The sequence below is a fragment of the Polyangium jinanense genome (genome assembly GCF_028435365.1).
On record NZ_JAGTJJ010000011.1, the window covers coordinates 115343 to 223923 of the forward strand.

Consider the following 108581-nt stretch of genomic DNA (forward strand, 5'->3'; position numbering starts at 1 on the left):
CGAGATCGGACACAAGGGCGGGCAGAAGGGCGGCGAGACCGTTCGCGACAAGTACGGCCCCGAGTTCTACTCCGAGATCGGACACAAGGGCGGTCAGCGCGTGAAGGAGCTGATCGAGGAAGGCAAGCAGTCCGAGGGCGAGGGCGGAGGCGAGAAGAAGTAAATCTTCGTGCGTCGCGGTGCGGCGCATCGAAACATGAATGCCCGAGGGCCGGGGCGGATAAAGGAACTTCCCCCCGGTCCTCTTTTCATTTTGTGTAGCGTTTGTCTCGACGAGCGGCATCGCTCGGGCTGCCGAACTCGACGAGGTAACGCTCGAGGTCGATCTTCTTCAGCGTGTTCGCCGAGCTCATGTAGCGGACCGTGCCGTAAACAGGCCTTTCGGGGGCCCAGGGGCGGTCGTAGCGGCCGAACGTCCAGAGGATGCCCGAGTACGAGTTCGGGTCGCGGCCGTCGAGCGCGTATTTGTCGTTGAGATGGATCAGGACGGAAAGGGCCTCGCGCGGGGAGCGAGACCATTCGAGGACACGTTTGCCCCAGAGCATGCGGAGGTAGTTGTGGATGCGGCCGTCGCGGAGGAGCTCGCGTTGCGCCGCGTTCCAGAGGGGATCGGCCGTGCGTGCGCCCTCGAGCTCGGCGAGGGTGTAGAGGGCCGGGCGAGGATCGGATTCGTGATCGGCGAGGGTTTTCAGGGCCCAGTCCGGGAGGGAATCGAAGCTTTGCGCGTCGTCGGGCCGAAGGGCGCAGAGGTTCAGGCCGATCTCGCGCCAGGTGACGAGCTCGTCGAGGAAGGACTCGACGGGCGCGCTCATGCCCCAGAAGCCCTCGCGCTTGCCGCCCGCGGGTTTGGTTTTCTTTTCGGACCAGTGTTCGAGGCGCTCGAGCTCGGCGAAGATTTCGTGCGTGGAGATGTGACCGAAATGCAGATAAGGCGAGAGGCCGCTCGTGGCGCGGGCGTCGGGGTCGTTTCGCTCGGTCTCGTAGCGGATGAGGTTCGATTGCAGGAAACGCGCGAGCGCGGCGCGGGCGGCCTCGGGGCCACCCGGAATGCGGGTGACGATGGGGACCGTGTGGTCGATCGGGAGCGCGGCGAGCGCCGCGGGTGAGGCGGCGAGGAGATCGGGCGAGGCGGCGGGCCAGCGCGAGAGGAGATCCGGCGCGAGGAGGTTTTTCGGAGGAACCGGCAAACCCGCGGCGAGGGGATCGGCGAGTGGCCTTCGGCGGAGGTGCGGGAGGAGGTTTTTCTGGAGATACCCGCGGAACGAGAACGCCGTGGTGAAGACGCGTTCGGGCGCGTGGATCGGGAGGAGGCCATTGGAGTCGACCTGCTCGAAGCGGACGGGAACTTGTTTCGCGGCCGCGGCGATCATGCGCGGGAGGAAAAATGTGGGGTCATCGTCGGTGACGACGACACACGCGCGGCCGGCGAGCGCAGCGACGAGGCCCTTGCCCGCCCCGGGGCGCGGTTCGACGTAGGCGTGATGCGTGACGCGGGCCTCCGCGAGGCGGCGGGCATTGTCGGCCATGCCGCGGAGGACGAAGGCGTGAAGGCGATCACTCGCGTAGAGATAACCGGCGCGGAGAGCTTCGAGGACGACGAGGGGCCGGCCGAGGGCGCGCGCCCATTCGGCGGCACGTTCGAGGCCGAAGTTGAAATGGGTGCGCCGCGACGCCGTCATCCAGTAGAGGACGAAGGCCCCGTCCGGCCGGAGTTCCCGGTCGTTCGCCAGGCGCACGCGGTCCGAGGGGACGCGGCTGTCGGGGAGGAGCGTGTCAGGGTTCGTCATGGCCATGTCCGGACGCGGTTCCCCTAAGCCAGGGACACCCACCCGCAAGGGGCGAGGTTCGGAAGAGGGTCGCAAAAGCGCCGGACGGTGAAATATACAACATGTGCGGACTACACTTTTTTCGCACGACGCTCGGGACGCCCGGCCGACTCTTGGAGTATGAAGGCGTCCGTCACACGCACCGGTGGGGAGCGTCCACCTCCGGGTACGCATGAGGGAGGTTTGCCCGATGGCACTCGCGAAGAAGATCGGCCTGTCATTCGTCCTGTCGCTGCTCGTCGGCGTCGCAGCTTGCGCCGAGACGACGGAATTTCCGCCGCCCGTGACGCCGCCGCCCCCGCCGCCCGCGCGCACGGCCGACGCGACGCCGCCGCCCGCCGCCGCCGCCGTGAAGGGCCCGGCCGCGCCGCGGGTCGATTCGTCGCTCATCGCGCGCGACGTGCTCTTCGGCAACCCCGACCGCTCGAGCCCGATGCTCAGCCACGACGGCAAGCAGATCTCGTTCCTCGCGCCCATGGACGGGGTGATGAACGTGTGGGTCGGCCCCGCGGAGGATCCGTCGAAGGCCAAGCCCGTGACGTCCGAGAAGGTGCGCGCGATCCGCCAATACTTCTGGGCCTACACGAACGACCACGCGCTCTACGTGCAGGACAAGGGCGGCGACGAGAACTGGCACCTCTACGCGGTCGATCTGAAGAAGGGCGAGACGAAGGATCTCACGCCGATCGACGGGATCGCGGCGCGGCTCGAGGGTACGTCGCAGAAGATCCCCGGCGAGGTGCTGGTCGGGATCAACGACCGCGACAAGAAGGTGCACGACCTCTACCGGATCGACATCAAGACCGGCGAGAGGAAGCTCGTCTTCAAGAACGAGGGCAACTACGCGGGCTTCGTGACGGACGACGATTTCAAGGTCCGTCTCGCGATGCGAAAGGGTCCCGACGGCGGCGACGTGTTCATCGACCCGACGGCGAAGCCGAAGGAGAAGGGCAAGGAGCCCGAGCCGTACATGACGGTGCCCTTCGAGGACGCCGAGACGACGAACCCCGTGGGCTTCGACGCGGCCGGCAAGACGCTCTACATGCTCGACAGCCGCGGCCGGAACACGGCGGCGCTCTTCGAGCTCGATTTCGCGACGAAGAAGGCGAAGCTGCTCGTCGAGGACGCGAAGGCCGACGTGCAGCGCTTCATCGGTCACCCGAAGACCGGCAAGGTGCAGGCGGCGGCGGCGGTGTTCGACAAGCCGACGTGGCAGACGATCGACAAGTCGATCCAGCCGGACCTGGAGCTGCTCTCGAAGCTGGGCGAGGGTGACGTGATTATCCGGAGCCGGTCTCTCGACGACAAGCGCTGGCTCGTGGCGCTCGTGCCCTCGGACGGGCCGGTGAAGTATTACCGGTACGATCGCGACAAGAAGAAGACGGAATTCCTGTTCACGAATCTGAAGGCGCTCGAAGGCAAGCCGCTCGCGAAGATGCACCCGGTGGTGATCAAGTCGCGCGATGGGCTCGATCTGGTCAGCTATTTGACGCTGCCGAAGGCGTCGGATCCGGAGGTCGATGGTCGTCCGGACAAGCCGCTTCCGATGGTGCTCCTGGTGCACGGCGGGCCGTGGGCGCGCGATAGCTGGGGGCTGAACTCGACGCACCAGTGGCTGGCGAACCGCGGGTATGCGGTGCTTTCGGTGAACTACCGCGGCTCGACCGGGTTCGGGAAGAAGTTCCTGAACGCGGGGAACAACGAGTGGGCCGGCAAGATGCACGACGACCTGATCGACGCGGTGAAATGGGCCGTGGACACGAAGGTCGCGGACGGCGCGAAGGTGGCGATCATGGGCGGGAGCTACGGCGGGTACGCGACGCTCGTGGGGCTGACGTTCACGCCGGATCAGTTCGCGTGCGGCGTCGATATCGTGGGGCCGTCGAACCTGAAGACGCTGCTCGCGACGATTCCGCCGTACTGGGCGCCGATGGTGGCGACGTTCCACAAGCGAATGGGTGATCCCGGGACGCCCGAGGGGTCGAAGCTTTTGGAGGATCGGAGCCCGCTGTCGCACGTGGACAAGATCAAGAAGCCGCTGCTCATCGGGCAGGGCGCGAACGATCCGCGCGTGAAGCAGGCCGAGAGTGATCAGATCGTGAAGGCGATGCAGGCGAAGAACATCCCGGTGACGTACGTGCTGTACCCGGACGAGGGGCACGGGTTCGCGCGGCCGGAGAACCGGATGAGCTTCAATGCCGTGGCGGAGACGTTCCTGGCGCAATGCCTGGGCGGGCCGGTCGAGCCGGTGGGCGATGACTTCAAGGGGTCGAGCCTGCAGGTGCCGGCAGGTGTGGAGCAGGTGTATGGGATCAGTGAGGCGTTGCCGAAGAAGTAGAACGGCCTCAGTCTCTCCCACCTGAAAGACCCTCACCCCCAAGCCCCCTCTCCCGCCCGCGGGAGAGGGGGTTTTGTTTTCAGCGAGGGACGACCGAGATTTCGACGCGCTCCTGGCCCGCGGTGGGGCGGACGAGCAAGAGGCCCGGGTGCGTGGCGTCGACGCAGCCGTTCGAGAGCTCGACGCGATATCCAGTCGGGTAATTTCGCTCCGGGACGACGATCTCGGTGACGCCGTTTTCGGCGGGCGCATCGTAGGTGAGGGCGAATCTGCGGGCGGCGGCGTCGTAACGGAATGCGGGAGCTTCGCCGGCGACGGCGCGTGCGTAGGGGCGGGCGACGGCGGAGGTGATCGCCGTCGCTTCCTGGCCCTCGTAATCGATGAGGGAGAGGTCCTCGAAGTTCCAGGTCTCCTTCGAATCGCTGTACTCCCAGTAGGTGAAATGGAGAGCATTGTCGTCCATGGCGTCGTAGACGGCCGTGACGTACTCGCCGGCGGTCTCGAGGTCCCGCGGGACGCCCGATTCGCCGATGAGGACGGGTATGTTCCATTCGCGGCCCTTGTCCGCCCACCTCGAGAGGTACGTGGACGCATTCGAAGGAGCCGGGGTGCCGCCGAAAAGAGCGAGGGAGTCGTACCAGTGGGGCGCGAAGACGAGGCCCTCGCCCTCGGGTTTGTCGAGGTACGTGAACGCGCCGATCCCGTCGGTGCCGGTGGCGTCGAAGAAGACGAGCGCCGTGGGATCCTTCGCGTGGATGAGGGCCGCCATTTCGGTGTAGAAGGGCGTGAGGACGGTTTGCTCCCACGTCTTCAGGTCGGCCGTTCCCTGGTGCGGTTCGTTGATGGGCTCGTAGCCGAGGACGCCGGGGCGATTGGCGTGGCGGGCCGCGATGCGCTCCCAGAGGGCGCGGAACGCGGTGCGAGCGCCGTGTTCGTCGGACCAGAATTTGTCGAAGGCGGCGCGGACGTCCTCGTCCTGGGAGTAGCGGACGAACCAGTTGTGGCAATCGTGGTGCGGCTCGGGCGTCGGGAATGGGAGGGTCCAGGCAGGAAAACCGTCGCCGCAATAGACGTCGGAATAGATGTCCTGGTGGAAGTCGACGATCGTCCAGATGCGGCGCTTCCAGGCTCCGTCGAGGAGGGCGTCGTATCGAGCGAGGAAGGTTTCGTCGTCCATGCCCTGCGAAGGCTCGACGGCGGCCCAGACGAACGGGACGCGGAGCGCGGAGACACCCCAGGAAGCGGCACGATCGAGGTATCGATCGAGCGCGTCCTGGAAGTCAGCCTCGGACGCGAAATCGAAGGGGACGAAGGGCGCGAACTTGCTGCGGCCACCGGCGTTGACGCCGCGGAGGAAGACGATGCGGCCGAGGGCGTCGCGAAGCGTGGTGCCAGAGGCCACGAGGCGGTGATCCGGAGGCGCAGGGAGCGCGATTTCGCAGCGCGGTGCGTCCGGGAGGGCGGCCGGTTCATCGGTGGGGCCACACGCGAGGAGAGGGAGGGAAGTGGTGAGGGCGAGGAGAAGGCGAAGACGTTGCACGCGGCGGATGGTAACGGCACCGCGTGGGCGCTGTCACGGCGCGTGATGGGCAGAGATAGGGTGGCTCTGCTAAGCTCGCGGGGTATGCGTCTCCTCGGTTCGATCGCGGCGGTCCTGCTTCTCTCGGCCTGCAATGGCGGCGCGCAGCCACCCGGTTCTCCAGAGGCGACGGGCAGCGCGCCGACGGAGACGGCGCCAGGCGGTTCGACGACGGCCGTCCCGCCGATCGCTCCGACCCCGACGACGACCGTGGTGGTGCCGGTCCCGGACAACACCACGGGAAGCACCCCGATGCCGACGGTCAGCGCGACGAGCACGCCGGACGCGGCCGCGCCGACGAACGGGTCGTGCGGGGGAAGGACGTGCGGAGCCGGCGAGACGTGCGCGTCGTATTACGGGATCGCCGGGCCGCGCGGGCCGATGTTCCACGAGTGCGTCATCCGCTGCCGGCGCGGCGCGCCGAACGACGGGTGCCCGTCGGGCAGGAGGTGTTACACGGTCGCGGATGGTCCAGGCGACGTTTGTCGCTGAATACCATTACGTCGAGGTGAATGCGGTCAATCCTCGATCGCGCCGAGGAGCGTGCGGAGTACCTCGGCCTGCGTGCTGAGCGCGGGGTCGTGGTTCGTGCGGGAGAGCGCGGCGAGCGAGTCGGCCTGGAGCGTGACGACGGGGCGGAGGCCGCCGAGGTCGTCGAAGCGGCTGCCCTGGAAGATGCGGCCGAGGCGCCGGACCATGGCAAGCGCGGAGGCATACGCGATGACGTCGCCGTGCCGAGCGCTGGCGATGCGCTCGACGTTGTCGTCGTACCGGGCGTCGATGGTGCGCGTGGCCGTGTGCCAGGTGCCGGTGGCGGCGTCGCGATACCGCGCCGAGACGGTGATCTCGCAGGGTTCGCCCGGTACCCACACGGGCATGGCGATGCGGGCAATCTCGGTGCGCGCTTCGCCCGCGTAGAGGTCGCCGAGGAGGAGGCGGTCGTGGTCCAGCGAAAGCGCGGCGAGGCCGCCCGAGACCTCGAGCACGCGGACGGGCGCAGGGACGGAGTGCACCGTGAGCTCGACGTCTTCGAGGACGACGTCCCCAGGCGGAGGGACGATCCGAGCGACGGCGTCCTCGCGATCGGCGAAGGATCCGCCAGCGAAGACATCGTCGCCGAGGGGCGCGAGGTGCGCGACGTCGAGGCGATCGGGCGTGCCGACAGCGGAGATCTGCACGCTGTCGCGGCGCAGGGAGGCGACCTCGTTCGCGAGCCGGAGGCCGGCCTGCGCGATGCCGATGCCGTCACTGAGGACGAGGACCTGTCCCGCGGAAGGGAGCGCCCCGCCGTCGGCGACCTTCACCCCGACGAACCCTCGCGCGAGGGCGAGGGCGCCCGCGAGGTCGCGCGTGCTCGCGACGGCAGCGCCGCCGCGCGGTCGTTCGAGGACACGCGTGATCGCGCCGTCGAGCAAGGTGCGATGCGAGCCCGGCAAGGCAGGGACGACGACACGCGGGCCCGAGGCGTCGATGATGGCGACGCGGTCGCGATCGCCGAGGTCGTCGAGGGCGATGCGAGCGAGGGGCGCGGTGTTCGGGTTGCGACCGTCGAGCACGATGGCAAGGCGGCGCGGCTCGCGGACGGAGGGTTTGGCGGCGGGGAACGCGTCGGCCGGGGCGATGGCGTCGATGCGGAGGAGGACCTCGCCGCCCCAGCTCGGGATGAGGGCGTCGCTCGATCGAACGACGACGGCGAGGCCACGGCCCGAGAGCGCGACGGGGCTCGAGGTCTTGCGCCAGATGCCGTCCTTGGGGACGAGGAAGCCGGTGGGCGGGGTCCAAGGGTCGTTCGGGCTGCGGCGAACGACGGGCTTGGGGATGTCCGTGACGTCCATGAACTCGACGCCGTTCGCGGTGATGACAGAGGCGCCGCTGCGGCCGCCGGAAGGCGCGAAGACGACCTTGCCGTCGCGGGTGAGCGCCGGCGGCGCGCAAGCCGACAAACCCACCGTGGAGGCCACCACGAAGGCACCCAGGAACCGGCCCGCTCGCCCGCCCGTGCTCATCAGGGTTCCCGTAGGATACGCCAATCGCGTCGGAAAGGGGCGATCGAGCGCGTCGTGACCGCGATGACGCGGGCGTCCGTTCATGGCACAAGCTCGACGCGATGGAGAAGGCGACGGCGGGCTTCCGCATCGGCGCGGATGAAAACGGCCTGGGACCTCGGCTCGGGCCGATGCTGGTGACGGCGGTGATGGCGCGCGTGACCGAGGAGGGCGCGGCGCTCGTGGGGCGAAAGCCACGCGGAGGCCTGGCCGAGCGGCTCGGGGACTCGAAGGCGATGGTGGCCTACGGGGACGTGGGTCTCGCGGAGGCGTGGGCACGCGCGCTGGTGGAGCGAGGCGGAGGGCGCGCAGCGGCGGCACGGACGCCAGACGAGCTCGCGCACGCGATCGCGAGCGAGGATCGAGCGGAGCTGCGCGCGGCGTGTCCGCCCCACGTGGAGGCGCAGTGCTGGGGCGCGGAGGGGGAGGCGTTCACGGCGCCCGCGGAGCTGGTTCGGACGATCCACGGGGATCTCGATCGGCTGGAGAAGAAGGGCGTGACGATCGTGGCGGTGCGGAGCGAGGTGCTCTGCGCGAAGCGGCTGAACGAGGGGCTCGCGGCGGGGAAGAATCGGTTTCAGATGGATCTGCACGCGATGGAGCGGCTGATCCTGTCGATGCGGAAGGACGCAGGGCAGGACGTGCAAGCGGTCTGCGGGAAGGTGGGCGGGTTCGGGAAGTACGGCAGCGCGTTCGGGCCGCTCGGCGGGCGGATGCACATGGTGCTGGAGGAGACGCGGGCGCGGAGCGCGTACATGTTCCCGGGGGTCGGCGAGATCGCGTTCGTGCGGGATGGGGACGCGACGGATCTTTTGGTCGCGCTTTCGTCGATGGTGGGCAAGTGGATGCGCGAGATCCTGATGGGGAGGATCGTGCGGCACTACCAGGCGATCGTGCCGGATCTGCGCGGGGCGAGTGGGTACCACGATCCGGTGACGGCGGCGTTCGTGGAGGCGACGCGCGTCACGCGGAAGAAGCAGCGCGTGCCGGAGGAGTGCTTCGAGCGGAAGGGGGCGGAGTGAGGATCAGGAAAGGGCCGCGCTCGCGTCGGGCGCGGTGACGGCGGCGCGGTGCCAGCGGCGGAGGACGGCGGGGTCGCTGCACTGATCGATCTGCGCTTCGTGGTCGGGGCTGAGCCGGAGGCCACGCGCGGAGAAGACTTCCCGCACGGAGGCGCGGAGCGTGTGGAGCTCGCCTTCTTCGCGCGCCTTTCGCTGGAGGAGGTTCTTGAGCGTCACGCGGTGGGCGACATTGCGGTCGTAGAGCGCCTCGACCGGGATCGGATTCGCCAGGATGTTTGACGCGGAGAGCATCTCGCCCGGCAGCAAGGTGCGTGCGCGCGCGCCGGGTTCGTAGACCTCCACCCTGCGTGGACTGAATAGCCGTACGACCCAGATGATCTTCGTGCCGGCTTCGAGCAGCTCGGCGACCTTCATCTGAAGCTCGTCTTCGTCGTGACCCGTGTCCACGTACTCGACAGCGAGCAGAGGCGCGCTCTTCAACCAGCCGGGCGCGTCCGGAATGTCGCCGACTGCGATGTCGAGGGCGCGCATCGTACCCGGGTCGGGCGAGAAGCCGGTGTCCACGCTCGCAGATCGGACAGCAGGGTCGCTGTTGAGCACGGCCGCACCAACGAGTTTGGCCCGTCCACCCCGACCGCCGGCAGGGAGGCGCTCGATGATGTGTCCGCGCGAGAGCTCGTAGGGATCTCCCGCGCGGACCTGCTCGGCCTTGAACGGCCCGCTCTCCGTAACCTGAGGGGCCATGCGCTTCATGGCTATGATCGTACCACGAGCGCGACGTGCGTTCGGTCAGGAAAAACCCCGACCAAGGCTCGCTCAGCGATTCACGATGTGAACCGCCGCGCCCATCGCGTGCGCCGCGGCTTCCATGAACGCCTCGCCGAGCGTCGGGTGCGGGTGGATCGTCAGCGCGATGTCCTCGGCGAACGCGGCCATCTCGAGCGCGAGCGCGCCTTCGCTGATCATCGTGCTCGCCTCGGGGCCGACGATGTGCACGCCGAGCACCTGCTTCGTCTTCTTGTCGGTCACGATCTTCACGAAGCCGTCGGTCTCCATCATCGCCATCGCCTTGCCGAGCGCCGCGAACGGGAACTTGCCGACCGCGACCTCGATGCCCTTCGCCTGCGCCTCCTCGGCCGTCAGGCCCGCCGTCGCGATCTCCGGATCCGTGAAGATCGCGCCCGGGATGCACGCCCAGTCCTTCGCCGCCTTGTGGCCCGCGATGACCTCCGCGATGATCTCGCCTTCCTTCGAGGCCTTGTGCGCGAGCATGGGCGGGCCCGAGACGTCACCGATCGAGTAGATCGTCGGGACGTTCGTCCGGCCGAACTCGTCCGCAGGCACGAACCCGCGCTTGTCGATGTTCACGCCCACGTTCTCGAGGCCGATGCCGCGCGAGTTCGGGCGCATGCCGACCGCGACGAGGACCACGTCCGTGACGACCGTCTCGGGCTTGCCCTCGACGTCGAGCTTCACGGCGACCGAGCCGTCGGCCTGCTTCTCGTAGCCCATGGCCTTGGCGTTCTTGAAGATCTTGCCGCCGCGCTTCTGGATGCGGCGCTCGACGACCTTCACGCAGTCCTGGTCGACGCCCGTGAGCAGCGTGGGCAGCGCCTCGACGACCACGAGCTCGGCACCGAAGGCCTGGTAGACCATGCCGAGCTCGAGCCCGATCACGCCGCCGCCGATGACGAGCAGACGCTTCGGGACCTCGCGCAGGCTGACCGCTTCCTTCGCGCCGATGATCTGCTTGCCGTCGAACTTGAAGCTCGGGATCTCGATGGTCGACGAGCCCGTCGCCAGGACGATGCCCTTCGTCGCCTCGATCGTCTCGACCGAGCCGTCCGCCTTCTTCACCTCGACGCGGTTCGGCGAGACGATCGTCGCCGTGCCCGCCATGAGGTCGGCGCCGTTCGACTTGAGGAGACCTCGCACGCCGCCCGTGAGGCGCTTGACGATGCCTTCCTTCCAGTCCTGCATCGCGTTCGGGTCGTGCTCGATGGAGCCGAGCTTGATGCCCATCGTCGCCATCGACGAGTGCGCCTTCTCGTAGGTGTGCGCCGCGTTGATGAGCGCCTTCGACGGGATGCAGCCCCAGTTGAGGCACACGCCGCCCACCTCTTCCTTCTCGATGCACAGCGTCTTCTGCTTCAGCTGGCCGAGCCGAATCGCGCAGACGTAGCCGCCGGGGCCGCTGCCGATGACGATCGCGTCGTAGGTCTTCATCCGATTCTCCAAGGTGGAACGCGGGCCGACAGCCCCTTTTGGGCGCGGATTACCATGTCGAGGGAAAGGTGGGGGCGGAAAAAGCGGTCGACCAGGGGCGAATCAGTGCCCGCCGCCGCCCTGCGAGCCCCCATAAGGCCGGTTCCCGAGGACCTCGGCGCGTTGCTCCGCGAGGTGCCACGGTAGCTCCGCGTAGACGTCGTCGAAAAGCGTCTCGCGCGCCGGCGGGCCGAGCGCCTCGACCTCCTGGATCGCCGCGCCGATCTCGGCCATGAGCCCGTCCTCGAGCGCGCCCTCCTCCGCCTCGTCGAGCAGGCCGCGATGGACGAGGTGCCGGCGCAGACGCACGATCGGGTCGCGCTGCGCCCACGTGTCGACCTCCTCCTGCGAGCGATACCGCGTGGGATCGTCGCTCGAAGAGTGCGCGCCCATGCGGTAGGTCACGGCCTCGATGAACGTGGGCCCGCCGCCGCTCCGCGCCCGCGCCACGGCGTCGCCGACGACACGGTGGACCGCGAGGACGTCGTTGCCGTCGACGCGCACCGAGGGGACGCCGTACGCGCGGCCCTTCACCGCGAACGTGGGCGACGCCGTCTGCTTGGCCGCGGGGACGCTGATCGCCCAGTGGTTGTTTTGACAAACCAGGACGCAGGGGACCTTGAAGACGCCCGCGAAGTTCAGGGCGTTGTGGAAGTCGGGCTCGCTCGTGCCGCCGTCGCCGACGAAGCCGACGACGACACTGCGATCTTTGCGCATCTTCGCAGCCCAGGCGGCGCCGACGGCGTGCGGGAGCTGCGTGGCCATACAGCTCGACCACGCGACCTGGTTCACGGCGCGGCCGCTCATGTGCGAGGGCATCTGCCGGCCCTTGAGGACGTCGCCCGCGTTGCCGAAGTACTGCGCGATGTAGCTCTTCAGCGGGAAGCCTCGCACGAGCATGATCGCGCTCTCGCGCAGGGCCGGGAACACCCAGTCGTCGCGCTCGAGCACGAGGCCCGTCGCGATCGGCGTCGCCTCCTGGCCGCGGCACTCGCCAGCGAAGTGGATGCGGCCCTGGCGCTGCAGGAGCATCATGCGCGTGTCGATGAGGCGCACGCGCTTCATCTCGCGGTAGGCGCGGAGGAGCACGTGCGGGGACAGGCCGGGATCGGTCGCGGGATCGGCGCTGCCGTCGTCGCGGAGCACGCGGAGGAGCCCCAGATCCGGGGCGTCGGCGGCGCGAGGAGCCGGCGTCGCGGGCGCCTCGTGCGCTTGCCCGTGCGCCTCAACGTCGTGTTCGTGCATGCGGGCGAACCTAGCGCGAATCCGCCCGGCTGTAGAGGGTGAAGCGCTCGCTCAGGGGACGCAGACGCCGTAGGTCGCCGTCTCGGGAGTGCACGTCTGGCCCGCGGGGCAACCGCCCGCCTCCGGCTCCAGGTTCTGCCACCCCGTGTTCAGGCAGCTGTACCGGCAGATGCTGTTGAAGCAGCGCTGGTTTGCGGCGCAGTCGTTGAGGTCTTTGCACGCCCCGCCCTCGGGGGCGGGCGTGGCCGACATGGGGACGCAGAGCGAGAGCTCGTCCTCGAGCACGGTCAGACGGCAGGGGTAGCCGTCCGTGCACTCCTTGCCGTCGAAGAGCGTGCAGGATTTGGCGAAGTTGCAGAGCCAGACCCGCTTCTCGCCGTAGCGGTTGTAGACGTTGCACTGGGCGCTGCCGCAGAAGGACGCGGGCTGGCTTCTGCAGCAGATGGGCGAGCAATAACCAAAGACGCACGTGAGGCCGACCGCGCACTCGCCGTTGGCCAAGGTGCAGGGCGCGCCCACCCCCTTGATGCCCGCGCCCCCCTCGCAGACCGTGCCCGTGCCGAGGCCATTCGACCGGCAGGACTCGTTGGGGCCTTTGCAGTCCTGCGCGAGCAGGTTGCAGTCTGTCTGCTCGACGTCGGTGTAATCGGTGCACATGGGCGTGCCGCCCGTGCCCGACGAGGACGTCGTCATGCCGCCCGCGCCGCCCTCGCCGCCCGTACCACCGATGCCGCCCGTGCCTCCCGTGCCCGCGGAGCCGCTCGGAGTGTTTTCGCCATCGGTGCCCGGACAACCGACGAGGAGCCCAGCCGAAAGCGAGACGAGGACCACAGAAGCCAAGCGGATCGGCGACATGCGGCGACGATACCATGAGCCGCCTCGAGGCTCCGAAAAGGAAGAGGCCGCAGCGAGCCCGCCGCGGCCTCTTCGAGATGCGTCAGCGTTCGCGAAGGCTCAGGGCATGCCGCCCGCGCCGCCCGCGCCGCCCGCAGCGCCGGCACCGCCAGCACCACCGGCGCCGCCAGCACCACCGGCGCCACCGGCACCGCCAGCGCCACCGGCACCGCCAGCGCCACCGGCACCACCCATGCCGCCATCGGGCGAAAGCGCGCCGAGCGGGTACGTTTGGTCGACGCAGTACTTGCCGTGCACGGTGTCGGTGCAGGTCAGGCCGTTCGCCGCATTGCCGCAGGCCGCCTGGCCCTGGTCGCACTTCGGCATCGGCAAGCAGTAGCCGACGTTGGCCGGGTTGCCCTGGATGATGCCCCAGCACCAGTTATCCGGGGCGATGCAGTCTTCGTGCTTCGTGCAGCTATTCGTGCAGAAGCCGATGTCGCCGGGGCCCGTGCAGTCCTGGTCCGCCGACGGGGTGCAGCCCATGATGACCGGCGAGAAGACGCAAAGGCCCTTCGCGAGACCGCCGCAATCGCCGTAGCCGATGTCCCCGTCCTGCGTGCAGAGGCCGGAGCAGAAGCCCTTGCCGTCCGAAAGGCCGCCGATGCACAAGCCGTTGCCGCACTCGTCCGCGGCCGCCTTGGGATCACAAAGCGCCCCGAGATCCTTGCCCTGCGGGGCGGCGCTCACGCAGATCCCACTGCCGAGGTCGCAGACGCGACCCGAACCGCACGCCTCGTCGTTCGCGCAAGTCGGGAGGCAGACGTCGCCGGCCGTGAGCCGGATGCACGCGACGTCCTCGCGCCCGTGGCACTTGAACTCATCGAGCGGGTCGTTGATGTACATGCCCGTGGGATTGTTGATCTCGCACGACGCGAGGCACCGTCCCTCGGATGCGCTGTTGTCCGCGCCCTTGTAGCAAATGCTGCCGACGCCCGGACAATCGCCGCTCGTCTTGCAGGTCTTGCTGCAGTAGCCGCCCTGCGGGCCGCCCTGGAAGACCGTGTCGTCCTTGTCCGCCACGATGCAGGTCCCGGGAGCACACTCGGCGTCGGTCGTGCAAGGCAGGGCGAGCCAATCGCCCGGATCCACCGTGCCACCCGTGCCGCCGCCGCCCACAGCGCCGGTGCCACCGGTGCCGCCGCCGGCGCCGCCCTCGCCACCGGTGCCGCCGTTACCGCCGTTGCCGGTGTTGTCTCCACAGCCCGTGCTGTTCATCGCGAGCCCGAGGCTCAACCCAAGGGTCGCGAGGACCCACCATGCGCTCTTCAATTTCATCGGCCGCCTCCACGCGAACGAAAAGAAAGACCAGGCCACCCGCGTGACGGGCAGCAAACCTCGCCTTCCGGAAGCCCGAAGCATACCTGCTGAGACGCACGAGGGCCAGCCGCTCGGCCCGTCCGGAGCGGTGCGTCAGTCGTCGCGCGGGCCTGGCGGCAAGGGCGCGACCGCCTCTTCGTCGTCTTCCTCGTCGTCCGGCCTTCGCGGCTGGATGGTGAAGATGGTGAGCGCGACGAGACCAAGCGCCATGCCCATGCCGATCTTGCCGAAGAGCTCCGCGCGCTTGTGCACGGCTTCGAGAAGCTGGCCCTGCGGCGTGTCGTCGCGCTGCACACCCTGCCGGTGCAGCTCGCTGATGCGAGGCGAGAGCGAGAGGGCGACGTAGGCCGCGGAGACGGCCATGAAGAGCGTGCACGAGCGGCGCAGGCGCGAGAGGATCGTGCGGCCGCGGCGGCGCGTGGCGAGGGTGCGCGTGACCTCGGCGGCGAGCGCCGCGAGGGCCGCGCCGAGGGCGATCGTGTCGAAGCGCGCGAAGATCGTGCCCATCACGTCACCCGCGATCGGCCGCGGGAGCATGCTGAAGACGATGGGCGCGGCGTTGGCGCCGAGCGCGACCATGCCGCCGATGTACACGCCGCCCGCGAGGACGGCGACGAGGGCCGCGACGCGATCGACGACGGCGAGGATACGGTCCCGCTTTTCCTGCGGATCGGGGGCCAGATCGGCCTCGGTGAAGGTGTCGTTCATACGTGCATCCTCACGCCGTGGTCGGCGTCGCGCGTGCCGATCTCGAGCGCAGCGGCGCGGCTCTTCACGACGACGGGCGGCCTGCCCGACGCCTCGAAGCGCACGTGCGCGCGCGAGAGCTTGCTGTTCAAACAGTACGTCATGGGGCCGTCTGGGTTCGGGTAGTAGAGGCCGACCATGTCGTCCGTGTCCGCCTCGAACGAGCCCTCGATGCGCGCGGCGCGGCCCTCGGCGGAGAAGCTGTAGCGGCGCAAGCCGACGTCGCCATGCGCGCGCGCGATTTCGAGCACCGCGTTCCAGGTGTAGGTCACGCCGCGGAAACGCGCGCAAACGAGCGTGACGAGCGGCGTGAGCACGGGGCCCACGCGGACGCGGCCGGAGAGAGCTTCCACGACGAGATCGGCTTCGCTCTCCCAAGTGTTGACGTGGCACCAGGCATAAAGATCCGCGTGCCCGCGGCCCCAGTTGTGCCCCTGCATGCCGCGCCAGTTGGAGAGATCCCAGCGCTCGCCGTCGACCTCGACCTCACCGGAGAACACGAGGTCGGGGTACGGGGTGAGGGTCTTCGATTTGGGAAATTTGCCGCGGTACATCGAGGCGTGCGGGAACGGGACGAACGGGCTTGCCTCGCCCTCGAAACGAAGGTCCCAGCGAATCGAATGCTCACGCCGCGCGATGCGGCCATGGGTCTCGCCGGGCCGGATGCGCATGCGCTCCTCGGAGGAGCCGCCGGTCGCGGGAAGGCTCCAGGCGACGTCGAGGCCTTCCTTGCCAAAGATCGCGTCGGCATAGGGGAGCACGTGCTTGACCGCGACGTGCTTGCTCTGCCCGCCGCGGCGATCGAAGGCGATCGCCCAGCCCTCGGCGAGGGTACGGCCGGGCTCGCGCGCGGAGGCGAAGATCGTGGCCTTGATCCAGAGCGCGCGGTCGCCCGCGGGGTCGTTCGCTTTGAGGAAGTAGCTCTCGACGTGATCGCGGACGGTCGCGGGATCGAAGCGGACGGCGTTCGGATCTTTCGGTTCGTTCATGCCGGTTCGTCCTCCGCGAGCGCGACGAGCGCCTCGTTCACGGCGTGCGGGTCGGCCCGCGAGGGATCCCCTTCCATCGCCGCGATGATCGTGCGGGCCGATCGAATGCGCGCGCGACCGACGGCGGCGACCGCGAGCGTGCGCTTGTTACGATCCCACGAGCCGAGCTCGCTGACGATCTCGCGCGTGGCGCGCGCGTGGCCCATGGTCGCCAGCGCGACGCGCGCGTGCCAGGAAAAACGGTCGCGACCGAAGCCGAGCGCGCCGCCGAACGCCCGCCTCTCGAGCCCCACGCGCGCCTCCGAAAGCCCGAGTGATCCCGCGATCTCGATCGCGGCAGCCTCGTCCTCGGCGTCCTCCGTCTTGATCGCTCCATTCACGACCGACACGAGCACCTTCGCTCCCGCCGGATCCCCGGCGCGGCCGAGCACCACGGCCGCGGCGACGCGCACCGTGGGAGAATCGTGATCCACGAGCGCGCGCGCCCTCGCCGCGAGGATGGGATCGACCACGTGCTCGCCCTCCTCGCCGCCGATCTCCTCGGCCATGCGGAGCGCGATGTGGCAGACGAGCGGGTCGGCGTCGCGCGTGCGGGCGGCGAGCGCCTCCACGACGGACGCGCGATCCTTGCAGACGCGGGCGTACGCGATGACCGCCTGGAAGCGCACTTCCGCGCGAGAATCTTCGAGCGCGCGGGCGAGCCTCTGGGCTGCGCGGCTGTCGCCGATCTCGCCGAGCGCGGTGAGGGCCATCTGCCGCACGTGGACGTCGTCGTCCTCGATGGCGACGAGCAGGGCGGGCAGCGCTTCGTTTGCGCCCACGTCGGCGAGCCCGAGCGCGGCGGCCGAGCGGACGGGCGCGGCTTCGTCGGAGAGTGCGCGTTCGAGAGCGCGCACGACCTGGCTGCGAGCTTCCTCGGCGTGGCGGACGAGGTCACGCACGGCGTCCTCGCGCACGGAGGCTTTGGACGAGCCCACGTCGCGGAGGGCGGCGTCGAGGGTGCGGGGAAGCGCAGGCGCCCGGAACATGCGCGGCGAGGCTAGCACGGCGGGTGCCGGATCACTTCCCGCGGATGGCCCGGAAAGACCTCAGGGACCGCCGCCCGCGCCTCCAGCGCCGCCGGCTCCTCCTGCGCCTCCAGCGCCACCCGCACCGCCTGCACCGCCGGCTCCTCCTGCGCCTCCCGCACCACCTGCGCCGCCGGCTCCTCCTGCTCCGCCTGCACCTCCGGCTCCGCCTGCACCTCCGGCGCCCGTCGGAACCCAGGGCGCAGGCGGCGCGGGCGTCTCCGAGGGCAGACAGATCTGCGGCACCTCGGTCGAGACCGCCGGCGGCGCGATCTTCACCACGCAGATGCGCTCCGCGATCGGCTCGAAGTCGATGATCCGCGCGGCGTGCTCCGATGGACGGGCGCACTCGTAGCCGTTGCGGCAATCGTCGTTGTCTTCGCAGCCGGCCATGCAGAACGTTCGACCGAAGCGACCCCAGCTCGCGTCGTCGGCGGGGCCACAGGCCGGATCGAGCTCGGCCGAGAAGGCGACGCAGACCCCGTCGTCCTCCGGGCATTTGTCGGGATCGCACCCGAAAATCGTGCAGTAGCCGCCCGGCTGCGTGGTGTCGCAGAGGCGGTCGCCCAGTTGCGAGCAGTCGGTCGAGGTCGTGCAGTCCTCCCCGATCTTCGGCGTACAGCCGACGAGCGCAACGACGAGGGCGGCGAGGAAGAGCGTGATCACGCGGGGTCGGGGCATCGCAGGGCAAGCGTACTAACGGGCCTCGGGCCGGCGTGCAACCGGGCGCCGCGGACGGCGCGGAGAGGCCGGGATCCGACGGCCGATCGGAGTCGACCGTGGCGCGTGGGATCACGTTTGCGGCGTTGCTCTGGACGGATGGCCCGGGGCACTGCAGGATGGGGACGCCGCTCCCTGCCCGCCCATGTCCTGGAGGGCGCGCGGCGCAAAGCCCGGGCCTCATCAAACGTGCGGAACGCTCGAATTGACAGCCGGGGCGCCGCCCTTTAGATACCGGGAAATTCCGGACCGCACCCCCGGAGGACGAAGCAACCCCATGGCCACCTACATCACCGAAGATTGCATCAACTGCGGAGCTTGCGAGCCGGAGTGCCCCAACGAGGCGATCAGCGAGGGCGACGAGATCTACGTGATCGACCCCGAGCTCTGCACCGAGTGCGTGGGCTTCTACGACCACGAGGCTTGCCAGGCGGTTTGTCCGGTGGAGTGCTGCTTGCCCGACCCGCAGCGCGTGGAGACCGAGAACGATCTCATCGCCCGGGCCTCCCGCCTGCACCCGGACGACGGCGAGCTCAAGAAGAAGGTCGCCGCCAACGACTACCCCTCCCGCTTCCGCAAGTAGCCACGAGGAGCGCCGCCCCCGAGGTGCATCCGCCCACGGCCCGCCCAACGTTCCGGCCGCTCGCCCTCGCGCTTTGCGCGCTGGGTTTGGCTGGTTGCGGCGGTGGCGTTCCCCTCCTGCATCCCGCACACGTCCTCTCGCCTGGCAAGGTCACGCTGGGCGCGGGTTTGTCCGGCCGGCCCGTCCTCGGCGCGCTCCCGAGCGCGCGCGGAACGGACGCGGAGCCGATCGAGCGTGCCCTCCAGGATCTGGCGATCGCTCCGGCCGTCGCGCCGTGGGTGGGCGGCCGCATCGGCATCACCGGCTCGAACGAGGCGGGCCTGACGTACTCCGGACGGTCGGTTCGTCTGGACGGACGACACGCGTTCACCTTGAGCAAGAGCGTCTCGCTCTCGATGGGGCTCGGCGGCGAGGTGATCCTGGCGAGGTCGGGCGTCGACGGCGGGGCCGGCGGGGGGACGGGCGGGGGGCTCGACGTCCCGCTGCTGCTCGGCTGGAAGAGCACGGGGGAGCTTTATTCGGGCTGGATCGGCCCGCGGGCGGGGATCTCCTGGGTGCGCGGGAGCGTCGTTCCGGCCGTCGCGACGAAGCCCTTGACGCTCGCGGGCGAGCACGTCCGGGTCGGGATGGTGGCGGGGCTCCGGCTCGGGTTCCGTCACGTGCACGTGGCCCTGGAGATCGGGGGCGACTGGCACACGGTCTCGGGCAGCCTGGGCGCCACGGACGTCTCGTTCGATCAGTTCTCGCTGACCCCGGCGGGCGCCCTGGTCGTCAGCTTCTGAGCCATTCGCGCGATTTTCGGCCGAGATTCCGGGACAGCAGGGCGACCTCGGGCGAGGTGCTTGCCCGCCCCGAGGACCCGCCATAGACTGGCGATCATGCGCTCCTCGAACGTCCCGCTGCCTGCGCTCCTCGCCTCTCTCGGCGTTGTCGTGGGCGGTTGCTCGGCGCCCGTCGCCGAGGCCGACGACATCACGAGCGCGACCGGGTCCACGACCGAGGCGATCGTCCTCGTCGAACGCAGCGCCGCCGAGGGAGAGTTCGTCCAGACGAACGTCTCGGCGAAGTTCATGCGCCTCGCGTCGGGCGCGGATCCCGAGGTGGCCGAGCGCGTGGTCGGTGGATCGTGGCTCGAGCTGCCGGCCGCGGGCGAGTGCGTGGCGCTCGCGCCGTTTGCCGCGGCGGAAGAGGCGGACGCGCTCTCCGCGCTCGGCTCGATCGAGCTGCTCGACGTGGGCGACCTGTCGATCCAGGCCGGGACGACACGCATGCCGCTCGCGACGCGTGCGTTCCCGGACGTGGGCGCGTTTGTCTCGGGCGTGTTCTACACGTCGCGCGACGCGCAGAGTGATCTGCCGGCGCCCGCGCGGTACGTGCTCGAAAGCACGGGCTCGGGGACGCTGAATCCGTTCTCGATCGAGGCTGAGGCGCCGAGCGCGCCGGAGCGGGTTCGTCTCGGTGAAACCGCGCTCGCCGAGGGCGCGGTCTTCGAGGAAGGGACGGCGGCGACGCTGCGGTGGAACGCGAGCGAAGCGCCCACGGTGGGTGATCTCGTCTACGTGGATCTGACGGCGCCGAGCGGCACGGGCATTCGTTGCACCTTCAACGATTCGGGCGAAGGCGTGATCCCGGCGTCGGCGCTCGACAAGAAGACCTGGGGCGCGCTGCCCGCGACGGTCGCGCTCTCGGTGCATCGGCTCCGCCAGGGTGGCTTTGCGGCCGCGGGGATCGACGCGGGTGAGCTTCGGTTCGACCTGTCCGTCGTCGGTCGCGCGACGATCGTGTCGACATCGCCCTGACGAACGTTCGTCCGGTAAAACCAGCGGGGACCTTTTGATGAACCCCGACGAGCGCGAGACGGCAGAGCGTTCCCGGACGCACGCGGAGGCCTCGCGCAGGCTGGAGGAGGCGTGTGATTTCACGGGGGCGGCGCGGGAGGCGCTGCTCGCGGGGGACGCGCGGCGTGCGGCGAGGCTCGGCGCGCTCGGGGGCGACGACGCGACGGCGCGGGAGGCGATCGCGCGGATCGCGGAGCGGCTGCCGAGGGAGGTCGCGCTCGCGGCGGCGTCGGATCTCGGATCGCGAGGGTTTGGCAAGTACGCAGCGGCGCTCTACGCGCTTCTCGGCGAGCACGCGGAGGCGGCGAGCGCGTTCGTCGCGGCCGGCGAGGTACTGCTCGCGGCCGAGAGCTTCGAGCGCGCGGGGCAACCGGCCGAGGCGGCGCGCGCGCTCGAGAGTGCGCTGCGGCAACGGCCGGATCAGGCGGCGCCGCGGCTCGCGCTGGGCGCGCTTTTGGCGCGGCACGGGCGAACCGAGGGGGCGATCAAGGCGCTGCAGCAGATCGACGTGGCCGCGCCGGAGCGGGCCGCGGCGCTGCCGCTGCTCGCGCGGTGCTTCGAGGAGGTCGGGCTCGCCGAGGCAGCACGAGAGACGCGCGCGGAGATGGCGCGGCTCGGGGTTCGGGAGGAGCCACCCGCGAAGGATGCGCCAAGGGAGGCGGCCCGGAAAAACGAGCGGCGCGGCGGGGGTGTTGTTCTTTTCGGGCGGTACGAGACGACGCGGGAGATCGCGTCGTCGGCGCATGCGCGTCTCGTCGAGGCGATCGATCGAATCAGCGGTGAGCGCGTGGCGGTGAAGATCTTCAGCGGGCTCGTCGAGGGCGCGGGGCGCGACGCGCTGCAACGCTTCGAGCGAGAAGCGCGCGCGCTCGAACGGCTACGCCATCCAAACGTGGTGCCGCTCCACCAGTACGTGCCGGAGGGGCCGGCGATGGTGCTCGCGTTCATGCGAGGCGGGTCGCTCGCGGACAAGATGCGCGAAGGGCCGATGGCGCCGGCGCGTGCTGTGGAGATCGCCTGTCTTCTGCTTTCGGCGCTCGGCGAGGCGCACCGGCTCGGGATTCTGCACCGCGACGTGAAGCCCGCGAACGTGCTGTTCGACGACGCGGGGACAGCGATGCTGTCGGACTTCGGCGCGGCGCACCTCGGGGACCTGTCGAGCACGGCGACGGCCGGCGCGATCGGCACATACGCGTACATGTCGCCCGAGCAGAGGCTCGGTCGTCCGGCGGGGATCGCGAGTGATCTCTACGCGGTGGGCGCCGTGCTTTACGAGCTGCTCACGGGGGAGGCGGCCGAGCCGATGCGCGGGCGTTTCCACGGGGGAGCGCCGAGCGAGAAGAACCCGGAGCTCGGGCCGGAGCACGACGCGGCCGTGGCCGCATTGCTCGCGGAAGAGCCGGATCGCCGGCCGGAAGATGCATTCCAAGCGCGGCGCGCGCTGTCGGCGCTGCGCTGGCCGGAGGCGCTGCCGAAACAATGGACCGCGACGAACGGGAGCGAGCGGCCGGCCGCGCCGAGAGAAGGTGAACGCCTGGGGCCGCCGCTCGCGCTGGGCGATGGTCGCGACATGGCGAGCCTGCGCCACGACGCGTGGCTCGATCGCGAGGTGCTCGTGCTCCCGATGGACGAGGCGTCCCTCGCGCGGGCCCGCGCGTTCGCGCGGACCGGGCATCCAGCGCTGCCGACGGTGCTCCGCGTGGATCGTGCAGCCGGCGAGATCTGGGTGGCGCCGCCGCTCGGCAAGGCGCTTGCCGATGCGCCGCGCACGCTCGACGCGGCAGCGATCGAGCGGCTCCGGCAGGCGCTCGCGGCGCTCGCGGCCGTGGGCGGCGCGCACGGCTACGTCGACGCGCAGCACCTCTACTGGTTCGACGGCGAGCTCGAGCTCGCCTGGCCGCGCAAGCCCGCGACGCCCGATGCGGTCGAGAAAGACCTCGCCGCGATCGACGCGCTCGCGCGTGGCATGCCGCCGGCGCGCTGATCCGCGCGCGTTTCCTGCATCCACGTCCCGCACGGGCGCTCTGCGCCCACGCGGACCATGGAGCAGATCCCGATCCTGCGAGACCTCGCGATCATCTCGATCGTCGGCGTCCTCGTCGTGCTCGTGCTCGGCCGCGTGCGCTTGCCCGTCGTTGCCGGTCTCCTCCTCGCGGGCGCGTTCATCGGCCCCACGGGCTTCGGGCTGCTCAGCGACGCGCACCGCATCCAGTCGCTCGCCGAGATCGGCGTCGTGCTCCTGCTCTTCGGCATCGGCCTCGAGTTCTCCCTCGAACGGCTGCGCCAGATCGCCAAGACCGTCACGATCGGCGGCTCGCTCCAGGTCGGTCTCACGATCCTCGCGTCGGCCCTCTGCGCGCGCCTCGCGGGGCAGCCGCTCTCCCGTGGGATCCTCTTCGGCTTCTTGTTCGCGCTCTCCAGCACCGCCCTCGTGCTGCGCACGCTCGCCGAGCGTGGCGAGGTCGACGCGCCACACGGACGCTTCATCGTCGGCGCACTGATCTTCCAGGACCTCTGCGTCGTGCCGATGGTGCTCGTGATCCCGATCCTCGCCGGCAAATCCGGCGGGGATCCGGCGCGCGATCTCCTGCTCGCGCTGGGCAAGGCGGCGCTGCTCGTGCTCGTCACGGTGGTCGTGGCTCGCTCGCTCGTGCCGCGCTTCTTCGCGCTCGTGGACCGCGCGCGGAGCCGCGAGCTCTTCCTCATGGCCGTGCTCGGCATCTGCCTCGCGACCGCGTTCTTCACGTCGCTCGCCGGCCTCTCGCTCGCGCTCGGCGCGTTCCTCGCGGGCATCCTGCTCGCGGGCAGCGAGTACGCGCACCGCGCGATCGGCGACGTCCTGCCGCTGCGCCACGCGTTCACGAGCCTGTTCTTCGTGTCGCTCGGCATGCTGCTCGACGCGCGCGTGCTGATCGAAAAACCGCTCTCGGTCGGGCTGTATCTCGCCGCGTTCGTCCTTGGAAAGGGGTTCATCGCGACGCTCTCGGCCCTGTCGATGCGTTTCCCCGCGCGCGTCGCGTGGCTCGCCGGCGTGGGGCTCGCGCAGTTCGGCGAGTTCGGCTTCGTGCTCGCGACGCTCGCCGAGCGGAACGGGCTCATCACGCCGAGCGAAGATCGGGCGCTCCTCGCGGCCGGCGTGCTCAGCATGATGATCACGCCGCTCGCGATGCACCTCGCGCCGCGCGTGCGCGCCGGCGAGAAGATCCTGAAGCCGCTCGAACGCTTGCTCGGGGCGCGTGGCATCGACGAGCCCATGCCCGAGCACTCCGCGCTCTCGGAGCACGTGATCATCGTGGGATACGGCGTCGCCGGAAAGATGCTGGGGCGCGCGCTGGCCGAGACGTCGGTGCCGTACCTCGTGCTCGAGCTGAACGCGGAAACCGTTCGCGCCGCGCGTGAAGCCGGCGAGCCGGTGTATTACGCGGACGTCACGAGCCCCGAGGCGCTCGCGAGCGCGCGCGTCGAGCACGCCGCCGCGCTCGTCCTGCTCATCAACGACCCCGAGGCCACGCGCCGCGCCGTAGCCGCCGCGAAGCAGAGCGCGCCGAAGATCCCCGTGCTCGTACGCGCGCACTACATCGCCGCGGACCGCGCGCTCACCGAGCTCGGCGCCGAGGAGGTGGTGTTCGAGGAGCTCGAAGCGGGGCTCGAGATGATCGCGCGCGTGCTGCGCCGGCGCGGCATCCCGCGGAACGTGATCATCGAGCGCGTGAACGTCGCGCGCCGCGAGAGCAAAGGTCTCTTCGTCCGAAAGCAGACGCTGCAGCGGCCCACGCTCGCGGACCTGCCCGAGCTCGGCGAGCTCAAGGTGGAGACGTTCCTCGTGCGGCGCGGATCCTTCGCGTACGGCAGGAGCCCGCTCGAGCTCGATCTGCGCCGCAAGACCGGCGCGAGCCTCGTGGCGATACGCAGAGGCGGTTCCCTCTGCGAGGATGTCACCGCGAGCGCGCCGTTCCGCGAGGACGACGTGCTCTACCTCGTCGGAAAGCTCGTCGCGATCGAGAGCGCGGTGCGGCTGCTCGACGAGGGCGACTGATCGGAACGCTCAGGCAGCCTTGCGCCGGCGACGCGCACGCACGAGGCGCACGAGCGCGCGCACGCCGAGGCCCGCGCCGAACAACAAGCCGAGCGACGAGGGGACACCGGCCGCCCACACGACGATCGGGATCGACGGCCGCGTCGGGCACGTCGAGCGCATCGCGAAGCGGCACGCGTTCATCTGGTCGATCTCGTCCCGCGCCGCCGTGGTCTCGGGCGTCTCCGGCAGCGCGCGCATCGCCGCCGACGAGAGCATCCACGCCGCGAGCGCTTCCCGATCGGCCGAAGCATCCTGCGGCAGGTTCTTCATCACCGCCGCGAGCGCGCGCGCCCGGGCCGTGGGCTCGATCTCCGCGAACGCCCCCGCGTACGCCGACGCAACCTTGCTCGAGACGCGCCCGAGGCAACTCAGGGCCCGATCCTCGGACGGCCGCAGGTACACCGTGCTCCCCTCGGGCGTCACGTGGGGGATCGATCCCGTGACGGGCTCCTCGTGCATGAGCATGCGCCGCGCGCCCGGCACGCACGGCGGCAAACGCGGCGGCGGGCGTAGCCACACCGCGGCGTACTGCCGGTACGATACGAGCGCGGCCGCGAGGCCGAGCGCGGAAATCACGAGGAGCGCGGCGACCACGATGCGCGTGCGACGCCCCCGCGCAGGCTCGGCCGAAGAGGAATCGGTCGCGCTCATGGGAAACGCTTTTGATCGGCCGTCCCCGGCCTGTCAACCGCGGAGCGCCTCGCCGGGGGTCTGCGCGACCCTGGCCCAGACCGAAGCTGCTTGCGGCTGGCCCATCGCCGCCGACAGGTACGCGAGAAAGCGCGCGGAGGCTTGCTCGGCCTGCCGATCGGACGCCTCGCGCGCCCGCGCGAGCGCCGTCAGCGTCTCGAGGAGCGCCCGATCCACATCGCCCGCCGACGCGAGCGCGATGCCGTACGACAGCAGCGCCCGCGCATGCGCCCGCGGCGAGCTCGCCCCCGCCACCGCTTCCTTCAGCTTGCGCAGGCCCTCGCCGGGCTCGCCGCGAACGAGCTGCACGAACGCGCTCATCCGCTCGACGAGCGCGTCGTGCTCTCCCGTCACCCGGAGCCGCACGAGGATGTCCTCCAGCGTCTCGACGTCGCCCTCGACGAGCGCCTGGCGCAGGAGCTTCGACAGTCGCTCCGCCATCACCACGGGATCCTCGACCGCGTCGGGATCCGCGCCGAGCGCCGCGACCGCGTCCGCCACCGAGGCCTTGCCCGGCGACCCGAACGCCGCGACGCCCGCGCTTTCCGCGCCGAGGCTGTCGGGCGAGAGCGAGCCGATCGACGACGGCGGGTGAGGCTCGGAGCGGATCTGTCCCCCCTCCCCCATCGCCGCCTCGATGAGCGACGCGATCGAGATCTCCTCGGCGCGCGGGTCGACGAGCAGCTCGCCCTCGTCCGAGAGCTCGGGCACTTGCACGTCCGGATCGAGGCTGCGCGCCTCGTCGATCAGCGCCGCCGCCGCCTTCCGCAGGCCCGCGCCTGCCGCCGCGAGCGCCGCCTCCGCCGCGAGCACCGCCGCCGACGCCCGCTCTCCCGCGACGGCCGCGTGATAGGCCGGCTCCGCGAGCCCGAGCGGTCCCACGTTCTGCTCGAGCACGCGACCGGCCATGCGATGCCAGAGCTCGCGTGTCCCCGCGTCGAGCAGCCCGATGAGCGCGCGCGTCGTCGTCCTCGACGCGATCGCGAGCCATCCTTCTTCCGGCCGGTACGCCCATCCCGCGCCGCAGAGCGCGTCCTCCACGACGGCCACGCGCGCGCCCGCGCCCGCCATCAGCGTCGACACCGCGTCCACGATCTCGTTCGGCGCATCGGCGCCGAGCAGCGCGACGCCCACGAGCGCCGCGCGTTCCCCGGGTTCGAGCCACGTTGCGCGCCGCGTGATCCACTCGTGCGCCGGCGCCGATGCGCCTCGACCGCTCGTCCGATCCCGCGGCTCGGCCACATCGCCGACCCACCTGAGCTCACCCGTCGAGAGCCCCTCCGCGAGCGCCTCGCGAATCCCGAGCGGCATCCCTTGCCCACGACGCGCCCATCGCTCCGCCGCTTCCTGCGTGATCGCGCCGCCGCAGAACGCACGCGCGAGCTCCACCGCCGCCTTTTTCGGCAGCGGACCGAGCGTCACCTCCGCGGCGACCGGGATCGACGAGAGCACCTCGGGCAGCGTCTCCTCGACGTCGATCCGCACGACCGACCGGAAAAACCCCGGCGGCGGGATCGCCTGCGACACCACCTCCAGCGTCGCGAGGTCGATCAACGTCACGTCGTCGACCGTGAGCAGCCCCGATCGACCATCCACCGGCGCGAGCCACGCATCCACGAGCTCCGCGGCGTTCCGCGTGCTGATGCCTTCGCCCGCCAGGAGCTTGTCGAGCGCCGCGGCGAGCGCCTCCGGCAGCTCGGGCGGCGCTTCCCGCGCGAGCGACCGCGCGAACGCGTTGCGCAGCGCCCCGAGCGGCTCGCGTGGCAAGAACGTCGGCGCGATCCGGAGCGACCGCGGCGGCGCGAGTCTGTGCACGAGCTCCTGGAGCAAACGCGTCCCGCCCGCGCCCGGCGCGGCTCGCAAGAGACCTGCACATCCGAGCGGCACCGACAGCTTGCCGAGCTCCTCCTCACGCCCGACGAGCTCCGGCGCGGCCACGAGCTTGTGCACGTTCGCCAGCGTGTCGCCCCGCAGCGGCGCGTAGATGTCGAGCCGCAGGCCCCGCACGATCGATCCATCCGCGGCGCGCCCTCGGCGCAGCCCCGCGGTTACGAGATCGCCGGACTGCACCGCTGCGAGATCCGGATCGAGCAGCACGTCACCGGGACGCGCGATCGCCGCGAGCCGCTCCGCACGCAGAAGCGCCTTGCCCCACGCGAGCCCCTCCGGCGTGCCGAGCGCTTGCATCTCGCCCTGCGCAATGCCGATCCGCAAGGGCTCGGTGTCCTGCGCTTCGGCCACCTGTTCGAGCGTGAACCCGAGCGCCTCGTCGAGCGCTTCGGCGGCGAAGTCGACGCTGAACGCCTCGCCGCTCCACGCGCAAAGCGCGCCGCCATGAGCCTCCGCGCGCTTCCGGATCGACAGCGATCTCTCGAGATACCCCGATCCGGAGCCTGCTTCCGGGCCACTCGGCCCGTGGAAGCTCACCACGATACGTTCCGCCACGCGCGCATCGTCTCTCATCGCGCGCAGCAGTCAAAGGGGTTCTCAGCCGAAAATGATGAACCCGAGCTTCGTCAGCACGAAGTCCGCAACGAGGATCGAGATCGAAACGCCCACTACGGCCCGCGTCGTCGACTGCCCCACGCCCTCGGTGCCGCCGCGCGTGATCATCCCGAAGTGACAGCCCACGAGCGCGATGATCGCTCCGAAGAACGGGCACTTCATGAGGCCCATCCAGAAGTCGCGAAAGTTCATCGAGCCGAGCGCGGAGCGAAGGAAAAACCCCCACGGGATGCCGAACTGCCAGTCGCAGATGATCATCGCGCCCGAGAAGCCGATCACGAGCGCCAGCGCCCCGAGCACCGGCATCACGATGACGCAGGAGATCAGCCGCGGCACCACGAGCTTCTTCATCGGGTCGGCGCCGAGCGCGCGGATCGCGTCGATCTGTTCCGTCACGGCCATCGAACCCACCTCGGCCGCGATGCCCGATCCGATCCGCCCTCCCACGATCACCGCCGTCAGCGTCGGCGCGAGCTCGCGCGAGAACGACAGGCCGATCACGCGGCCCGTGTACTCCATGCCGCCGAACTTCTGCAGGCCGAAGGCGAACTGCACCGCCATGACCATGCCCGTGAAGAGCGCCGTCGCGCACGCGATCCCGAGCGATCGGATGCCGAGCTGCTCCATCTGGTGCATCGTCGATTGGAACTCGAACGGACGCTGAAACATCGCCACGAACGTCTCGCGCGTCATCCGCCCGAGCTGCCCGAGGTGCACGAGGAAGTTCATCCCCCGCTGCGCGAGCCGCTCGTAGAACGGCGGCTCCGGCGGCAGCCCCGGCAGCGACTTCGGCTTCTGCGACTCCACGCCCGCGGTCTGGCTACTCATCGGCCGGCACCGTGGCGAACCCCTTGACGAACTCCCGGAACGGCCCGACCGCGGCCGAAAACCCCGCGGGGTCCGCGATGCAGTAGAGGTCGTAGACGCAGCCGTCCTTCTTCAGGACCCACACGTCGAACTGCCGCGGCACGCCGTCGAGCTTCGCCGTCACCACCGTGTGCAGCGCCTCGCGCCCGTCGAACGGCACGACCTCCTCCGTCACCACCTCGCGCTCCGTGAACTGCAAGAAGAGGTGCTGCACGAGCGAGCGCAGCGGCACGTCCTCGCCGTCCACCTTGCAACGGCCCGAAGCCGCGATCATCGCTTCGTTCGCCGTGTCCTCGAACGCCAGCGCCTCGCCGTCGAGCTCGATCCGTTTCCACGTCGAGGGCGGCGTCGGCACACGGAACGCGTAGCCGCGCCCTCGGTACACCGAGCCCGTGAAATTCGGCCCTCCGCACGCGCCAATTCCGAAGAGTGCGAGGCAGAGGCCGAGCACGAGCGCTCGGGGGCGACGAAAGGGTATTCCCATCGCGCGGGCGAACCTAACACGCCGAAGGGAGCGTCTCCGGCGGAAACCGACGACCTGACCATGCTGTGACAGACTGCGTAGTCCGTTTCTCACCAGCCCCACGGGTCGCGGCCCTGGGGCCGTCGCGGCGGCGGCGGGGCGCCGTAGGGCGAGCCGTAGGGGGATTTTGGCTTCGGGGCGGGCGGGCGGAACCGGTCCCAGCGGTCGTGTTCGCGGGCGGGCTTGCCGCGCATGAACAGGCGGACGAGCAGCGCGCCCGCGACGAACCCGCCGAGGTGGGCGAAAAACGCGACCCCGCCGCCCGTGCCGCCGATCGAGCCGATCCCGCTGAAGAGGTTCAGCACGAAGTACTCGAGGATGATCACCCAGGCCGGCAGCTCGAAGAAGATCCCGAAGAAGAGCCAAAGCGGGAGGATCGGGTTCAACACCGTGATCGGCGAGCGCGGGTAGAGCGACCCGTACGCCGCGAGCACACCCGAGATCGCGCCCGAAGCGCCCACCATGGGCACGACCGACGAGGGGTTCACGACCACCTGCGCGAAGGCCGCGGCCATGCCGCAGAGGACGTAGAAGAACGCGTACCTGCGGCTCCCCATGGCGTCCTCGACGTTGTCGCCGAAGATCCAGAGGTAGAGCATGTTGCCGCCGAGGTGCGCCCACCCGGACGGGTCGTGCATGAACATGCTCGAGAACAACGTCGGCAGGGCGGCGATCGGCTCGTGCACGAGGCGCGCGGGCACGAGGCCGTGCTCCATGAGGAGCTCATAGGCCCTCGCCTCGGTTCCGCGGGGACCGGCCACCGAGATCAGCGCCTGCGTCCACACGAAGACGCAGATGTTCACGATGATGATCAGCCAGTTGACGTACGGCGGGCGCCGAGCCGGCAGGCGGTCTCGAAGGGGCAACATGACGGGACCGCCTTACCATGCGCATCCCATGCCGGCCCTTCAAGGACACGAGGCTCCGCCTTCCCCCTCGTGACAGGCGTGGACCGTGCTGGTAGACGGTGAACGCGATGCCTCCGATCGGCCTACGCCTCCAAGACACGATGACCGGCAAGCTGACCCAGCTGGTCCCGAAAAGGGCCGGCGAGGTACGCGTCTACTGCTGCGGACCCACCGTCTACGACGTCGCCCACGTCGGCCACGCACGCGCCGCGCTCGCTCCGGACGTGCTCGTCAGGCACCTGCGCAGCCAGGGCGTGCGCGTCATCTACACGCGCAACGTCACGGACGTCGACGACAAGATCCTCGCGCGTTCCCGGGAAAACGGCGAGACGCCGCTCGATCTCTCGGCCCGCATGACGGCGCTCTACCAGGAGGACATCCGCGCGCTCGGCTGCCAGGACCCGGACCACGAGCCGCGCGTCTCCGACTCGATCGCGGACATCATCCGCATCATCGAGACGCTGATCCAGAACGGAAACGCGTACGTCGTCGACATGCCGAACGGCTCGAAGGACGTCTACTACGCGGTCCGCTCCTTCGCGGAGTACGGCAAGCTCTCGCACCGGCACATCGAGGATCTCTGCTCGGGCGCGCGCGTCGAGGTCTCCGAGCAGAAGCACGATCCGCTCGATTTCGCGCTCTGGAAGGGCGCGGGCGACTGCACGTGGGGCTGGGAGAGCCCGTGGGGGAAGGGCCGACCCGGCTGGCACATCGAGTGCTCGGCGATGAGCGAGCGCTACCTCGGCTACGGCTTCGACGTGCACTGCGGCGGGATGGACCTCATCTTCCCGCACCACGAGAACGAGATCGCGCAGAGCGAAGCCGCGCATCCGGGCGAAGGGCCGTTCTGCTCGCTCTGGATCCACAACGGCTTCGTCAACGTCGACAAGGAGAAGATGGCGAAGTCGCTCGGCAACTTCGTCACGATCCGCGACGTCTACCAGCGCAACGACCCCGAGGCGCTCCGGTACTTCCTGCTCACGGTGCACTACCGCGGCCCGATCGCGTTCGAGACGGAGAAGCGCGCCGACGGTCGGGTGGTCTTCCCGGGCATCCTGGAGGCGGAGCGGCGGGTCGACTACCTCTACCACACGCTCGGCCGGCTCGGCTCGCTCGCCGAGCTCGCGAAGGGCGCCACGGGCGGTGACGACGCGCCGGCGCCGACGATGCGTTTGCCGAAGGAGATGGCGCCGATGATGGACCTCGCCTCGGCGGCGCGTGGCAAGGTCGACACGGCGCTCGACGACGACCTCAACACACCCGTCGCGCTGGCGGTCGTGGGCGAGCTCGCGCGCGCGGGCAACGAGCTCGTCGACCTCGCGCAGAAGCGCCGCAAGGACCCGGAGATCGCGAAGGCGGCGCCGCTCGTGGCGAAGATGCTGGCGCGCGCGCTCTGGTCCACGGTCGAGCCGCTCGGCATCTTGCAGACGCCGATGGACGTCTACCGCGCGCGCACGCAAGCGCGGCGGCTGTCGATCCTGGGCAAGACGGCGGAGGAGATCACGGCGCGCGTCGAGGAGCGGCGGCAGGCGCGGCAGGCGAAGGACTTCGCGCTGGGGGATGCGATCCGCAAGGAGCTCGAGGAGCTCGGGATCGAGGTAGCGGACAACCCGACGGGCACGACCTGGCGCCTCGGCGTGTAGGTAGGAACGACTCCCTCACCCCCGACCCCTCTCCCTCGCGGGCTGAGCGCTTCGCCGGGGCGCTGCCCCGGACCCCGCGGGGGCTATCCGCCCCTCGACCCGGACCAGGCACGGCCTGGACCGAGGGTGGAAGAACTGCGCTCCGCGCAGTTCTTCCAACGGGCCCGTTGGCAATCGAAAGGGCAGCGCGTCTGTCTTGAGGGGCAGGGTCGCCGCCGGTCTTGACTCGGCCTGTTCGATGAACTGCGCGGAGCGCAGTTCATCGACCTTGGGTCCAGCGCTTGCGCTGGTCCGGGTCCAGGGGCGGATAGCCCCGGTGGGGCCTGGGGCAACGCCCCAGCGAAGCGGCTCCCAGATGAGACCGATGCTCAGCCCTCGCGGGAGAGGGGAGAAGAGGCTGTTCGATCGCCTCCCCCCGTGACGTAGCCAGATCCGGGAATTACCCTTCCCCCGGCCCATGGCTCGCGACCTTTATTCTGTGCTCGGCGTCGCCCGGGACGCTGACGAAGACACCATCAAGAAAGCTTTCCGCAAGCTCGCCGTCCAGTACCACCCGGACAAGGCGCCGGGGAAGGCGAACGAGGCGAAGTTCAAGGAGATCAACCGCGCTCACGAGGTCCTGTCGGACAAGCAGAAGCGAGCGCTCTACGACGAGTTTGGCGAGGAAGCCTTGCAGCAGGGCTTCGACGCGGACCGAGCGCGCTTCGTGCGCCAGTACGGCGGAGGCCGCGGCCGAGGCGGCGCGCCCGGCGGGGCCGGCGGCGTTCCGTTCAACGTCGAGGAGATCTTCGGCGGGGGCGGAGGAGGCGGCGATTTCGGCGACCTCTTCGGCAACATCGGCGACATGTTCGGGCGGGGCCGCGGCGGGGTGCGCGGCGGCGGCGCGCGTGCGGCGCGAAAGGGGCAGGACGTCGAGAGCGAGGTGACGATCGAGTTCGTGTCGGCGGTGAAGGGCACCACGGTGCAGCTCCAGCGCGAGGGCGAGGAGCCGATGACGGTGCGCATCCCGCCGGGCGCGAACGAAGGCAGTCGCATTCGTGTCCCTGGGCAGGGCGGGCCTGGAATGGGCGGCGGACCTCCGGGGGATTTGATTTTGACGATCCACGTCACGCCGCACCCCTTGTTCAAGCGCGAGGGCGACGATTTGCGCGTCGACGTGCCGGTGAGCCTCGGGGAGGCGTATTTCGGCACGAAGATCAAGGTGCCGACGCCGGACGGCGAGGTGACGCTGAAGGTCCCGGCGCATACGCAGAGCGGGCAGGTGCTCCGGCTCAAAGGGAAAGGCGTGGCGCGAAAAGGGAAGGAGCCGGGGGATCTTTACGTGCGGTTCCTGATCCATGTCCGTACGGAGGAGGATCCGCGCGTGGCCGAGGCGGTGAAGGAGCTGGATTTGCCGGGGGAGGAACTGCGGAAGGAATTGCGGTTCTAGCCCGACGCTGCGGTTTACCGATACATAAGGGGCGCGTTCGCCCCCGGGTTCTGCGACGGGACGCATGGGACGTTCACCGGGTTGCCGTCGTAATCGACGCCCACCATCCGGAACGCGCCCCACGTGTGATCGACGGTGTAGCTGTCGCGTTCCCCGGTGCCGGCGTACGAGAGCGTGAACCCCTCGGAGTTGGTCTCCAGGTACAACGGCTTGCGACCGCCGCCGGTCGAGCAATAGGCGAGCTCGAATCGAGAGGTCGTGGTTGGAACCCCGAGAATGGTGAGCTTCTCGTCGCCGACATAGGTGATCATTTGATCGCCACACACGGCGACGACTCTTCCGAAGATGGGACGGGGATGCGCGCACGCGTCTGCGGCGGGCGCGCGCGCACTCTCGCTCGCGTCGGGGTTCTCCTCGATGGGTTCACCCGTCACGACGCGCCCCCCGAGCGCCACGACGATCCCCACGCTCGCGGCGAGAAGGATGGCGGGCTTCTGTGAACATTTCATGCGGCTCTCCTTGCCGGATGCGTTGCTGCCCATTCTACGCCAGCAACACGCGTGCCCGGAGCGTCGGCGAATCGCCAGAAGACATGACGAAAAGTCGCCTTCTCGCATTGCCGCGCAGAGGAAGGTGCCAGGAATGCAGGAAGCCGCGGCGTGCAATGACGGTCCGCGACGAGAGAAGCCCGGAACATCGAGCCTTTGTCCAGCGCTCGATGTTCCGGGAGGCTCGGAGGAGCGGCGGCGCGGCCTTCTCCCTCGATCAGACGTATTGCGACCAGAATTGGAAGTTGCGCTTCGGCCCCCCGCACTTCGGACAGACCCAGGTGTCGGGGAGCTTCTCGAACAACGTACCGGGTGGGATGTTCGTCTCGGGATGGCCGAAGCGCTCTTCGTACATGAAGGAGCAGCGCTGGCCCTGGCACTCGAAGCGGTTGTACCTGTACTCCATGGGCACGAAGGCTAGCATGGCTTCGGCCCCTTCCGCTTCCTGCGGATCGTCGTGTAACGTACGTGTCCGTGCGAGTTGCGCGGAACCTGACCTGGATCCACCTCTCCGATCTGCATTTCGGTCATGGCAAGGAGGCGACGACGCGCTTCGATCAGAAGCTCGTGGCCGACGCGATCATCCACGACGCCGTGACGGTGGCAGGCGAGCTTGGCCCGCCCGACGTCGTGTTCGTGACGGGGGACATCGCTTTTTCCGCCTCGGCCGACAAGGAGTATCCGACCGCGAAGGAGTGGCTCGACAAGCTGCTGGCGGCGCTGAAGCTCGGCCCGGAGCGCGTGTTGCTCGTGCCGGGCAACCATGACGTCGATCGCAAAAAGGCCCAGGAAGGACCGAGTCGGCTCGTCCACAAAGGGCTTCGGTCGAACCCGGACGAAGTGAACGGGCTCCTCGAGAAGGCCGACGAGATGGAGGTGGTCTGGCCCAAGCTCGCCGCTTACCAGAACTTCGCGAAGGCCTTTGGCGCCCCTGAAATAACCCCCGCGATCCCCTTCTGGACCAAGCAGCTATCCAGTGATCTCGGTCCGGTGGAGGCCATCGGTCTGAACACGGCGCTCCTGAGCTTCGACAACGGGGACAGCCGAGAAAACCTTGCCCTCGGCCTCGGCCAGCTTTTGCGTGCCCTCGAAGGGGTGAAGTCCGACGCTCTCCTGTTCGTTCTCCAGCACCATCCGCCGGGGTGGCTGCGGGATGGCAAGGACCTCCTCGCGCTGCTCAAAGGCAGGCCGCATCTCTTGCTCTATGGTCACGTCCACGATCAGCATGGCTTCGTCACCCTTCCGTTGGACAGCCGCGCCAATCTAGAGCTGGTGGCGGGAGCGGGGCACCAGGACGCGAAAGAGGAAGGGAATCACGCCTACGCGTGGGGGCGGCTGAATCGCGACGGCCTCGAGTATTACCCTCGTGCTTGGCTGAAGCGGGAGCTGAAGCTCTGGGCCCAGCAGATCCTTCCGCCCGAGGATCAGAAAGGCTACAGCCTGAAGCTCGGCGAGTTTGTTCGTTTCCCGCGGGCGAAGCTCCCCGACGCGCTCGACCGATGGCTGGCGAACAGCACGGCGCACGCTCCTTCTGCTTCGACCGCCGATTCGATTACCGGACCGGCAGCTTTCAGCGGGGCCATCGCAGAGCCTGCACCTGCCCCTGCTGCTCCGGTGGTCGCCACGTTTGATCCCGCGAACGCATACGTCTCCATTCCCTTCCGAGCCAAGGGCGATCAGGTCGTCGGGCGCGCGGACGCCTTGAAGAAAGTGCGCGAGCAACTGGTGAAGGGGCGGCGGACGGCGATCGGCCAGACGGCGGCGTTCGTCGGGCTGGGCGGTCTGGGGAAGACCCAGCTCGCAGTCGAGTATGCCCATACGTACAAGGATCAGTATCCGGGCGGTGTGTACTGGTTCAATGCGGATGCGGATCTGCATGCGCAGCTCACGCGTCTGGCGTGGGCTGCTCGCTGGGTAAGCCCGGCAGCGGAACCGCGGGTGGTATTGGAAATCGCGACTCACCAGATCCGGAACCGCTCGAACTGCCTCATCGTGTTCGACAATGTGGAGAATCTCGCAGCGATCGAGTTTTTGCTGCCCGAGGGCTCTGCGACCCCCCACCTGCTCATCACGAGTCGCGTCTCCCAGGTCGGCTTCGATCCAGTGCCAATTGATCCCTTGACCGAGGTGGAGTCACTGGAAATGCTTCGACGTGAGTCCGGGCGCAGCCTGGACAAGCCGAGCGACCACGAAGCAGCGCTCCGCATCGTGAAGCAGCTCGAAGGGTTACCCCTCGCGCTGGAGCTTGCAGGTGCATACCTGCGGCGAGCCCATGGTGTTTCTTGGATGTCCTACGCGGATCTCCTGGAGAGCGAGGGCGTCAAGGCGCGTGGGCTTCGGGATGGCCCGTTGTCGAGCTTCACCAAGCACAATGCGGATCTGTACGCGACGCTGCGTATTCACAAATCCATCCTCGATGATTCGCCTCTACTTGGTGAGGCCCTCGATCTGCTGGCATGGAGCGGGGCAACGTCGATGGGCAGGGAGCTCCTCGGATACCTCCTCGGCCGTGAATCAGCGGCGCTCGATGTAGCGCTCGGTGAGGCGGAGACGCTGCGGATCCTGAAGCAGGAGCAGGGAAGCGTTGACCCATCAAACGCTCGCTTCCAGATGCATAGGCTGGTGCGAGAGGTGCGACAGGCAGAAGTTCCCCTGGCGCGGGAACCTGCACGATGGCTCGGTGTGCTGGAAAGGCTTGGGAATTGGTTTCAAGATCGCCGGGACAATTTTGCTCACCTCTCCTTCTACGAGGCAGAGCTCGATCACCTCGAAGTATGGCAGAAGCACGCAGCTCGCATGGGCTATATGCGCGATGCGGTGCGACTCTTGTGGTTGCGCGCATATCCGCCTTATTATCGAGGACAATATCGACAGGCTCACGACACGGTGAAGAGTGCACTCGCCTTGTTTGAGGGTTCCGCTGTCATTGACCCTAAATTGGAAGCGTATCTGCGCAATGATTGGGGCCGCACGCTTAACGAACTCGGCGATCATCGAAAGGCGCTAGAGTACCACCAGCAAGCCCTCGACATCCGCCGTGACGTTCTTGGCGAAACCCATCCCGATACCGCAGAATCGCTTAACAATGTAGGACATTCCCTTGGCGAAACCGGAAATCATCGAACGGCGCTTGAATATCAGAAGAAGGCTCTCGAAATCTACCGTAAAGTCCTTGGGGAAACACATCCCAACACGGCAACCTCGCTGAGCAATATAGGTGGTTGGCTCGGCAAGTGTGGGGAGCACGAAGAAGCACTCGAATACCAACTGCGAGCTCTCGATATTCACCGTGAAGTTCACGGCGAGGCACATCCAGACACCGCCCTGTCGCTCAATAATGTGGGCGGTTCCTTCGGAGAGCTCAGGGAATATCAAAACGCGATCGACTACCATCAGAAAGGTCTGAGCATCCAACTTCAAGTTCTCGGGGAGAACCACCCCGACACCGCCACCTCGCTCCTCAACGTAGGAATGACTCTCCAGAAGCTGGGAAATCCCGTCCAGGCGCTAAAGCACTTGAAGATGGGGCTTTCGATACGCCAGGAGACCCTCGGCGACAGGCACCCCGATACGCAGCATTCATGGGAGAATGTCGTTCGGCTTCTGCTGCGTCAGCGTAAGAAGGCAGACGCATTGGCGTTGGTCGAAAACGACCTGAAGAAGTTTCCGCACAACCCAACACTCAAACGCCTCAAGCAAGAGATTCTCGGCAGGCGCTCTGCAAAGGTCCACGGCAAAACTCCGGGCCCGACCAAGAAGGCCAAATCTCCGAAACGATAGGACTCTGCTTGGCCTGCATCGGCCGCAAAGGGTGTAGGCCGTGGCAGCCTATGAGAGCACTGCACCCAACCACACGCGGCGCTCGTCGATACCTGCGTTGAGTTCCTCAACGATTTGGTGGTACCGTCACGTGATGATGTGTTCGCCGGACATTCGGGGACAGACGGGCGATCCAGAAGGAAGGCCATGAAGAACATCATTGGGTACCACAACACCGAGAAGATGGGCTACTCCCTCATCGACGGGAAGGGGCCGTTCACGTTCTACACGAGGAAACCCGTCCAGCACCTCCTCGGCGCGAGGGTATGGGCGATTGCTGGGGAAGGCCAACCGAGGAGGTACTTCCTCGGGGGCTGGTTCATCGTCAACGAGGCTCGCCCAACAGATCGTGATGAATTCACCAACCTCGTTCGAGGGACGGAGGGCAAGACGTTCAAGCCCATGATTCGCCTGGACCAGCACGCGTGGTTCGCGGACTTCCGAAAAAGTCAGAGCAATTTCAGCCTGGGACTTCTGGCGGCAAAGGACGAGTTCGTGAGGCACCTCGAGGCCCTCGCCGCGCAGGCGACGGCCACGAAAGGACGAGGCTGAAGGCCTCCGAGGCGAGTCTGCCGAGGCTTGGTCGACAACGACCGAGGACCTTGTCGACAACGACCACGACCTCGTCGACAACGACCGGGCACCTCGTCCACGACCATCACGGCTTCGTCGACAACGACCGGGCACCTCGTCGACAACGACCGGGCACCTTGTCCACGACCACCACGGCTTCGTCGACAACGACCGGGCACCTTGTCGACAACGACCGGGCACCTCGTCGACAGGTACTGGTCAAAGTTGACCAGCCGGTCCCGAAAGCTGACCTGTCGACGCAGACCTCCTCACGGCATGTGTGTCATGTAAGCAATGTTGCGCACTGGTCGTTCCCTACCACTTGAACGTACTTTGTTACCCTGGCCGTCCGGCGCCTGGGCGCCGCATCAGGGTTGTCGGACCATCCCTCGTCGGGCTAGGCTGCCTCGCGCCGGGTACACGGTTGGCACTTCGCCCGCTCCACACTGGACTGAGTTGCAGTCCGCCTCAATACCGACCCAGGTTCGGAAATAATCATGACGCCGTACAAGGAATTCACAACTCGTCTTACGCTGCTAATCAGCAAGAATCCGCATCTGATCACGACGACGTTGAGTAATATCTTTACAATGCGGCTCATCGGCAACAAAACCCATGGCGACTTGGCCGAGATTGCCATAGCCGAATTCATCAACCAGTACATGTACGACTTCAAATCCGTACACGTCGGGAAGGACTTGTATAGAGCAAAAGAACACGAAGAGGACATCAAAATCATAAACGAAATCACCAAGGCTGAGTTCCCGGTGAGCCTCAAGGCATATGGCGACGGTCCTCTCCAGCTATCAACCGACAAGAACTTTCTGATGTATCCAAAATTGCAACAAATGAAATCGCCAATTCAGGGGGCGCAACTCTCAGCATTGTGGAGGGATCCGGTATTTGCTGACTTTAGTGCACTCAATGTGCTACCTCTAATCTACGACGAAAGGAGGCAACGGTGTAACATTCTGGTATTTGATCAGGAGAAAGCGAAGGAGCAGATAGCGAAGATCGTTCACGAAGAAGAAGGCAAGGGTCGAAAACATCCGGTGTATCGTTTTTATGATCGAACCGGGGATTATGTATGCGAAGTCCGTTACGGGAGCGGGACAGCCAATGCCCTGCAGAGAGGTCTGTGGACCAATACAAAAAAAGGATTAAAGTATTTTGATAGTGTCACGGGTGGCTGGATTACGTATTCACGCAACCAAATCCTGGTAAAGTTGTTCTCGCATGCGCTTCTTGCTACATCGAGCGGCCATGAAGCGGCATTGGAAGAGTTAAAAAAGGACATCGAAACGCAAAAGAAGATGTCCGCATTGGGATGATATGAATACGCTGGCTCTATTCGACGACATAATAGTCGAGGCTCCGAAAACCGAGGGCATCAAATATGCTGGTTCCAAGCAAAAGCTGTTGCCACACATCATTGCTTTGGCGAAGAAGGTTCGTCCCAGAACCGTTCTCGACGGCTTTGCTGGGACAACTCGCGTTTCTCAGGCTTTCGCGCAAAACGGCTACTTGGTAATTGCAAACGACGTGTCGGTGTGGTCCGAGGTGTTCGGACAATGCTACTTGCTCAATGAGCGTCCCCAATCGCACTATGTGCCACTGATAGAACACCTTAACAACCTACCTCCCGAAGATGGGTGGTTTACTGAAAATTACGGCGGTGACCCAGGGGACGGGACGTCGGTGGGGGTAGATGGTCTGAAGAAGCCATGGCAGCGACACAACACCCGTCGACTCGATGCAATTCGAAATGAAATTGACCGCTTGAGCTTGACGCCAGTTGAAAGGGCCGTCCTCCTAACGAGCCTGATATACGCGCTGGATGAAGTCGACAGTACACTCGGGCATTTTGCCTCCTATCTCCATGATTGGTCGCCACGGTCATACAAGACAATGCAGCTAAGGACTCCAGCCTTATTGCAGAGACGCGCCTCCCATCAGGTGTATAGAAAGGATATCTTCGAACTCCTTCCAGACGTTAAGGTCGATCTGGCATACCTCGATCCGCCCTACGGATCCAATAATGAGAAAATGCCGGCCTCAAGAATCCGTTATGCTGCTTACTACCACCTGTGGACAAGTGTATGCCTGAACGATCGCCCCAGCGTCTTTGGAAAGGCCAGGCGACGATCGGACACATCGGACGTTGTTGCAACCTCGGTCTTCGAGGAATTTAGAAGCGACAGTCAAGGCCGTCTGATAGCAGTTGACGCAATCAGGAGAGTTCTGCACGCCACCAAAGCTAGGCATATCATTCTCTCCTACAGTTCGGGCGGTCGTGCGACTGCAGAGCAGCTCAACGATGCGATTGCACAGATTGGGCGACTACTCGAAGTCGTAGAGCTCGACCACCGAAAGAACGTGATGGCTGGCATGCGGTGGACGAATGAGTGGGTACGCGATGCAGAACGGCCCAACAGGGAGTTTCTGTTTCTTGTGGAAAAGACAACGACCTGAGCTCTCGCTTCAGAAACCGCCGAGATTTCGCAAACTTGACCACTTGAAGGGAAAGTTGACCAGTACCCGTCGACAACGACCGGGCACCTCGTCCACGACCATCACGGCTTCGTCGACAACGACCGGTGACCTTGTCGACGAAGACCGGGTAGAATGCCCACCATGCTTCGCCCCCTCCTCGCTTCGGCCTCGCTCCTCTCCTTGCTCACCCTCGCCGGCTGCGACGAATGCGACGAGATCGATTGCGCTTGCCTGCATGGCTCCATCGTCGTGACCGCCGTCGACGCGACCACGAAAGAGGCGCTCTTCGACGCCAAGGTCGCCATCGGCAACGACCCCTGCCCGGAGCATGCATCGGAGCACTACTGCTTTGTCGCCGCCGGGACCTATTCGGTTCAGGTCTCCGCGACGGGGTATGCTCCGAAGACGGTCTCGATCGTATTGCCCGAACCGCAGGGGGAGGGCTGCTGCATCTGCGGGGAACGCGTCGAGCAGACCGTCGAGCTCACGCCGATGCCTTGAGATTCATTCGTTCGACGCCTGCATTCTCCGTTTACCACCTGCTTTTGACACGCCGCACAATGATGAGCCCAGTTCGGTCGAGCCGCGAGCTCGTGGACGCCGACGTGGAACGCGGAAAGATATTCAAGGCACGGCTCGAAAAAAAACGCGCTTTCGCAAGACGATCCAGCCGTTGCCATCGGCATCCCGGGGATGGTATTCGTCCCAGATTGGGAACGCGTCGGGCTTCCCATTCCCCCACCCCATCGAGGCCCATGCTTAAAAGAACCCTGATCCTCACGGCGTTCGTCTCCCTCACCGCCTCCACCGCGTTCGCGCAAGGCCAAACCGGCGACACCTCCGCGCCGCCGCCTCCGCCGCCGCCGGCCGACACCACCGCGCCGCCCCCCGACGCCACTGCGCCGCCGCCTCCCGCCGCGACCACGGCGCCCCCCACGGAGACGCCCAAAGAGGAAAAGAAGGACGAAAAAGATCTGGATCCGGGCGGACGTGTTCGCTGGGGTGTCTCCGGCAATCTCGGATGGCACCTGCCGCAATCGATGTTCACCATCGGCGGCGAGGGCCGCATCGGCTACCAGGTCTCGAACATCTTCAGCGCTTACGCCGCCATCGGTGGCACCGCCGGCTTCGGGTTCAGCGCCGATATCGGATTCGAAGGCGTCAGCGTGGGCGTCTCGGCCATCTCGTACTGGTACGTCGGCGCCATTGCCGAGGCCATTTTCAAGAACCGATTCTACGTCGGCGGCGGCCCCGTCCTCGCGCGCGGCGCCCTCGGCGGCATCACCACCGGCGTGAGCATCGACGGCGTCGCCGAGGTCACCGAAATCGCCTCCGCGGGCTTCAAGCCGGGCCTCAATCTCCGGTTTGGCCTCTCGACCGCGAACCCGAGCGGCCCCTCGCGCCGCCGCGGCGGCTTCAACATCGGCATCGACGCGCTCTTCCTCTTCCACCCGAGCGCGGTTTTCGTGACCACCCGCGCGGACGGGCCGAACGGCTCCGCGGGTGTCTCCGTCACGGAGAGCGCGCTCGGCGTGAGTTTCGTCCCGATGCTGACGCTCGGTTACGATTCGCGCTGACCCGGCGCACCCCCCTTCCGTTTTCGTCCGCATCCCGGCTAACATCCCCTCGCCCGCTCCCCAGCCACGAGAGGAGGCGACGATGCTTGCCGGACGCATGATGGACTTTCCGCTCACCCTCACGCATTTTCTCGAACGCGCGCGCACCTTCTTCGGCCGCAACGAGATCGTCTCGCGCCTCCCGGACAAGACCCTCGTCCGCACCACCTACGCCGACTTCTACCGCCGCACCTCGAAGCTTGCCGGCGCCCTCGCGCGCCTCGGGGTTCGACCGGGGGATCGGGTCGCCACGCTCTCGTGGAATCATCAGCGCCACCTCGAGGTCTACCTCGGCGCGCCGGCCATGGGCGCCGTCGTCCACACCTTGAACCTCCGGCTCCACCCGAATGAGCTCGGCTACATTGCCAATCACGCCGAGGACAAGGTCGTCGTCGTCGACCGCTCGCTCCTGCCGCTCTGGCACAAGTTCGCCGATCAGGTCCGCTCGGTCCGGCACGTCGTCGTCGTCCCCGACTGCCCCGCGCAGGGCGAGGCGACGAGCGCCGAGATCGATTACGAAGAGCTCATCGCCCCCGAAAAAGACGAATACCCCTGGCCCACGCTCGACGAGCGCAGCGCCGCGATGATCTGTTACACCTCGGGCACCACGGGCAACCCCAAGGGCGTCGTCTACAGCCATCGCTCGACCGTCCTTCACACGCTCGTCGTGTGCAATGCCGATACCATCGGCGTCCGCGAAGCCGACACCGTCCTGCCCGTCGTGCCCATGTTCCACGCCGCCGCCTGGGGCCTGCCGTATGCGGCCGTCATGGCCGGTTCCAAGCTCGTTTTTCCGGGCCCGCACCTCGACCCGCCGAGCCTGCTCGATCTCATCGCCGCCGAGAAGGTCACGATTGCCGCGGGCGTGCCCACGATATGGCTCGGCATCCTCCAGCTCCTCGATCAGCACCCCGGCAAGTGGGACCTCTCCGCGATCCGCTCCACGGTCATCGGCGGCTCGGCCGCGCCGCCGGCGCTGATCGACGGATTCAAATCACGACACGGCATCGACGTCACCCACGCCTGGGGAATGACCGAGACGAACCCCGTCGGCACGCTCGCGCGGGTCAAGCACGGATTGTCCCAAACAGACGATGCCACGAAGCTCGGGTGTAAAGCCTCGCAGGGGTATGCCGTGCCGTTCGTCGAGCAGCGGCACGTCGGCGAGGATGGCCAGATCCTCCCGTGGGACGGCGAGACCATGGGTGAGCTCGAGGTGCGCGGCCCCTGGGTCGCCTCCTCGTATTTCGGCGGCGAGGGCCCCGATCGGTTCACCGAGGATGGGTGGTTCAAGACGGGCGACGTCGTCACGATCGATCGCGAGGGGTATCTCCGCATCACGGATCGTTCGAAGGACGTCATCAAATCGGGCGGTGAATGGATCAGCTCGGTCGCGCTGGAGAACGCGCTCATGAGCCACCCGGCCGTGCTCGAAGCGGCCGTCTTCGCGGCGCGGCACCCGAAATGGACCGAGCGGCCGCTCGCGGCGATCGTGCTCAAGGAGGGCAAGACCGCCACGAAAGAGGAGCTCAATGCTCACATCGAGGCGAAATTCGCCAAGTTCTGGCTGCCGGACGATTACGTCTTCATGGCGCAGATCCCGCGCACCTCGACCGGTAAGTTCCTGAAGACGAAGCTCCGCGAGCTCTACGGCGATCACCTGGAGAAGCAGGGATCGTCGGCGTAGGCGCCCGGCCCCCGGGGCGCGGGCGAGCTGCCGGACGAGGTCGCGGGCTCGTGGCGCTGGACCTCGCCCCCGGGGTCCAGTAGAAACCACGCCCCGGAACGCCCCCGCCCGCGAGGTCATCCCATCATGGACCGCTCCGCCTACGACGCCCTGTTCGCCCTCGAAAAAGACCATTTCTGGCGGGTCGCGCGCCGTACCCTGCTCCTCGAGATCCTGGAGAAAGAATTGCCGGCGCGGCGGCCCTTGCGGCTCCTCGACGTGGGCGGCGCGAGCTCCCTCATCACGCGCGAAATGCGTCGGTACGGCGAGGTGATCATGGTGGAGCCGGACGCGCAGACGGCGGCGTTCGCGCGTGACGAGCTCGGCTACGACGCGCGGGTGGGCAGCCTGCCCGACGCGCTGCCGGTGGAAGGGACCTTCGATGGGATCACGCTCCTCGACGTCCTCGAACACCTCGACGAGGAGGTTCCGGCGCTCCTCGCCCTGAAGCGCCTCCTCCGCCCCGATGGGCTCTTGCTCGTGACCGTACCCGCCCTGCCCTTTCTCTGGAGCTCCCACGACGTGTCGGTGCATCACCGGCGGAGATACGTCCGCCACACCTTGCTCGAAGCGCTGCGCGCCGGAGGGTTCGAGGCGGAGAGAATCTCTTATTTCACGTCGCTGCTGTTGCCCGTCCTTGCGGCCCAGCGGATCGGCGATCGGCTGCGGCGAGGCGTGCCGGAAAAGGCGCATTATCGGGTCGCGCCGCCTCCGGCTCCGATCAACGCCGCCTTCGGCGCGGTGATGGACCTCGAACGAGCCCTCCTCCGGCGATTCGATATGCCCATCGGATCGTCGCTCGTGGCGATCTGCCGCCACGCGGAGGCGCGCCCCTCCCGCTAACGCACTTCCGCCACCTCGTACACCTTCGTCCCCTGCGGCGTCGGAACCTCCGCTTCGTCGCCTTCCGACAAACCCATCAACGCCGCGCCGAGCGGGCTCGTCGGCGTCACCACCTGCACCTCGGTACCGCCCACCTTTACGCGTTGCCCGCCCGCCGCGGGCAACACGAAGCAGACGAGCTTCGCTCCCCGGTGCAAAAGCGTCACGAGCGCCGTCGCTGCGATCCCGTCGCCCGGCGCAAACGCGCGCACATGGATCACGCCCAGCAGCGCGAGCGACCGTTCGAGCTCCCGCGCTCGCTCGGCTTGGCCCCGCGCGATGTAGGACGCCTCGGTCGAGCGCATGTCCTTGTCGTTTTCGGGCTTGTTTTCCTCGTGTGACGCGGCCGCGGCCGCCTCGTGGGCGATCCGCGCCATCGTGGCGAGCTCGTCCGCTAGCCGCGTACGAAGCTCCTTCAAGAGTTCCTGTTTGTCGAGCTGCACCATCCGCTCCCCGTGGACGCCCCATCAAGCCACGGACGCCCCACCCCCCGCAAGCGCCACGCGGTACACGACGCCCCATTTGTCCGTCGTCCCCTCCACATCGTCGATCACCGGCACCCGGTACCTCGTGATCTCCTCGATCCCCTCGGATGGCAGATACGCGCGCCCCGGGTCCCCGAGCAGCACCGTCCTCCCCTCGGCCGCGCGCGCCTCGAGCCACGGCCAAACCACGCGCGTCATCGCCGCGTCGTAACAAACGTCCCCCGCCAGCACCACCTCCGCCCCCTCGGCCCACGGCGGCAAACCCGCGCGAACGAGCGCGTCCTCGACGTGCGCTTCCACGGTCACGCCCGCGTCCTCCGCGTTCATCGAGATCGCCACGCCGGCCAGCGGATCCGTATCCACGGCGACGACACGCCTCGCCCCTGCGCGCGCCGCGGCGATCGCGCAGAGGCCCGAGCCCGCGGCCAGATCGAGCACGGCCTTGCCACGCACGAGCTCCGGCTGATCGAGCACGAGCCGCGCGAGCGCTTGCCCGCCGGCCCAGGCAAACGCCCAGAATGGCGGCTCGATCCCGTGCGTCCGGAGAAACGCCTCCGTGGCGCGCCAGAGCGGCGTCACCTCCGTCGCCAGCCGGAGCCGGATCTCGGGCAGGAGCGGCGGCGCGCACGGCGTCGTGTTTTCCTCGATGAATCGCCTCGCATCGGCCTCGTGCATGGACGCGCGCGAGCGTACTCGATGCTTGACGCCCGCGCGGAAAAAAGGTCAGTAGGGGACCCGATGTGGGCAAACGCGCGTCCTGCCATTTACGCCGTCCTCGGTCTTTTTGCCGCGGCTTGCGGGCCCGCGAAGCCTGCGGAGAGCCCGGGCAGCGCGGCGCCCACGGTCGCGGTCGCGGAGGCCGAGCCGAGTGGTGAGCCGGTCGGGCCCGACGTCACGAGCCCCGGGGATCAGTTCGAGCTTTCGATCGGAGGCAAAGTCTACTCCGTGGCCGACGGCAAACCGTTCGAGGTGCAGATCGGCGGCGAGCGCTTCGAGGCCACGATCCGGTCGAAGCAGGTCCTGCAATACCAGGCGAACGGGATCTCCTTCCGGTATCCGAAAGAAATGACCCTGGAGGAGGAGAGGTCCACGGGCGTCACGAGCATCACGGTCGAGGCGGCCGATTCGACGTTCCTGATGATCCAGATCTATTCGGTGGACGTCGACCCCGCGACGCTGAGCCAGTCGCTCGTCGAGGGCATCGAGAAGGAGATGCGCTCGCGCGGCGGCCAGTTTCACCCGGGCAGCGGCACCACCGCGACCCGGCGCCTGCGCGGCGAGAACGTCGAGGGCACGCGGCTCGAGTTCACGCTCGCGAAGGAGTCGATGCGGACCGAGATCTACGTCCTGCGCAAGGGCAAGCTCACCATTTCGGTGCTGATCCAGCGCTCGGACGACGACGCGATCATGGCGGAGCGTCGCTTCAAGGTGATCACGGACTCGCTCCGCTGATCTTGACAGGCGGCGCTTCGTGCGAGAAACCGAGGCGCCCGTGAGCGACCCTTCCCCGAACGAGGCCTCGAAAAAGGGCGCACCGCGCTCGCTCGCGCGGCTCGCCGTGCGCCTCGTGGGCCCGGTCTTGCTCGTGGTCGTGCTCCTGCGCGTGCGTGACACGCAAAAGGCGTGGGACGCGCTCCTCTCGGCCTCGCTCCTGCCGCTCGGCCTCGCGTTCTTGCTGAACGCCGGCGTCTGCTGGCTGAAAATGCTGCGCACCGGCGTGCTCCTCGCCGCCCGCGGCTATGAATACCCGCGGAAGCGCGCCTGGCTCAGCTTCCTCGCGACGATCTACGTCGGCCTCTTCACCCCGGGCCGCGTGGGCGACGTGCTCCGCGCGCAATACTTCCGCCACGACCTCGGGATGCCGTATTCCGAGGGCGTCGCCGTCGTCGTGGTCGACAGGCTCTGCGATCTTTACGTGCTCGTCGCGTTCGTGGCGATCGGCGTGGCGCGGTGGAGCTCGGTCGTCGTCGGGGATCTCGCGCTCTTCACCTGGGGCGGCGTCCTCCTCACGGCGCTCGGCCCGCTCGTGCTGTTCGTCCCGTCCTTCGCGCAGACGGCGATGCGGGCCGTTTACAAGAAAATGCCGGGGGATCCCACCGGCGAGGGCTTCGACCGTTTTCTCGTCGCCCTCCGGGCCCAGCGCCCGAGGCACCTCGCGTCCTCGGTGCTCCTCACGATCCTCGCGTTCGGCGTGAATTACCTCCAGGGGTATCTCATCGCGCAATCGCTCCACCTCGACCTCGCGGTCTATGATGTCGTCTGCCTCCTCGCGGTCGCGAGCCTGCTCGGCCTCTTGCCCATCTCGGTCTCGGGCCTCGGCGTGCGCGAGCTCTTTTTTTCGGTCGTCTTCCCGGCGCTCGGCCACCCCGCGGATACGGGCGTGATCTACGGGCTCGTGGTGTTCCTCGTGATCTACGTGGGCGTGGCGGCCATGGGGTTTGTCGGGTGGCACCTGGCGCCGCCACCGTTCGGGGACAAACCGAGTGTTCCTGGACGAACCTCTTGAGGCGACGATGGGCGCATGCCCGGCGCGGCTCCTCCAGCAACGCGCCCCCTTCCGGGCCAGGTGACGCCCTGCACCTCTCCCCTTGTCCGTCCCCACCCAACGTGCTTTCGTGGCATCTGTGTCCCGTGCCGATGACACGACGTTGAACAAAGCCGAGCCCCAGCGGACTTCCGTCACCGGCCCCGACGCGGTCCTCCTCGCCTGGATCACCGCGGCCGTCACGAATGCGATCACCATCACGCGGTCCTTGGCCATGCCGCCGCGCCTCGTCACGCGCGTCCTGCATCACAGCTTCGACGCCGGGCATTTCCTCGCCCTCGGCCTCGCGTGGGCCGGCCTCGTGGGCCTCCACGTTCGATTCGGCCGAGCGCGACCGCGCGCCTCCGCCGCCCTTCTCGTCGCCCTCTCGCTCGCCTTCGGCGCCCTTCTCTTGCCCGGCGACCTCAGGAACGCGGCCGAGCGGCTCGCCTCGGGCAAGGCCTGGGTGAAGCCTGCCCTGCTCGTGACCTTCGTCGCCCTCTTTTCGCTCGCCGTCCCCGTCGCCGTCCTGCTCGGCCGCCTCGCCGCGCGCCCCTTCCTACGCTGGATCGCCATTGCCAGTGGCATGGCCGTCCTCTCGGTGAACCCCGTCCTCCTCGAAGGCGATTATGCGAGCGCGCGCCTCTTCGTCGCCTCCGCCGGCGTGGCGCTCGTCGCCGCGGCCCTCGCTGGCGCGGTCTTGCCGGCGCGCCTCGCCTCCCTCGCCTCCCGGCTGCGCCCGCTCCGCGTCCCCCTCCTCGCGGTGGCCTCGCTCGCCGCGGCCACCTCGCTCGTCGTCCCCCCGCGGCCCTCCGTGGTCGTGGCCCTGCTCAGCCCGTCCGGCTCGCTCCTGCCGCCATTCCTCAGCGCACTCCAGGAGAACATGCTCCCCGAAGACGTCCCCGTGCCTCCCGAAATGGCCCCGTGGTTCGTCGACCGGAAAAACGCGCCCCCCGTCCCGCCCGGATCGCCCCCGGTATTGCCACCCCATCCGGCGGTCATTCTCCTCAGCATCGATTGCCTCCGGAACGATTTCCTCGCGTCCGGCAAGTACGACGACCAACTCCCCACGCTCGCCGCCCTCCGCGCGCAGGGCGTGTATTTCCAAAATGCTCGCTCCGCCGGCTCGCAGACGGTCTACAGCCTCGCGTCGCTCTTCGCGGGCACGTACTTCTCGCAGCAATACTGGACCGAGGTAACCGCCCCCCACGCCCACGGGCTCTGGCCCGAGAAGGACGAATCCACCCGGTTCCCCGAGCTCCTCCGCGCCGGCGGCGTCTCCACGATCACGTTCGCGGCCACGCCCTGGCTCGTCAATCGATTCGGGATCGTGCGGGGCTTCTCGGAGGAGACCTATCTCCGCCCCGGCAAGCACCACTGGCACATGGGGAAGCCCCTCGTCGACGCGGCGCTCGCGCGGCTCGCGCAGGTGCGCGACGAGCCGTTTTTCCTGTACATCCATCTCCTCGATGCGCACGCCCCCTACGACCTCGCCGGCACCTCGGGCACCGCGTTCGAGCGCCACCTCCGCGAGCTCATCCTCGTCGACGGTCACGTCCGCCGCCTGCTCGACGCGATCGAGCGCTCGCCGTTCGCCGCGCGCGCCGCCGTCGTCCTGACGAGTGATCACGGCGAGGCGTTCGGCGAGCACGGGCACTGGACGCACGCGAACTCGCTCTACGACGAGCTCTTGCGCGTTCCGCTCATCGTGCGGGCCAGGAACGTCGCGCCGCGCGTGGTCGACGAGCCCGTCACGCTCGTGGACCTCGGCCCGACGATCCTCGACCTCTTCGGCGCCGAGACCCCCGGCAGCTTCATGGGCCAGAGCCTCGTACCCTTCCTGCGCGGCGAAAGCCCCAAGCTCACGCGCCCGATCGTCGCCGAGACGCGCCTCAAGCGCGCTCTCGTCCTGCGCGACGCGACGAAGCTCATCGTCGACGATCGCAACCGCACCGTGGAGCTCTACGACCTCGCCGCGGACCCAAGCGAGACGAACAGCCTCGCGGACGACCCGGTCCGCCTCATGCCGCCGCTCGCGCTCATGCGCCGCTTGCTCGCCACACACACGCTGCGCCGCGAGGGGTACGTCACCCCGTATCGACGCTGACCCGCGCTTGACGCCGCCCCCTTCGGCGGCTACGCCCTCGCGCTCCATGGTCGAGGGAGATGCTCGGATCCAGGGCCGCGTGGGCCCGCGCCTGGCCGGGGCCGCCACGACCCTCGTGCTCCTCGCCGGCACCGTCCTGTTTGGCAGGGTCGTCCACGGCCACTACCCCATTCAGAAGTGGCTCGTTTGGCATTACGCCGGCGCCTGGCTCGGCGTGCTCGTCGTCCTCGCCGCCTCCTACGGCCTCGGCCACGTCCTCGTCCGCCGCGCCTTCTCCTTGCGCCTCCCGCTGTGCGAGCACGCGATCACCGCCCTCGCCGTCGGCGTCTTCGGGTACGAAATCCTCGTCTTCCTCGCCGGTATTTTCCAGCTTTATCGCGCGCCGACCTTTTTCCTTTTGCCGCTCCTCCTCCTCGCGGCCGTCTCCGTGCCCCTCGCGCGCCACCTCGCCCACGTGCGCCGCGTCCTTGCGCGGGCCTCGCGCCGCGCGCCGCGCCTCTCGACCGGGGCGATCCTCGCGCTCGCGTTTGGCCTCCTCGGGCTCGGGCTCGTGTACGTCAACGTCCTCACCCCGCACAATGTCCAGTTCGACGCGCGGTGGAAACACATGGCGCTCGCCGAGGATTACGTCCTTCACGGCGGCGTGCACCCCTCGATCGAGGGCTTCGTCTTCTCGGCGCGCCCCCATTTCAGCTCGTATCTCTACACCTGGGCCTTCCTCCTGCCCGGTGGCCGCCTCTTCGACCGCATGGTCCTCGCGGCCCACCTCGAATTCGCGATTTTCCTCGTCACCACCGTCTTCTTCCTCCCCGTGCTCGTCCGGCGCCTCGTCCCGCGCGTCGATCCTCGCTGGATCTGGGCTGTCCGTTTCCTCTTCCCGGGCGTGTTGCTCTACGACAGCTCCGTGAGTGGCGGCGCCGATCACGTCGGGGCCATGTTCGCCGTGCCGATCGCGCTTTGCCTCTTCCGCGTCCTTCGCGACCTCGATCCGCGCCGCGCCGCCCTCCTCGGCCTGCTCGCGGCGGGCGCGGCGCTCACGAAGGAGACCGTGGCGATCATGCTGGTCCCCTTCCCGGCGCTCGCGCTCCTCGTGCAATCGATCCACGCCGCCGGAAAGGCCCGCCGGGAGGGAAAACCCGCGCGCCCCGCCCTCGCCGCCCCGCTCGTCTTCGGCCTCGCCGCCCTCGTCGCCACGTCGCCGCTTTGGCTGAAGAACTTCGTCTTTTATGGCGACCCGGTTTATCCCCTCTCGCACCGCTTCCTCGACCTGCACCCATTCTCGGAGGACGCGGCCTATCGATTCCAGTACGGATACCTGGAAGGGAAGATGTGGGCGCCTTCGCGGGACCTCCAGGGATTCGCCGAGACGGTGAGCGCGCTCGGCCTCTTCTCCTTTCTGCCGAATGATTGGAGCAAATTCCACGGCGACGTCCCCGTCTTTGGCTCGCTCTTCACGCTCCTGCTCCCGTCCCTGCTCCTCGTGCGCGTAAACAAGCACGTCTGGCTCCTCGTCGCGTGGATCCACGTGGCGATCTTCACGTGGTATGCCGTCAACCACCAGGACCGTTACCTCCAGGCGCAGCTCCCGCTGATGGCGGCCGTCACCGCGGCGCTCGCGCTCTCCCTGTACCGCGCATCGGGCCGCCCGGCGCGGGCCGCGCTCTTCGGGCTCGTGGGATTGCAAGTGGTGTGGGGCGGCGACGTCTACTTCTTCCAGACCCACGTTTTCGCGAAATCGCCGCCCAAGCAGGTGATCGACCTGCTCAGCAGCGGATTCGATCAGAAATTCGAGGAGCGTTTCGCCGTCCAGAACCGCTTTCAGACCGTCGGCGCCCAGATCCCGCCCGGATCACGCCTGCTCCTGCACCTCATGCACACCCATCACGGCCACCTCGGCACCGGCGTCCCGACGGTGCTCGACAATTACCTCTGGCAGTTCGGTATCGAATACGGCCGCGCCGGCTCACCCGAGGGTGTACGCAAGCGCCTCCGCGAGCTCGGCGTCACCCACGCGTTCGTCGCGCCCGAAAAAGAAAGCGACGGCTCGAACTCGATCGCCGCCGACATCCTGTTCTGGGAATACGCGCGGAGCGGGCTCGAAGAGCGCCGCATCGTGGAGGGCGGCATCCTCGGTCGCGTGACGGACGCGCCGATCACGGCCCCCTTCCGCGACGTGGCCCTCGTCCTCGGCTGCTCGAAGGACGCGCCTCCACGCGGGCTCTATCGCGTGACGGACCTGCACATCCTGCCTTATGGCCCGAACGCGCGCGAATTCCCGGCGCCGCAGGCGGAGGCCGCCACGAAAGAGGCGGCGGAGAAGCTCCTCCCGGTCACGGAATACGCGGTCCTCGAGAAGCAATGTTACGAGCAACAAAAGCCCCCCGAGCTTCTGGAGCGCTTCGAACAACTCGTCGAGCGCAGGAGCCACGGCGCGTGGAAGAAGCTGGAGATCTGGGCACGCAAGCGCGAGGGCAGCGACTGAGCCGGGATCCAGCTTGACGCAGGCAGGGCCGGCGAGTACCTCCGTCGCCAATGGAATCGGTCGAAACGGCGGAGTCGGTCGGACCTCCCGCGCAGAGCGGACGTCTCGCGCGCTTGCGTCAGGCCCTGGTCACGCTGGCGCTCGTGGCGGGGATCGGCGTCTTCGGTTGGGTGGTCCACCAACACTACCCGATCCCGAAGTGGCTCTTCTGGCGGTACGCCGGCTACTGGCTCGGCACCCTCGTCGTGGGAATGGCCAGCTACGGCCTCGGCCACGTCGCGCTCCATCGGGTCTTCCGGGTGCGGATGCCGCTTCTCGAGCATGCAATGGTCTCGATGGCGCTCGGGGTCTACGGCTTCGAGATCCTGATGTTCATCATCGGCCTGCTCGGACTCTACCGCACGGCCACGTTTTTCGTCCTGCCCGTCGCGCTCCTCGCCGCCGTCGCCCTGCCGCTCTACCAGCACGCGCTTCACATCCGCCGCGTCTTCGCCCGCTCCGCCCCGACCCGGCCCAAGCTCGGGCCGGCCGCGCTCGCCCTCGCGTTCGGCCTGCTCGGCCTGGGGATGATTTATTTTTACGTGATCACCCCATCGAACATCCAGTTCGATTCGCGGTGGAAACACCTGGCCCTCGCCGAGCAGTACGTGGTGCAGGGCGCCATACGGCCTGCGGTCGAGGGGTGGGTCTTCACGGCCCGCCCGCATTTCACTTCGTACCTTTACACGTGGGCCTTCCTCGTCCCCGGGCGCCTCTTCGACAAGATGACGCTCGCAGCGCATCTCGAGTTTGGCCTGTTCGTGATGACGACCGTCGTCGGCATCCCAGCCCTCGTGCGGCGGCTCGTGCCGCGCGCCGATCCTCGCTGGATCTGGGCCGCGCGGTTCCTCTTCCCCGGCGTCCTGCTCTACGACAGCTCCGTCTGCGGCGGCGCCGACCACGTCGGTGCGATGTTCGGGACGGCGGTCGTGCTCGTCCTCTTCCGCGCGCTGCGCGACCTCGACCTCCGGTACGTCTCGCTTCTCGGCGTCCTCTGCGCCGCCGCGGCGCTCACGAAGGAGACGGTGGCCATCATGCTCGTGCCGGCGCCGCTCGCGCTCGTCGTGATTCGAGGGGCCATGCTCGGGGTGCAATCGTTCCGGGGGCGCGCCGAGCCCAATCTCGGGCGCCGCTGGCTCGTCGCGCCGCTCTTGCTCGGCGGCGTCGGGCTCGCAGCGAGCTCGCCGCTATGGCTCAAAAACCTGCTCTTCTACGGCGACCCCTTCTATCCGCTGCTCGGCGCCAAGCTGCACGCGCACCCCTTCACGGATCAGGCCGCGTATCGATTCAAATACGGTTATGCCGAGGGCCTGCTCTGGAAGCCGACCCGCGATCTCAAGGGGCTCCTCCAGACCCTCGTCGCGCTCGTCGATTTCTCGTTCGTCCCGAATGACTGGCCCAAGTTCCACGGGAAGGTGCCGGTCTTCGGCTCGATGTTCACGCTGCTGCTCGGCTGTCTCCCCTTCCTGAAGAAGGCGAAACGAATCTGGCTCGTCGTCCTGCTCGTACACGTCGGCATCTTCATCTGGTACTCCGTCCATCACCAGGACCGCTACCTCCAGGCGCTCATGCCGTACATGGCGGCAGTCACGGCGGCGATCGCGCTCTCCGTGTGGCGCGCGTTCGGCACGGGCGCGCGTGTCGCCCTCGCGACTTTGTTCGGGCTGCAAATCGTGTGGGGCGGCGACGTATACTTCATCCAGACGCACGCCCACGCGCGCTCGCCGCTCAAGAACAGCATCGACCTCCTGAGCGCCGGTTTCGAGAAGAAACACGACGCGCGCTTCGGCATCCAGCAACATTGGCAGGAGGTCGGCCAGGCGACGCCGCCCCAATCCCGGCTGCTGCTGCATATCTGGCCCGACCACCACGCCCACCTCGGGACGATGCGGCACACGGTGCTCGACGCCTACCTCTGGCAATTCGGCGTGGAATACGGTGCCGCAGGCTCGACCGAGGGGGTCCGCACGATGCTGCGCGATCTCGGCGTGACGCACGTCTTCGCCGAGCCCGATAAGGAGAGCGACGGCGCAAACTCGATCGCAGCCGATCTTCTCTTCTGGGACTTCGTCACCCATCTCCGCGAGCGCAAGACCATCGGTCAGGGGCTGCTCGGCAAGGTCCCGGAGGAGCCCATCCAGGCGCCCTTCGACGACCTGACCGCAGTCCTGAGCTGCACGGCAAAGGCGCCGGCCAAGGGCCTCTTCCGCGTGCGGGACCTGCGCGTCCTGCCCTTCGGCCCGATCGGCTTCCCCGCACCGTTCAAGCCCGCAAAGACCAAGGACGAGGCCGAGGCCCTCCTCGCGCATGCCCACTTCGTGGTCCTGGAAGAGGGCTGCAAAGAAATCGGCAAACCCGCAGGCGTCACGCGCGCCTTCGACCTCGTCACGCACCGCCGGCGTTACGGGCCCTTCAACGCGATGGAGCTCTATCGCCGCCGCCCCGGCCTCTCCGCAATCCCCCTCCCGCCCTGAGCTTCTGGGGGGCGCTTCGCTGGGGCTCTGCCCCAGGCCCCACCAGGGGCTATCCGCCCCTGGACCCGGACCAGCGCAAGCGCTGGACCCGGGGTCGATGAACTGCGCAACGCGCAGTTCATCGAACAGGCCGAGTCAAGACCAGCTACAACCCTGCCCATCGAAACAGCCGCGCAGCCATTTCGACCGGCAATGCCGTCCTTGGTCTTGCCACCGGCCCGTGGAAGAACTGCGCGGAGCGCAGTTCTTCCACAATGGTCCAGGGCTTGCCCTGGTTCGGGTCGAGGGGCGAACAGCCCCCGCGGGGCCCGGGGCAGAGCCCCGGCGCGGCGGCCGCCAGAAGAAACCTCAGTTCACGCGCGCGGCCTGCGGGGGTGCGGGCATGAGCACGTCATCTGCGAGGATGTGCCCCCAGTTCCCGTTTGACTCGTCTACGATCACGACGCGCCCCTGCTTGCCTGCGTATGCGCTCGTCGAGAGCTCGGTGGGCCGGAGGATCTCGTCGTTCTTGCCGCAGGACCGCGCCACGATGCGCCCGTCGACCTCCAGGCCTACGAACGTCTTCTGGCAATCCTTGCCGCCGCCTACGAGCACGTGAATGGGCTGGCCGTCGAGTGTCAGCATCGGGAGCGCGACCTTGCCCTTTGCTGCGTCGCCGCCGTGGTATCCGTTCGCGAGCGCGCGGCCGAGGAAGCCCGTGATCTCCTGCTGATTGCCTGTCGGGCCTGTCGCGGGCGCCTTGCCGAACGCCGTGCCTGTGATTTCGGTTCCCTCGGGGAAGACCTCGTCGAAGCTGTAATGGATGGCGAATCGCGCTGCGAATGCGATCACGTCGGGATCGTTCTCCGGTAGCTCGGTGAGAGCTGCGCGGAACAGCTCGACCCCATTGCCCGGCACGCCTGACCGGAGCCGCGCGCGGATGTCTTCCTTTGTCCCGCTGGACCAGTGAATCCCGTCGATGTAGAGACCGCTCCCGGGCGCCTTGTCCTCGTCGACGATCCGGAGCGACGCGCGGCGGCCCTGCAGATCCTCGATTTGCCAGGCCTCGGGCACGAGCTGCCGGTCGGCGCGCGGGCGTGCCGTGCGCTGGGTCGCGCCATCGACCACGAGCTCCACGCGCACGCCGGGGCTCGATTTGCCGCCGAGCGCGAAACGAAGCTCCGGCTTTGCGAGGACGCCGAGATCGATCTCCAGGGTCCCCGTGCCGCCTCCCGCGTCTGGCAGCGAGACGAGCAGACTCTTGCCCGTCGCGCCCATGCGCCGCATCTTCTCGATGCGCAGCCCCGCGCCTTTCATTGCTGCGCCTGCGGGCAGATGGCCCTCGAAATCGGCGACCTCGCCGATTTGCCCCCGGAGCTCGCCGAGCAGCTTCTCCCGGTCCGGATGACGCTCCAGGAAAACCTCGTAAAACGCGAGCGACTCGAGGAGATCGCTCCGCGTGCCCGTGCGCGCGAGCACCGCGATGTCGCGCGCCGGATCCGGGATCTGGGTGTTCTTGACGGTGCGCAGCGCCTTCACGAGGTCGGGGTCCCAGCGCAGGAAATGGAACGTGCTCCCGTCGACGTTCGCGCGGGTCTCCTCCTTGAACTTCTCGCCCCAGGGATTGCCGAGATCCACCACCGCGCCCTCGGCGAGCAAATCCTCCAGCGAGCCGCGCTTCTCGTGCCCCGGCCGCCCGCGCTTCTCGATCGACTTGTGCGCGATGCGCCGGTTCGCGAGACCGTATGCGTCGACGATCGGCAGATCCGCGTACCAGCCCACGAGGCCGATGCAATCGATCGAGAGCTTGGGCCGGAGCCCGCGGGCGATGAACGTCTTGTGGACCCGCTCGCCCATGCCCGCGTAGATCGAACCGGATTCGAACGGAAAGACGTTCTTCACCGGGTAGAACGTATTCTCCTCGGCGAGGTTCCAGCGCTTCTCGTAGGGCTTGAGCACGCGGACGGGCAGGACGGCGACCGCGACGGCGAGCGCCGCGACCGAGCCGACGAGCGCCCGCGCTGGCCCGGCGAGCTCGCGCAGCCGATACCGGAGCGAGACCTCGGTCCCGACCGCGAGGATCGGCAGCAGCGAGACGAAGAACCGGTGCTCCATGAAATCGCCGCCGACCTTCACGACGTAGCGGCCATAGACGAGGAGCGAGAGCAGCGCGAAGATCCGGAGGCGCGTCTCGGCCCGATTGCGAGACCGCCCGGCGAGCGCGAGGAGGAAGAGCGGGATCCAGATCACCGCGCCGCTCGTGAAGAGGAAATGCGTCGCGTAGACGAGACCCTGCGACCAGTACGTCAGGTTCCCCGACTTGGCGTAATAGGTATTCGGAAAGAAATCGCCGTACGCGCGCCAGCGCCAGAGGAAATACGGAACGTAGAACAGGACGAGCGGCGCGCCGTACGCGAAATACCGGCGGAGATCGAGCCGCTTCCAGAACGGCCGCTCCTCGTGGTGAATCAGGTCCTCGGCGACGATCGCGAGGCCCATGCATCCGTAGAGGAGCAGGTGATCCGGCCGCGTGAGCGCGGCGGCGATGAATGCGAGCCCCGCTCCGAATGCGCCATTCTTGCGGAGCGAGGCCCACATGCCCACGGCCACGAGCATCGCGGCGGGCATCGTTTCGAGGCCCGACGAGGCGAACGTATAAAACGGCCGACTCCCGGCGAGGCAAAGCGCGGCGAACGGAATGATCGCGGGCTTCGGGCTCGCCTTGCGCACGACGAGCGCCACGAACACGATCGCAAACACGTACGCCGCGAGGTTGCCGAAGAGCCCGGCGTGCGGGATCGAGACCCGGACCTTGGCGAGCAGCCCGAGCACCAGCGTCCACAGAAAATTCGTGTATCCCTCGACCCACTCGCCCGGGTTGAAGACGAGGCCCTCGCCGCGCGAGAAGTTGCGCGCGTATCGGAACGAGATGAACGCGTCGTCACACAGCCATCGGATCTTCCACGCGAGGGCGAGCCCCGCGCCGATCCCACCGAGGAGGACGATCGCGTAAAGGACGCGCTTGACGACCGGGGAGACGCGGCCGGCGAGGAAACGCTCGAGGAAGAGCAAGAGGACCGCGCCGAGGATCAGACCGGCGAGCAGGGGCAGGCTGGCCTTGATGGCTTCGGCCGCGGCGACGACGATTTCGAGGAGCATCGAGGAAAGATCCAGGCAAACGGGCGGGATCCGTCGCCCGCGGGCGGGAGACTAGTACATCCAGGGGCAAGTTGCAGGGGGGTCGTGCGCGCCGCGGCCCGCGCGTATCCCTGACCGCCTCTATTTCCGCAGCCGCTCCGCGACCGAGGTGTGCACCGCGATGTACGCCGGCAGATCCTCGTGGTCGTCGTAGATCACCTGATAGCCGTACTTCGACAGCCACACGGGCGGCCTCCCCGCGTCGAAGATGATCACCGGCGGGGTGAGGTTGCACCTCTGTTCGAGCTCCTTTGCGTGCTCGATGATGTACTTGAGCTCGATATGCACCCCGTGCACGAGGCGCTGCTGCGCGCGCGCGGGCACGCAGTTCGCGAGCTCCTTCGACGATAGGTTGTACTGGTCGAGGAAGTGCAGCGCGCCGTAATACTTCTGCACCACGTGAAACGGCACCATCCCCGCCTGGCCCGAGATGAACGAGAGGGGCTGCTCGCGCGTCGGGCCGAGCTTTTCGAGCGTCTCCAGGAACGCGGGCAAGAGCTTCGCGTCGCGGCGGTGCGGGCGGTTCGCGATCTCCGGGAACGAGAAGGCCGCCATGCCGGGTTTCTCGCGGGCCGCGCGTGCCTGTTTCCTGGCCTCGGCCCACCTGTGGCTCATGTTCAACGGCGACCGACCAAAATCGATCACGGCGTTCACGTTGAGCCAAAGCAGCGTCGCGCCGAACAGAAAGCCCACCGCCGCCGCCCGCTCTTGCGACGCGCGGTCGATCGCGAAGAGCATGAGCACGACGTACGCCGGCATGGCGGGCACGAGGAACCGCGCACCCGTCATCCAATCGCCCCCGCTCATCAGGACGAACGCCGTCGAAGCGAACGCGAGCGCCGCCGTGAGCACCACGGACATCGGCAGCCGGCGCTTCACCACGCCCCAGGCGACCATACCGAGCGCCACGCAAAGGAGGGGCACGTATGCCGAATTCGTCTCTTGGAAGCCCGCTTGCGCGTAACGAAGCCCGTTGTCGAAGTCGAAGCCCCCCGATTTCATGCTCGCGGGGTTCGGCACGGCGCTGCCGAAGGCCACCTTCCGCGACACGGCCAGCACGACCACGGGCGTGATCGCCGCGCCGAGGACGTGCAGGCTCCGAAGAAAACGACGCCGCGCCTCTGCCGTCTTGTCGAGCGTGCGAAGCAAAAACGAATACGTCGCCGCCGTCGCCGCGAGCGCCAGCAAAACGACGGGCGACTCGGGCCGCGCGCCGGCGAAACCCGCGGAGACGAGGACGACGGGCGCGAGGGCGCGAACGGTCTGACCACGCCCGGCCGTTTCGCTCGGCTCGCTCTCGACGTACCGGGCGAGCACGAGCACGGCGAGCACGCCGAAGAGCGCCGTCATCGACGTCTCCATGCCGCTCGTGCTCCAGTACAGAAAACACAGGCTCGTCGCGAGCAGCGGCGCCGCGAGCGGCGAGAGCCGCGGGGACACGCCGCGCGCGAGGACCGTCACGACCCCGAGGGCGAGCGCCGCGCAGCCGATGCTGGTGATCCAGCCGAGGATCGGCGCCCCCGCGCCCGTGAGCTTCTCGGCGAGCGCCAGCCACACCACGAGCGAGAAGCTCGAGCTTTGCTCGATGGGGGCCCCATTGTAGTTGACGATCGCCCCGAACCGGGCGAGCGCATGGGAGACCCAGAACGTGATGTGGCTATCGTCATGCCCGGCCGACGGAAAGTAAGTGGCACCGAACACGACGCCGAGCAGGAGCCCCAGAACGAGCCCGACCCAGGGGGCATGCTCGCGCAGCCGTTGCAAAAGACGCGTGATCATAAGGACCTTCGTTCGTGCGGGACAAGCGGAAGTGCGCGGTCTCTTACCACAAGTTCCTCTCCCCGAGGCCCTCCAGCGTCACCTACCCCCGTGCATCGTCGGGAAGAGGCCGAAACCTCCCTCACCTACCCCCGCTCACGGCGTGAGCTCCTCGAAATTCGGATCGATCCTGCCCCCCGACACCCCGTGACCTCGGCAAGATCACGTCTGCTCTGACCCCGCTCGGCATCCGCGCGGGCAAAGATCGCACATGCCTACCCTCACGTGTTCCCGGGAGCCCACGAGGATCACGCCTCATCTGGCCCCGCGCAGCCGCAGAGCGGACCAGGATCACGATTTTTCGACGATCCGGCCCCGATTCTCCTCGTACCAGCCGATCGTCTTCGCGAGCCCCTCTTCCAGCGCCGTCCGCGCCTCGAACCCGAACCATTCGCGCGCCCGCGACACGTCGAGCATCCGGCGCGGCTGACCGTTCGGGCGCGAGGTATCCCACACGATGTCCCCGTCGTACCCGCACGCCTTCGCGATCGTCGCCGCAAGATCCCGCATCGACACCTCGCGCCCCGCGCCGAGGTTCACCGGCTCCTCGCCGTCGTACCGCTCCGCCGCCCGCACGAGCCCCTCCGCCGCGTCCTCCACATAAAGGAACTCCCGCGTCGGCGACCCGTCGCCCCAGAGCACGACCGACCGCTCCCCACGCAGCCGAGCCTCCACGAACTTCCGGATCATCGCGGGGATCACGTGGGAATCCTCGAGGTCGAAGTTGTCCCGCGGCCCATAGAGGTTCACCGGGAAGACGACGACAAACTTCGACCCGAACTCTTTCCGGTACGCCTGCGCCATCACGAGCAGCGCCTTCTTGGCGATCCCGTACGGCGCATTCGTCTCCTCCGGATACCCGTTCCAGAGGTCCTCCTCCCGGAACGGTACCGGAGCAAATTTCGGATAGGCACAAATGGTACCGGCGACAACAACCTTGGGCGTCCCTGCGCGCCGCGCTTCTTCGAGGACGTGCAGGCCCATGGCCATGTTGTCGCGGAAGAAGGTGCCGGGATGGCGGCGATTCGCGCCGATGCCGCCAACACGCGCGGCCAGATGCAAGACGAGGTCGGGGCGGTGCGTTTCGAAGAGAGATCGCGTCGCGTGGGCGTCCGTCAGATCGAACTCGGCCGAACGGGGGACCACGATCTGCCGCGCGCCACGCGCTTTCAGCACTTCCACGACGTGCGAGCCGAGGAACCCGGCGCCGCCCGTGACGAGGATCTTGGAGTCAGAGAGAGGGAACATCGGCATGGGAAGCACGACCTTAAAGAAGGCGATACCACCCTCACGCGCTCGGCGCAGCACGTCGATCGAGAAGTAGCGAGGAGCACATGCCGCGCAGAGTCCGCCCCAAGAAGCTCTTCCTCACGATCGGCGAGCGCTTGAAGGCATTCCGGCTCGCCGCCGGGCTGACCCAGGAGGAAGTGGCCGAAGGTCACGCGCCCGGCGAGTCGTTCGCCAACAAGGGTCACATTTCGAGCATCGAGCACGGGCTCGCGAACCCCACCGTCGAGACGCTGCAACGTATCGCCGAGGCGCTCGAAGGAGACGTGGAGCTCGTCGACCTGGTCATCGACCCCGACGAGAGTTTACGCCACGCGGTCATCGCGCTCTCGCGGACGCTGCCCGACGAGGTGCTCGGCGAGATTCTGGTGAAATACGGGCCGGTGCCGGAGCTCGTGCCCCGAAAGAGGAAACGCACGCACCATCGGGCAAGCGGGGCGCGGCCGAAGGCGCGGTGACTAGGTCCGGGAATACCAGTCCACGAATTTGCGGATCCCCTCGCGAATCGCCGTCTTCGGCTCGTACCCGAGCGCCGCGCGGGCCGCGCCGATGTCCGCGATCGTGTGCTCGACGTCGCCGACGATCGAAGGACCACGATGCACGCGCGCGGGCTTGCCGAGGGCCTCGGCGAGCAGCGCGACGACCTCGTTCAACGTCGTCGGCGTACCCCCGGCGCCGAGGTTGTAGACGCGGTAGCCCTCGCCGACCTGATCGATCGCGCGCACCGTGCCGTCGATCACGTCGTCGACGTAGGTGTAGTCGCGGCTCGCCTCCCCCGTGCCGTAGAGCTCGATCGTCTCGCCGCGATCGATGGCGCGGCAGAACGCGTGAATGGCCATCTCGGGTCGCTGCCGCGGTCCGTAGACCGTGAAATAACGGAGCGACGTGACCCCGAGGCCGTGCGTGTGCACGAGGGTGCGAAGCACGAGCTCGGCGGCGCGCTTGCTTGCGGCGTACGGGCTCATCGGCTCGTCGGCGCGGTCGTCCTCGGCGAAGGGCAGGCGCTTGCTCGCTCCGTAGACCGACGAGCTCGACGCGAACACGAAACGGGTGACACCCCGCGCGCGGGCGAGCTCGGCGAGGCGTATCGTGCCCTCGACGTTCACGCGCTGGTAACGCGACGGCGCGGCGAGGCTCGGGCGCACGCCCGCGAGGCCCGCGAGGTGAACGACGGCGTCGAAGTCCGTAGCCGAAAGGAGATCCGTGACGGCGGCGTCGTCGAGGAGGTCAGCCTCGACGACGTGGGCGCGGCCTCGGATGCGGGCGAGATTTCGCTCCTTGATCGAGCGTGCGTAGAAGGGATCGAAGCTGTCGAGGCCGACGACGGTGTCGCCTCGATCGAGGAGACGTTCCGCCAGGTGGGATCCGATGAACCCGGCGATGCCGGTCACGAGCAGCTTCATCGCGGGCGCGAGGGTAGCACCCCGATCTCGCCTTGCCTGCACTCCGAGCCCTCGTGCGGACGGACCGTTCTGCTATCCTCCGCCGCCGTGAGCGCCGTGGACATCACCCAGCCCTCTCCGGGCGAGCCTGCTGCCTTCGCCCTGGCCCGAAAGGCGGCCGAGAGCCCGGTGGTCATCCTGCCGCGCGTCTCGCTCGTGGTCCCGGGCCTGAACGAGGGAAAGAGCCTGCCGGAGCTCGCGCGGCGCATCCACGAGGCGCTCGCCGGCAAGGAGCAGTACGAGCTCATCTTCGTGGACGACGGCAGCACGGACGACTCGTGGGCCGTGATCAAGCGCCTCGCCTCGGAGAACCCGACCGTGCGGGGCGTGCGCCTGCGGAAAAACTTCGGCAAGGCCCAGGCCCTCACAGCGGGCTTTCGCAAGGCGCGCGGCACGATCTTCGTGACGATGGATGCCGATCTCCAGGATGACCCGGCGGACCTGCCGAACTTCCTCACCAAGCTGGAGGAAGGTCACGACGTGGTCGTCGGCTGGAAGGTGCAGCGGCTCGATCCGACGAACCGCCTTTTCCTCTCGCGGATCTTCAACGGCACCGTGGGCATGGTGACGGGCGTGAAGCTGCACGACATGAACTGCGGCTTCAAGGCGTACCGGAGCGAGGTGATCCGCTCGATCCCGATCTACGGCGACCTGTTCCGGTTCATCCCGGCGCTCGCGGCGTCGCAGGGCTTCAGCGTCACCGAGATCCCGATCAAGCACCACGCCCGCAAGTACGGCTCTTCGCGTTACGGGCTCGAACGGATCCTGCGGGGCTCGTTCGACCTGCTCAGCGTGCTCTTCCTGACGCGCTACCAGAAAAGGCCGATGCACCTCTTCGGCTTCGCGGGCCTGACCCTCGCGGGGATCGGCATGCTGATCGAGCTCTACCTGACGGTGCTCTGGTGCTTCGGGCACAAGATCGGCGACCGTCCGCTGCTTTTGCTCGGTGTGCTCATGATCGTCACGGGCATCCAGCTCTTCTCGATGGGCTTCATCGGCGAGTTCCTGACGTACCAGAGCCAGACGCGTCACCTCGAAGACGAGCCGCCGATCCGCGAAGAGATCCTCTGATCCCCGCCGCGTAACCACGCGGGCAGGCCGCACGCTCCCGGGCACTGCGCGCTTTTCGCGCACCCCACGATCCGAGCCGCGAGCGTGCAGGATCTCCACTCGCATCCGCATTGGATGCGACCTCTCAGTTCTCCCCAACGTTGACGCGCCGCACGGCAGGCGTCCCCCGACAAACCTTCCGCGCGCGCCCTCGTTCGCGGCGCTCGGCTGCGCCCTGGCTGGATGAACCTTGCTCGAGCGCGCGCGTTTCCACGCGCTGGCCGTGAGCTTGCATGGGCAGATCCCGCGCGCGATCCACGTCCACGAACTGCGAGGCTCAAGCCCATGGCGCTCGATCTATCGATCTCCCACGGACAACGTACGGCCCTTGGTACACAGCCCGACACGAGCGGGCCCAGCGATGCCCGCCCTCCATCGGCGACCCGAGCGGAGGACGTCTCCCCGGTGACGCGAGCGCTGTCCCTCGCGCAAGCGCTGGCCGACGCGCTCGCCGATACCCGTGGCTTCGGGGTCAATGCAGCAGCGCAGCACGAGCTCTCGCTAGCGCACTCGCTCGCCTCGCACGTCGTCGACATTCTCGAGGGCCTGCCGCCCGACTCGGTACGGTCGAGGACGCCCGCCCCCGACGCCGAGGAATGAACTGCACGACGCCCTCACGTCACGACGGCGGCCCCGCCTCGATCGCCCGCCGGTAGCGCTCCCGCCGCGTCCCATCCTTCAAAATCTCGTAGGCCTCGTCGAGCACCTCGATCACGAGGCGCACATCGCTCTGGAGATCGGCCGTCGCCGCCGTGAGCAGGCGCGAGGGCTCGAAGAAGCGCCGGAGCTCCAGGTAAGCCCGCCGGATTTCGTAATTCGTCGCCGTGCGCCCGATGCCGAGCAACGCGAAGTAGTCGCCGTCCTCGACGAGCGCGACCCGCGCCCGCACCCGCATGCGGACCGCCTCCTCGTCGAGCGGATCCTCCGCGAGCCGTCGCTCGGCCGTGGCAGGCCGCACCGGCGTGAGCGCCGCGAGGACCTCCAAACAAACGAGCGCGTAGAGCAGCGGCATCATGTCAGGCCCCGATCGGGCCGCGAGCTCGCCGACGGTCGTGCCCGGCGCCTGCCCCACGAGCGCCGCTTCATCAGGCAAGAGCGCACACTCGGAGAGGAGCGTCATGCGCGTGCCTGCGTCGAACCGCGCAGCCGCGCCGCCGAGGCGCGCGACCGCGACTTCGGGCGGAATCACGCGCCGGACGATCTCCACGAAGACCTCGGCCCCCGTGGCGCCACCAAACACGTTGGGCTCGGCACGCAGGCGGCCCGGCGGCTCGGCTTCGAGCTCGAGGGTGCCGGACTCGATGAGGATCGCCCTGCCGATGATCCACTCGGCATGCGCGCGGAGGACGGGCCAGAGCGCGTCCTGCTGGAGAAATCCGTGCGCGATGAGCGCCGCGCCCGCATGCCGGCCCGAAGGCGGGAGCTTGCCGGCGAGCCGATGCGCGACGTCCCGCTCGAGGTCGCCGCGGGCCGAAAGGAAGGAGAGGAGCGCCTCGTCGGCGACGCCCGATCCAGCCGTGACCACGTCGCCGTCCTGCAAGACGACACGACGCACCGCGCCACCTTCGTGCACCGCGAGCGAGCCCGTGACGCGGCTGGCGATCGCGCGGGCGAGGGCGCGCGGCGCGTCGCCGGGGCCGAGCACCGTGGGTTGCGGGCTGCGCGGGCCCTGCGAGGAATGCGCCGGCTGCGCGGACGGAACCGGCGCCGGCGGCGGGGGCACGGGCGGAGCGAGGCGCACCGACGGCGGCGGGGCATCGGAACCGCGGCCGAGGAGGCTGGGGGCCGTGGGCGGGCTCAGGGGGTTTGGGGGCGTAGCTCCGCTCGCCGGAGCGTAGCCCCCAAGCGTGGGAGGGTTCGAGGGCGTAGCTCCGCTCGCCGGAGCGTAGCCCCCAAGCGTGGGGGGGTTCGAGGGCGTAGCTCCGCTCGCCGGAGCGTAGCCCCCAAGTGTAGAAGCGAGGCGCGGCATGCCACCCGGGACCGTCCACCGGGACGGGAAGACCGTCGGCGGCGCGATGTCGATCAAGGGCTCGATCACGGGCGGCGGCGGGCGCGGCGGCGTGGGCGCGGATGCGGGACGCGGCTCGACCGAGCGGGTGGCCGTGGTCGTCTCCGTCGGCCGGACCGGCGTGCCCGCATCGTCCGCGACCACGATGCGACTCGCGCGCGGCTCCCAGGCCGTCGCGGGGGCCTCCGAGGAAACGGCGCGGACGTCCGGCGAGCGCGGCGTCGATCCCGCGGGCGCGCTCCTCCCTGAAGACTCGCTCGGCTGCGGCGCGGACGGCACGTCGAGCACGAGGTCGCCTACGCTCGGCGGCTCGATGGATCCGGTCGAGGACACGGGCGGGTTTGGCGCGGTCGTGTTCCCTTCGGCCAGGGCAAACGAGCCGGTCGTGATGCTGAGTGCGTTTGGCCCCGTGCCCGGATCGATTCCGCCGGTGCCGAGGTCCGACTGCGAGCTATCCGCCTCGGCGTCGAGCGGCTCTTCGAGGATGGCGAGGAACTCGTCGGCGAGGATGAGGTCGAGCTCCTCCTCGACGGCCGCGGCTTGTGGAGGCGTGGACGACGAAGGCGTCTCCGCGAGCACGCGTTGCTCGGCCGCGGCGAGCATGTTCATGAGCTCGGGCGAGAGCTGCATGGGGTGCGGGGGCAGGAGCGTCGGCGGCGATGGCCCTTCGCTCTCGTCGGGCGGGAAGATCGACACGCCCATCTCGGCGATCTCGGGCGCGCCGGGGAACGCGGACTGGAAGGCTGGCGGGAAGGAGCTGGTACCGTCGTCGAGCAGACCCGGGGGCACGGTCTCGCCGGGGCGGATCGCCCGGGCGCCGCGGTCGTCGACGATCGAGTCTTCGTCGAGCGGGGCTGGGTCGGCGAGCGCGGCGATCTGGGCGACGATGGCGTGGATGTCGAGCGGCCGCGCGAAGGAGCGACCTGCGGCGGAGTGCGCGCCGATCTCGGCGGCGCGTATGCGGCTCCCCAGACAAACGAGCTCGGCGTCTTCTCCACCGGGCAGCTCGCGCAGCCGCTCGATGGCGTCACGCGCGCCGGGTTGATCGATGTCGACGAGCAGGACGCGCGGCGACTCGTCGAGCACGCGTGCTTCGAGCCGCTCGATCGGCGCGAAGGCCACGGCGAAGCCTTGCGCGCGCAGCGCCGACGCGATCGTTTGCCCTTCCGCGGAGGCATCCGCGATCAGGATCACGTCGCGACGCGGCGTGTTCGGGGCTTCCTCCATCGCGGGCACGGCGTGATCCTTCGACCCGATGCGCCAGGCTGTCAACGCGTGGCCCTGGGGTCATCCCTTCCTACGTCCAAGGCGGCGTTCGTTCCAACATTTGGGCCGCCCGCTCAGTGTATCCGGTGATAAGACGAAAGGCGCATGTCCGCCTTCGGCACCCCCCGAGAGCTCGCGCTGGTGGCCTTCCTGGTCGGGCTCGTGGTCATCCACTCGATCGTCCCGCGGATCGGCGAGGCCATCGGTGGTCACTTCGAGCGCAAAGCCAAGGGGACAGGCCCGTCGAAGGGCGCCTGAGCGAAACATCACCGCCGAACCTAGCATTCTGCATTTGCAGAACGTAGCGTCGGAGCATGAGCACGACGTGGTCTCTCGCGCGGGAAGCAGCCTGGCGCGCGCGACGTGTCCCGCGAAAGCCGACGCGCGCGGTCTCGTGAAAAACGTGGTAGGGCTCGGCCCGTGCAGACGCGCACGCGCAACGCCCTCGTCTTCGCGGCCGCCGCGGCGGTGGTCGTCGCGGCCGTCGTCTGGGTCTGGCAAAAACGCGAGATGGCCCGCCCGCTGCCCGGGACGCTCGACGCCATCCCCGAAGGCGCGCTCCTCGTGGCCACGGCCGACCTCGGCGCCCTGCGGCGCTCGGGCGCCTTCGCGCCCCTGCTCTCCGAGACCCGCGAAATCCCCGGCCTCGGCAAGGTGCGCGACGTCTGCGGCACAGACCCCATGGCCGGCCTGACGGAGCTCGGCGTGGCCGTGCCCGCGTCGGGCGGCGACGGCGACTTCGGCCTCGTCGCCTCGGGCGCCATCGACCCGGACGCCCTGCTCGCCTGCGCGAGCAAAGTCATCGAGGCGCGCGGCGGCCGCTCCGTGGTGAACCCGATCGGCGCGTTCCGCACGGTGCGCGATGCGAAGCAGTCGACGAGCGGCGCGGAGATCGCCGTGCGCGAGGGCGGGCCCATCCTGCTCGGCGCGGGCAACTACCTGCGATCGATGATCGACGCGGCGGAGGGCCGCGTGCCTTCCGCGCGGGCCGACGGGGATCATACGAAACTCGCGTCGGAAGTGGGCCCGGGCGCGCTGCGCGTGACCGTGGTGCTCACGCCGGAGCAGCGACGCACGCTGCTCGAAGAGATCGCGCTGAGCGGGGCGCAGGGCTCGCCGGCGGCGTCGGTCGTCGGGCTCGGGCTCTCGGTTTCGATCGGCGAACGTGTGGGTTTGTCGGGGGTCGTGGCCTGCGACGCGCCGGCCCCATGTGCCGATCTGGCGAAAATCTTCGACGGAAAACGCGCCGCGCAGGCGGACGACACGCTCGTGCGCCTGATGGGCCTCGGGTCGATCCTCGAGCGGCTGCGGATCGGCTCGGAGGGCTCGCGCATCTCGGCGCGCGTGGACATGTCGACGGACGAGGCGACCGAGCTCGTGACGCGCGTGATCGCCTTGCGCGCCGCGGCAGGACGGCCCAAGTCCCCGATCGAGGAAGACCGGAAGGATCCGCCCCCGCCAAACCCAAAGCCGGCGCCAACGCTCGGGGGCTCCGCTCCGCCGAGCGGAGCTGTGCCCCCGAACCCCCCGTCGGAAAACCCGGCGGCGGAGCCGGCTCCGCCGCCGAAGCCGCGCTGAATCTTACGGCAGCGTTTCCGTTTTCGGGTGGAACGAACGGTGGGCCGCTCGATTAGACTGGCGTCGCCATGACTACGCCGAACGACACCATTCCTTCCCGGCTCTTCAAGCAAGCCGAACGCAGGCCCGACGCGCCTGCCCATCACATCAAATCGGGCGGCGTCTACCGGCCGAAGAGCTACCGGGAGCTCGCGGACGAGGTCAAACGCCTGGGCAAGGCGATGATCGCGCTCGGCCAGAAGCCGGGCTTCACCGTGTGCATCCTCGGCTTCAACCGATCCGAGTGGGTCGCCTTCGACGTCGCGGCCATGGCCGCAGGCGGCGCGCCCGCCGGCATCTACACCACGTGCTCGCCCGAGGAGGTCGCGTACATCGTCCACCACGCCGAGAGCGAGATCGTCCTCGTCGAGAACGCCAGCCAGTGGGCGAAGATCGAGAAGATGCTCGGCGAACTGCCGCACCTCAAGCAGGTCGTCACGATGCGCGACGCGCCGCACATCGATCACCCGCTCGTCGTCTCGTACGAGGCGTTCCTCGACAAGGGGAAGGACGTCTCCGACGCGGACTTTTTCGCGCGCATCGCGGCGCTCGAGCCGCAGGGACTCGCGACGTTGATTTACACCTCGGGCACGACGGGGCCGCCCAAGGGCGTGATGCTCTCGCACCAGAACCTCGTGTGGACCTCGGACACGTCGCAAACGCTCGTGGGCGGTACGGCACAGGACTGCGTGCTCTCGTACTTACCGCTCTCGCACATCGCGGAGCAGATCTTCTCCATCCACGGCAGCATCACGATGGGCGGAGCGGTCTACTTCGCCGAGAACATCGACAAGGTCCCGGACAACCTCAAGGAAGTGCAGCCGACGCTCTTCTTCGGTGTCCCGCGCATCTGGGAGAAGTTCCACGCGGGCGTCCAGGGCAAACTCAAGGAAGCCACGGGCGCGAAGAAGGCGCTCGTCGAGTGGGCGATGGACATCGCGCGCGAGGCGACGGCGGTGAAGATGCGCGGCGGGCAGCCCGCGGGCGCGCTCGGTCTCCAGTACAAGCTCGCGCAGAAGCTCGTGTTCACGAAGCTGAAGAGCGCCATCGGGATGTCGCGCGCGCGCACGTGCGTGTGCGGCGCCGCGCCTGTGTCCAAGGAGATCCTCGAGTTCTTCGCGAGCCTCGACATCATCGTTTCCGAGGTCTACGGCCAGAGCGAAGACACGGGCCCGACCACGTTCAACCGGACGAACAAGACGAAGCTCGGCACGGTCGGCACGACGCTCGACGGGATCGAGGTGAAGATCGCCGAGGATGGCGAGATCCTGGTGAAGGGCCCGAACGTGTTCCTCGGCTACTACAAGGAGCCGCAAGCGACGGCCGACACGCTCGTCGACGGCTGGCTGCACTCCGGGGATCTCGGGCAATTCGACAAGGACGGCTTCCTGTCGATCACGGGCCGCAAGAAGGAGATCATCATCACGGCCGGCGGCAAGAACATCGCCCCGAAGAACATCGAGGCGGCCCTGAAGAACCACCCGCCCATCGCCGAGGCCGTGGTCATCGGCGACCGGCGCAAGTACCTCACCGCGCTCGTGGTGCTCGATCCGGCCGCCGCCGGCGAGCTCGCGGGCGCGCCTGGGGCGGATCTGGCGAAGCTGCGCGAAGACCCCGCGGTGGTGGCTGCGGTCCAGAAGGCGGTCGACAGTGTGAATTCCACGCTCGCTCGCGTGGAGACCGTGAAGAAATTTCACATCACGGACCGCCCCTTCACGATCGAGAACGGTGAGCTCACGCCCACGTTGAAGCTCAAGCGCCGCGTGGTCTACGACCGCTACGCCCGCGAGATCGACCGCATGTACGAGGGCGCGCAAGACGCCTGAGGCCAAAGGCAAGCTCGCCGGGGGCCTCCGCTCCGTGCTAACGGAGCGTGCGCCATGCACGCCGTCACCTTCGACTTCGGACAAACCCTCGCCGCCCTCGACGCGGAGCTCACGGCCGCCCGCCTCGCCGAGCGGAGTCTATCGTTCGACCCCCAACGAATCCAGGTCGCCCTCCCCGACGCATGGCGCGTCTACGATGACGCCATCCACCGCGGCCTCGGCGGTCATCCCTGGAAGATCTTCATGCGCGCGCTGCTCGAACGCGCGACCTCGTCGCCACTCGACGAGGAAGCGCTCGCGGGCGCCGTGGACTTCCTCTGGTCCGAGCAGCCGCGGAAAAACCTCTGGCGACGCCCGATCCCCGGCATGCTGGAGCTCGCGGAGGATCTCTCCGACGCGGGTGTGCCCGTGGGCATCATCTCGAACTCGGAGGGGCGACTGGCCGAGCTCGTCGCGGAGCTCGGCTGGGACGATCGGTTCCTTGTGATCGCCGACAGCGGCCGGCTCGGCATGGACAAACCCGGCCGCCCGATCTTCGCGTGGACCGCCGAGCGGCTCGGCAGGTCGCTCGATCGGATCGTGCACATCGGCGACTCGCTCGCCGCCGACGTGGAGGGCGCGCTCGGCGCGGGGATGCGCGCGGTGTGGTTCGGCGGAGATCCGAAGCGCGCGCTCGGCGAGCGAGCGCGCGTCGCGAAGGATGCGAGCGAGGTGCGGAGGGCGCTCGTCGAGTTCGGCGTCGCGGCCGCGAGCGAGCGCGTGCCTACTCGAGTTTCGCCCCGGCCTGGATCCAAGTCGCGATCGACTTGATCTCCGCGTCCGTCAGCGGCTCGCCCGAGAGCGGCATGAGGCTCGTCATGTCCGCGCGCCCTTCACAGTGCGGATCGACCTTGCAGAGCAGATAACTCGCCGCCGGTTGTCCCGGCACCACACGCTGCGCGCCCGTCTGCACGCTCGACGCGTTGATCACGTTCGCCAGGAACGTCTCCGCGTCGGGCGACAGATCCAGATCGCCCGCCTTGTCCGTGCTGTCGTGGCACTTCGACGTCGCGCAGCGCGAGCCCATCAGCGTGCGCACGCTCCCCCACGTGCCGGCCGTGTTCGGATCGGGCGCGTCGGGGTCGGGGGGACAATTTCCGTAGTCGATCGGTTCGAGGATCGACGGATCGCCCGGCTTCGTATCCGGCTTCATCCCGCGGATCCAGCACCACACCGCGCGCGTCGAGAGCGCGGTCCACGTGCGCTGGAGGAGCGGCATGCGCGGGCCGAGTTCGTCCGAGAGGAGCCGCTTGTAGAGGTAGCTCCGCCCCGGATCCCCCGGCGCGACGAGCGACCACGGCGTGGCCGAGGGATGCGCGTTGCCGTTGCCGTTCGCGTCGCCGACGCGCACCCGATCGAGATCGGTCACGCGTACGTCGAGGAAACCTTTCAGCGACGCGGGCGACGCGCCGAGGTTCACGATCACGCTCGTCGGCGAACCGCCCGCCGCGAACGACGCGCCGTCGAGCGGCACGCTGAGCACCTCGGCGCCTGCGTCGTCGAGCCTACGGATGCGCGCGCCGTTCGCGTCGAGCGACGGCGGCGCCGCGGCGAGCCGCAGCTCCACGCTCGCCGGCGGGAACGACGCGTTCTTGTCGAGGACGACCTGCAAGATCTCCCGCTCTTGCCCGCCGATCACGAGTTTGTCCCCGGGCCGCTCGCACTCGTCCGGCACGAGGCTCGGCTCGGCCGCCGTGATCTGGCAGGGCGCGTTCACGAGCGCGAGCATGTCCTTCACACCGCCGAGCTCGGGGTACTGCCGCGACGAATGGCACACGCCCTGGTTGAGCGAACACGTCTGCGCGACGCCGAGCGCGTGCAGCGACGCGATGTTCGGGTAGATCGCCTCCGCCGGATCATCGCTGCCGCCCGCGCCGCCGCCGCTTCCGCCGCTGCCGCCCGTGCTGCCGCTGCCACCGGCGCCGCCGCTCGCGCCGGCGCCGCCGCTACCGTTTCCGCCCTCGCCGCCGGTGAGGTCGACGTCCTCGTCGGCTCCGCATCCGACCGTCACCACCAGGGCGATCGAGAGTGCCCCGATCGCCCTGACTGCCCGCGACAAACCCATCCCGGTCGTCCTTTCAACGCTTGGGGCGTAGCTCGGACAAGCCGAGCTACGCCCCAAACCCCTCAACGCTTGGGGCTGCGCTCGGACAAGCCGAGCTACGCCCCAAACCCCTCAACGCTTGGGGCGTAGCTCGGACAAGCCGAGCTACGCCCCAAACCCCTTCCGTCACTGCTTCTTCGCGGTGATCGTACTCGGCCCGCAGGTGATCGTGTACGGCGCGCCGATCTGCCCCGCGACGAACGACACGTATCCGCACGTACCCTCGTACGAGATCTCCGGCGGCGTCAGCTTCGGCACGTCGGTCGCGTCCTTCGCCACGACACCGCCGAGCATGAACTGCGGCGCCGCCACGAGGACGCCGCAGAACGAGCGCAGCTTCGCATCGAGGCCCGAGAGGTTCGTGTCATCGAGCGTCGTCTTCACGAGCGCCTCGATCTGCGGCTTCTCGGTCACCGGCTCGACCCACGGCTCGCCGACGAGCCGATCCTTGAGCGCGATCACCGCGTCGCCGACGGTCGCGCCCGGCGTCGCCTGCGCCCGCGACACGATCTTCGAGACGAAGTCGTTCCCGCTGAGCGCCTTGCACGCGCCGTACGTCGCCTCCCACGAGAGCCGCCCCTGGAAGTCGAGCCCGCGGAAGCCTGGCTCCGCGTCCTTCAGCGCGAACCCGATGGCGAGCTGGAAGCTCTCCTCCGAGCCGTCTTGCGGATACTCGCTGTAGCTCGGCCACTCCATGGCGCGGTGCAGGCTGCGACGCAGCGGGCGCGACGAGATCGCGAAGACGCCGTCCGCGGGGCTGTTGCCGCGCCGGCCGACGTCCTTGTCCGCGATCGTCCACGGATCGAAGATCCGCGGCACCTCGTAGGCCGCGCTCCCGCAGCCCTCTTCCGGCGCCTTCAGGTTGAAGGCCGGGTGCGCGAGGATGTCGGCGAGCAGCTCGCGCAGCGAGAAGTGCGACGCGACGAACTTCTCCGTGAGTCCCATCAGGATGTCGCGCTGCACCTCAGTGCGCGGGAAGTAGTTCGCGATCGTCAGCCGCGTGCCCATCACCTCGGCCCACACGACGTCGACGATGTTCTGCGCGACCATGTACGCGAACGCCTCGTCCGAATCGGCGAGCTCACCCCCGGGCAAACGCACGAGCCCGTGGGCCGCGAGCTGATCCACGCCGCGCTTGAGCGCGCGTTCGAGGTCCCACACGCTCGCGCGGCGGCCCTTGTTCGGTGCTTCGGGTGTCGAACGGATTGAGCCGAAGTACGTGTCGACGCCGAGCGGATCGTCCTCCGTCGGCACGCGGAAGTTGCCGCACGCGTTGCCGCTCCAGCCGTAGGGCGGTGTCCCGCCGCCGTCGCCGACGCCCCAGTAACGCAGCATCGACAGGGCGCGCATCTCGTCCGTGCCCTTCGTCTCCTGCTCCTCTTCGGGATGCACGCCGACCGAGTTTCCGTAGAGCGCGACCTCGAACAGACCCGGCACGGGCCACGCCCGGTTCAGCGCCGGATCGTCGCTGTACGTGACGGAGTACTCGCTGTTGTGGCAGGTCAGACAAACCCGATCACGATGCAGGTAGGCCCGCTCGAAGATCGTGCCGAAGTTCTGCCGCCGCGCGCGCTCCATCTCGTATTCGCCCACGTTCGCGCCCGAGTACGGCTGCGACATCATCGCGAAGAGGTTCGCGCGATACACGGGCGAGAGGTCGTCGAGCTCGAGCGCCGACGAGAGGAGCTGGTTCATCGTGAACCCGGGGTTCGGCGGGTTCTTCGCGTTCGCGTCGTTGTCGCGCACCCACGCGGCGAGGTTGCCGTTGTCGAACGCCGCGGCCGGCGGCGAGCCGTAGCACTGCTGCAGCGACTTCGTTTCGATGCGGTTCACGCGCAACGTGTCCATGAAGAAGTCGCTCCAACGCTGCCGGAACGCGTCCTCGCGCATGAGCGCGCGGGCCACGAGCTTGCGCGCGTTCACGAGGTCCTCGCCGTAGGGCGGAAGCGCGCCGCCGAGCTCGCCGAACTTGCCGGCGGCCTCGAGGTCTGCCTTGCGGATCGCCGTGATCGCGTCGGTGTACGCGTTCACCTCGGCCTGGCCCCACGGCTTGCGGCCGCTCACCGCGACGATCGCGCGGCGCACCCACGCTTGATCACTCGCCTGGCACTCGGTCCACACGTGCTCGGGCGTGTGCGGCGTCGGGTCTCCACCCTCACCGCCGCTTCCACCCGCGCCGCCGACATCGCCTGCGCCGCCTTCACCACCGCTGCCGCCGCTGCCAGCGCTCCCGCCGACGCCGGGTCCCGAAGGCTCGGACGGGTTCGTCCCGCCGCTACATGCGGGCGCTGCGGCCATCGCGGCCGCGCACGTGATCGCCAGGGTGAGCGTCGAGAGCCCGGAAAAACGCCTGGTCTTCATGCCACCACCCCCAGCTGCCGCTGCTGCACGAGTTTCGCGGCCTCGATCTCCGTCGTCGCGCCCGGCACGTCGGAGACGTTGAAGCTCTCCTGCGCGAAGGGCCAGATGCCCAGCGAGAGCAGCGCGGCCATGCGGTTCTCCTGCGGCGTCGACGCGATCGTCGCGCGCCCGTCCTCTCCGCACGCGCCGAACACGCCCTTGCCCGAGGGCCGCACCGGCCCGCCGATGAACACCACCGGGAAGCCGTACGGCCAGTGATTTCGCCCCTCGCTGCCTTGCTTGAACGGCGTACGCCCGAACTCCGTGGTCAGCACGATCAGCGTCTTGTCGAGGTCGAGCTTCGCCGGGTTGTTCTCGCCCGGCGCGTTCACCACCGAGAGCAGCTGCCTCAGCGTGTGCGACAGGTTCCGCGCCTGCGTGAACGAGTTCTCGCCGTGCGTGTCGTACCCGCCGCCGCCGTCGGCCGAGATGAGCCCTGTGTCGACGATGCACACGTACCTCGCGGGCACCGTCGGGTGCCGGAGCAGGTGCGCCGCGAGCTTCAGGTTCATCGTCATCGCGTCGGTGTTCGAGTTGTCCCCGCAGTTCGCCCCGGGGATCTTCGTGAAGAACTGCGGCTCGAGCACGCCCTGGATCGCCTGCGCGTTCGCGATCGAGCTCGACGCCGCTTCGAGCTCGCCGAGGCGCGGCGCGCGCAGCGGATTGCCTTGCCCCCGGAAGCGCAGCCGCTCGTGGTACCGGTCGATGTAGCCCTGCATCAGCGCGTCGTACTGCGCGCGGTTCTGCCCGATCGTCCCGCGGGCGAGCAGGCTCGTGAGGTCACCCGCCGCGTCGACCTTGATGGCGAGCGGACGCGCCGCGCCGGGGTGCATTCCGATCGACACCACGCTGCGAACGTTGTCCGTCGGAAGCCCGTTCGCGCCGTTCGACATGAGCGCATACGAGTACGGCGCGCGCCCCGGCTCGTTGAACCGTTCGAGGAAGTAGCGCTGCACGTGCGCGCCGAGCCCCGAAAACGCCGGATGCCCGAGCCCACGGCCGCCGAGCATCATGGGGATCGCGCCCTCGTGTGGCTCGAGGTCGTGCGCCGAGATGGAGACGCGCGTCCGTTCCATCACATCGGGCCGCTCGCGCAGGGGCATCACGAAGGGACCGAGGTGCACGGCTTGGCCCATCGAATCGGCCGCGAAGGGCTCGGTCAGCGGGCCTTGAAACGCACACTGGTCGACGGCGGCCTGCACGTGACCGGACTGCAGGTACGCGTGCCACTGCGTCCCGCTCGCCTCTCCGAGCGACGGGACGCAGTAAAACGACTCGTACTGGCTCACGCCGCCGTAAAGAAAGATCTCGAGGATATTTTCGGCCTGCAGCTCGAGCGGCAGCATGGCGCCCTCGGCTTCCTTCGGCACCTCTCCGAACGCGCGTGCTTGCCGCATGCCCCAGAGCGATACGCCGAGGCCGCTGGCGGCCGTCGCGGCGACGAGCCCTGCGCCCTTGAGAAATTCGCGACGCTTCACGTAAGCCTCCAAGTCAACGTGCCCGGACGAACCCTGCCGTCCGGCACGTGTCTACGTTCTCTTGCGCGGAACGGGTGGTCAATCAAGTTTTCAACGTCCCGCCGGAACGTTCTGAAAACAGCATCGTTGGTGCCGCAACGTCACGCGTACGCCCCCATCCATTCCGACAGGAGCGTGAAATGCCATGCCCATTGAAGGCACACGAAAGCGACGATACGCGCCGCGGCATGCAGCAGGACGGATAACGACGCCACGACGACAACGTGCTCGGGTGCGGCGAGAGCGTGCTCGGCGGGGGCGGGCGGCGCAGGTTCGTGGAAAATCCCGACCGACGGGAAGGGTCTGCATTGCGCATTCCCGGGGTCGCCTTGACGCACCCCGGCGTGCCTCCTAGCATCCGCGCCGATGCTGCGCGTCCTTTGGCCCTCGTCTCTCGCTCTCCTGCTCGTCGGCTGCGCCGGCGCCACGCCGCCGCCCGACGCGCCGCCGAACCCGGAGGCGAAAGCCCCGCCCGCCGAGGCGCCGCCCGCGCCCGAGGCCAAGGCCGAACCCCCGAACAAGGAAACGAACGTGATCGGAGCGCTCGACGCCCCGGTGGGGAAGCTCGAGCCGGCCGAAATCCAGAAGGTCATCCGCGGCAACTTCAAAGCGTTGCGGGCTTGTTACGAGGAGGGCCTGCAAAAAACCCCGAACCTCGAAGGTCGCATCGCGGTCAAGTTCGTCATCGGCAAGGACGGCAAGGTCAGCCAGGCCGCGGAAGATTCGCCTGCAACCCTCCCCGATCCCGATGTCGTGAAGTGTGTCATCGCGGCCGTCGAAACCCTGACGTTCCCCGCGCCCGAGGGCGGCGTCGTCAAGGTCGTCTATCCGATCATGTTCTCCCCGGGCGGCGGCGACGCAATGAGCAATTGCAAGAAAACCGCCGAAGAAAAAGACGGCATTCGCACGGTATCGATCGTCTGCGACAAGCAAACGCTCAAGGTCACGGACATGCCCGTGCGGGCCGTGGATGAGAAATTCGCCGACGCGATCCTGACCGGATTCGAGCAGCAATCGCCGAAGATGCGGAGGACGCGCGGAAAACCGACGATCGCCGACAAACCCGGATGGTCCACGCTCGTCGACGGACAAACCTGGGTCTCGACGCTGCTCGTCACCGAGGTGACGAAGGGACGCGCGCTCGTCGTCTCCTGCCTCGACGAGACCGGCGGCACGAGCTCCGGCCGGTGCGACACGCTGGTCGAGTTCATCGTCAAGCGCGAGGCCACCGCGGGCACCACGCCCTCGCCGTCGCCCACGCCGAAGCGGCCGCTGCCCACGGGGACGGCCACCGGCAGCGGCTTCTGACGTTTTTCCAGGGCTTGCCGCCTCGGGCACGCCCCTGTATGCTCCCGCTCATGTCCGCGCCGATCCGCGCTTCGCGCCGCCTCTTCCTCCTCGGTGCCGCGCTCCTCACCGTCGCTTCCGGCTGCACCCTGAAGACGCGCGGACCCGCGCTCGCGACCTCGGCCCCGGCGCCCGCATTCTCGCTCCCGTCGCACACGGGCGAGACTGTCACCCTGGCGAGCCTCACCCAGAAAGGCCCCGCGGTCGTGGTGTTTTACCGCGGCCACTGGTGACCGTACTGTCGTAGCCAGCTCGGGCAGCTGGCAAGAATGAATGATCGATTCCGGAGGCTCGGCGTGGGCGTCGCGGCGATCAGCGTCGATTCCGAGGAGGAGTCCCGCGAGCTCGCCGCGAAGCTCGACGTACATTACCCGCTCTTGCGGGACGACGGCTTGAAGACCGCGCTCGCGTACGGCGTGGCCATGCAGGGCCAGGACATCGCGGTCCCCTCGACCTTCGTCATCCTGCCGGAGGGTCGGATCTTCTTCCGGCAGATCGGCGAGAGCATGGCCGACCGACCGAGCACCGCCGAGCTGCTCGATATCGTCGACCGCGCGCTCGTGGAATCACGGCGCCATTGAGCCTGGAAGCGCCGGGAGGGGTGGGAGGTAGTTCGAGGCGGGACATCCAGCCGGACACGCGTCGTCCTCCCTCGGCGGTGGCATCCGTTTCGCTGCCGAACACGCGCCATCCGATGACGGGGGACGGTGTCGTCTGTCCAGCATTCCAAGGCCTAACGGGTCGGGTCCGCTCCCTCCTCCGCGCGTGCGCTTCCCCCCCGTCCCCGGCCGAAAACTTGTCCCACGCCCCGCGTCCGTGAGACCCCCCTCCCCACCATGACGATCCCCCGCTCGCAGGCCGAGCTCGTCACGCTGCGCAAGCTCGCCCAGGACCTGGCCGCTGCGCGCAAGGAGCGCCCGACGAGCGTTCACCTCCTCGCCGCCATCGCCTCGCGCGACGGCCAGGCCGGCGAGCTTCTGCGCGAGCGGCGCCTCGACGCGGACGCGCTTCTCAAGGCAGGTCGATCCTTCGACGAGGACACGCCCGATCCCCTCGCCCGCGCCGCCGTCGCGGCCCGCGAGCTCGGCAAGCGCGCACCTCTCGGCGAGCCGAACGCCCTGCACCTGCTCCTCGCCATGCTCGCGGACCGCGCCTCCGCCGCGCACCGCGCCCTCGTGCAGGCCGGCGTGGATACGGGACGGCTGCGCACGGCGGCCATGCAACTCTCGCTCGGGGTCGTCGCAGCCCGGCGCGTGCCGCAAACGGCGGGCGGAAAAACCACGGAGGCCGAGCCCCGGCCGGCCCCGCGTACGCCCAAGCGGATCGACCTCGACAAACCCACGCCGACGCTCCCGAAGCGGCCGACGGGCACGGGCGTGACGGTCCCGCTGTTCCCGCCGCCGGGTCGGCTCGGCCAGGAGCAACGTCCGCCCACGAAGACGCCTCCGGTCCCTCAGGCCGCGACGCCCTCGCCGCCGCCGCCGCAGGCCACCGCGACCGCGACGCCGATCCCGCTCCCCACGCCTGCGCCCGCGAAGCCGGCCGAAAGGGACCGGAAAACCAAGGCGCGCGAAAACCTCGGCCCCGGGCCCACGATTCCGGAAGGCCATCCGCTCGCGCTCGATCGGGCGAAGACGCCGACGCTCGCCGCGCTCGGGAAAAACCTCACGCTCGCGGCTTGCCTCGGGGAAATCGATTCCGTGATCGGCCGGGACGCCGAGGTCGACGCGGCGCTCGATATCCTGGCCAAGAAAAACCAGAATAGCTGCCTGCTCGTGGGTCCGGCCGGCGTCGGAAAAACCTCGGTCGCGCGTGGCATCGCCGAGCGCCTCGCCCGCGAGGCCGATCGAGACCCGTCCGCGGCGCGGCTCTTCGTCGAGGTCGCGGTCTCCGAGCTCGTCGCCGGCACCGGCACGCGCGGCGCGCTCGCCGAGCGCATGAACGCGATTTTGCGCGAGATTCGCGAGGAGGGGCGCGCGATCATCCTCTTCGTCGACGAGATCCACGAGCTCTTCTCCGGCGGCCTCGACGAGGCCACGGCCGAGATCAAGCTCGCCCTCGCCCGCGGCGATCTCCGCCTCGTCGGCGCCACGACGCCCGAGGAGCACCGGCGCACCTTCGAGCCCGACCCCGCCCTCGCGCGGCGCTTCTCGGTCGTCGAAATCGAGGAGCCGGACGAGGAATCGTCCTTCCTCCTCTGCAAACAGGTTTGTCAGGGCCTCGGCGCCCACCACGGGCTCGGGTACACGGACGAATCGATCGCGTCGGCGGTTTCGTGGTCCGTGCGATATCTGCCGGGCCGCGCCTTGCCCGACAAGGCGATCGGGATCCTCGACCTCGCTGGCGCCCGCGCCCGCAGGCGCGCCGGGGCCGGAAAGCTCCCGCCGGTCGGACCTCCCGAGGTCGCCGAGGTCCTCGCGAGCCTCGCCGACATCCCCGAGGAGCGGCTGCTCGAGACCGACCGCGAGCGAATGCTCAATTTGGAAAAACTGCTCGCCGATCGGGTCGTCGGTCACACGGCGCCGCTCGCCCGCATTGCGAGGGTTCTTCGCCGCAATGCCGCGGGCATTCGCGCGGATCGGCCGCTCGGCACGTTCCTCCTGCTCGGTCCGACGGGCGTCGGCAAGACGGAGACCGCGAAAGCCATCGCCGAGGCGCTCTTCCATTCGGCCGACGCGATGACGCGGCTCGACCTCTCCGAGTACAGCGAGGCGCACGCGACGGCCCGGCTCATCGGCGCGCCGCCCGGGTACGTCGGGCACGAGGCCGGCGGTCAGCTCACGGAGGCCGTGCGCCGCCGCGCCTACCAGGTGATCTTGCTCGACGAGATCGAAAAAGCGCACCGCGACGTGCTCGAAGCCTTCCTCCAGGTCTTCGACGAGGGCCGCATGACGGACGGCCGCGGCCGCCGGGTCGATTTCACGAACACGGTCATCGTGCTGACCTCGAACCTCGGCGCGGCCGAGGCCGGGGCGCTGAAGAGCGAACGTTCGGTCGGGTTTTCCCGGGGCGCGACGCAGGTTTCACCGGACAAGCTCGAATCCACGATGCTCGCCGCCGCGCGCGGGGCGCTGCCGCCGGAGCTCTACAACCGCATCGACGAGGTGCTCGTCTTCGGCCCGCTCGGCAAGGCCGAGGTGAAGGAAGTCGCGCGGAGGCTGCTCGCAGGGCTCGGCCGCGGGCTCGAGGAGAAGGGAATCCGGCTCGACGTGGAGCCCGCCGTGCTCGACGTGCTCATCGCCGAGGGCGGCTTCGACGAGGGGCTCGGCGCGCGCCCCATGAAGCGCGCGATCATGCGCCACGTCGAGGCGCCGATCGCCGAGATGATCCTGCGCGGCGAGCTGCCTTCGGGATCGGTCGCGCTCCTCTCGGTCGATCGAGGGCAGATCGTCGTCGACGCCGTGGACGAGGCCGCCGGCGAGCTCGCGACGGGCGCTTGAGAAGCACGAAAGCCCTTCCCCAGCAGGGAGAAGGGCTTTCGTGAGAAATTCTTTCGACTTCGTACGAATTGCCGCGCCGCGCGGCTACACCCCGATGTCCTCGGACACGGGCAGCGACGCCGGCACCGTCGACGGACTCGCCGAAGCTTCCGGCCGCGGCGGCCGCTGGCGGCGTTCGCCGCGGCTCACCGTGCGGTCTTGACCTTCGTCCTTCGAGGCTTGCGCCTTCTTGTCCTTCTCGCCTTCGCCGGGCTTCTTGCGCAGGCTGATGCGATCGGCCTCGCGCATGTTGAGGCAGGCGCGCAGGCCGTCCTTCAGCGTGCGCAGCGTCATGAGCCCGCCGAGGTGCACGCCGATCTCCACGAGCGTGCGCGCCACGTCGGGGCGCACGCCCGTCAGCACGCACTTCGCGCCGAGCAGCTTCGCCGCGTGCGTCAGCCGCACGAGGTGCGCGGCCGTCATCGTGTCGACCACGTCGACGCCTGTCAGATCGATGATCACGTACTCCGCGCCGCGATCCGCGATCCGCTGCAGGAGCTTCTCGGTCATCTCGGCGGCGCGCGCGCTGTCGATCGCGCCGACGAGCGGCAGCGTGAGCACGTCGTCCCACACGTCGATGATGGGCACGCTGAGCTCGCGGATCGCGATGCGCTGCCGCTCCACGGTGGCGAGTTGCTCTTCGAGATCGCGCCGCGACGACTCGAGATCACTCATCGCCTTGTCGTGCTCTTCGCGGGTCTGCTTGAGCTCCCGCAAAAGCACGAGCAGGCTCTCTTCGAGCGCCCCGAAGCGGTCCTCGGTCAGCGCGCCGGAGAGCCCGATGGCCTCGTCGAAGGCCCCGACGGAAGCGAGCGAGAGCGCCTCCAGGACGCGCTCGATCCGCTTCCCCTCCACCACTACCGACTCGTCGGTTGTGTCCGTCATCCCCGATGGTCTCCGATGCGTCCCTCCTACATACGGGAAGATGCCCATGAGCATCAAGATCCACCTGATGCCCGCGGTGCGTGAAATTGTGCTTCCCCAGAATTTGCCAGGGACAGCATCCGCAGACAGCGGAAATCCGGCCGAGGGCGGGGGGCAACGGCGGAAGCCGCGGCACCCCCGGGTGGTGGGTCTTCAGGGAAGCGAGAGCACCTTGACGTCGATCGTCGCATTGGCATCGGTCGACGTGAGGGTGACCGTGGCGTCGCCGGGCTTGCCCCCGACGAAGATGAAGACGGAGCGCGGCTCGTCGGCGGGATACCGCTGGTAGGCGTCGCCCGGCGCGAGCAGATCCACGAAGCCGGGCATGACGCGCACGATGTCCGGATCACTCGAGGTCGCGGTCGCGTTCTCGCAAGGGCTGTTCCGGTAGGTGCACTCGATCGCGAGCGCGATGCCTTCCGAGAGGCGCACGTCCTTCTCGGTGCTGTCGAGCTCGGCGACGGCCGTGGGCGGCGCGACGGTGAGCGCGATGAGGCTCGGTTCGCAACCCGCGGCAAACGCGGCGGCGGCGAGGAGCAAAAGGGAGGCGCGAGGGCTCACGGCTTCACCTCCAGCACGGTCAGCGCGACCGCGACCTCGATGTCGAGCGCCTTGACGGTGACCGTCGTCTCGCCCGGGGCCTTGGCGACGATGCGTCGACTGCCGGGCACGCCCTCGTCGAGCATCAGGACCACCTCGGGATCCGCTTCGAACGCTGCGTCGAGCTCGCCGAGCAGCCGCTGCGGGCCGCGGTGCGGCGCCGCGACGAGGGTGAGCTCGTCACCGACGAGCATCTCCATCGCGGCGGGCAGAGGCGAGGTCTGAAGGCCTCCGGTGGTCACGCGGTGGAGCCGCAGCGCGTCCGCCTCCGCGACCCAGACGTGAAGAAAATCCACGACCAGATCGCTGCTCGACGCTTGGGGCTTCGGATCGCCTTCGGCGTCCTGCGCCCCAACCCCCGCCGTCGTGATGAGCATCGACGCGAGCCCGGGCGCCTGGGCGTGGATGCGGGCGTCGTCGATCGTGAAGATGGCCGGGTTTGCCGAGACGAACGAGAGTGGTGGCGTGGCCGCGCCCTCGGAGGTCACGGAGACCTGGATCGGCAAGGCGGCGCCTTTGGCGATGGGGGCGTCGATGCCGGAGACGGCGCAGACGAGCTCGCTCGGGGGGCAAGCCGCGGTCGTGTCGGTCTGGCCGAGCGCGCCGGACGAGCCCTGGGCACATCCGGTCGCGAGCGCGAGGAAAGGAAGCAAAAGTCGGGTGAATGGCATGGCCTGTCGACGATAGCAACCGCCATGCCCCGCACGAAATCACGAAATCGCTCGAGACCGGCGGCCCGGAAGGCAGGGCACGAACGTCATGGCCGGCGCGGTGATTGCACAGCGAGGCGTGTTCGGGGGAGTGGCCCCCGAAGCACGAAAGGGGAACGGGATGGCGACGTCACTCCTTACGACGGTCGAGAATCGATCGGGCGTCGATACACTCGCTGAGGCCGTGCACCGGCCGGTCCAAGCGGTCCTGCAAAAGCGCCCGGAGCTCCGGACCACGCTCGACGGGACGTGGCTCGGGCACCCGCTCCACGCGGCACTCTCCGATTTCCCGGTCGGCGCGTGGGCGACGGGGGTCGTCCTGGACATCGCCGGGCTCGGGCGACGGAAAAAGGGGCTCCACGACGCGGCCTTCACCGCGCACGCCTTCGGTCTGGCGGCCGCGGGCGCGGCAGCGATGGCCGGGCTCGCGGACTGGAGTTACCTCGACGGCAAGCCGCGGCGCGTGGGCTTCGTGCACGCGGCGTTGAACATGGTGGCGGCCAGCCTCTTCGGCATCTCGCTGCTCCTGCGCAAGAACGGGCGGCGCGGGGCGGGCATCGCCGCGTCGACGGCGGGCTTCGGCATCACGCTGGGCAGCGCTTGGCTCGGCGGGGTCATGTCGTACCATTACGGCATCGGCGTGAGCCACCGGGCCTTCGAGCAAGGCGGGCCCTCGGGCTTCGTGCCGGTGCTGCGCAATGACGAGCTCCCCGAAGGGCAGCTCCGCCGCGTCGTGGCCGAGGGCGCGCCGATCCTGCTCGCCCGCGCGAACGGCCGCGTCCACGCGATCGGCGATACCTGCACGCACCTCGGCTGCTCGCTCAGCGCGGGCCGGCTCGACGGCGAGCGCGTCGTGTGCGCCTGCCACGGCTCACAGTTCCGGCTGCGCGACGGCCGGGTGATGGTCGGCCCCGCGACCGACTCGGAGCCCCATTACGAGACGCGCGTCCGCGACGGCCAGATCGAGGTCCGGAAATCGGGCCTCAATGGTGCTTCGTAAAACGCATCCAGCGCATTCCCCAGCCGCAGCCGGGTTCGTCCGCCGCGGCTGGGCCTACGTTTGCATCGGAACGTCGGGGACGCCGCCTCGCGGCACGAATCGCCCACGGAGCAAGGAATGATCCGTACCGAAAGCGTGGCCGATCACCATCGAAAGGCCGCCGAGCATTTCGAGAACGCAGCCGTGCACCATCGGATGGCCGCGGAGCAGCACGAGCGGGGGAACGAGGCCGAGGCCATCCGGCACGCGATCGAGGCTCGGCGGTATCACGAGCAGGGAATGCGGCACGAGCAGGAGGCCGAGAAGCGGCACGCGGCGTGAAACCAATCGCCCGAGGAGAACACCATGACATGGCCCCGATGGATCAATGTCGCACTGGGTATCTGGCTACTCATCGCCCCGGCGGTGCTCGGATACGTCGACGCATACGCAGTGAACAATGACCGTCTGCTCGGCATCCTGATCGCGGCCTCGGCGATCGTCGCCCTCTGGGCGCCGAAAGCGCGCTTCGTGAATGTCGTGCTCGGCATGTGGCTGATCATCGCGCCGTTCGTCCTCGGTTACCTCGGCGGCAACGCCGTGGCGAACGACATCGTGGTCGGCATCGCCGTCGCGGTCTTCGCCTTCCTCCCGAGCCGCGCCATCACGCGCCCCACCACGAACGCGAGACCGGGCGACTTGAGCTGACCCCGTCAGGCCAGGCGACACCCAGAACTTGGCCCGTGACCTCACCCCGTGGGAGGTCACGGCCATGTCCATTCGTGTCGCCCGGCCTTGGCTCGTGGGCGCAGGCCTCGTCCTCGGCCTCGTCACGCGGTCGGCACCCGCCCTGGCGTGGGTCGACGTGCACGTCGCGGGCGACGACGTGCGGGTCGACGTGAACAAGGACGGCTCGGCCCGCGTCGAGCACAAGATCACGCTGCGTGTCTCCGGCGGGCCGCTCAAGTCGATCGACCTGAAAGGCGTCGACGCCGACGCCGTCCCCGAGCCCGACGGCTACGTCGTCCCGGGCCGCGACGCCGCCACGAACTCGCTCGCCTCGGCCGCGCCCATCACCACGGAGATGCTGCCGCCGCCGAGCCGCCCGCGCGACGACGGCCAGCCAAACCCCTCGGCCATGCGCATCCGCTTCGACGCGGACAAGGGTTTGTCGCGGGGCGTGTTCGTGGTGTTCGTCCGGTACCGCACCGAGCTCTTCCGCCGCGGCCTCGTCCAGCGCGACGGCTCGATGGCGCGCCTCCGCTGGACCGGGCTCGTGTGGGAAGACGGCTTCGATTCCGCGCGCGCCACCTTCGTCCTGCCCGCCGGCCCGACCGAGCCGCGCCCCGACGAGGCCGGCGTCGCCGCCGATCCCGCGGGCGAATCCGCCGCGCCGCCCTCCGTCCTCTCCACCGTCCGCCGCGCCACGGGCCGCGACGAGCTCGAACTTTTGCGGCCGTACGCGCCGAAAGCCGAGACCATCACCTGGCTCGTCCGGTTCGACGCCCGCGCCCTCGACGTCACCGCGCCGAAAGCCGAGCCGACCACCGTCGCGTCCCCGGGCCCTTCGGCGCTCGCCCCGGATCGCCGCACCTTCGTGCTCCTCGGCGGGGGCCTTGCGTTTGTCCTGTACGCCCTGCTCGTCGCGGTCAAGACCCGCGAAGTCGAGCGGGCCGCGCGCGCGGCCGGCGCCGAGCCTCGGCCCTTGATCCCGGCCCCGCTTTTCGTACGCGCCACGGGCGCGGGCCTCGCGCTCGTCGGGGGCCTCGCCTTGCAGCTCACTTTGCCCACGGGCACGGCGGGCGCGCTCCTCGTCGCGCTCGCCTCGGCGTTCGCCGCGTTCCGGGCCCCGCGCTGGATCCGCGCCTCCTCGCTGCGCGGCCCTGGCACGTGGCTCCCCATCTCCGAGGAAGAGGCCTTCGCCCGCGCCGCGCGTCCCCCCGCGCGTGATGGCCTGCTCGACGTCTCCACCCGCGCCGGAAAAGCCCTCTTCGCGCTCGGCCTGCTCCTCCTCGGCGCGGCCGTATATCTCGTCTCGGGCACGTCGATGTACCACGCCGAGCTCTTCGCCTACGACGCCGTGGCCCTGCTCGCGCTCTTCTGCACGGGCCGGCTCGCGGAGTTGCCGCCCGACCCGGTCGCCTCGGCCGCGCCGCTCCTGCGCGACGTGGCCAAGCGCGTCCGCAAGGCGACGAAAAAGGCCGGCGAAGAGGTCCGTATCGTCCCGCGCATCCGGGTGCCCGAGGGCAGCGCGAAGGCCGACGAGCTGCGGCTCGCCGTGGTCCCGCGCTCGCCGCTCCCGGGCTTTTCCGGGCTCGAGGTGGGCGTGGTGCTCACGCCGGCCGCGGGCTCGACGTTGCGCTCGCCCGAGGTGCTGCTCCGCGTGACGACGGGGACGGCGTGCGAGGAGGCGGTGGAGGCCATCGCGCAGCAGGGCCGATCGCAGCGCGGAAAGCGCTCGACGGAGCGCGCGATCACCCTCGTCCCGCGCTTGCCGACGGCGTGGATGACGGCCGACCTCGTCACGCGGCTCGTGGGCCTTTTGCGTGAAGGTCGCAAGGCGGCGGAGGAGCGCTCGGGCATTCGGCGGTCTGCCCAGGTCGTCGCGGTCTCCGAGGACGGTCGCGCGGCTTGACGCCGGGCAGGTTTTCCCGCTTGCTTCGAGGGCGCCCGTGACCGCCCCTTCCGAAAAACCCCCTCGCCTGTTCGCCCGGATCGCCGCCGCCGCGTTGCTCCTCGGGCTCCTCGGATTCCTGGTGACCGCGCAGAGCGGCTCGAAGACGCCAGCCTCGCCGCCAGGTTCAGCCGAAGCCGACGCGCCCGCGCCGGCCGAGCCGTTCGGCCCGCAACCCGCGCCGCCCGATCCGTCGCTCGTCGCATTGCTGGACGGGCTGACAGTAGGGGCCGAGGTGAATGGGTGGAAGGTGGTGAACTTCTACCCGACGAACGAATCCGTCGTGTGGGTGGAGCTGCAAAAAGGCGAGGTTTTCTTCTCGGTGGGAATCGGCCCGAAAGGAACGGGCAAACCGCCGCCGCCGATCCAGACGGAGACGTACGAGGTGGGGTATGGAATGCCGAGGCCGCGCAATGCGGGGATTCCCACGCAGGAGATGACGGCGGCGGCGGAGCTGGTGGCGGCGAGGATCCGGAAGCGGGAGAAAGAGGTTCCGCGGCCCGAGGGGGTTTGGGGGCGTGGCTCGGCTGGTCCGAGCGAAGCCCCCAAACGTTGAATGCGGCTTTGAAAGGGCCGGCTCAGCCGCCCTCTTCCCCCACGATCCCCGCAATGTCCCCCGGCAGCGGCGAGCTCGCCGTGAACGCCGGCACCTTCGCATCCCCGCCCCACGTGATCCGCGACGCATGCAATGCATGCCGCGAAAGCCCCGGCACGCTCTGCCCGCCGTACAGCGTATCCCCCGCGAGCGGATGCTCGATCGCCGCGAAATGCGCCCGGATCTGGTGCCGCGTCGCCTTCCCGGCCCGCGCCTCCACGAGCGCCCATTCTCCCCGCTCCGACAGCTTCCGGTACGTCGTGTGCGCCGGCCGCGGTGCATACCGCTCCACGTCGCGCGGATGCACGCACGGATACACCCGACGCCGATCCTTCGGGTGCGGCGCCAGCGGAATCTCGATCGTCCCCGTCTCCGGCAAATCCTTCGCCGCGCAGACCAGCAAATACCGTTTGTCGAGGCGCTCCTCCTTGATCGCCCCCGTCAGCACCTCGAACGCCTCCCGCGTCCGCGCCGCCAGCACGAGCCCGCTCGTCTCCGTGTCGAGCCGATGGCACAGCCCCGGCTCCCGCGCCGAAAAACCGATCCCCGCGCACTCCGGATACCGCGCCACGAGCGCGTTCGCGAGCGTCCCACGCTCCCCCGGCTCGAGCGGCGCCGTCGGTTGCCCCGCCGGTTTGTCGAGGACGACCACCTGGCTCGTCTCGAACACCACCACGAGCGGCGCCTCCGCGTCCGGCACCGCGCCGCCTGCGAGCGACGCCGGCTCAAGCTCGACCGAGACCACGTCCCCCGCGCGCGCCACGTCCCCCTTCGACACCCTGCGCCCGCGCTCGCCTCCGCCCTCGTGCAAGCGGACCTTGCCGGCCTCGAACAGCCGCTTCGCCCCCGCTCGTCCGAGCGTCGGCATCACCTCGAGCAGGAGCTTGTCCAAACGAACCCCTGCCTGCGCCTCGTTCACCGTGATCTTCATGGTCTTCCGTGATGTCCGCCGCCCGCGACGAACGATCGCTGCTCTAGCGCAACGTCCCGCTCCACGATAGCCCCACGACGGGCGCGCGCCGCTCTCCCACCTGGCTTTGCCCGATCACCCCGAAGATCGGCAGCATCCCCGGGGCCGCCCCGTGCGCCTGCTTCCGCGATTTTTCTGACGCCTCCGCCTTCGGCCTCGTCATGAACCACCCGATCGCGGCCCCTGCGAGCGCCATGCCGCCCGTCATCCCGATCCAGACCCGCTGCTGCGTCTCGTTCGGCCCGTCGAGCAGGAGCGGGCTGCCGAGCGCCGCGCCGCCGAGCCCGCCGAGCAGCGCCCCGAGGTCCATCGCCACCACCCGGTTCGCCGGAGGCCGCCAGTGCACCGCCAGCGCCGCCGCCCCGAGCCAGCCGAGCCCCGCGCCGTACCCCATCCCCGCGAGCGGAAAGCTGTCCACGTTGCCCCGCACGAGCCCCTCCGTCACGCCCCCGAGCACGAGCCCGAGCCCGCCGCCCGAGTGCGCGAGCAGCGCCCCGCCCTCCGACATCCCGCGCAGCGCCAGGCCCAGCGTCGAGATCGAAAGCCCCATCGTCCCCGCCACGAGCCCCGCCGTCCACTGCTCGCCCTCGGCCCACGCCGTGCCGAACCGGCCCGCGTAGATCAGGTGCCCCGCGATCGACGGCCACCACGCGCCCGACGCGACGAACCACGCGGATCCCACCCCGACGTCCCACTCCTCCGCGGCGAGGATCGACATCACGAGCCCGCCCCCCGCGCCGACCGCGAGCAGCGGATACAGAAGCCGCGGATCCTCCGAGCCACTCGCCCGCTGGATCGAATACCCGAGCACCCCGCCGAAGAGCGTCGCGTTCACCGCGAGCGCCGTACGTCCCGCGCTCTTCGCGGGGACCGTCAGCGTCCCCTCGGGCGCGCGCCCCGGCTCGGCTCGCCGCGCCGGCTGCGAGCGCAGCCCCGTCACGAGATCGCGCAACATCACGACCGCGCGCACCGAAAGCTCGTCGCGGCTCACCCGCTCGATCCGCACCCGGAGCTCGGGCGACGACGCCTCCGCGAGCACGATCCGCAGCTCGATCTCGCCGTCCCGCGCCTTCACGCTCGGCACGATCAGCGTGCCGCCGAGCGAGCTCGAAAGCGCCACGAGTTCGGCCTCGTCGTCGGGCGCTGCGCCGCGCTGTGCGCCGCGCTGATCGAGATCCAGCACGAGCCCGAGATCCTGCGCCGCGTCCGCGAGCAGCGCGTCGAGTTGCCCCGCGATCGGCACGAGCTCCGCGCCTTCGCCGGGTTCGCCCGTGCTCCCCGGACGCCGCCGGATCTTCGTGGGAAACAGGACGGCGGAGCTACGCGAGGGCTCTGCGCTCGCGCTCGCCGTGCCGTTCGTCCGCGGGGCATCGGCCAAGGCGGGGCTCGCGGATCCGAGCGCCGCGACGACCACCAGAAGCCGAGCCGCGCGGCTGCCTCTCAGAACATCACCACGCCGCTCGCGAAGACGTCGAAGGTGTTGCTGTCGCCCACCCAGAACCGCCTCCCGACTGCGTTGATCGTGGGCCGATAGTTCGGGTTCGGAATACCCGTGGCGGTGATCAGCTCACCACCACCCGAAAGATCGGTCTTGAAGTTGCAAGGCCCCGTGGCCCCCGGGTTGTCCTTGAACGACGGGTTGCACGGCTGATCCGCCGTGATCCCGTGCTTCTGGTCATGCGTGAACCCGAAGCCCAGGTTGAACTTCACGTACTCGCTCGCCTGCCACGTCACCGACGCTTGCCCGCGGATCGTCGCGTATTGCTGCACGTCGGTCAGACCCGTCACGTACGTCTTCTGCGACTGCGGATCGATGATCGAGTGCGCCTGCTCCATCCCGGGCTGCGCGTCCGGGTTGTAGGCGGGGTTGGCCATGTACTTCGCCCACTGCGGCTGACGCAGCGAGGCCGCCGTGCTCGCGCCGAGCGCGTCGTAGATCTCCGAGTAATCGCGGCCCTCCGACGTGTACGTGCCCTGCACGCGCAGATCGAAGGTGAGTCGGCCGAACTTCTCGCGGTTCTCCCACGGGATGATCATGAGGCCGAGCGTCATCGTGCCCCGGATCGGCGGACGGTTCACGAGCGAGCCCTCGAGATCCGTGATGCCGTAATCCGAGTCCTCCTGCTGGAACTCGAAGAGCGCGGAGAACCCGCCGTACGGTTCGAGGTACTTGATGCGCTTCGAGACGAGCGTGTGCACCTCGAGCCCGATCGTGCCGCGCGTGACGCCGGCATCACGCTCGGAGACGTCGAAGCCTTCGAGGTTGTTGTTGGGGTCGTTCGGAGCGGTAACGTCCCGCTGCCCGTTGCGGTTGATGTCCGACGGGTGCGCGCACTTGAGCTGTCCCGAGGGCGCGTCGGGGTTGCACGCGTGCATGGGCGTGCCGAGCGAGAAACGACCCTCGACGCCGAAGAGCAGCGTGGGCTTCGTGCGATCGCGCGCCTGGTTCATGAACGCGCTCGTATCGATGCCGACTGCGAGATACTCGAGGCCGCTGCGATCGGGCGAGTTGAACGGCAGGCTGAAGAGCTGCTCGCCCGGCGCGCCCTGAAGCACCACGCTCTGCACGCGATCGCTGCCGTCGAGGCCCGTGAGCTCGCGCGAGTTGTTCAGGATGATCGGCGCGCGGAAGTAGAGCGCGAGATCCTTGTAGAGGCCGATGTCGACGCGCGGGATGAGGCGCGAGGTCTGCTCGCTGAACTGCGCCACGTTCATGAGGTTCGACGTGAACCCGCCCGACGTGAGCCCCGGCCCGAAGACGTTCGTCTCGCGCTGAATCTTCGCGCTCTTCGTCGAGTACTGGAAGCCGAGACTGATCGCGATGTCGAACGCGTCGCCCTCGTCGAAGGCGTCGATCACGTTCACCACCTCGCCGGGCTCCTGCATCACGCGCGGCTCGGTGGCGCTGCGCGGTTCGTCCGCGAACGCGCCCGTCGTCACGAGCGACGACGCGAGCCCCAAAGCGAGGGTGAGCGCGAGCGAGACAGGCGATCCCAGGCCCCGACGCCCGAGGCGAAAGCCATTGCCCTTGCGATCGCAGAACGTTGCGCCTTCCATGGCAGACCTTTCCGTTGGACGGACGCTACCGGCGCTGGGGCGAACGTGTCAATTGGAACTACCAGGAAACCCGTATGCCCCAGGCGGCGCGGCCCTTCTCAGGCCCCGGGGAGGGGCGATGGGTCCGAGGGGGGCTCGGGGAGGAAGCTGTCGCGGGGACGCGGCTCGGTGATGGGCGCGTCGTCCATGCCCGGCTCGATCTCGTCCGGGAAGATCGCGTCCGTGATGTCCTCCGCGTTGAGCTCCTCGCGCGCCGAGCTGAGATCACGCGAGGTCTGATCGAGCCTGTCCGCGAGCACGCCGAGGAACTGCCAGAGCAGCTTCACCGCGAGCTCGTGCTCCTTGCGCAGGATCTCGAAGAAGTCGTTCCGGTGCAGCACGATGAGCTCACTCGGCTCGATCGCGGTCACCGTCGCCGATCGCGGCATCGCGCGGATCAGTGCCATCTCGCCGAAATGCTCGCCCGGGCCGAACTCGTTCAGCACCGTCTCGCCGCGGCTGACGCGCACCTGGCCCGAGAGCACGATGAAGAGCTCGTCGCCGCGATCGCCCTCCTGCACGACGATCTGATCGACGTCGTAGGAGACCACGTCCGCGACCTGCATGATCCGGAGCATCTCGCGCTCGGACAGGCGCGAGAAGAGCGGCATCTTCGCGAGCACCTCGCGCTTGAGGTGCAGGCGCCGCGCCCGCGTATCGTCCTGTTTGTCGCCGGCGCCGAGGCGAACCAGGATCGCGGTGATGTTGTCCTTGCCGCCCTTCCGGTTCGCGAGATCGATGAGCTCCCGCGTCGCCGTCTCGCCGTCGGCTTCCTCGAAGTACGGCTCGAGCTCCGCCGTGTGCGCGATGTATCCGTGCAGGCCGTCCGAGGCGAGCAGGAACTGGTCGCCGGGCAGCACCTCGATCGTCAGTGTGTCGACCTCGACCCGCTCGTAGACGCCGACGGCGCGCGTGATCGCGTTCTTCTGCGCGACCTTCTCGATCTGGTCGCGCGTGAGCTTTCCGCGCTTGATGAGCTCGTTGTAGACCGTGTGATCTTCGGTGATTTGCTGCACCTTCCCGCCGCGCAGGAGGTAGATGCGGCTGTCGCCGACGTGCGCGATGAAGCCGTGCGAGGCCACGATCAGGAGCGCCGACAGCGTCGTGCCCATGCCGCGCTTGTTCGCGTCTTGTTTCGCCTCGTCGTGGATCTTCGCGCACGCTCGCTGCACGGCGAGCTCCAGCATCGCGAGGATCTCCTTGGCGCCTGCCCGACCGCTCACGCCCTCGCGGGAGTACTTCTCGACGACGTCCTTGTGCTTCTTGACTTCCTCGTGGATGATCCGCACCGCGAGCGCGCTCGCCACTTCGCCGGCCGCATGCCCGCCCATGCCATCCGCGACGATGGAGAGCGCAAGCTTCTTGTCGACGAGGAAGTTGTCCTCGTTGTGATCACGTACGCGGCCTACGTCCGTCGCGGCGTAGAACTGGATGTTTTCGGACAGCGCCATCGGACGCGAGGCTACCACGGGGAGTCGAGCGCCCACCACCCCCTGCCCGGTTCGCCCGATCCGAGGTGGTGAGCACCCATCCGCCGCCCGGTCCGGCGTCGCCGCGCCCTATGTCAACGAATCGTGGCGATGGTCTGGTGGTTCAGCGCCAGGAGCTCGCCGTCCTCGGTCCAGAGCTCTCGCCGTTCGACAGCATATCCGTCGGCCGCGACGAGCACCTGGCCGCGGTGATACAGCGGCGCGTCAGGTTTGACGCGGTCGAACGGCGGAAAGAGCTGAAGCGTGAACGAGACGGTGCCGACGGGGCGCGGCTCGGGCATGACGGAAAACGACGCGGGCCAGGTCGCGTCCGCGAGCGCCGTGAGATACGCAGCGTCGAGCCTTGGGCACGGCGGACGCAGGCGCACCCAGGTCTCCGTGACCGGTGACGAATGCCCCGAAAAAGGCAGCGGACCGGTCACGCGATACTCGAAAAACTTCGCAAAGGTCGGCCATTCCTGGGAAGGCAAGGGGGCGACGTCATTCCACGGAGTGGGGCGCGGCGGCGTGATCGTGCGGAGCGTCGTGGTATCGGTCCGCGAACGCGCGAGAATGCCGACGGCGTGCGAGATCACGGTGCCTTCTTGCACGATACGCGCCGCCACGGTCGTCATGCCGGAGCCGCGGCGCAGGACCTCGACGAGCACCTCCGCAGGCCCGGCGAGCAGCGGCCCGCAGAGCTCGGCCGTCAGCGAACGCAGAGACCTCTCCGCGTCGTCCTCCATCGATTCGATGGCCCGCACGAGCACGGCAAGACAAAACCCTCCGAACGCGCCGCGCCCCTGCTGCCAGCCATCCGGGACGTCGAGCGAACATCGGCCCGGCGCAACGACGCGCGGGGTCGTAAGAGCGACGAAATCAACCATGGGATCGGGCACTTGTAGCACGCGCCCAGCCCCATGCGCACGTCAGAGCGGCTCACCGCGGAGCAGCGACAGAAGGACGCGCTTCTCCGTGGCATCCGTGACGACCTCGAGGACGCGGTTGATCTCACGCACGGCCGCCGCGACGAGCAAGGTGCGGGCGCGCGGATCCTCCGTGGCTTTCGCGGCGAGCGCGCGCACGGCCGGATGCGAGCGATTCAGGACGAGCTTCCCCGATTCGGCGTCGAACCGAAGCGGCCGGCCGCTCCGCGCATACCGCACCCCCGTGACGACCTTCCCGGGCGCGAGGCCGAGTTTGTCGATCGCCTGCAAGAGCCAAGGGCCGAGCGCGCGCGTAGCCGGCTCCACCGGCTCGGGCGGATCGAAGAGCATGACCACGCGCGATACGAGCCCGCCGAACCACGAAGAAGCAGGCTCCTCTTCGATTCCGCCTTCGACCTCGGGCGCCTTGGGCTCGACAACGTCGGGCGCGACGAACGGCGTGATGTCGACGCTCGGCTGCGGCGGCGGGGTTGGCACGACAGACCCATAGATGAATGCGTGCACAGCCGCGAGCACCGCGGGCTGCATGGCCTCGGGCGGCGGCGCGGCGCGCTTCTCCAGGACGACCCCGCCGAGCTCCCGGACGATCCGCGTCCTCGCCCGGAGCACCGAAGCGAGCACGCCGCGGTCGCGCAGGACGAACGACGGCGCCTGCCCCGGAAAAACCCCTTCGCTCGTGCCCTCGCCGCGCGTGACCCACACCTCGCCTTTCGCCTCGACCTCCGCCACGACCTCGGACGCCGGCACGCGCGACCCATCGGCCGCCACGACGTCGAGCTCGCCCACGTCGCCGCCGAGGAACTTCAAAATCCACCGATACCCTTCGAGCAGCTCCGCGGGCGCGCCCTGCTCTCGGGCGGCGTCGACCATTTCGACCGTCCGCTGCAAGAGGAACTTCGTGAGCGCCCCGCGCGTCTCTGCATTTTCAAAATTCCCGACCTTGGTCGGCGCGACGAGCAGCCGCCCGCAGACCGGCACCGTGCCCTCGAAATGCTTCAGACCCGGGACCTCGTAAGGACGGGAAACCGGCTCCTTTTTCGTCGCATCCCGCACCTCGATGCGCCCCGCGCCGGCCCAGGAGGGCGAGAGCCAGAGCATTCCCTTCACGAAGAGCGGCACACCGGGGACCGGTCCGTGCACGGCGAGCTCGGCGAGAACCCGGGGCGGCGGGACAAACCACTTTCCAAGATGCTCGTTCGCCTGCCCAACGACACGCGCCCGCAGGCCCTCACGGGCCACGTGCCCCTTGATTCCGTCGAATCCGCGGTTCGTCGGGAGCGCGTCGTCGTTCACCACCGCGAGGACGGGCCAGCCGTCGCCGTCGAGCACGCGGCAAAGAAGCCGCCGCGTCGTGTGCACGTGAATCCCGCGCGCGGCCGCGTGCTCGGGCATGAGGATCCCGATCTCGCCGAGGACGCCGTCGCCGCGGAACGGGATCACCTCCAGGCATTTCGCCCGCTGCGTCGCGTCGAGGCCGATGAAATCGAGCGGCGGGGCGAGCCTTCGTTGGTCGGCGGCGAGCTCGCGCTTGAGGGCCTGCGACACGTCCTCGAATGTGGCGCGCGAACGGATCGCCTCGAGCTCCTCGACCGTGAGCGCGAGCGGCGGGCGCGGGCGCGGCGACGTGGGATAAGGCGGCGGGAAGTTGACGTACGGATACGGGGACGAACCATCCCCCTCGACGTCGGCGATCGAATGGAATCCGCCGAGGATGTCGGGGAACACGCGCATCGCGGTCCGACGCTTGGCGAGCGTCTGATCCTTGCGGGAATGGGCGCAAACGACCCGGCGGAGCGAGGTCCGCGCGAACGAGGGAAGCTCGTCGAGCTTGTCGGCGAGCGATTCGAGGTGCTTCTTCGCCGATTTCGTGAGATCCACCGCGAGGTGGCGTTTGTCCTTGTCGTCGAGCTCGACGTCCTCGACCCGCACCTTCGCGCGGAACGGGAACATCCCCTCGACGTCGAGCGCCACGACCTCCCCGCGCAACGTCTCGACCTGCACGTCCGCGCGTCCGCTCTCCGTCAGCTCGATTTCCCCCTCGTAATGCGAATTCAGCGACGCGAGATCGACCCGAAGCGCGGGATGCGCCGGCGAGCCCGGGAGCCTCGGCCGCCCGTGCGCCGCCTCGCCCGTGCGCCGCGCTTGCAAAGACGCGAGGGCCTCGCTCACGTCGACGAGCTCGTATCCCATGCCGACGAGGATCTCTCGCAAAAGATCCCCCTCCGACGAGGACGGCGCGTGCACGATCGGCGCGTCGAGCTCGCTCCCGCCGCGCGTCGGGGTTTGCCATTGCGAATAGCGCCCCCGCCCATAAAAGAGCTTGTTCGCGCCCGGGACGAGCTCGGCGAACGCGCGCTCGTCTCCTTGCACGGTGGGCCAGCGGAATTCCGCCGTGCGCAGCGCGAAATCGGCCTGGAGGATCTCGGAACGTGTGCGGTCCTGCGCCGAGACCTTGTACAGCGCGGCGACGAGGCGCAGCACCCGGATGTCCCCGAAAAACGCGACGCGCTCTCGGCCCTTCGCGCGCTCGACGAGTCCGGCCGCGAGCGAGCAGGCCGCCGAATAAACGCGCGCCTCCGCGACCGACACGCCCGCGGGCGTCACGTCCGAGAAGGGCACGACGAACGCCTCCGAGGCGAGCAGAATACGCGCCACGACGGGGACGGGCATTCCGGTGAGCTCCCGCGTGCAGAGGAGCCGCTTGTCGAGGAGAACCTCGATCTCGGCCGCGGGAAGCTCGAGGCCACGCTTCGGCAAGGCCGCCGCGACGGACATGGACGTCGCGGTTTGCTCCTCCTCGTACCAGAGCGCCGTCAGCCCCTCGGGCTCGGCGAGCGGCCCGCAAACGAAGGGATCGAGCACGGGTTTGGCGCGGAACACCCGCCGGTCGTATTCGGTACGCGCGCCTTGCCGCCGCGCTTCGAGCTCGTCCTTGGCATTCTTGGCGCGACCGCCCGCCCACCGCTCGAACGCGTACGCCTCGCGATCATCGAGACAGAGGACCGGGCGCCAGGAAAGCGTCGGAAAATCCGGCGCCGCCCGGAGGAACGGAATCATCGCCGGCTCCGGATATCGTTTTCGCACCGATTCGAGCGAGACGAGCTCCGGCCGCCCCTCCTCGTCGAGAACCGGCACGAGCGGGAGCGCCTCGATCCGCTCCGTGAGCGGGTGATTCCGGTGCCGCGTGATCGCCTCGATGACGTACGCCCGCAGCAATGGTCCCGGCGCGCCCGTCGGCGCATCCTTCAGCGCCGCGCGCGCGTCCGCGTTTCCTTCGAGCGCCCCGACGATCCGCTTCAAAAGCTCGTCGCGCACGGGCACGAGAAACGCCATGTCCCGGGTCCATGCAATTCGATCCCACGAGGGCGCGGGCACGAGCCCATCGTATTCGACGACGATCGTGGTGGGCTCGATGTACTTCTCGGTCGCGGCCACCTGGAGCAAGACCCCTGCATGGAGCCAGAGGATCTCGTCTTTCCGTGCCGGCGCGATGACCCCTCGCCCCTGCTGCACCTCGAAAGGCATCGAGGGCAAAACTTCGGCGAACGGCCCCTCCGCGCGTCGCGACGCGCAAAGCTCGTGAAACATGGCGAGCCGCGGCGTCACGGGCTCCCGGGGCTGGCGCAAGGCTCGCGCATAAGGGACGAGCGTCACGCCCCGGAACACCTTTTCGAGCCAGCCGAGCTCGAGATCCGTGACGGCGACGACGGGCCGCTTGTCCGGAGCAACCCCCGTGGTCCCTGGCGGCACGTGGCAAATGGCATTCGTGCGATCGACGTACGTGCGCAGCTCGGCGAGGCTCAGCGGGAGCCGGTCGGGATCGGGCGAGGGCCAGAAGCTCCGCGTCCAGATGGGCGTGTATGCAGAAAGCGCCGGCTCGGGTGGAGGGGTTTCGATGCCGAGCGCATCGGCCGCGAGCACGAACGCACCAACCGCCGCGCGCGCGAGCGGTCGCAATCGTTCGAGGTCCGCTGCGCGTTTTTCCTGGGCGAGCCGCTCGACGTGCGAGCCGAGCGCGAGGAGCGAGAGGCGCGTGAGCTGGAAGATGGCGAGGCGCAGCGCATCGCTGTCGTGCACGCCCTCGTAGGAAAAACGGGGCAGGATTTGCCCGTCCCAGGCAAGGGCCGCGTCGATCGCCAGCGGCAGTTTGTCCCGGTCGACGGTAATCGTGTCGATGTGCCGCCCCTCGACGTAGATCCGGATGTTCGAAGGCCGCTGCCCCGAGCCGATTCCTTCCGCGCCGAGCGCGAGCTGCCCGCGCAGCCCCCGAAATACCCCGTCCTTGACGTGGAACGTCTCCTTGACGACGTGATCCGGCTCCGCCGGCACCGCGGGCTCGCTGCGCGGTCGCGCATGCAGGCGCCGCCTGCGCTCGTGCGCGGCGTGCGCCGCCGCAATGCGCTTCTCCGCGCCGTGGATCTCGAAATCGACGAGGATCCGCTCCGCGAGGCGACCACGCGCCCAGACCACATCGTCGAGCCAGGGTTCGAGCTCCGCGGGCGCGGGCTCCTTCCCTTCGAAGACGTACACGGGGGCCTTGTCCCGCGAAAGCAACGCCATCGGCGTGAGCGGCCCGCCGACGGCATTTCGAAGCAGCGGCAATTCAAGCAGCGCCCGCGCCTGCGCTGCCACGTCCCCGCCGCGTCGAAACGCCCCCGCCGCGACACACACGAATGCGCCGAGCGCATCTTCGAGCCGCGTCTTGTCGTGATCGAGGACCTCCACGTCGGGCAAAGGTTTTCCCTCACCCGTGACGAGCGCCACGAGCGTGCGCAGCGCATCGACGAGCCCGCTCCGCGCCGCCTGCTCCGCGCGGAGCGCGAGGCCCGCATCCTCGCGTAATGCGGAGCGTGAGGCATTCGTGGGCAACTCGTCCGCGTCGACCAGCACGCGAACCGGGAGCTCGACCTGCGCGTGCGCCGCGCTCGGAAACATGGGCTCCGCCGCGAAGGGCCGCCGCAAAAGAAGGACCCCGAGCTCCAGATACTCGACGACCGGCGGCCCCGCGGGCACCGCGAGAATCTCGATGACGCCCCGCCGGATGTCCTTCTCGCGAAACCGCACGCGCAAAAGAGCCGGCGGCCGCGGCGCGAGCGGAAGTTTTTCCCCGGCCCTCCGGAGCGCGAGCGGCGCGTCGTGCATTGCATCGGCGAGGAGGCCGATCTCGCGCGGAAGCTCCCGCCGCGCCGCGCGCTTCAACGTCTCGAATCCGATACGCCGGCGCACGTGCACCCGCGTGCCCCGCTCCGGCATTCCCTTCGGCAAAGCGACCCGCTCGACCGCCGGCAGCGGCGCATCCTCGCCGGCCAGGACCGACGGAACGAACCGCACCCGCGCGGCCTTCTCCTCCCCCGCGGCGCGAAGATGAATGTCGACGAACGAAGGCCCAAGCCCGAGCGCCGCATTGACGCCGAGCGCAAGCCCCCGCAACGCGCGCCCCGAGCCCCCGGAATCCCCGAGCACGTGATCGAGCAGCCGCGGCAATTCGTTCTCCGCCACCGGCTCGCCGTCGAACACGAACACGACGTCGTCAGCGTCGTATTGCACGTCGAGGAACGTGGCCCCCGAAGCAACCGCGGCCCGCGCGATCTCTGCGGCATACAGGTGCAAATCGACGAGCAGATGCTCGCGCAGCTTGGCAAGCGCGCGCCGCGCGTCGACACGAATGCGCCCCCGGGCGAGAATCTCGCGCCCTTCCTCCCCCATTTCAGTCATGCCATCACCTTCGCCGAAGCCTCGAACAGCGAATCCGAAACCTTGCCGGACGGATCTTCGCGCGAGAGCAAGAGGATCCGCGCGAGCAGGTGCGCCGCGACAAACGCATCCTCGCGCGCCCGCTCCCGCGCGGCGAGAACGGCCTCGTGGGTGACGTCGAGAAGGAGCCCACCCCGGACCCGCTCTTCGGCCCACCCTCGATCCGCAAACCCCATCCGGCAAAGCCAAACCCCGACGCCGACGCACCGCACGTCGCCCTGGACGAGGACACAAGGCGCAGCAACGGCCGCGCTCAGCCGCGCGAGCGCCACCCGATCGACCCGAATCCCCGCCCCACGCAGGGCCTTCTGCACGCCGAGGCAAAGCTCCCCGTCGGCCTTCGTGATTTCCTCGTTCGAAAGCTCGTGCAAGAGCAGCCAATGTTTTTCGACCGCGAGCGGCCCCGGCAAAGGCCCGCGCGCGGAGAGCGACGAGACGATGGTCGGATGCGGCACGAGCACAACCGGCTCGCCGATTTGCGCGAGCGCGCGGCCGAGCTCATCCGCGAGCGGCGCGACGAACATCTCCTTGCGCTTGAAAAGCTTCCCCTCGGAAGCGACGTGTTTCCCCTCCCAGGCCGCGACGAGCGGCAAGACGACCTCGTCCTTGGGCAAAACGAGCGGCGGCGCACAAGCCGCCTCCAGCAATGCGACGTACGAGAGGACGACATCCTCGTCGTACGGCGGTTTCGCCTTCGCGAGATCCCGCGCCGCCCGCGCGAGCCGCGAGCCGAGCTCCCGCGCGAGGGATCCCCGGACGAGGTCCCGCACCTGCGAAAGGACCCCATGAAACGCCCGATCCCGGAGCACGTTGTCGCGGCTCAACGTATGCCGCAAATGGGGACTATCGACGCGAAACCGGACCTGCTCGAGGCCCGGAAGGAGCGGCTCGGTGGTCTCGAACAGCGTGAGTCCGCGATTGTAAAACCCCGCAAACGTTGGCTTCCCCCAGGCCGGGTCCTCGGGCGCAGGCGCCGTCGCGCAAAACCGCTCCGACCCCGCCGAAGGCCCCACGACGATACGCTGTCCGCCCCGATGCGTCTCCACGAAAATCGGCGCCGGTACCCCGAGCGGCCCATCGATCCGACGCGCCCCACTCCCCTCGGCTCGATCCGGATCGGACACGTGCAACTCAATGGGCACGGCCGCATACCTGCACCACCGCAAGAGCGCCCCCTCGATCCGAGCCCGATGCTCCTCGAACCGAGCCGTCTCCATGGTCTGATGCAGCGAAACGATCGTCCCATTGCCGGCCCGCGGCGCGAGCCGTTCGAGCTCATACCGATGATCCCGAAACAATCGAACGCGATGGCACGCCCCATCGCGCCAGGTATCAATCTCGACGACCTCGGGATCAACGGCGAAGACACTGACAAACCCGACGCCATACTTGCCGATCTTGGACGAATCTCCCTCCTTGGAGGAATTGAACAGCGTGAGCAAAGGCCCTTCGATGACGGCCCGATCCATGCCCGCACCGTCATCCTGCACCGAGGTCGTGACACTCCCTCCCGACCGCTCGACGCGCACGACGATCGCCGTCGCCCCCGCATCGATGCTGTTCTGCACGAGCTCCCGAACGAACGCATGCGGATCGGCAAACTGCCGAACCATCTCGGCCACCGGCCCCGCCTCCGGCCTCTCCGCCACCTCACGCTTGCGCTCGGAACGATACGGCATGCCGTCCGCGAGGCTACCACAACCCCCCGCAACCCAAACCGCCCACGCCGCAAGCACGTAGCCCGAGGCCGATGGGAAGGTCGTGTCGAACACGGAAGGAGCCTCGACGGAACACGAACCGCACTTGCCCCTTGACTCGCCGAACCCGCCACGTACGATCCCGCCGTCCTTCGTTCCGAGAAGGACAGCCGTGCCCCCGTAGCTCAGTGGATAGAGCAGCGGTTTCCTAAACCGAAGGTCGCAGGTCCGATTCCTGCCGGGGGTGCTGAGTGATTCCGCACAGTTAGCTCCTCTCGCCGTCCCGCCGCTGGATAGATCCTGGATAGATCGAGGCGGGCGGCGGGGGCGAGCAGAGCCCCCGGCGCGAGGTGGGCGTACCTCTCGGTCGAGTCCCTCGACGCGTGCCCGAGCTGGGCGGCGACTTGTTCGAGGGTCCACGGATCGCCCCACCATCCGGCGACCAGGGACGAGGCGCACGTGTGGCGGAGGTCGTGCCATCGGACGGGGCGCCCGTCGTGGCGGCGCTCGGGGCGAAGGTTCGCGGCGGCGAGCCACTCGGGCCACTCGGCGGGGGCCTTCTTCGCCTGGCGTCGAGCTCCCGAGGGGAGCGGGAAGAGGAGGCGGTGGGGGTTGGGGCGCGCGGCGACGAGGGGGAGCCACTGATCGAGGGCCCACCGCGCGAGAGGCAGGATCGGGATGTGGTTGATCCGGCCGTTCTTGCGCGGCTTGCCGTGGGAGCCGTAGCGCACCGTGATCATGTTCCGCGCGAGGTCGATGTCCGTGAGGTGTTGCGCCCACTGCTCGCTTTCGCGCATGCCGGTCCCGAGGGCGAAGGCGATCAGGCATCGGCCTTCGAGGGGGATCGCCTCGCACGTGAGGATCGCGGTCTGCTCCTCGGGGGTGAGGTACGTCCACGGGTCGTGGGTGCGGGCCTTCTTCTTCTGAGGAAGGCGGACACCGCGGGCGGGGTTCGCCTCGAGGTGGCCCGCTTCGACCGCGGCCTCAAGGGCGCACCGAAGGAGGTTCAGGCTGTACTGCGCGGTGTCGTGGGAGATCTTGCGGTCCTTCGTCTTCTTGTGGCCCTGCCCGGGTGCGGCCTTCTTCCGAAGGAGTTCGCGTCCCCACTCGCGGACGTCCTGCGTGCGGATCGAAGCGACGTGCCAGTCTGCGAAATAGGCCGTGTCGATGTGCCTTCGCCAGCGGGATCGGTCGGTCTTGACGTCGCGGTTTCCGCCGAGCTCTCGCTCGTCCAGGTAGCGCACGCCCCACGCTCGGAGCGTCAAGCCTCCGGGCTCGGTGGCGTCCGCTTGGCCGATCTTCACGAGCGCGGCTTCGAGCAAGTCCTCGGCTTCCTCGTACGTGGCGCACGGGCGGAGGCGCGCGCCGGCCCCGGGGAGGCGGGGGCGGAACGTGCCGTTCGGCATCTCCTCGATCGTTCCGCGGCCTCGCCCGCGGCGTTTGTCCTTCTCGCTCATTTATTTATCTTGTAACCGAGGCGGCGGAGGTCTTCCGTCGCTCGCTGCATGTCGAGCTCACTCGGGGGACGAATGGGCGGCGGCGGTGGGAGATCGAATCGCACGGGGCGACGGCGCGGCCGGTTGTCGCCCGGCTCGTCGCCTTCGGGCGCCTCGATGAGGTCGGCGAGCCTGCGTAGAAGGAGGGCGATTTGCGTCCACTTCCCGCTGACACGCGGGCGCGCTGTGGGTGCTCGGGCGGCTTTCAGCCGGCGCGGCGCGGCGGCCTCTTGCCCTTCGCCCTGGTCGTCGCGTCGTCGCTCCGCTCGCGCCATGGCAGCACGCTCCCGGCCCGCGCGATCGGCGCGGGGCTCGGGAGACGGTACTGGCAGGCGACAACCATGTCAACTGCCAACACGGACGCCCATCCCCTACGTAGCGCGCGCTCGGGTGCGCGTCGCCTTCTTCGCCGGGGCTGCGCCGGTGATCTCTCGTTCCTGCTTGAGGAAGGCTTCGCGAGCGCGGAAGGCGTCGATCCACCACAGGACGGTGCGGGCCTCGGCGTCCTTGACCGGCATCCCGAGCACGGCGCGGATCGCCTCCTCGTCGACGCCTCCGTCTCGCGCGATGCTCGCGGCGAGGGCGCGATTCGGGATCGGATCTTCCTCCGTCTCCTCCATCGGTCCCTGGCCGGTCATCAGCCACTCCATGTTCACGCGCAGCGCCTTCGCGACGCGCTGAACCGTCGTGGCGGTCCCCCCAAACTTCCCCCGCTGCTTGCTCTCAAGCCTGCTCGTCGTCCCCTGCGACACGCCTGCGAGGCGATCGAGCTCGGTGCTCTTGATGCCGCGGAGCTGACGGGCCTGCTTGACCCGGTCCCCAAGATCCATGGCTCGATGCTGCACACGGTCCGGCCGTGGTTGCAAGCACCTTTTGCCCCTGTCCTACGTTGTCACTTGACAACATAGGGTCGGCGGGTGGATCGTGGGCTCGATGTCGGCGGCACGATCGACGGACGGGCGGGACGAGCTTCGCGGCGAAGGGACGCTCGCCGAGGTGCTCGATGGGCTGGCGGGGTGGCATCTCGCGACGGCGGACGCGCTCGAGCTCGCCGAGGAGCTGCCGGACGGCTGCGCGCATGCCGTGTGGATCGATCCGCCCTATTGCTCGGGCGGATACACGGAGACGGCGCGGCGGCAGGCGCGCGGGATGCTCACGCACGGGAGCGTCAAAAAGCTCGGCTGGTTCATCAATGACAACATGGGCTCGGCCGGGCTCGTGTGGCTCCTTCGGTGCGTCGCGGTGCAGGCGTTCCGCGTGCTGGTCGAGGGCGGGAGCCTCGGGGTTTTCTGTGACTGGAAGATGATCCCCCTCCTCGCTCCGGCTCTCGAATCGAGCGGGCTCCGGTGGCAGGCGATGGTGATCTGGGACAAGGAGCAACCGGGGCTCGGGACGGGGTTTCGCGCTCAGCATGAGGTGGTTCTCCATTTCGTGAAGGGGACCGGCGTCTTTCACGATGCGAGAACGGGGAACGTGCTGCGGCAGGCGCGGATCCCTACGCCGGACCGGAATCATCAAACGGCAAAGCCTCCGGACCTGATCGAGCGGTGCCTTTCGGTCGTGGCTCCTCCCGGGGGCCTGGTCGTCGATTTCTTTACCGGCGGCGGCTCGACGGGCGTTGCAGCGCGGCGGCTCGGGATGCGGTTCGTCGGATGCGAGATCGATCCGGGCATCGCGGCGCATGCGCGGGAGGCGATCAAATCGCAATGCACCGACGCGCGGCGGCTGGTGAAGGCAAACCAACTCGGGCTGTTCGGGGAATAGGATGGTGCTTGATCCTGGGGTGCTCGGCTCGCGTCCTAGCGTCGTGGTGATCGCCATCGGCGCGATCCGCAACGCAACGCGGGCCGATCTGCAACTGGCGGAAAAGGCCGTGCTCCTGGCCCTCGCGCTACGCATGGATCACGAGGGGATCGCACGGACGAACCACGGGACAATCGCGGGGGATCTCGGTACGTCCAAATCGGTTGTCGCGGAGGTGGTCGCATTCCTCCGAAAGATCGGCGTGCTTTTGGTCGAGGGGCCGACGGCGCGGCGACCCGTGATGGCGTTCCGGATTGCGCTCGAAGTGCTCGGCGGACCCAGCGGGGAGCCTCGGCGGCGGGTGCGGGCTCGGAGGGCGCTGGACCGCCCAGCGGTTCAGCCTGGACCGCCTGGCGGTTCAGGGAATGAAAGCGCCTGCGCTGCCGGGCAGTCCAGCCTGGACCGCCCAGCGGTTCAGGAAGGCGGCGAAGTCGAGGGCGGCGCGCTCGATGCCTGGACCGCCCGGCAGTCCAGCGGCGACGCAGTGGACAAGGGTGCCTGGACCGCCCGGCAGTCCAGCCTGGACCGCCCGGCGGTTCTGCCTGGACCGCCCGGCGGTTCTGCGGATCTCCCTTCTCTCTCTCTGTTTCTTGATCTGGATCCTGATCTTGAAAGACAGAAAGAGAAGATAGAGAGAGAGGCGACGAAACCGGGGAGCTCGAAGCGCCGGGCTCGAGGCGCGGCGCAGGGGGAAGCCGCGCCCTGCCAGGTGGGGCTCGTGGGCGTTGCCTCGGCAAGCGACGAAGGCGGTAAGACGAAACGGCGAAAACCGCTGATACCGCTGCCGGATGGCTGGGCTCCCTCGCCGGGGATGCGTCAATGGGCGCTGGCCCAAGCGATAAAGGCCGGCCTCGCGTGGACGGAAGCGGACGTGGAGCACGAGAGTGCCACGTTTTGCAGCAAGGCGAGGGCGAAGGATCAGCGCTGGGCGGATTGGGGGGCAGCCTGGGAAAATTGGATCCGCATGGGGATCAAGTTTGCCTGGAAGCAGGGCAAGACCGAGGAGGCGCGGACGGGGGGCCCGGGTCCACGTCGGGCGGTCGGGGCGCAGCCGCTGTTCTCAACCGAGCCCATCGAGCGGGTGGACGAGGACGAATCTGCGCCGGTTTGTGCGGGAGGTAATTACCTATGACGGGCGCGAAGCATTCGGCGTCGGCGGCCGCGGACCGGGAGTTCTTCCCGATGCCGCGGGATGGCGCGTATCCGTGCGGGTATGGGTGCGGGGGGAGCTCGCGGCTGCCCGGAATCTGCGAGGCGTGCGCGACCGAGGAGCGGCAGGCGGCCTTCGACGCGGAGCTGCGCCCCGCGCTGCGCTCAATCCCGGCGCGGTTCGCGTGGGCGGTTCCGGGTGGGGACGAACTTGCGGAGCGGCTGAAAAACGAGCGGATCCAGGGCTGGGCCCGGGTGCGGCGCGAGCTGATGGCGGCCTTCGATGCGGGGAAAAACGTGGTGATCCTCGGGCCGGAGCCGCAGGTGGGGAAAACGTCGGCCGCGTGCGTGGTGCTGCGGCACGTGATCCAGCGGGGGACGTTCGATGCTCTTCCCGCCGAGGTGCGGGCGGCGCTCGTGGGGAATGCGGCTCCTTCGAGGCCGCTCGCGAAAACGGGGGCGCCGAGGAGGCCGGTCCACGTGGAGATCGCGCTGCCGGAGCAGGTGCGGATCGCTCGGGGGGCGCGGTTCGTGCCGGCGCGGGCGCTGCGGGGGGATTCGGTTGCGGCAGAGGCCGCGCGGGAGGTGGCGACAGCGGCAACGGTGCTCGTCCTGGATGATGTCGGGGACGAGCTCGATTCGGCTCCCGAGGGGTCGGGGTGGATTCCGGATCGGGTGGCGGGGACGCGGGAGGTGATCGATTACCGGCACAAGGAGCCACGGCTGCGGACGATTGTCACGACGTGGTTATCCGAGGAGAGGATGGCGGCGTATTACGGGGGGGGAACGGCGAAGCGGGTTTATGGGCAGGCGGCTGTCGTAAAGGTGGGGACCCACAAGGTGGTCTGATGGTTGGCAGACGTGGTACCAAGAGATGTGAAGGGGCGTGGGCGACGCTCTATTCGCTACACGTCGCGAGTGCTCTTAAGATCGAGTGTCTCTTTTCGCACCCTCTCACGAGCTGGGGCGCGCTCAGTTTCCAGCATCGAGAGCGTCCGGTTCAGGAGAAGTTCAGCCTCTTCCGCAAGCATCGCTGTTTCCTTACTGCGGGAAATGAGATCGCGCGACATGGGGCCATGGAGAGAAATGTCCATCAGCCGTCGGAATTCCACAACGGCATCGCGCATCTCGGCGAACTTCCCTTGTCGCGCGAGCCGGTAGATTTCGATACCGAGTTCATGCAACCACGGCATCCAGTCTCGGAAGATGCTGGCAATGAGGAGAAATCCCATTGCGGGGGAAGTCGATGCTCCGGCATGCAGAAGGTCATGCAGCATCATCGGGTGAATGCGTCCGCGCCGCCAGGGCCCCAAGCGAGGAGCTTCGATATGATCGTCGATTCGTCGCGGCAGCGCGTGTATCGAAGCCTTAATTTCATCCAAGATCCCCTCCTGGTCTTTGGTCCCAATGCGCGCCTCCATTTTACTAATACTAGTTCGGAGGTCGACAACAGTGGCAACCACGTCAGCGAGAGAACGCTCCTCGGGCTTTTCGCTTTGTCGAAGGATCTGAAGATCGAGCGACACGGAGATCGGAGTCTCGAGAGCCGAGGGATCTTTTTCGAGAGCCCTGACTTGGTCAATGATCTCGTTCTTCGCGTGCTCGACGCTGTCGAGGTCGCGATGATCGACGTAGATCGTTCGAGTACCTGCGACATCGAACGGGATGGCATCACCCTTGCGGATCAGTTGAACGAGAGGTTTCCGCAGAGCGTGGCGAATCGCCAACTCATAGAAAACGTTGGGATTCCGTTCGGTGAGGTCGGCGACTACCAACGGATCATTGACCACGTGCTGGATGACCTGGCTGGTGATGATTCCAGGCTTGTCGATCTCATCCGCTCGAACGGCTTTGTAGCCGCAATGGGCTACAGCCGGGCGAATTACATGTTTGAGCACCTGATCCGAGCGCTTCCGCGTCTCTGAATCTGTGTCACCAATCGGCGCGATGACAAAACATGACTTTTCGGTAACCATCGATGTCTCCGCCGCTCAACGGTTCAGTGTCCTTGGTCTGCGCCGATTCGCGATACCGTCGTATGCACCAGCCGGCTTGGCGGACCAAACGGGGGGGCCGATGTTTACACCTCGACGACTCAGGCGCAAGCCACAAATTCGCGATTTCGCCGGGAACGAGCGGGATGAATCGGCCCAGGCTGCCAGCCCGTTTGTGGTGCCCGAGCTCGTCGCACATGAAGAGCTTGATCGGCTCCTCGCCGAAGGGTCGGGCCCAGCCGCGGTATTTTCATTACCTTGTGCGGCGGGCGACCGCGCTCGACAGCGTATTTCTGCCGCACCCGCATCCGGGGGGGTCGAAGTGGCAGGAATGAAGGCGGCGGCGCGGCGCTCGCGCGGGCTGCTCGGCGACGGCCGCGAGCTCGGCGCGATCTGCC

Annotated in this window: 85 protein-coding genes, 1 tRNA gene and 2 pseudogenes (1 of these 88 cut by a window edge); 45 read left to right on the forward strand and 43 right to left on the reverse strand. The window is 68.5% G+C overall.

From position 1 onward, the window contains the following. Positions 1-163: the end of a KGG domain-containing protein gene (locus KEG57_RS21305; RefSeq protein ID WP_211365420.1), read on the forward strand. 167 nt of this gene lie to the left of the window's left edge; the window shows 163 of its 330 coding nt (coding positions 168-330); its start codon lies beyond the left edge, outside the window; it ends in the stop codon at positions 161-163. An 85-nt stretch (positions 164-248) separates the two neighbouring features. Here KEG57_RS21305 and KEG57_RS21310 read toward each other — a convergent pair whose 3' ends face one another. Next, on the reverse strand, positions 249-1787 hold the full coding sequence (locus tag KEG57_RS21310) for a cryptochrome/DNA photolyase family protein (protein WP_272423949.1): 1539 nt from the start codon (positions 1785-1787) through the stop codon (positions 249-251). A gap of 229 nt (positions 1788-2016) precedes the next feature. On the opposite strand from KEG57_RS21310, the gene KEG57_RS21315 reads away from it, so the two are divergent. Beyond that, positions 2017-4164 carry a S9 family peptidase gene (locus KEG57_RS21315; RefSeq protein ID WP_272423947.1) on the forward strand — a complete coding sequence of 716 codons (2148 nt, stop codon included), beginning with the start codon at positions 2017-2019 and terminating at the stop codon, positions 4162-4164. Between the two features lie 79 nt (positions 4165-4243). Here the strand turns inward: KEG57_RS21315 and KEG57_RS21320 are convergent, their stop codons facing one another. Next, positions 4244-5704: a cellulase family glycosylhydrolase gene (locus KEG57_RS21320; RefSeq protein WP_272423946.1), complete on the reverse strand. Its 1461-nt coding sequence runs from the start codon at positions 5702-5704 to the stop codon at positions 4244-4246. A gap of 84 nt (positions 5705-5788) precedes the next feature. Here KEG57_RS21320 and KEG57_RS21325 point away from each other — a divergent pair, with 84 nt between their 5' ends. Further along, on the forward strand, positions 5789-6235 hold the full coding sequence (locus tag KEG57_RS21325) for a hypothetical protein (protein WP_272423944.1): 447 nt from the start codon (positions 5789-5791) through the stop codon (positions 6233-6235). Positions 6236-6261: 26 nt separating this feature from the next. On the opposite strand, the gene KEG57_RS21330 is transcribed toward KEG57_RS21325, so the two are convergent. Beyond that, positions 6262-7749, reverse strand: coding sequence for a vWA domain-containing protein (locus KEG57_RS21330; protein WP_272423943.1), 1488 nt, complete (start codon positions 7747-7749; stop codon positions 6262-6264). A gap of 101 nt (positions 7750-7850) precedes the next feature. On the opposite strand from KEG57_RS21330, the gene KEG57_RS21335 reads away from it, so the two are divergent. Next, positions 7851-8810, forward strand: a complete 960-nt coding sequence (locus KEG57_RS21335; protein WP_272423942.1) for a hypothetical protein — start codon at positions 7851-7853, stop codon at positions 8808-8810. A 3-nt stretch (positions 8811-8813) separates the two neighbouring features. Here KEG57_RS21335 and KEG57_RS21340 read toward each other — a convergent pair whose 3' ends face one another. The 9 genes from KEG57_RS21340 to KEG57_RS21380 form a co-directional block, all read right to left on the reverse strand. Further along, a complete protein-coding gene (locus KEG57_RS21340; RefSeq protein WP_272458735.1) occupies positions 8814-9563 on the reverse strand; it encodes a Uma2 family endonuclease in 750 nt (249 codons plus the stop codon). A gap of 63 nt (positions 9564-9626) precedes the next feature. Beyond that, complete coding sequence (gene lpdA / locus KEG57_RS21345; protein WP_272423937.1) at positions 9627-11036, reverse strand: dihydrolipoyl dehydrogenase; 1410 nt, start codon at positions 11034-11036, stop codon at positions 9627-9629. A gap of 102 nt (positions 11037-11138) precedes the next feature. Further along, positions 11139-12320 (reverse strand): thiamine pyrophosphate-dependent dehydrogenase E1 component subunit alpha, encoded by a 1182-nt coding sequence (locus KEG57_RS21350; RefSeq protein WP_272423935.1) that lies wholly within the window; start codon positions 12318-12320, stop codon positions 11139-11141. Between the two features lie 51 nt (positions 12321-12371). Continuing rightward, complete coding sequence (locus KEG57_RS21355) at positions 12372-13175, reverse strand: hypothetical protein (RefSeq protein ID WP_272423934.1); 804 nt, start codon at positions 13173-13175, stop codon at positions 12372-12374. Positions 13176-13274: 99 nt separating this feature from the next. Continuing rightward, positions 13275-14492, reverse strand: a complete 1218-nt coding sequence (locus KEG57_RS21360) for a hypothetical protein (RefSeq protein ID WP_272423933.1) — start codon at positions 14490-14492, stop codon at positions 13275-13277. A 135-nt stretch (positions 14493-14627) separates the two neighbouring features. Next, positions 14628-15242, reverse strand: a complete 615-nt coding sequence (locus tag KEG57_RS21365) for a DUF4149 domain-containing protein (protein ID WP_272423932.1) — start codon at positions 15240-15242, stop codon at positions 14628-14630. Continuing rightward, a complete protein-coding gene (locus KEG57_RS21370; protein ID WP_272423930.1) occupies positions 15239-16270 on the reverse strand; it encodes a tocopherol cyclase family protein in 1032 nt (343 codons plus the stop codon). Before KEG57_RS21370 ends, KEG57_RS21365 begins: the two co-directional genes overlap by 4 nt. Continuing rightward, a complete protein-coding gene (locus KEG57_RS21375; protein WP_272423928.1) occupies positions 16267-17298 on the reverse strand; it encodes a HEAT repeat domain-containing protein in 1032 nt (343 codons plus the stop codon). Before KEG57_RS21375 ends, KEG57_RS21370 begins: the two co-directional genes overlap by 4 nt. A gap of 60 nt (positions 17299-17358) precedes the next feature. Then, a complete protein-coding gene (locus KEG57_RS21380; protein ID WP_272423927.1) occupies positions 17359-18018 on the reverse strand; it encodes a hypothetical protein in 660 nt (219 codons plus the stop codon). A gap of 316 nt (positions 18019-18334) precedes the next feature. Between KEG57_RS21380 and KEG57_RS21385 the strand changes: the two genes are divergently transcribed. The 5 genes from KEG57_RS21385 to KEG57_RS21405 all read left to right on the forward strand — a co-directional run bounded on the left by KEG57_RS21385 (position 18335) and on the right by KEG57_RS21405 (position 24514). After that, positions 18335-18640 (forward strand): YfhL family 4Fe-4S dicluster ferredoxin, encoded by a 306-nt coding sequence (locus KEG57_RS21385; RefSeq protein WP_272423925.1) that lies wholly within the window; start codon positions 18335-18337, stop codon positions 18638-18640. A gap of 23 nt (positions 18641-18663) precedes the next feature. Further along, the gene (locus KEG57_RS21390) at positions 18664-19422 is read left to right on the forward strand and encodes a hypothetical protein (protein WP_272423923.1); all 759 of its coding nucleotides are present in this window, start codon (positions 18664-18666) and stop codon (positions 19420-19422) included. Positions 19423-19518: 96 nt separating this feature from the next. Next, positions 19519-20439 (forward strand): hypothetical protein, encoded by a 921-nt coding sequence (locus tag KEG57_RS21395; protein WP_272423921.1) that lies wholly within the window; start codon positions 19519-19521, stop codon positions 20437-20439. A 37-nt stretch (positions 20440-20476) separates the two neighbouring features. Then, on the forward strand, positions 20477-22462 hold the full coding sequence (locus KEG57_RS21400; protein ID WP_272423919.1) for a protein kinase domain-containing protein: 1986 nt from the start codon (positions 20477-20479) through the stop codon (positions 22460-22462). A 57-nt stretch (positions 22463-22519) separates the two neighbouring features. Then, entirely contained in the window at positions 22520-24514 is a 1995-nt protein-coding gene (locus KEG57_RS21405; RefSeq protein ID WP_272423918.1) for a monovalent cation:proton antiporter family protein, read from the forward strand. Positions 24515-24523: 9 nt separating this feature from the next. On the opposite strand, the gene KEG57_RS21410 is transcribed toward KEG57_RS21405, so the two are convergent. The 5 genes from KEG57_RS21410 to KEG57_RS21430 form a co-directional block, all read right to left on the reverse strand. Then, positions 24524-25207, reverse strand: coding sequence for a hypothetical protein (locus KEG57_RS21410; RefSeq protein ID WP_272423917.1), 684 nt, complete (start codon positions 25205-25207; stop codon positions 24524-24526). 33 nt (positions 25208-25240) lie between these two features. Beyond that, positions 25241-27691 carry an ATP-binding protein gene (locus KEG57_RS21415; protein ID WP_272423915.1) on the reverse strand — a complete coding sequence of 817 codons (2451 nt, stop codon included), beginning with the start codon at positions 27689-27691 and terminating at the stop codon, positions 25241-25243. Positions 27692-27733: 42 nt separating this feature from the next. Next, positions 27734-28579 (reverse strand): MlaE family ABC transporter permease, encoded by an 846-nt coding sequence (locus KEG57_RS21420; protein WP_272423914.1) that lies wholly within the window; start codon positions 28577-28579, stop codon positions 27734-27736. Further along, positions 28572-29102, reverse strand: a complete 531-nt coding sequence (locus tag KEG57_RS21425; RefSeq protein WP_272423912.1) for a hypothetical protein — start codon at positions 29100-29102, stop codon at positions 28572-28574. The genes KEG57_RS21420 and KEG57_RS21425 overlap by 8 nt, the downstream gene beginning before the upstream one ends. A gap of 89 nt (positions 29103-29191) precedes the next feature. Continuing rightward, complete coding sequence (locus KEG57_RS21430) at positions 29192-30010, reverse strand: rhomboid family intramembrane serine protease (protein WP_272423910.1); 819 nt, start codon at positions 30008-30010, stop codon at positions 29192-29194. Positions 30011-30117: 107 nt separating this feature from the next. Between KEG57_RS21430 and cysS the strand changes: the two genes are divergently transcribed. Then, entirely contained in the window at positions 30118-31692 is a 1575-nt protein-coding gene (gene cysS, locus KEG57_RS21435; protein WP_272423908.1) for a cysteine--tRNA ligase, read from the forward strand. A 457-nt stretch (positions 31693-32149) separates the two neighbouring features. Further along, positions 32150-33121 (forward strand): DnaJ C-terminal domain-containing protein, encoded by a 972-nt coding sequence (locus KEG57_RS21440; RefSeq protein WP_272423906.1) that lies wholly within the window; start codon positions 32150-32152, stop codon positions 33119-33121. Between the two features lie 14 nt (positions 33122-33135). Here the strand turns inward: KEG57_RS21440 and KEG57_RS21445 are convergent, their stop codons facing one another. Next, entirely contained in the window at positions 33136-33630 is a 495-nt protein-coding gene (locus KEG57_RS21445; RefSeq protein WP_272458736.1) for a hypothetical protein, read from the reverse strand. Positions 33631-33886: 256 nt separating this feature from the next. Beyond that, positions 33887-34093 carry a rubredoxin gene (locus tag KEG57_RS21450; RefSeq protein ID WP_372518205.1) on the reverse strand — a complete coding sequence of 69 codons (207 nt, stop codon included), beginning with the start codon at positions 34091-34093 and terminating at the stop codon, positions 33887-33889. Between the two features lie 44 nt (positions 34094-34137). Between KEG57_RS21450 and KEG57_RS21455 the strand changes: the two genes are divergently transcribed. The 8 genes from KEG57_RS21455 to KEG57_RS21490 all read left to right on the forward strand — a co-directional run bounded on the left by KEG57_RS21455 (position 34138) and on the right by KEG57_RS21490 (position 44739). Then, positions 34138-37449: a tetratricopeptide repeat protein gene (locus KEG57_RS21455; protein ID WP_272423903.1), complete on the forward strand. Its 3312-nt coding sequence runs from the start codon at positions 34138-34140 to the stop codon at positions 37447-37449. Positions 37450-37635: 186 nt separating this feature from the next. Then, on the forward strand, positions 37636-38040 hold the full coding sequence (locus KEG57_RS21460; protein ID WP_272423901.1) for a lytic polysaccharide monooxygenase auxiliary activity family 9 protein: 405 nt from the start codon (positions 37636-37638) through the stop codon (positions 38038-38040). A 518-nt stretch (positions 38041-38558) separates the two neighbouring features. Further along, positions 38559-39392 carry a hypothetical protein gene (locus tag KEG57_RS21465; protein ID WP_272423900.1) on the forward strand — a complete coding sequence of 278 codons (834 nt, stop codon included), beginning with the start codon at positions 38559-38561 and terminating at the stop codon, positions 39390-39392. Position 39393: 1 nt separating this feature from the next. Next, positions 39394-40533, forward strand: coding sequence for a DNA adenine methylase (locus tag KEG57_RS21470; RefSeq protein WP_272423897.1), 1140 nt, complete (start codon positions 39394-39396; stop codon positions 40531-40533). Between the two features lie 162 nt (positions 40534-40695). Then, positions 40696-41055, forward strand: coding sequence for a peptidase associated/transthyretin-like domain-containing protein (locus KEG57_RS21475; protein WP_272423896.1), 360 nt, complete (start codon positions 40696-40698; stop codon positions 41053-41055). Between the two features lie 254 nt (positions 41056-41309). After that, positions 41310-42131, forward strand: a complete 822-nt coding sequence (locus tag KEG57_RS21480) for a hypothetical protein (protein ID WP_272458737.1) — start codon at positions 41310-41312, stop codon at positions 42129-42131. A gap of 82 nt (positions 42132-42213) precedes the next feature. Further along, positions 42214-43857: a long-chain fatty acid--CoA ligase gene (locus KEG57_RS21485; protein ID WP_272423892.1), complete on the forward strand. Its 1644-nt coding sequence runs from the start codon at positions 42214-42216 to the stop codon at positions 43855-43857. A 126-nt stretch (positions 43858-43983) separates the two neighbouring features. Further along, positions 43984-44739: a class I SAM-dependent methyltransferase gene (locus KEG57_RS21490; RefSeq protein WP_272423890.1), complete on the forward strand. Its 756-nt coding sequence runs from the start codon at positions 43984-43986 to the stop codon at positions 44737-44739. On the opposite strand, the gene KEG57_RS21495 is transcribed toward KEG57_RS21490, so the two are convergent. Continuing rightward, positions 44736-45224 carry a GreA/GreB family elongation factor gene (locus KEG57_RS21495; protein ID WP_272458738.1) on the reverse strand — a complete coding sequence of 163 codons (489 nt, stop codon included), beginning with the start codon at positions 45222-45224 and terminating at the stop codon, positions 44736-44738. The genes KEG57_RS21490 and KEG57_RS21495 overlap by 4 nt on opposite strands. A 21-nt stretch (positions 45225-45245) precedes the next feature. Beyond that, the gene (locus tag KEG57_RS21500) at positions 45246-45938 is read right to left on the reverse strand and encodes a class I SAM-dependent methyltransferase (RefSeq protein ID WP_272423887.1); all 693 of its coding nucleotides are present in this window, start codon (positions 45936-45938) and stop codon (positions 45246-45248) included. A gap of 63 nt (positions 45939-46001) precedes the next feature. Between KEG57_RS21500 and KEG57_RS21505 the strand changes: the two genes are divergently transcribed. The 5 genes from KEG57_RS21505 to KEG57_RS21525 all read left to right on the forward strand — a co-directional run bounded on the left by KEG57_RS21505 (position 46002) and on the right by KEG57_RS21525 (position 54889). Further along, complete coding sequence (locus tag KEG57_RS21505) at positions 46002-46715, forward strand: hypothetical protein (RefSeq protein ID WP_272423886.1); 714 nt, start codon at positions 46002-46004, stop codon at positions 46713-46715. A 40-nt stretch (positions 46716-46755) separates the two neighbouring features. Next, on the forward strand, positions 46756-47769 hold the full coding sequence (locus tag KEG57_RS21510; protein WP_272458739.1) for a lysylphosphatidylglycerol synthase transmembrane domain-containing protein: 1014 nt from the start codon (positions 46756-46758) through the stop codon (positions 47767-47769). Positions 47770-47887: 118 nt separating this feature from the next. Further along, positions 47888-49894 (forward strand): sulfatase family protein, encoded by a 2007-nt coding sequence (locus KEG57_RS55660; RefSeq protein WP_272458740.1) that lies wholly within the window; start codon positions 47888-47890, stop codon positions 49892-49894. Between the two features lie 46 nt (positions 49895-49940). Then, the gene (locus tag KEG57_RS21520) at positions 49941-52376 is read left to right on the forward strand and encodes a hypothetical protein (RefSeq protein WP_272458741.1); all 2436 of its coding nucleotides are present in this window, start codon (positions 49941-49943) and stop codon (positions 52374-52376) included. Positions 52377-52426: 50 nt separating this feature from the next. Beyond that, on the forward strand, positions 52427-54889 hold the full coding sequence (locus KEG57_RS21525; RefSeq protein WP_272458742.1) for a glycosyltransferase family protein: 2463 nt from the start codon (positions 52427-52429) through the stop codon (positions 54887-54889). A 348-nt stretch (positions 54890-55237) separates the two neighbouring features. Here the strand turns inward: KEG57_RS21525 and KEG57_RS21530 are convergent, their stop codons facing one another. The 3 genes from KEG57_RS21530 to KEG57_RS21540 all read right to left on the reverse strand — a co-directional run bounded on the left by KEG57_RS21530 (position 55238) and on the right by KEG57_RS21540 (position 61132). Next, positions 55238-58027, reverse strand: coding sequence for a glycosyltransferase family protein (locus KEG57_RS21530; RefSeq protein WP_272458743.1), 2790 nt, complete (start codon positions 58025-58027; stop codon positions 55238-55240). Positions 58028-58147: 120 nt separating this feature from the next. Then, the gene (locus KEG57_RS21535) at positions 58148-59845 is read right to left on the reverse strand and encodes a hypothetical protein (protein WP_272423877.1); all 1698 of its coding nucleotides are present in this window, start codon (positions 59843-59845) and stop codon (positions 58148-58150) included. A 330-nt stretch (positions 59846-60175) separates the two neighbouring features. Next, positions 60176-61132, reverse strand: a complete 957-nt coding sequence (locus KEG57_RS21540) for a GDP-L-fucose synthase family protein (RefSeq protein ID WP_272458744.1) — start codon at positions 61130-61132, stop codon at positions 60176-60178. Positions 61133-61218: 86 nt separating this feature from the next. Here KEG57_RS21540 and KEG57_RS21545 point away from each other — a divergent pair, with 86 nt between their 5' ends. Continuing rightward, a complete protein-coding gene (locus KEG57_RS21545) occupies positions 61219-61629 on the forward strand; it encodes a helix-turn-helix domain-containing protein (protein ID WP_272423873.1) in 411 nt (136 codons plus the stop codon). Here KEG57_RS21545 and KEG57_RS21550 read toward each other — a convergent pair whose 3' ends face one another. Continuing rightward, complete coding sequence (locus KEG57_RS21550) at positions 61630-62574, reverse strand: NAD-dependent epimerase/dehydratase family protein (protein WP_272423872.1); 945 nt, start codon at positions 62572-62574, stop codon at positions 61630-61632. Between the two features lie 87 nt (positions 62575-62661). Between KEG57_RS21550 and KEG57_RS21555 the strand changes: the two genes are divergently transcribed. After that, on the forward strand, positions 62662-63684 hold the full coding sequence (locus tag KEG57_RS21555; RefSeq protein ID WP_272423870.1) for a glycosyltransferase family 2 protein: 1023 nt from the start codon (positions 62662-62664) through the stop codon (positions 63682-63684). A gap of 444 nt (positions 63685-64128) precedes the next feature. After that, positions 64129-64323: a hypothetical protein gene (locus KEG57_RS21560; RefSeq protein ID WP_272423869.1), complete on the forward strand. Its 195-nt coding sequence runs from the start codon at positions 64129-64131 to the stop codon at positions 64321-64323. Between the two features lie 19 nt (positions 64324-64342). On the opposite strand, the gene KEG57_RS21565 is transcribed toward KEG57_RS21560, so the two are convergent. Then, complete coding sequence (locus KEG57_RS21565) at positions 64343-66967, reverse strand: hypothetical protein (RefSeq protein ID WP_272458745.1); 2625 nt, start codon at positions 66965-66967, stop codon at positions 64343-64345. 135 nt (positions 66968-67102) lie between these two features. Here KEG57_RS21565 and KEG57_RS21570 point away from each other — a divergent pair, with 135 nt between their 5' ends. From KEG57_RS21570 to KEG57_RS21585, 4 genes are all read left to right on the forward strand, one after another. Beyond that, complete coding sequence (locus KEG57_RS21570; RefSeq protein WP_272423867.1) at positions 67103-67255, forward strand: hypothetical protein; 153 nt, start codon at positions 67103-67105, stop codon at positions 67253-67255. Between the two features lie 162 nt (positions 67256-67417). Then, a complete protein-coding gene (locus tag KEG57_RS21575) occupies positions 67418-68575 on the forward strand; it encodes a hypothetical protein (protein ID WP_272458746.1) in 1158 nt (385 codons plus the stop codon). Between the two features lie 68 nt (positions 68576-68643). Continuing rightward, on the forward strand, positions 68644-70440 hold the full coding sequence (locus tag KEG57_RS21580; protein WP_272458747.1) for an AMP-dependent synthetase/ligase: 1797 nt from the start codon (positions 68644-68646) through the stop codon (positions 70438-70440). Positions 70441-70494: 54 nt separating this feature from the next. Beyond that, the gene (locus KEG57_RS21585; RefSeq protein ID WP_272423862.1) at positions 70495-71250 is read left to right on the forward strand and encodes an HAD family hydrolase; all 756 of its coding nucleotides are present in this window, start codon (positions 70495-70497) and stop codon (positions 71248-71250) included. On the opposite strand, the gene KEG57_RS21590 is transcribed toward KEG57_RS21585, so the two are convergent. From KEG57_RS21590 to KEG57_RS55665, 3 genes are all read right to left on the reverse strand, one after another. Beyond that, positions 71204-72544: a hypothetical protein gene (locus KEG57_RS21590; protein WP_272458748.1), complete on the reverse strand. Its 1341-nt coding sequence runs from the start codon at positions 72542-72544 to the stop codon at positions 71204-71206. The two genes, KEG57_RS21585 and KEG57_RS21590, sit on opposite strands and share 47 nt — an antisense overlap. 165 nt (positions 72545-72709) lie before the next feature. Beyond that, the gene (locus tag KEG57_RS21595; RefSeq protein WP_272423859.1) at positions 72710-74944 is read right to left on the reverse strand and encodes a hypothetical protein; all 2235 of its coding nucleotides are present in this window, start codon (positions 74942-74944) and stop codon (positions 72710-72712) included. Continuing rightward, positions 74941-76461, reverse strand: coding sequence for a DUF1501 domain-containing protein (locus KEG57_RS55665; RefSeq protein WP_272423857.1), 1521 nt, complete (start codon positions 76459-76461; stop codon positions 74941-74943). The genes KEG57_RS21595 and KEG57_RS55665 overlap by 4 nt, the downstream gene beginning before the upstream one ends. Before the next feature lie 405 nt (positions 76462-76866). On the opposite strand from KEG57_RS55665, the gene KEG57_RS21605 reads away from it, so the two are divergent. From KEG57_RS21605 to KEG57_RS21620, 4 genes and pseudogenes are all read left to right on the forward strand, one after another. Next, complete coding sequence (locus KEG57_RS21605) at positions 76867-77808, forward strand: AgmX/PglI C-terminal domain-containing protein (RefSeq protein WP_272423856.1); 942 nt, start codon at positions 76867-76869, stop codon at positions 77806-77808. Between the two features lie 50 nt (positions 77809-77858). After that, complete coding sequence (locus KEG57_RS21610; protein ID WP_272423855.1) at positions 77859-78080, forward strand: thioredoxin domain-containing protein; 222 nt, start codon at positions 77859-77861, stop codon at positions 78078-78080. 12 nt (positions 78081-78092) lie between these two features. Continuing rightward, positions 78093-78428, forward strand: a pseudogene (locus KEG57_RS21615) (peroxiredoxin family protein); the annotation flags it as partial. 255 nt (positions 78429-78683) lie between these two features. Further along, a complete protein-coding gene (locus KEG57_RS21620; protein WP_272458749.1) occupies positions 78684-81287 on the forward strand; it encodes an AAA family ATPase in 2604 nt (867 codons plus the stop codon). Positions 81288-81371: 84 nt separating this feature from the next. Here the strand turns inward: KEG57_RS21620 and KEG57_RS21625 are convergent, their stop codons facing one another. The 3 genes from KEG57_RS21625 to KEG57_RS21635 all read right to left on the reverse strand — a co-directional run bounded on the left by KEG57_RS21625 (position 81372) and on the right by KEG57_RS21635 (position 83521). Further along, positions 81372-82211: an STAS domain-containing protein gene (locus tag KEG57_RS21625; RefSeq protein ID WP_272423853.1), complete on the reverse strand. Its 840-nt coding sequence runs from the start codon at positions 82209-82211 to the stop codon at positions 81372-81374. Positions 82212-82403: 192 nt separating this feature from the next. After that, positions 82404-82811: a hypothetical protein gene (locus tag KEG57_RS21630; RefSeq protein ID WP_272458750.1), complete on the reverse strand. Its 408-nt coding sequence runs from the start codon at positions 82809-82811 to the stop codon at positions 82404-82406. Then, complete coding sequence (locus KEG57_RS21635; protein WP_272423849.1) at positions 82808-83521, reverse strand: hypothetical protein; 714 nt, start codon at positions 83519-83521, stop codon at positions 82808-82810. The genes KEG57_RS21630 and KEG57_RS21635 overlap by 4 nt, the downstream gene beginning before the upstream one ends. A 160-nt stretch (positions 83522-83681) precedes the next feature. On the opposite strand from KEG57_RS21635, the gene KEG57_RS21640 reads away from it, so the two are divergent. The 5 genes from KEG57_RS21640 (at position 83682) to KEG57_RS21660 (ending at position 87769) form a co-directional block, all read left to right on the forward strand. Continuing rightward, positions 83682-84560 carry a Rieske (2Fe-2S) protein gene (locus tag KEG57_RS21640; protein ID WP_272423848.1) on the forward strand — a complete coding sequence of 293 codons (879 nt, stop codon included), beginning with the start codon at positions 83682-83684 and terminating at the stop codon, positions 84558-84560. 117 nt (positions 84561-84677) lie between these two features. Continuing rightward, entirely contained in the window at positions 84678-84881 is a 204-nt protein-coding gene (locus KEG57_RS21645; RefSeq protein WP_272423846.1) for a hypothetical protein, read from the forward strand. A 24-nt stretch (positions 84882-84905) separates the two neighbouring features. After that, positions 84906-85247: an SPW repeat domain-containing protein gene (locus tag KEG57_RS21650; RefSeq protein WP_272458751.1), complete on the forward strand. Its 342-nt coding sequence runs from the start codon at positions 84906-84908 to the stop codon at positions 85245-85247. A 64-nt stretch (positions 85248-85311) separates the two neighbouring features. Beyond that, entirely contained in the window at positions 85312-87174 is a 1863-nt protein-coding gene (locus tag KEG57_RS21655) for a hypothetical protein (protein ID WP_272458752.1), read from the forward strand. Positions 87175-87211: 37 nt separating this feature from the next. Then, positions 87212-87769 (forward strand): hypothetical protein, encoded by a 558-nt coding sequence (locus KEG57_RS21660; RefSeq protein ID WP_272423842.1) that lies wholly within the window; start codon positions 87212-87214, stop codon positions 87767-87769. Positions 87770-87791: 22 nt separating this feature from the next. On the opposite strand, the gene KEG57_RS21665 is transcribed toward KEG57_RS21660, so the two are convergent. The 7 genes from KEG57_RS21665 to KEG57_RS21695 all read right to left on the reverse strand — a co-directional run bounded on the left by KEG57_RS21665 (position 87792) and on the right by KEG57_RS21695 (position 101723). Then, complete coding sequence (locus KEG57_RS21665) at positions 87792-88739, reverse strand: RluA family pseudouridine synthase (protein ID WP_272423841.1); 948 nt, start codon at positions 88737-88739, stop codon at positions 87792-87794. A 43-nt stretch (positions 88740-88782) separates the two neighbouring features. Beyond that, a complete protein-coding gene (locus tag KEG57_RS21670; RefSeq protein WP_272423840.1) occupies positions 88783-90156 on the reverse strand; it encodes a hypothetical protein in 1374 nt (457 codons plus the stop codon). A gap of 62 nt (positions 90157-90218) precedes the next feature. Then, positions 90219-91835 carry a hypothetical protein gene (locus KEG57_RS21675; RefSeq protein ID WP_272423838.1) on the reverse strand — a complete coding sequence of 539 codons (1617 nt, stop codon included), beginning with the start codon at positions 91833-91835 and terminating at the stop codon, positions 90219-90221. Positions 91836-91933: 98 nt separating this feature from the next. Beyond that, a complete protein-coding gene (locus KEG57_RS21680; RefSeq protein WP_272423837.1) occupies positions 91934-93325 on the reverse strand; it encodes a Stp1/IreP family PP2C-type Ser/Thr phosphatase in 1392 nt (463 codons plus the stop codon). A 113-nt stretch (positions 93326-93438) separates the two neighbouring features. Continuing rightward, positions 93439-94230, reverse strand: a complete 792-nt coding sequence (locus tag KEG57_RS21685; protein ID WP_272423836.1) for a thioesterase family protein — start codon at positions 94228-94230, stop codon at positions 93439-93441. 42 nt (positions 94231-94272) lie between these two features. Beyond that, entirely contained in the window at positions 94273-100005 is a 5733-nt protein-coding gene (locus KEG57_RS21690; protein ID WP_272423835.1) for a hypothetical protein, read from the reverse strand. After that, positions 100002-101723, reverse strand: a complete 1722-nt coding sequence (locus tag KEG57_RS21695; RefSeq protein WP_272458753.1) for an ATP-binding protein — start codon at positions 101721-101723, stop codon at positions 100002-100004. Before KEG57_RS21695 ends, KEG57_RS21690 begins: the two co-directional genes overlap by 4 nt. A gap of 192 nt (positions 101724-101915) precedes the next feature. On the opposite strand from KEG57_RS21695, the gene KEG57_RS21700 reads away from it, so the two are divergent. Beyond that, a tRNA-Arg gene (locus KEG57_RS21700) sits at positions 101916-101988 on the forward strand. Between the two features lie 157 nt (positions 101989-102145). On the opposite strand, the pseudogene KEG57_RS56090 reads toward KEG57_RS21700, so the two are convergent. From KEG57_RS56090 to KEG57_RS21715, 3 genes and pseudogenes are all read right to left on the reverse strand, one after another. Further along, positions 102146-103198: pseudogene (locus tag KEG57_RS56090) on the reverse strand (tyrosine-type recombinase/integrase); the annotation flags it as partial. Continuing rightward, entirely contained in the window at positions 103195-103512 is a 318-nt protein-coding gene (locus tag KEG57_RS21710; RefSeq protein WP_272458755.1) for a hypothetical protein, read from the reverse strand. The pseudogene KEG57_RS56090 and the gene KEG57_RS21710, both read right to left, overlap by 4 nt. A 96-nt stretch (positions 103513-103608) precedes the next feature. Next, positions 103609-104067 carry a helix-turn-helix domain-containing protein gene (locus tag KEG57_RS21715; protein WP_272458756.1) on the reverse strand — a complete coding sequence of 153 codons (459 nt, stop codon included), beginning with the start codon at positions 104065-104067 and terminating at the stop codon, positions 103609-103611. Between the two features lie 103 nt (positions 104068-104170). On the opposite strand from KEG57_RS21715, the gene KEG57_RS21720 reads away from it, so the two are divergent. Genes KEG57_RS21720 through KEG57_RS21730 form a run of 3 tightly spaced genes read left to right on the forward strand, consistent with a single transcriptional unit; the run spans position 104171 to position 107038 of the window. Further along, a complete protein-coding gene (locus tag KEG57_RS21720; protein WP_272458757.1) occupies positions 104171-105001 on the forward strand; it encodes a DNA-methyltransferase in 831 nt (276 codons plus the stop codon). A 43-nt stretch (positions 105002-105044) separates the two neighbouring features. Then, the gene (locus KEG57_RS21725; protein WP_272458758.1) at positions 105045-106172 is read left to right on the forward strand and encodes a hypothetical protein; all 1128 of its coding nucleotides are present in this window, start codon (positions 105045-105047) and stop codon (positions 106170-106172) included. Then, positions 106169-107038, forward strand: a complete 870-nt coding sequence (locus KEG57_RS21730) for a hypothetical protein (RefSeq protein ID WP_272458759.1) — start codon at positions 106169-106171, stop codon at positions 107036-107038. The genes KEG57_RS21725 and KEG57_RS21730 overlap by 4 nt, the downstream gene beginning before the upstream one ends. Before the next feature lie 56 nt (positions 107039-107094). Here the strand turns inward: KEG57_RS21730 and KEG57_RS21735 are convergent, their stop codons facing one another. Then, entirely contained in the window at positions 107095-108165 is a 1071-nt protein-coding gene (locus KEG57_RS21735) for a hypothetical protein (protein WP_272458760.1), read from the reverse strand. A gap of 100 nt (positions 108166-108265) precedes the next feature. Between KEG57_RS21735 and KEG57_RS21740 the strand changes: the two genes are divergently transcribed. Further along, a partial coding sequence (locus KEG57_RS21740; protein ID WP_272458761.1) for a hypothetical protein occupies positions 108266-108581 on the forward strand: 316 nt, incomplete at its 3' end.

Coding starts and splice junctions, on each gene's coding strand:
- KEG57_RS21620 (WP_272458749.1), top strand. CDS start 78,684: ATGACGATCCCCCGCTCGCAGGCCGAGCTCGTCACGCTGCGCAAGCTC.
- KEG57_RS21690 (WP_272423835.1), bottom strand. CDS start 100,005: ATGACTGAAATGGGGGAGGAAGGGCGCGAGATTCTCGCCCGGGGGCGC.
- KEG57_RS21715 (WP_272458756.1), bottom strand. CDS start 104,067: ATGGATCTTGGGGACCGGGTCAAGCAGGCCCGTCAGCTCCGCGGCATC.
- KEG57_RS21355 (WP_272423934.1), bottom strand. CDS start 13,175: ATGTCGCCGATCCGCTTGGCTTCTGTGGTCCTCGTCTCGCTTTCGGCT.
- KEG57_RS21640 (WP_272423848.1), top strand. CDS start 83,682: ATGGCGACGTCACTCCTTACGACGGTCGAGAATCGATCGGGCGTCGAT.
- KEG57_RS21595 (WP_272423859.1), bottom strand. CDS start 74,944: ATGAAGACCAGGCGTTTTTCCGGGCTCTCGACGCTCACCCTGGCGATC.
- KEG57_RS21625 (WP_272423853.1), bottom strand. CDS start 82,211: ATGACGGACACAACCGACGAGTCGGTAGTGGTGGAGGGGAAGCGGATC.
- KEG57_RS21675 (WP_272423838.1), bottom strand. CDS start 91,835: ATGGAAGGCGCAACGTTCTGCGATCGCAAGGGCAATGGCTTTCGCCTC.
- KEG57_RS21500 (WP_272423887.1), bottom strand. CDS start 45,938: ATGCACGAGGCCGATGCGAGGCGATTCATCGAGGAAAACACGACGCCG.
- KEG57_RS21635 (WP_272423849.1), bottom strand. CDS start 83,521: ATGCCATTCACCCGACTTTTGCTTCCTTTCCTCGCGCTCGCGACCGGA.
- KEG57_RS21645 (WP_272423846.1), top strand. CDS start 84,678: ATGATCCGTACCGAAAGCGTGGCCGATCACCATCGAAAGGCCGCCGAG.
- KEG57_RS21495 (WP_272458738.1), bottom strand. CDS start 45,224: ATGGTGCAGCTCGACAAACAGGAACTCTTGAAGGAGCTTCGTACGCGG.
- KEG57_RS21375 (WP_272423928.1), bottom strand. CDS start 17,298: ATGTTCCGGGCGCCTGCGCTTCCCCGCACCCTCGACGCCGCCCTCCGC.
- KEG57_RS21430 (WP_272423910.1), bottom strand. CDS start 30,010: ATGTTGCCCCTTCGAGACCGCCTGCCGGCTCGGCGCCCGCCGTACGTC.
- KEG57_RS21360 (WP_272423933.1), bottom strand. CDS start 14,492: ATGAAATTGAAGAGCGCATGGTGGGTCCTCGCGACCCTTGGGTTGAGC.
- KEG57_RS21350 (WP_272423935.1), bottom strand. CDS start 12,320: ATGCACGAACACGACGTTGAGGCGCACGGGCAAGCGCACGAGGCGCCC.
- KEG57_RS21335 (WP_272423942.1), top strand. CDS start 7,851: ATGGAGAAGGCGACGGCGGGCTTCCGCATCGGCGCGGATGAAAACGGC.
- KEG57_RS21465 (WP_272423900.1), top strand. CDS start 38,559: ATGACGCCGTACAAGGAATTCACAACTCGTCTTACGCTGCTAATCAGC.
- KEG57_RS21550 (WP_272423872.1), bottom strand. CDS start 62,574: ATGAAGCTGCTCGTGACCGGCATCGCCGGGTTCATCGGATCCCACCTG.
- KEG57_RS21410 (WP_272423917.1), bottom strand. CDS start 25,207: ATGAGCGCGACCGATTCCTCTTCGGCCGAGCCTGCGCGGGGGCGTCGC.
- KEG57_RS21315 (WP_272423947.1), top strand. CDS start 2,017: ATGGCACTCGCGAAGAAGATCGGCCTGTCATTCGTCCTGTCGCTGCTC.
- KEG57_RS21405 (WP_272423918.1), top strand. CDS start 22,520: ATGGAGCAGATCCCGATCCTGCGAGACCTCGCGATCATCTCGATCGTC.
- KEG57_RS21570 (WP_272423867.1), top strand. CDS start 67,103: ATGTCCGCCTTCGGCACCCCCCGAGAGCTCGCGCTGGTGGCCTTCCTG.
- KEG57_RS21540 (WP_272458744.1), bottom strand. CDS start 61,132: ATGTTCCCTCTCTCTGACTCCAAGATCCTCGTCACGGGCGGCGCCGGG.
- KEG57_RS21330 (WP_272423943.1), bottom strand. CDS start 7,749: ATGAGCACGGGCGGGCGAGCGGGCCGGTTCCTGGGTGCCTTCGTGGTG.
- lpdA (WP_272423937.1), bottom strand. CDS start 11,036: ATGAAGACCTACGACGCGATCGTCATCGGCAGCGGCCCCGGCGGCTAC.
- KEG57_RS21340 (WP_272458735.1), bottom strand. CDS start 9,563: ATGAAGCGCATGGCCCCTCAGGTTACGGAGAGCGGGCCGTTCAAGGCC.
- KEG57_RS21400 (WP_272423919.1), top strand. CDS start 20,477: ATGAACCCCGACGAGCGCGAGACGGCAGAGCGTTCCCGGACGCACGCG.
- KEG57_RS21450 (WP_372518205.1), bottom strand. CDS start 34,093: ATGCTAGCCTTCGTGCCCATGGAGTACAGGTACAACCGCTTCGAGTGC.
- KEG57_RS21505 (WP_272423886.1), top strand. CDS start 46,002: ATGTGGGCAAACGCGCGTCCTGCCATTTACGCCGTCCTCGGTCTTTTT.
- KEG57_RS21710 (WP_272458755.1), bottom strand. CDS start 103,512: ATGGCGCGAGCGGAGCGACGACGCGACGACCAGGGCGAAGGGCAAGAG.
- KEG57_RS21385 (WP_272423925.1), top strand. CDS start 18,335: ATGGCCACCTACATCACCGAAGATTGCATCAACTGCGGAGCTTGCGAG.
- KEG57_RS21395 (WP_272423921.1), top strand. CDS start 19,519: ATGCGCTCCTCGAACGTCCCGCTGCCTGCGCTCCTCGCCTCTCTCGGC.
- KEG57_RS21470 (WP_272423897.1), top strand. CDS start 39,394: ATGAATACGCTGGCTCTATTCGACGACATAATAGTCGAGGCTCCGAAA.
- KEG57_RS21535 (WP_272423877.1), bottom strand. CDS start 59,845: ATGATCACGCGTCTTTTGCAACGGCTGCGCGAGCATGCCCCCTGGGTC.
- KEG57_RS21310 (WP_272423949.1), bottom strand. CDS start 1,787: ATGACGAACCCTGACACGCTCCTCCCCGACAGCCGCGTCCCCTCGGAC.
- KEG57_RS21370 (WP_272423930.1), bottom strand. CDS start 16,270: ATGAACGAACCGAAAGATCCGAACGCCGTCCGCTTCGATCCCGCGACC.
- KEG57_RS21695 (WP_272458753.1), bottom strand. CDS start 101,723: ATGCCGTATCGTTCCGAGCGCAAGCGTGAGGTGGCGGAGAGGCCGGAG.
- KEG57_RS21685 (WP_272423836.1), bottom strand. CDS start 94,230: ATGGTTGATTTCGTCGCTCTTACGACCCCGCGCGTCGTTGCGCCGGGC.
- KEG57_RS21590 (WP_272458748.1), bottom strand. CDS start 72,544: ATGGGTTTGTCGCGGGCAGTCAGGGCGATCGGGGCACTCTCGATCGCC.
- KEG57_RS21530 (WP_272458743.1), bottom strand. CDS start 58,027: ATGCTCCTCGAAATCGTCGTCGCCGCGGCCGAAGCCATCAAGGCCAGC.
- KEG57_RS21735 (WP_272458760.1), bottom strand. CDS start 108,165: ATGGTTACCGAAAAGTCATGTTTTGTCATCGCGCCGATTGGTGACACA.
- KEG57_RS21605 (WP_272423856.1), top strand. CDS start 76,867: ATGCTGCGCGTCCTTTGGCCCTCGTCTCTCGCTCTCCTGCTCGTCGGC.
- KEG57_RS21380 (WP_272423927.1), bottom strand. CDS start 18,018: ATGCCCCGACCCCGCGTGATCACGCTCTTCCTCGCCGCCCTCGTCGTT.
- KEG57_RS21680 (WP_272423837.1), bottom strand. CDS start 93,325: ATGGCGCTGTCCGAAAACATCCAGTTCTACGCCGCGACGGACGTAGGC.
- KEG57_RS21445 (WP_272458736.1), bottom strand. CDS start 33,630: ATGAAATGTTCACAGAAGCCCGCCATCCTTCTCGCCGCGAGCGTGGGG.
- KEG57_RS21545 (WP_272423873.1), top strand. CDS start 61,219: ATGCCGCGCAGAGTCCGCCCCAAGAAGCTCTTCCTCACGATCGGCGAG.
- KEG57_RS21580 (WP_272458747.1), top strand. CDS start 68,644: ATGACTACGCCGAACGACACCATTCCTTCCCGGCTCTTCAAGCAAGCC.
- KEG57_RS21425 (WP_272423912.1), bottom strand. CDS start 29,102: ATGGGAATACCCTTTCGTCGCCCCCGAGCGCTCGTGCTCGGCCTCTGC.
- KEG57_RS21475 (WP_272423896.1), top strand. CDS start 40,696: ATGCTTCGCCCCCTCCTCGCTTCGGCCTCGCTCCTCTCCTTGCTCACC.
- KEG57_RS21730 (WP_272458759.1), top strand. CDS start 106,169: ATGACGGGCGCGAAGCATTCGGCGTCGGCGGCCGCGGACCGGGAGTTC.
- KEG57_RS21490 (WP_272423890.1), top strand. CDS start 43,984: ATGGACCGCTCCGCCTACGACGCCCTGTTCGCCCTCGAAAAAGACCAT.
- KEG57_RS21585 (WP_272423862.1), top strand. CDS start 70,495: ATGCACGCCGTCACCTTCGACTTCGGACAAACCCTCGCCGCCCTCGAC.
- KEG57_RS21420 (WP_272423914.1), bottom strand. CDS start 28,579: ATGAGTAGCCAGACCGCGGGCGTGGAGTCGCAGAAGCCGAAGTCGCTG.
- KEG57_RS21365 (WP_272423932.1), bottom strand. CDS start 15,242: ATGAACGACACCTTCACCGAGGCCGATCTGGCCCCCGATCCGCAGGAA.
- KEG57_RS21665 (WP_272423841.1), bottom strand. CDS start 88,739: ATGAAGATCACGGTGAACGAGGCGCAGGCAGGGGTTCGTTTGGACAAG.
- KEG57_RS21650 (WP_272458751.1), top strand. CDS start 84,906: ATGACATGGCCCCGATGGATCAATGTCGCACTGGGTATCTGGCTACTC.
- KEG57_RS21485 (WP_272423892.1), top strand. CDS start 42,214: ATGCTTGCCGGACGCATGATGGACTTTCCGCTCACCCTCACGCATTTT.
- KEG57_RS21610 (WP_272423855.1), top strand. CDS start 77,859: ATGTCCGCGCCGATCCGCGCTTCGCGCCGCCTCTTCCTCCTCGGTGCC.
- KEG57_RS21325 (WP_272423944.1), top strand. CDS start 5,789: ATGCGTCTCCTCGGTTCGATCGCGGCGGTCCTGCTTCTCTCGGCCTGC.
- cysS (WP_272423908.1), top strand. CDS start 30,118: ATGCCTCCGATCGGCCTACGCCTCCAAGACACGATGACCGGCAAGCTG.
- KEG57_RS21720 (WP_272458757.1), top strand. CDS start 104,171: ATGTCGGCGGCACGATCGACGGACGGGCGGGACGAGCTTCGCGGCGAA.
- KEG57_RS21520 (WP_272458741.1), top strand. CDS start 49,941: ATGGTCGAGGGAGATGCTCGGATCCAGGGCCGCGTGGGCCCGCGCCTG.
- KEG57_RS21460 (WP_272423901.1), top strand. CDS start 37,636: ATGAAGAACATCATTGGGTACCACAACACCGAGAAGATGGGCTACTCC.
- KEG57_RS21440 (WP_272423906.1), top strand. CDS start 32,150: ATGGCTCGCGACCTTTATTCTGTGCTCGGCGTCGCCCGGGACGCTGAC.
- KEG57_RS21480 (WP_272458737.1), top strand. CDS start 41,310: ATGCTTAAAAGAACCCTGATCCTCACGGCGTTCGTCTCCCTCACCGCC.
- KEG57_RS21525 (WP_272458742.1), top strand. CDS start 52,427: ATGGAATCGGTCGAAACGGCGGAGTCGGTCGGACCTCCCGCGCAGAGC.
- KEG57_RS21655 (WP_272458752.1), top strand. CDS start 85,312: ATGTCCATTCGTGTCGCCCGGCCTTGGCTCGTGGGCGCAGGCCTCGTC.